The organism is Tepidimonas sediminis, from assembly GCF_007556605.1.
Lineage (GTDB): Bacteria > Pseudomonadota > Gammaproteobacteria > Burkholderiales > Burkholderiaceae_C > Tepidimonas > Tepidimonas sediminis.
This window is the reverse complement of record NZ_VJND01000004.1, coordinates 1-110,006: the sequence shown is the minus strand read 5'-3', so window position 1 is coordinate 110,006 and position 110,006 is coordinate 1. Positions and strand designations below refer to the sequence as shown.

Genomic DNA, 110,006 nt, shown 5'->3' with positions numbered 1-110,006 from the left:
TGTGGTAGATCGAGCGCGTGCCGCGCACCGCGCGCAGTTGGTTGATCTTGGGCTGCACGTAGCCGGTGGAGTCGATCGCGCGGCTCTGCAGGATGGCGGGCTTGCCGTCCCACACCCAGTCGAAGTTGAAGCGCGTCAGCGCCTTGGGCAGGATCGGCTTTTCCAGCCGCGCCGGGCGCCACGTGCGGCCGCCATCGACCGAAACGTCCACCGCCTTGATCGTGCCGCGGCCCGACCACGCCAAGCCGGAGATGTTGTAGTAACCCTTGTCCAGCAACATCTGGCCGCCCGATGGCGTGGTGATGACGCTCTTGCACTCTTGAATGCCGCTGTATTGGCGATGCAGGCCGTTGGGCAGCAGGTCGATGTAGTGGATCGACTCGTCCTTGGTGCCCCAAGGCATGTCACCGACCTCGATGCGACGCAGGTACTTGACCGAGCTGACCGCCTGCACGCCCGGCACCACCAGGCGCAGCGGGTAGCCGTTCTCGGGGCGCAGCATCTCGCCGTTCTGACCCCAGGCGACGATGACGTCGTCCATCGCCAGCTCGATCGGGATGGTGCGCGTCATCGACGAGCCGTCGGCACCTTCGGCCAGCACGTATTTGGCCCGCTTCAGGTCGATGCCGCACATCTCCAGCAGCGTGGACAGCAGCACGCCGGTGAACTCCGAGCAGCTCAGCATGCCGTGCGTGTACTGCACGGTGGGCACCGCCACGTTGGCCCACTCCATCGCGGTGTTGGCGCCGCACTCGAGGAAGTGGATGCGCGAGACGCTGGGCAGGCGCATCAGCTCGTCCATCGTGAAGACGCGCGGACGCTTGATCAGACCGTCGTCGCCGTGCACCATCAGCCGGTGCTTGGACGGGTCGATGTCCCACCAGCCCTGGTGATGGCGCTCGAAGTGCAGGCCGCTGGGGGTGATGATGCCGAACAGGCCCTGCAGCGGCGTGAAGCTGACCGAGGCCTGCGACACGCGCGTCAGGCCCGGGCTTTCGCGGCGCTGCAGGTTCTTCTCCCACTGGCTGGGCATGCCGTAGCCGCGCGCGGCCACCGGCTGGCCCAGGCCCGTGGTGTGCTCGGGCAGCTTGAGGATCGCATCCTCGCCCTCCGGCGCCGCCATGGCCTTGCCGGCGGCCACCGTGGAGGCCGCGCCCGCACCCATGGCCAGGGCCTTGGCCATGAAGCTGCGCCGCGCCTTGCGCGCCTTTTCCATCAGCTCGGAGCTGAGGTGGTTCTCCGGGGCAGGCAACACCCGGCCGATCACGTCGCGGAGATTGTCAGACACTGGCTTGTTCCTTTGTATCGAGAGGAAAGACCGAGGAAAACCGATCGCCGTCACGCTGCCCCCGGCCCTGGCGCGCCATCACCTGCGCGGCGATGACGCGGCACAGATCCAGCGGCGCGGAGTCCGCCACCCGGTAGAACACCTGCGTGCCTTCGCGCCGTCGCACCAGCAGGCCGGCCTGGTACAGCCGCCCCAGGTGACGCGAGACGTTGGCCTGCGCCAGCCCGGTGACCTGCATGATGTCGTTGACGCAGCGCTCCTGCTGGCACAGGGCATGCAGGATGCGCAGCCGCGCAGGCTCTCCCAGCACACTGAAGACGCGCCCGACCGACTCGAAGACCGGCTGCAGCTCGTGCGACGGGGTGCTGGCGGTGGAGAAGCTCACGCGACGGACTATATGAGCATTTGCGAATATATTGATTAGTGTAAACCCTGATGCCCACGCCAAGCTGACGGCGCAACCGACGAACGGTGACCTCAAGCCTGCAGCACGCCGCCACTGAGGCGCAGCCGGCGGTCGCAGCGCGCCGCCAGCTGCTCGTCGTGCGTGACGACGACGAAGGCGGTACCGTGGGCGCGCGCCAGCTGCAGCATCAGGTCGAACACCGCGGCGGCCGTGTCGCGGTCGAGGTTGCCGGTGGGCTCGTCGGCCAGCACGCACGCGGGCGCGCCGGCCAGCGCCCGCGCCAGCGCGACGCGCTGGCGCTCGCCGCCCGACAGCTCCGCCGGCCGGTGCGCCAGCCGCTGCCCCAGGCCGACCCGCTCCAGCCACTGCGCCGCCACGCGTGCGGCCGCCGCGTACGGCTCGCGGCGGATCCACAGCGGCATGGCCACGTTGTCCTGCGCCGAGAACTCCGGCAGCAGGTGGTGGAACTGGTAGACGAAGCCCAGCGCCCGGTTGCGCAGACGCCCCTGCTCGCGCGCCGACAGGCGCTGCCAGTCCTGGCCCAGCAGGCGCACCTGCCCGCCGCTGGGCGCATCCAGCCCGCCCAGCAGGTGCAACAGCGTGCTCTTGCCCGAGCCCGACGCGCCGACGATGGCCACCGTCTCGCCGGCGCGCACGTCCAGATCGACGCCGCGCAGCACCGTCACGTCCAGCCCCCCTTCGCGGTAGCGCTTGACCAGCCCCCGCGCCTGCAGCACCGGTTCACTCATGGCGCAGCGCCTCCGCCGGGCGCACGCGGCTGGCGCGCCAGCTCGGGTACAGGGTGGCCGCCAGCGCCAGCGTGAGCGCGATCAGCGTGATCGGCACGATGTCGCCGGCCTGCGGGTCGCTGGGCATGCGGCTGATCAGGTAGATGTCCTGCGGCAGGAAGGCCACGCCGAGCAGTCGTTCCAGCGCCGGCACCAGCGTGTCGATGTGCAGCGCCACCGCAAGCCCCAGCGCCAGCCCGGCCAGCGTGCCCACCACGCCGACCACCGCCCCCTGCACGACGAAGATCGCCATCACGCTGCCGGGGCTGGCCCCCAGCGTGCGCAGGATGGCGATGTCGGCGCGCTTGTCGGTGACGGTCATCACCAGCGTGGAGACGAGGTTGAACGCCGCCACCGCCACGATCAGCGTCAGGATGATGAACATCATGCGCTTTTCCAGCTGCACGGCGGCGAACCACGTGCGGTTGGCGCGCGTCCAGTCGCGCACCACCACCCCACCCTGCCCGGCGGCGGCCAGCGCCGCCTCCAGCTCCACCGCCACCGCGCGCGCGGCGTGCAGGTCGTCCAGCCGCACGCGCAGCCCCGTCGGCCCCTCGACGCGGAACAGCCGCTCGGCATCCTGCAGGTGCACCAGCGCCAGCGTGGCGTCGTACTCGTAGTGCCCGGAGTCGAACAGCCCGACGACGGTGAGCTGGCGCAGGCGCGGCGTGACGCCGGCCGGCGTGACCTGGCCGCCGGGCACGATCAGCGTGACCGGCTCGCCGATGGTGACGCCGAGCTGGCGCGCCAGCGCCGCGCCGAGCACCACGCCAAAGGCGCCGGGCTGCAGCTGCGCCAATGCCCCGCCGGCGAGATCGGCCCCCAGCGCCGTGACGTCTGGCTCCAACGCCGGATCGACGCCGCGCACCAGCACCCCCTTCATGTCCTGCCCGCGCGCCAGCAGCCCCTGGTCGGCGACGAACGGTGCCACCGCGCGCACGCGCGGGTGCTGGCGCAGCACCTGCGCGGCGGCGGGCCAGTCCGCCAGCGCCGCACCGTCGGCCGACAACACCTCCACGTGCGCCAGCACGCCCAGCATGCGGTCGCGCACCTCCTTCTGAAAGCCGTTCATCACCGACAGCACGATGATCAGCGCCGCCACCCCCAGCGCGATGCCCAGCATCGAGACCGCGCTGATGAACGAGATGAAGCCGTTGCGGCGCGCGGCGCGGCCGGCGCGCGTGTAGCGCCAGCCGATCACGAGTTCGTAGGGAAGTGGCATGCGGGCCCCTGCAGATTGCTCCCCCGCGATGGTACCCGCTGGCCGCCGGGGGCCGGCGGCAGATCGGGGACAATCGCGGCATGCATGCGCCCCGCCACTGGATCATCGCCCATGCCTGCGCCGATGACCCGGCCCTGCTGGCCGAACTGCCGGGCCTGGCGCTGCCGGCCCTGCGGCAATGGCTGCAGGCGGCGCGAGCGGCCGGTGCGGAACACGCCGGGGCGCAGACGCTGTCACCGCCGCACGAGCGCGCGCTGGCGCGCGCACTCGGCTGGCCGGTGCAGGACGGCGCGCTGCCATGGGCGGCCTGGCGGCACGGCCGCGCCGACCAGCCATGCGCGTGGCTGCTGCCATGCCACTGGCAGGTCAGCCTGGATCACCTGGTGCTGCTGCCGCCGCAGGCGCTGGCGCTGCAGGACGACGAGGCCGAGGCGCTGCGCACAGCCTGGGCGCCGCTGGCGCGCGAAGAAGGCCTCACTCTGGAAGGCGCGGACGGGCCGGCGTGGCGCTGGCTGGCCTGCGGCGCGGCGTTCGAGGGCTGGAAGAGCGCCAGCCTGGCGCGCGTCGCCCACCGCCGGCTCGATCCGTCGTGGCAGCCGGGCGCCGACCATGCGCAGGGCCGGCGGCTGCGCCGGCTGCTGGAGGAGGCGGCGATGCTGTGGCACGTTCATCCGGTCAACGCGGCGCGGCAGGCACGCGGACTGCCGGTGATCAACGGACTGTGGGTGGAGGGTGCCGGCCGCTGGCACGGGGAAGGGCCGCGCGCCGCGGAGGCGCGCGTGGTGTTGGTGGAGGATCTGAGCGCGGCGGCCTTGCAGGGACAGGTGACGGCGTGGCGCGAGGGCTGGCAGCGGCTGGACCGCGAGGTGCTGGCGCCGGCACTGCAGCAGGCGTGCGCGGACGGTGAGCCGCGCTGGCTGACGCTGTGCGGCGAGCGCGGCTGGCGCAGCTGGTGCCTGGATCCGGCCGCGCCGGCCGCCCCGCCGCGACGCCGCTGGTGGCTCTGGGGCCGGCGTGAGACCACCCCGGCGCCGCCGCAGGCATGGTGGGTCGACCTGTGAGACTGGAGCCCCGCCTCGTCCCTGCACGCGCGGCCTGGGCGCTGCAGCAGGCCGGCTGCGACGCGCTGCTGGCGCGGCTGTTCGCCGCGCGCGGCGTGGCCGACCCGCAGGAGCTGGACGACGCGCTGGCGCATCTGCCACCGCCGAACCGCATGCTCGGCGCGCGCGAGGCCGCGCAGCTGCTGGCCGACGCCATGCAGCAGGGGTTGACGGTGGGCATCGTCGCCGACTACGACTGCGACGGCGCCACCGCCTGCGCCGTGGCGGTGCGCGGGCTGCGTTGGCTGGGTGCCCCGCTCGGCTGGGATCGGGTGCGGTATCTGGTACCGGATCGCGTGCGCGACGGCTACGGCCTGACGCCCGCGCTGGCCGAGCGCGTGCGCGCGCTTGGCGCCGACATACTGGTGACGGTGGACAACGGCATCGCCAGCCTCGACGGCGTGGCGCACGCGCGTGCGCTGGGCCTGCAGGTGCTCATCACCGACCATCACCTGCCGCTGGTCCAGGACGGCCAGCCGCGCCTGCCCGGCGACTGCGTGATCGTCAACCCCAACCAGCCGGGCTGCCCGTTTCCGTCCAAGGCGCTCGCGGGCGTCGGCGTGATGTTCTACGTGCTGCTGGCGCTGCGCGCCGAGCTGCGCCGCCGCGGCGTCTTCGGCGCGCACGACCAGCCGCGGCTGGACGGACTGCTGCCGCTGGTGGCGCTGGGCACGGTGGCCGACGTGGTGCGGCTGGACGCGCACAACCGCCGCCTGGTGGCGCAGGGCTTGAGGCGCATCCGCGCCGGCGCGATGCCGCCGGGGCTGGCGGCGCTGCTGGCCGCAAGCGGCCGCCACGCCGCGCGCGCCAGCACCTTCGACCTCGGCTTTGCGGTGGCGCCAAGGCTCAACGCCGCGGGTCGGCTGCACGACATGGCCGTCGGCATCGAATGCCTCATCACCGACGACACCGCGCACGCCGAAGCCTTGGCGCGCCAGCTCGATGCCCTCAACCGCGAACGCCGCAGCGTGGAGGCGGCGATGCGCGAGCAGGCGCTGGCCCAGTTGGCGGAACGGGCGCTGGCCGACACCGCGGCGGCGGCGGCGCCGGCGGTCACGCTGTTCGACCCCTCGTTCCACGAGGGGGTGGTCGGCATCGTGGCGGCGCGGCTGAAAGACCGGCTGCACCGCCCGGTGTTCGTGTTCGCGCCGGCAAGGCTGGACGACGGCACGCCGTGCCTGAAGGGTTCGGGGCGCTCGATCGCCGGCTTTCACCTGCGCGACGCACTGGACGCCATCGCCAAGCGCCACCCCGGGCTGCTGCTGCGCTTCGGCGGGCATGCGATGGCCGCCGGCTGCACCGTCGGCCCCGACGCCTGGCCGGCGTTCGATGCCGCGCTGCGGGCGCTGGCCGCGGAGTGGCTGGACGAGGCGACGCTGCAGCGGCGGTTGCCCACCGACGGTGCACTGGAGCCGCAGCGGCTGCACCCGGACACCGCCGAGCTGCTCGACGCCCAGGTCTGGGGCCAGGGCTTTGCCGCGCCCGTGTTCAGCGACGAGGTCGAGGTGCTGGGCCAGCGGCTGGTCGGCGAGCGGCACCTGGCGCTGCGCCTGCGCGTGCAGGGCCGTCCGCTGGAGGGCATCTGGTTCGGCCATACCGAGGCGCTGCCGGCGCGGGTGCAGCTCGCGTACCGGCTGGAGGCCGACGACTGGCAGGGCCAGCGGCGCCTGCGCCTGATCGTCGAGGGCGCGCAGACGTGACGCCGCCGCTGGCGGTATGGGACGGCATCCCCGTCCTGCACCTGGACGACGCGCTGATCGTGGTGGACAAGCCCGCCGGGCTGCTGGCCGTGCCGGGCCGCGGCGCCGGCAAGGCCGACTGCGTGGCCGCGCGCGTGCAGCGCCACGCGCCGGACGCCATGATCGTGCACCGGCTGGACATGGACACCTCCGGCCTGATGGTGCTGGCGCGTGGTGCGGCGGCGCAGCGCGCCCTGTCGATCGCGTTTGCCGAGCGCCGCGTGCACAAGACCTACGTGGCCGTGGTGGCCGGCGTGCCGCTGCCACCCGCGGCGCCGGACGGCTGGGGCGACGTGCGCCTTCCGCTCATCGTCGATTGGCCGCGCCGCCCGCGCAGCAAGGTCGACTTCCGCCACGGTAAGCCCAGCCACACGCGCTGGCGCATCCTGGGGCTGGAGCGCTGGGGCGGGCTCTGGGCCACGCGGCTGGAACTGCAGCCGCTCACCGGCCGCTCGCATCAATTGCGGGTGCACCTGGCGGCGCTGGGCCACCCGATCCTGGGCGACCCGCTCTACGCCGAAGGCGCCGCCCGCCGCGCCGCCCCGCGCCTGCTGCTGCACGCGGCGGAGCTGGCGCTGACGCACCCGTCAAGCGGTCAGCCGTGCCGCTGGCTGCGTCCCGCGCCGTTCTGACGCGACCCCCCGTGACAGACAGGGGCGTGCCCGCGCTCAGGCTTGCGCGCCGGCGCCGTCGGCATCCGGATCGAGCAGCGCCAGCGCGTCGCGCAGCGCCGGCAATGCCTGCTCCGCGGCGCGCCGGCCCGCCGCGATGGCCGGCGCCGCGCGGTGAAAGTCCATCGCCGCCACGTCCGCCAGCGCCGGGCGGATGACGACGTCGGCCGGCTCGCCGGCCAGACGGCTTTGCGTGATGCGCCACTGCACGATGGCCATGCTGGTGGTCAGCACGTCCAGCAGCGACGGCAGGGCAGCCTCGCCCGAGGCTTCAGCGGCCTGCGCAGCCTCGGCGGCATCCTCCGCCCCCCCGCCGCGCAGGCGCCTGAGCACCCCGTCCAGCAGGCCGCGGCGCGGCCCGCGCGCGCGGCTGGCCACGCGCTGGCGCCGGCGCATCAGGTCCCAGTTCAGGTCCACCGCGATGACGAACTCCGCCCCCATCGCGCGCGCCAGCGACACCGGCACCGGGTTGACCAGCCCGCCGTCCACCAGCAGCCGCCCGTCCTGCCGCGCCGGCGTGAAGACACCCGGGATGGCGATCGAGGCGCGCACCGCGTCGATCACCGGCCCCTGGCGCAGCCAGACCTCGCGCCCGCTGGCCAGGTCGGTGGCCACGCAGCCGAACGGCTTGGGCAGCGCCTCGATGCCGCCGTCGACGAAGCGGCTGCGGAAAAACGCCTCCAGCTTGTCGCCCTCGATCAGCCCGCCACCGAAGCGCAGGTCGATCAGCCCGACCACCTGCCGCCAGCCCAGCGAGCGCACCCACGGCTCGAGCCGGTCCAGCTCGCCGGCGGCGTAGGCCGCCCCCACCAGCGCGCCGATCGAGGTGCCGCAGACGATGTCGGGCTCCAGCCCCGCCTCCTGCAGCACGCGCAGCACGCCGATGTGCGCCCAGCCGCGCGCCGCGCCGCTGCCCAGCGCCAGGCCGATGCGGGGGTGGGCAGAGGTGGCGCTCATCGGGCCGGTCGGGACGGCGTCACAGCAGCGGCACGCCGGTCTTGCTCTGGATGAACTCGCGCGTCACGCCGGGGGCCAGCTCCACGAGCTTGAGCCCCTCGGGCGTGACGTCCATCACGCCCAGATCGGTGATGATGCGGTCCACCACGCCCTTGCCGGTCAGCGGCAGCGTGCACTCGGGCAGGATCTTCAGGTCCTCGGTGCCGTCCTTCTTGCGCGCCACGTGCTCCATCAGCACGATCACGCGCGGCACGCCGGCCACCAGGTCCATCGCGCCGCCCATGCCCTTGACCATCTTGCCCGGGATCATCCAGTTGGCCAAGTCGCCCTTGTGCGTGACCTGCATCGCGCCGAGGATCGACAGGTTGATCTTGCCGCCGCGGATCATCGCGAAGCTGTCGTGGCTGCCGAAGGTGGCCGAGCCCTTGATGGTCGTGATGGTCTGCTTGCCGGCGTTGATCAGGTCCGGGTCGACCTCGTCCTCGTACGGAAACGGGCCGATGCCGAGCAGTCCGTTCTCACTCTGCAGCCAGACCTCGACGTGATCCGGCACGTGGTTGGCCACCAGCGTCGGCAGGCCGATGCCGAGGTTGACGTAGAAGCCATCCTGCAACTCTTGGGCCGCGCGGGCGGCCATCTCGTCGTGCGTCCAGGGCATGGTGGGTTCTCCTTGCTCGGTGGCGGGTCAGACCTTGCGCTCGCGCGTGGTGCGGCGCTCGATGCGCTTCTCTGGGGTGGGGTTGTGCACGATGCGGTGCACGTAGATGCCCGGCAGGTGCACGTCGTCCGGCTCGATGGCGCCGGTGGGCACGATGCGTTCGACCTCGGCGATGCAGATCTTGCCCGCCATCGCCACGGCCGGATTGAAGTTGCGCGCCGTCAGCCGGAAGCGCAGGTTGCCGGCCAGGTCGGCCACGTCGGCCTTGATCAGCGCCACCTCCGGAAACAGCGCGTGCTCCAGGATGTAGGTCTCGCCGTTGAATTCGCGGTGTTCCTTGCCCTCGGCGACGATGGTGCCCACGCCGGTCTTGGTGAAGAACGCCGGGATGCCCGCGCCGCCGGCACGCAGCTTCTCCGCCAGCGTGCCCTGCGGCGTGAACTCGATCTCCAGCTCGCCGGCCAGGTACTGGCGCTCGAACTCCTTGTTCTCGCCGACGTAGCTGGAAATCATCTTCTTGATCTGGCGCGTCTCCAGCAGCTTGCCGAGGCCGAAGCCGTCGACGCCGGCGTTGTTGGAGATCACCGTCAGGTTCTTGACGCCGCTGTCGCGCAGCGCGTCGATCAGGGCCTCGGGGATGCCGCACAGACCGAAGCCGCCCACGGCGATGAGCTGACCGTCACGCACCACCCCCTCGAGGGCCGCCTTGGCGCTGGGGTAGACCTTGTTCATGCTTGCTCCTGTGCGATGGTGGGAACGAGAGCGCTTACGATACACCGCATTCGTGTACGTAGGATGGCGTACCGGACAACCCCGAGGCCGCGATGCCCCCCGCCCCGACGCCCGCGCTGGACGACTACCGGCTGGCCTTCGAGCTGGCCCCGGTAGGGCTGGCGCTGTCGCGCCACCGGGTGATCGTGGACTGCAACGAGGCGCTGTGCCAGATGTTCGGCACTACGCGCGCCGAACTGGTCGGCCAGAGCTTTCGCGTCCTCTACCCCAGCGCCGCCGAGTTCGAGCGCATCGGCGAGCGCATCGCGCCGATCCTCAACGCCTGCGGCACCTACGCCGACGAGCGCCTGATGCGCCGCGTCGGCGGCCCGCAGGCCGGCCAGCTGTTCTGGTGTCACGTGATGGGCCGCGCGCTGGACCGCGCCGACCCGCACGCCGCCGGCATCTGGAGCTTCGAGGACCTGTCGGCCAGCCGCCCGGTGCAGCCGGGGCTGACGGCGCGCGAGCGCGAGGTGGCCGCGCTGCTGCTGAAGGGCTGCACCGCCAAGCAGGCCGCGCGCCAGCTCGGCATCAGCCCGCGCACGGTGGAGGTGCACCGCGCGCGCCTGATGCGCAAGGTCGGCGCGCGCAGCACGGTGGAGCTGGTGCAGCGGCTGCTGACCGGCCAGCCGGGCTGAGCCGGGCGGCGGGTTGTCCCCGGCGGCTGTGGATCAGCCTGTGCACAAGCCGGGGAAGACGCCGGCCAAGCGCGCCGCCCCAAGCCTTGGCGCCGGACTGCCGCTTTTTTGGGCAGCGCGGCGCCCCTCACTGGCGTGCCAGCCGCAGCGCCGGCGGCAGCGGCTGCGGATGGCTGGTGCGCCAGGGGTTGATGTCCAGCCCGCCGCGGCGCGTGAAGCGCGCCAGCACCGCCAGCCGCACCGGCCGGCAGCGCTGCCACAGATCGACGAAGATGCGCTCGACGCACTGCTCGTGAAAACCGCCGTGGCGGCGAAAGCCCACCAGGTAGCGCAGCAGCCCCTCCTGGTCGATCGGCGCACCGGTGTAGGCGATCTGCACACTGGCCCAGTCCGGCTGGCCGGTGACCGGGCACAGGCTGCGGAACAGGTCGGTGGTCAGCACCTCCTGCACCGGCGGCTGGGCGGCCTCGGCGCGCAGCCATGCCGGCTGCGGTCCGTCGTCGTCGCAGTCGACGTCGAGCCGATCCAGGCTCAGCCCCGGCAGCGCCGCGTGCAGCGCCGCACCGCCCCACTCCTGCGGCCCCCACAGGCGCACGCCCACGGTACCGGGCGGCTGCCCGCTGCCACGCCACAGCGCCTCCGCGAGGTCGGCGCGCAGCCGCGCGCGCACCTCCTCGGCGCTGGCGAAACGCGCGTGGTTGAGCCCGTTGAGGTAGAGCTTGAGCGACTTGCTCTCGATCAGGTTGGGCGATTCGGCCGGCACCGTGAACTGCGCGATGGCCACCTGCGGCTTGCCGCGCGGGTTCAGCCAGCTCACCTCGTACGCGGTCCAGACGTCGGCACCGGTGAAGGGGAGCGGCCCTGCGCAGCCCCACTCCACCCGAGACGCCGCGCGCGGCAGCGGGCACAGCAGGCCCGGGTCGTAGCGGTCGGGGCAGGCACTCGCGCGGCCCAGCGGCGTGTCCTGCAGCCGCGCGCCTGCCGCTGACGTTGCGGTCGGTTCGCTCATCCGATTCACCGGTCCGGGCTCACGGCGTGAACTCGCCTTCGCGCAGCCACTTGGTGGCGACCCATTTTTCCCCCTCCAGCACCGGTGCGCCGCCGTGCAGCGTCAGCGTCGCCGGATCGGGCCGGTCGTAGGCGAAGAACACCGCGCAGCCGCGCTGCGGCAGCACCTCCAGTCCGACGTCCGGAAAGGTCGTGGCCCCGCCGCGCGCCGGCTCGTTGAGGTACATCACCAGCGTGGCCACGCGCTGGCCGCCGCGCGCGGTGATGCGCGCCGTGCCCGGCGCGGCCGGATCGAAGTAATCGTAGTGCGGCTTGTACTGCGCCCCGGGGCGGTAGCGCAGCACCTGCAGACCCTCGCCGTTTTCCACCGGCCAGTGCACCAGGCGGCTCAGCCGCGCCTCGATGCGCTGGATCAGCGGCGTTTCGCCACGGCGGAAGAACATGCCATCGCTGGTGCGGTCGGCGTTGAGCTCCTCGCCACCGGTGCTCGTCTGCACCGTGCGCGAGCGGCGCAGGCGCGGCTCGGCCAGTGCGATCAGCGCCTCGCACTCCTCCTCCGACAGCACGTTGGCCAGCACCGCCAGGCGCGGCCGGCGCAGCGTGGCGATGACCGGCACGATGCGGTCGCCGGCGTCCAGCGCGCGCGGCGAGCCCTCCAGATCGAGGAAGGGCCGCGGCGGCGCGGGTGGCGCCGACGGCAGTGCCGCCACGTGCGCCTGCAGCGTCTCCTCCATCGCCGCCAGCGCCACATCCTCGTCCCAGCCGGCGCGGCGCATCGCCGCCAGTACCGACTCCGGCGTGCAGCCGGCCTGCGCCTGCTGCACGATCCAGGCGCGCAATTCCGGGGTGATGGTCTGGCTCATCGCGCCGCAGTGTAGCGCGCGGCGCGCCGCTTTCAGCCGCGCTGGTCGCGCCGGAACACCAGCCGCTCGGGCGTGGAGACCTCCGGCACGAAGCGGTAGCCCTCGCTGTCGAAGCCTTGCAGCGTCTCGACGTCGGCGGCGCGGTGCAGTGCGGCCCAGCGCGTCATCAGGCCGCGCGCGCGCTTGGCCAGGAAGCTGATGACCTTGTAGCCGCTGCCGCGCCGCTCCTCGAACACGCAGGTGACGACGCGCGCGCGCAGCGCCTTCGGATCGACGGCCTTGAAGTACTCCTCGCTGGCGAGGTTGACGACGAGACCGTCGTCCTCGGCGGCGCGCTGCGACAGGTACTCGGCGATGCGCGGGCCCCAGAACTGGTACAGGTTGCGTCCGCGCGGCGTGCTCAAGCGCGTGCCCATCTCCAGCCGGTACGGCTGCATCCAGTCCAGCGGCCGCAGCACGCCATAGAGGCCGCTCAGGATGCACACGTGGCGCTGCAGCCAGTCGAGGTCGTCCGGCCCCAGGCTGCGCGCGTCCAGCCCCTCGTAGACGTCGCCGTTGAAGGCCAGGATGGCCTGCTTGCTGTTGTGCGGGCCGAACTCCGGCTGCCACGCCTGGTAGCGCGCCACGTTGAGCTGCGCCAGCGCGTCGCTCAGGTCCATCAGCGCGGCCACCTCCTGCGGCGACTTCTGCCGCAGGATGGCGATCAGCTCGGCGGCCTGCTCGACGAACAGCGGCTGGGTGGCCACCGTCGTGGTGGGCGGCGTCTCGTAATCCAGCGCCTTGGCGGGGGATAGGATGAACAGCATCGGTGCGCAGCCTCCGGGCCGCGATGATAGCGGCGCCGGATCAGTCCGCCAGATCCCCCGCGAGGCTGGCCAGCGTCTCCGGCGCGATCGTCACGTGCGCCGGGTAGTGGGTGTGGTCGCAGCCGAGCTTGACCGCGGCGCCGGCCTTGATCGCCGCGCGCATCGCCGGCGTGAACTCGAAGCGCAGGAAGTGCACCGCCGAGGTCTTGTCGGGCGTCTCGCGGTCCAGGTCCTCGTCGGCGATGGCGTAGACGCGGCCGTGTCCCTCGACCTCGACGAACATGCGGTCCTCGATGCCGATCAGGCGCGCCAGCTCGCGCCGGCGCTCGTTGACATCCGGGTACTCGATCATCATCGTCGCCTTCCAGTTGGTGCCGTCCGGCACCAGCGGGGCGTAGGCGTCGATCTCGTCCTGGATGCCCTCTTCCTCGAAGATCTTCTCGATGCGCAGCATCTCCTGGATCTGGTAGCGCATCGACAGCTCGCTCTCGAACTGCACGGTGACGTGCTCGCCCAGGTGCACGGTACGCAGCCTGCGGTGCGCGATCACCTCGCCCTTGTGCGCCTTGCGCCACTTGGCGTAGGCCTCCAGCGGCATCAGCGTCTCGCGCGTGATCTTGCCGGTCAGTTGCATCGTGGTGATCATGGTCGCTCGCGTATGAACGGGGAATCAGGCGTCCTTCAGGCCGTAGGCGGTGGCCAGCATGGTCAGCGGATGCATCAGCCTGGGTGCGCCGAGCTGGTTGACCTCGAAGCCCTGCGCGATGTGATGGCCGCCCAAGGGGCAGTCGGAGCCGATCACGTCCGGCGCGCCGCCGCCCTTGTGCTGCGCCATGCTCTTGAACACCGGCTTGCCGATCTTCATCGCCACCGGGTGGGTGGCCTTCTTGACGCCGTAGGTGCCGGCGTGGCCGCTGCAGCGCTCCAGCGTCTGCACCTCGGTGTCGGGGATGAGCTTGAGGATCTCCTCGGTCTTGCGCCCCATGTTCTGCACGCGGCTGTGGCACGGCACCTGATAGCTGACCTTGCCCAGGCCGCGCTGGAAGTCGGTGCGCAGCAGCCCGTCGCGCCGGCGGGCGCTGAAGTACTCGAACGGGTCCCACATCGCCTCCTTGACGAGCTGCACGTCCGGGTCGTCCGGGAACATCAGCGGGATCTCCTGCTTGAACATCAGCGTGCAGCTCGGCACCGCCGACAGGATGGCGTAGCCGTCGCGCGCGTAGCGCGCCAGCACCGGGATGTTGGCCTCCTTGGCCGCGGCCACCGACGCCAGGTCGCCGAGCTCCAGCTTGGGCATGCCGCAGCAGCGCTCCTTTTCCACCAGCGTGTACGGGATGCCGTTGTGCTCGAGGATCGCCAGCAGATCGAGCCCGATGCCGGGCTCGTTGTAGTTGACGTAGCAGGTGGCGAAGATCGCCACCTTGCCCGGCGTGCGCTCGCCGTCGACCACCTGCGCGGCGCGCGCCTCGGGCGCGGCACGGCGCAGCGTCCGCGCGGCCAGCTCGGGCATCCAGGCGTCGCGGTGCACGCCCAGCACGCTTTCCATCAGCGCGCGCGCGGGCCTGGTGCGGTTGACGGCGTTGACCGCCTGCACCACCACCGGGATGCCGGCCAGGCTGCCGTGCACGTCGGTGGAGGCGAGAAACTTCTCCGCCGCCTTGACCTCGCCCTTGCGGAACTTGATGGCCTTGGCGCGCAGCATCGTGTGCGGGAAGTCCAGGTTCCACTCGTGCGGCGGCGTGTACGGGCACTTGGTCATGTAGCAGAGGTCGCACATGTAGCACTGGTCGACCACCTTCCAGTAGTCGGCCTTGGCCACGCCGTCGAGCTCGCCGGTCTTGCCCTCGTCGATCAGGTCGAACAGGGTCGGAAACGCCTGGCACAGGCTGACGCAGCGGCGGCAGCCGTGGCAGATCTCGAAGATGCGCTCCAGCTCCGCGAAGCACTTGGCCTCGTCGTAGAAGTCGGGGTTGCGCCAGTCCAGCGGGTGGCGCGTGGGGGCTTCCAGGTTGCCTTCGCGGGCCATCGTCGGTCTCCTCGCCTCATGTCGGGCCGCGCCGCGCACGCCGGGCGCGGGCGCCCCTTGTTGTCGGTCCGGGGTCGCCGCCGTGCGGGCCGGGGGCCACGCGGCGGCGCGGGCGGCCCCGTGCGGGGCCGCCGTGGGCAGGCCGATCCGGTACGGGTCAGTCGACCAGCTCGGCCAGCGCCTTGGCGTAGCGGTTGGCGTGCGAGCGCTCGGCCTTGGCCAGCGTCTCGAACCAGTCGGCGATCTCGTCGAAGCCTTCCTCGCGCGCGATCTTGGCCATGCCCGGGTACATGTCGGTGTACTCGTGCGTCTCGCCGGCGATGGCCGACTCCAGGTTCTGGCGCGTGGTGCCGATCGGCATGCCGGTGGCCGGGTCGCCGGCCTGCTCCAGGAACTCCAGGTGGCCGTGCGCGTGGCCAGTCTCGCCCTCGGCGGTGGAGCGGAACAGCGCCGCCACGTCGTTCTGGCCCTCCACGTCGGCCTTGTTGGCGAAGTAGAGGTAGCGACGGTTGGCCATCGATTCGCCCGCGAAGGCGTCCTTCAGGCACTGCTCGGTCTTCGAACCCTTGAGTTGCGGCATGGTCGTCTCTCCTGTCTGAGGGTGGTTGGGACGGACGCCACCACGCCACCTCGTCGGCGGTCATGGCGGACCACGACAACCTTAGCCACCTCGGCGCCGGCTGTCCAGCGGTCGGCGTCAATGCCCGCCATTGACGCCCTCAATCGGTGCGTCTCGGCCGTGGCACCGTCGCCCCGCCTCCTACAATCGGAGCTTTTCCGGTCGCCGGGCGGCGCTGCGCGCCCCGTCCCGGCGCACGCACGCCGTCGTTTCCGCCAAGCGAGCCATCCCCATGTCCGAACCCGTCGAGCAACCGGGCCTGCAGAGCCTGTCCAAGTCGTTCGAACCCGCCGCCGTCGAGCGGCGCTGGGGCCCCGAGTGGGAGGCGCGCGGCTACGGCCGTGCCGGCCACCGCGGCACGGGGGCACCGCAGCCCGGCGCCCCGGCGTTCGCGATCCAGCTGCCGCCGCCCAACGTCACCGGCACGCTGCACATGGGGCACGCGTTCAACCAGACCATCATGGACGCACTCACGCGCTACCACCGCATGCGCGGCTTCAACACGGTCTGGATACCGGGCACCGACCACGCCGGCATCGCCACGCAGATCGTGGTGGAGCGCCAGTTGCAGCAGGAAGGCCGCACGCGCCATGGCCTCGGCGCCACGCCGGAAGAGGCGCGCAGGAACTTCGTCGCCCGCGTCTGGGAATGGAAGGAAAGGAGCGGCAGCACCATCACGCAGCAGATGCGCCGCATGGGCGACAGCGTGGACTGGAGCCGCGAGTACTTCACGATGGACGAGCGGCTCTCCAAGGTCGTCACCGAGACCTTCGTGCGGCTGTACGAGCAGGGCCTGATCTACCGCGGCAAGCGCCTGGTCAACTGGGACCCGGTGCTGATGAGCGCGGTGTCGGACCTGGAGGTGGAAAGCGAGGAGGAGGACGGCTTCCTGTGGCTGATCGCCTATCCGCTGGCCAGCGGCGAGGGGCAGCTGGTGGTGGCCACCACCCGCCCCGAGACGATGCTGGGCGACGTGGCGGTGATGGTGCACCCGGAAGACGAACGCTACCGCCACCTGATCGGCCAGCGCGTGCGGCTGCCGCTGTGCGAGCGCGAGATCCCCGTCATCGCCGACGCCTACGTCGATCCGGCCTTCGGCACCGGGGTGGTCAAGGTCACGCCGGCGCATGACCCCAACGACTACGCCGTCGGCCAGCGCCACCAGCTGCCGCTGATCAACATCTTCCACCTGGACGCCACCGTCAACGACCAGGCCCCGGCCGCCTACCGCGGGCTGGACCGCTTCGAGGCGCGCCGCCGCATCGTCGAGGACCTGCGCGCCGCCGGGCTGCTGGTGGAGGTGCGAAAGCACCGCCTGATGGTGCCGCGCTGCGCGCGCACCGGCCAGATCGTCGAGCCGATGCTGACCGACCAGTGGTTCGTCGCGATGACCAAGATCAGCCCGCAGGACCCCACCGGCAAGAGCATCGCGCAGAAGGCCATCGACGCCGTGGCCAGCGGCCAGGTGCGCTTCGTGCCGGAAAACTGGGTCAACACCTACAACCAGTGGATGGCCAACATCCAGGACTGGTGCATCAGCCGCCAGCTCTGGTGGGGCCACCAGATTCCGGCCTGGTACGACGCCGAGGGCAACGTCTACGTCGCGCGCAGCGAGGCCGAGGCGCGCGCGCAGTTCGAGGCCTACGTCGCCCACCTGGGGCCCGAGCAGCGCGCCCCGCTGCTGGAAGCGGGTCTGAAGCGCGACCCGGACGTGCTGGACACCTGGTACTCCAGCGCCCTGGTGCCGTTCTCGACGCTGGGCTGGCCCGAGGCCGCGGAGGGCTCGGGCACCCCCGGCGCCATGAGCGACTACGACCTCTACCTGCCCAGCACCGTGCTGGTGACCGGCTACGACATCATCTTCTTCTGGGTGGCGCGCATGATCATGATGACCACCCACTTCACCGGCCGGGTGCCGTTCCGCCACGTCTACATCCACGGCCTGGTGCGCGACGCGCAGGGCCGCAAGATGAGCAAGTCCGAGGGCAACGTGCTCGACCCGGTGGACCTGATCGACGGCATCGACCTGCCGGCGCTGCTGGACAAGCGCACCACCGGCCTGCGCAAGCCGGAGCTGGCGCCCGCGATCCGCAAGGCCACCGAAAAGGAGTTCCCCAACGGTATCCCGGCCTACGGGGCCGACGCGCTGCGCTTCACGTTCGCGGCGCTGGCCTCGCTCGGGCGCAGCATCAACTTCGACAGCAAGCGCTGCGAGGGCTACCGCAACTTCTGCAACAAGCTCTGGAACGCCACGCGCTTCGTGCTGATGCACTGCGAGGGCCACGACTGCGGGCTCGCGGAGCACACCAAGGAGCAGTGCGCCCCCGGCGGCCCGTTCCACGGCTACCTGAGCTTTTCGGCCGCGGACCGCTGGATCGTCTCGCGCCTGCAGCGCGTCGAGCAGGCCATCGCGCAGGCGTTCGCGGACTACCGGCTCGATCTGGTGGCCAACGCCATCTACGCCTACGTCTGGGACGAGTTCTGCGACTGGTACCTGGAGATCGCCAAGGTGCAGCTGCAGACCGGCGACGAGGCGCAGCGCCGCGCCACCCGGCGCACGCTGATCCGCACGCTGGAAACGATCCTGCGGCTGGCGCACCCGATCATCCCGTTCATCACCGAGGAGCTGTGGCAGAAGGTGGCGCCGGTGGCCGGACGCGCCGGCCCGTCGGTGATGCTGGCGCCCTACCCCGAGGCGCAGCCGCAGCGCATCGACGAGCGCGCCGAAGCCGAGGTGGCGCGCCTGCAGGCGGTGGTGGAGGCGTGCCGCCGCCTGCGCGGCGAGATGGGCGTCTCGCCCGCCCAGCGGCTGCCGCTGTACGCCGTCGGCGAGGCCGACTTCCTGCGCCGCTGGGCGCCGGTGCTGCAGGCACTGGCCAAGCTCAGCGAGGTGCGTCTGTTCGATGACGAGGCCGCCTGGGCCGCCGCCGCGCAGGCCGCGCCGGTGGCGGTGGTCGGCGAGGCGCGCCTGTGCCTGTTCATCGAGATCGACGTGGCCGCCGAGCGCGCCCGCCTGGACAAGGAGATCGCGCGCCTGCAGGGCGAGATCGCCAAGGCACAGGGCAAACTCGCCAACGAAGCCTTCGTCGCCAAGGCGCCGGCGGCGGTCATCGAGCAGGAGCGCCAGCGGCTGGCGGACTTTTCCGCCACGCTGGCCAAGGTGCAGGCCCAGCGCGCGCGGTTGGGCTGACGGGCGCCGGCCTGCGCGGCGCCCTCTCCGGAGGGCGCGGCGGCTCTCGTCCAAAGGCAAAGCCCCCGCGAGCGGGGGCTTGGGCGTGGGCCTTGGCGGCGGCCGCGGGCCGGCCACAGTCAGACGCGGCCGGGGCGGCCCGTCCGTCACGGCGCCCGGCCGGACGCGGTGGCCGGTTCAGCGCCGCTTCAGGATCGAGATGTGCTCGCCGCCGTTCGATTCCTGGTGCAGCAGCTCGTTGCCGGTCTGACGGGCGAAGGCCTGGAAGTCGCGCACCGAGCCCGCGTCGGTGGCGATCACCTTGAGCACCTGGCCGCTGGTCATCTCCGCCAGCGCCTTCTTGGCCTTCAGGATGGGCAGCGGGCAGTTCAGCCCGCGCGCGTCCAGTTCACGGTCGATCTGCATGGTCATCGGTTCGCCTGTGGAAGCGTCCATTGTACGGTGAGCCACCCGCTCGTGGTCCGCGCCTTGGGCAAAACCCCGAGACGGCTGCCGGTTTGACCGGCCACCGGCCGCCGCCACGGGTGCTCAGGCCGGAAACACTCCGGTGGACAGGTAGCGGTCGCCGCGGTCGCAGACGATGAAGACGATGGTGGCGTTTTCCACCTGCGCCGCGATTCTCTGCGCCACCCAGCACGCCCCGGCGGCCGAGATGCCGGCGAAGATCCCCTCCTCGCGCGCCAGGCGGCGGCACATCGCCTCGGCATCCGCCTGGCTGACGTAGACCAGCTCGTCCACGCCCGAGGGGTCGTAGATCTTCGGCAGGTACTCCGGCGGCCACTTGCGGATGCCGGGGATGCGCGAGCCTTCGCTGGGCTGCGCGCCGATCACGCGGATCGCCGGGTTCTTCTCCTTCAGGAAGCGGCTCACCCCCGTGATGGTGCCGGTGGTGCCCATCGCGCTGACGAAGTGCGTGATGCGCCCGCCGGTCTGCTGCCAGATCTCGGGGCCGGTGGTCTCGTAGTGGATGCGCGGGTTGTCCGGGTTGGCGAACTGGTCCAGCACCTTGCCCTTGCCCTCGCGCTGCATCTTCTCCGCCAGGTCACGCGCGTACTCCATGCCGCCGCTCCTGGGCGTGAGGATCAGCTCGGCGCCGAACGCCTTCATCGTCTGCGCCCGCTCGATCGAGAGATCCTCCGGCATGATCAGCACCATGCGGTAGCCGCGGATGGCCGCCGCCATCGCCAGCGCGATGCCGGTGTTGCCGCTGGTGGCCTCGATCAGCGTGTCGCCGGGGCGGATCTCGCCGCGCTCCTCGGCGCGACGGATCATCGACAGCGCCGGGCGGTCCTTGACCGAGCCGGCCGGGTTGTTGCCCTCCAGCTTGCCCAGCACGACGTTGCCGCGCGCGCGGTTGTCCGGCTCGCCGATGCGCTGCAGCGCCACCAGCGGCGTGTGGCCGATGGCATCCTCGATCGTGGGGTAGCGGCGCGGGGCGCGGCGGCGGACAGGCTGTTTCGTGGAACGACTCATCGCGACGGCAGCAGGAGGTCGACAGGATCGGCGCGCCGGCCCCGCGGGGGCCGGTGGCGTGAATGTGCCATAATTTTCCGTCCACGGGCCGGAGTGGCGAAATAGGTAGACGCAGCAGATTCAAAATCTGCCGGTGGCGACACCGTGCCGGTTCGAGTCCGGCCTCCGGCACCAGCCCAGCTGCCGGCCGCCCCGCGGCCGCGCGCCCCAGGGCCGGCGCGCCTTTCCCATGATCACCCCCCTGCTGCCCCTCGTCGCGATCGTTCTCGGGCTGGCCGTGCTGGTCTGGTCGGCCGACCGCTTCGTCGCCGCCGCCGCCGCCATCGCGCGCCACTTCGGGCTGCCGCCGCTGCTGATCGGCGCGGTCATCATCGGCTTTGGCACCTCCGCGCCCGAGCTGGCGGTGTCGGTGCTGTCGGCGCTGGAGGGCAACCCCGGCATCGCGCTGGGCAACGCCTACGGCTCCAACATCGCCAACATCGGCCTCATCCTCGGCCTGACGGCGCTGATCAGCCCGATCGCGGTGCAGTCGCAGGTGCTGCGGCAGGAGCTGCCGATCCTCACCGCCGTCACCGCGCTGGCGCTGCTGCTGGCGTGGGACCTGGCGATCACGCGCGCCGAGGCCGGGGCGATGCTCGCGGTGTTCGCGGCGCTGATGGCATGGTCGATCTGGCAGGGCGTGCGGCACGGCGCCGACACGCTGGCCGCCGAGACCGAGGTCGAGCTGCAGGCCACGACGCTGCCGGTCGGCCGCGCCTGGGCCGAGCTGGCGCTGGGCCTCGTGCTGCTGGTGGCGAGCTCGCGCGCGCTGGTCTGGGGCGCGGTCAGCGTCGCGCAGGCGCTGGGCGTCAGCGACCTCGTCATCGGCCTGACGATCGTCGCGGTGGGCACCTCGCTGCCGGAGCTGGCCTCCTCGATCGCCGCCGCGCGCAAGGGCGAGCACGACCTGGCGCTGGGCAACGTGATCGGCTCCAACCTCTTCAACACGCTGGCGGTGGCGGGCCTGGCGGGCGCCATCGCGCCGATGCAGGCCGAGGCGGCGCTGCTGAGCCGCGACCTGCCGGTGATGGCGGCGTTCACGCTGGCGTTGTTCGTGCTCGGCTGGGGCTGGCGCGGCCGCCCCGGGCGCATCAACCGCGCCGAGGGCGCGCTGCTGATCGCCGGCTACGTCGGCTATTCGCTCTGGTTGGTGCGCGACCAGCTCGCGGCGGCCTGAGCCCAACCGTCCTCCACCGAGGGATAGCGCAGGCGCAGCCGCAGCTCGCGCTTGAGGCGCTGGTTGCGCAGCCGGCGTGACTCGTCCATGAACGACAGCACCGCCAACGGCAAGCGCCCCTGCGCCTCGGCGCGGCTGAGGCGCGGCGGACGCGGCAGACCGAGCAGGTCGGCCACCCGGTCCAGGCAGTCCCCCATCGGCAGCTGGGTGTCGTCGACCACGTTGACCACGCGCTGCGGACGGCCCAGCCACAGCGCCCGCACGCAGGCGCGCGCCAGGTCATCGGCGTGGATGTGGTTGGTGACGACGTCGTCCTCGCGCCGCAGCACCGGCAGGCCCCCCAGCAGGCGCTGCGGGGCCCCGCCGGGGCGATCCGGCGCGTAGATGCCGGGGATGCGCAGCAGCGTGACGCGGGCACCGGTCTGCCGTCCCCACAGGCGCCACGTCCGCTCGGCGTCCAGCCGCCGCCATGCCCGCGGCGTGCGCGGATCGGGCGCGCGCGTCTCGTCCACCCAGGCGCCGCCGCAGTCACCGTACACCCCGCTGGTGGAGCCGTAGACCAGCTGATGCGGCACGCTGCGCCGCGCCAGTGCCGCCGCCAGTGCGCGCGAGCGCGGGTCGCGCCGCCAGTCGCGCAGCCCCTGCGAAGGCGGTGGCGCCAGGTGCAGCACCCGCTGCGCCAACCCGGCCAGCCGCCGCAACGTGGGCGGCTCGTCCAGATCCCCGACCAGCGGCGTGACACCCAATGCGCGCAGCGCCGGCACGCGCGCCGGCGTCGAGGTCAGCGCCAACAGGCGCACCCGGCCGGCCAGGCGCCGGGCCACGCGCGTGCCCACGTCCCCGCAGCCGACGATCAGCAACCGCGTGCGGCGGAAGCGCGCCGGCAGCGCCCCACCCGTCGTGTTCAGCATCGGTTCACGTCCTCCGCATCAGACTTGGCGCCCACGGCGGCGCGAGCAGCACCGCCATTTGCGACAATCCCATCCTCGATTTCCTTGACACCCCTGCGGGCCCACCGCGCCAGAGTATGACATTCACCATCACCGTCGAACCCAGCGGCCGCACCTTCACCGCCACCGAGCACGAAACCCTGCTGGCCGCCGCGATCCGCCAGGGCATCGGCCTGCCCTACGGCTGCAAGGACGGCGCTTGTGGCTCGTGCAAGTGCCGCAAGCTCAGCGGCACCGTCACGCACGGGCCGCATCAGGACAAGGCCCTGTCGGCCGAGGAAGAGGCCGCCGGCCTGATCCTGACCTGCTGCGCCACCGCGCACAGCGACGTCGTGATCGAGGCGCGCCAGGTCACCGAGGCTGGCGCCTTCCCGGTCAAGAAGCTGCCGGTGCGCGTGCTGGCACTGGAGCGCGCCGCCCCCGACGTGATGATCGTGCGGCTGCAGCTGCCGGCCACCGAGCCGTTCCAGTACCGCGCCGGTCAGTACGTGGAGTTCCTGCTGCGCGACGGCAGCCGCCGCGCCTACTCGATGGCCACCGCGCCGCACGTGGCCGCCGAGCCGCCGCAGCTGGAACTGCACATCCGCCACATGCCGGGCGGCAAGTTCACCGACCACGTCTTCGGCGGCATGAAGGAAAAGGAGATTCTGCGCATCGAGGGACCGTTCGGCAGCTTCTTCCTGCGCGAGGAAAGCGACAAGCCGATCATCCTGCTGGCCTCGGGCACCGGCTTTGCCCCCATCAAGGCCATCCTGCAGCACATGCGGCACGCCGGCATCCGGCGGCCGACGTGGCTGTACTGGGGCGGCCGGCGTCCGCACGACCTGTACCAGGACGGCTGGGTCCGCGCGCTGGCGGCCGAGATGCCGAACCTGACCTACATACCGGTGGTCTCGGACGCGCTGCCCGAGGACGGCTGGCAGGGTCGCACCGGCTTCGTGCACCTGGCGGTGTTGCAGGACCACCCGGACCTGTCGGGGTTCGAGGTCTACGCCTGCGGCGCGCCGGTCGTCGTCGATTCGGCCCGCCGCGACTACGCCGCCGCCGGCCTGCCGCAGGACGCCTTCTACGCCGACGCGTTCACCTCCGAGGCCGACAAGGCTTCGGATGCGACGGCTTGAACGGTGGGGGCAGCAACAGTCTTCACCCCGCCTCGCGCAGCAGCCTCCGCACGTCGCTGGCCAGCGCCTGCGCCCCGCTGCCGTAGCGGTGGTACAGGCGCAGCCGCCCGTGCGTGTCGTACACGTAGCTGCCGGCCGAGTGGTCCATCGTGTAGCTGGTCGGTGTCGGCCCCTCGACTTTCCTGTAATAGACCTTGAACGCCTTGGCCAGTGCGGGCAGTTCCTCGGGGCTGGCGCGCAGGGCCAGGAACGACGGGTCGAAGCTGGCCATGTAGGCGCGCATCACCTCGGGCGTGTCGCGCTCGGGATCGACGCTGATGAAGATGCCCTGCAGCCGCTCGCCGTCCGCGCCGAGCAGGCGCTTGGCTTCGGCCAGCTCGCCCAGCGACGTGGGACACACATCGGGACACTGCGTGTAGCCGAAAAACACCACCACCACCTTGCCGCGGAAGTCCGCCAGCGTGCGCCGCTGGCCGTTCTGGTCCGGCAGGTCGAAGCCCTGCGCGTAGTCCGCGCCGGTGAGGTCGATGCCGTGGAACGCCGGCTGGTCGCTGCAGGCGACCAGCCACGGCGCGCCGGCCAGCGCCAGCAGGCCGCGCAGCGCGGCGCGGCGCGCGCCCGGCTCGCCGGGCGGACGGGGAACGGTGGACGGAGGCACGAAGGTCATGGCCAGAGCGTGACCAGGTAGTGGTCCACCAGCATCGCGGCGAACAGCAGCGACAGGTGAATCAACGAGAAGCGGAACGTGCGGCGCGCCTGCTCGTCGGAATACGACCGCCACAGCCGCCAGGCGTACGCCACGAAGCCGGCGTTGAGCACGACGGCGGCCAGCAGGTACAGCCAGCCGCTCATGCGCAGCAGATACGGCAGCAGACAGGCGGCAAACAGCACCAGCGTGTACAGCAGGATGTGCAGCCGGGTGAATTCGGAGCCGTGCGTCACCGGCAGCATCGGCAGGCCGGACTTGCGGTAGTCCTCGACGCGGTACAGCGCCAGCGCCCAGAAGTGCGGCGGCGTCCACAGGAAGATGATCAGAAACAGCACCAGCGCCTCGGCGGTGACCGCGTTGGTCATCGCCGCCCAGCCCAGCACCGGCGGCATCGCCCCGGAGGCACCGCCGATGACGATGTTCTGGGGCGTCAGGGGCTTGAGGATCACGGTGTAGACGATCGCATAGCCGACGAAGGTGGCCAGCGTCAGCCACATCGTCAGCGGATTGACCGCGAGGTACAGCAGCGCCGAGCCGGCGGCACACAGCGCGGCCGAGAATGCCAGCGCCTGCGCCCGGGTCAGCTCGCCGCGCGCCGTCGGACGCCAGGCGGTGCGCCGCATGCGCGCGTCGATGTGCTGCTCGATCAGACAGTTGAACGCTGCCGCCGCTCCCGACACCATCCAGATGCCGAGGCTGGCCAGCGCCATCGTGCGCCACTGCGCCGCGCCGGGCCAGCCCGGCACCGCCAGCACCATGCCGATGAAGGCGCAGAAGACGATCAGCTGGATGACGCGCGGCTTCATCAGCACGTAGTACTGCCGCCACACCGCCGGCAGTGGCTTGGGCGCGGGGATGCTGCCGGCGCTCATGCCCGCCCTCCCCCTGCCGCCAGCGGTCTGTCCAGCACCGGCGTGCGCGCGGCGCGGACGGCCGGCTGCGCCAGCCAGCCGCTCAGCACCACCACCAGCGCCGCCGCCCCACCGGTGTGCGCCACCGCCGCCACCAGCGGCCAATCCAGCACCACGTTGGACAGGCCGGTCAGCAGCTGCCAGCCGGCCAGCCCCCACAGCCAGCGCGCACGCGCCCGCTGGCCGATCCGCCACTGCCACACCCCTACCGCGGCCAGCGCCGCCAGCACGAGGTAGGCAAACAGCCGGTGCACGTAGTGGATCGCCGTCAGCGCCGCAAACGGCAGCGCCTCACCACTGCCCTGCACGCCCAGCTCGCGCCACAGCTCGAAACCGCGCGCGAAGTCCATCTCCGGCCACCAGCTGCCCTGACAGGTGGGAAAGTCACGACAGGCCAGCACGGCGTAGTTGGTGCTGACCCAGCCCCCCAGTGCGATCTGCAGCCACACCAGCGCGAACAACCCCCACAGCGCCGCACGCAGTGCCGCCGGGGTCTCCCCGGACGCCGATGGCGCCCCCCAGCGCACGTCCTGCCAGCGCAGCAGCGCCAGCAGCACCATGCCGCCGAGCAGGTGCAGCGTGACGATCGCCGGAAACAGCTTCATCGTCACCGTCAGCGCCCCGAACGCGCCCTGCAGGCACACCCACGCCAGCGTCAGCCACGCCCACCGCACCGGCGTGTGCGCACGCCGCCGCTCCACCGTGCTGACCACGGCCATGACCAGGATCAGCCCGCCCACCGCGGTGGCCAGGTAGCGGTGGATCATCTCGATCCAGGCCTTGGACCACGTCACCGGCCCGGTCGGCATCGCGGCCTGCGCGGCGGTGATGTCGGCGCGCGCGCCGATCGGACTGGCCGCCCCGTAGCACCCCGGCCAGTCCGGACACCCGAGACCGGAGTCGGTCAGACGCGTGAACGCACCGAACAACACCAGGTCGAACGTCAGGAACAGCGTCAGCGCCGCCAGCGCGCGCAGCCGCTGCACCGGCGGCGCGCCGCGGCTGCGCAACCACACCCACAGCAGCGGGCCGGCGGCGATCAGCATCCCCACCAGCAGCAGCCGGAACACCGGGCTCCAGTCGACGAAGGTCTCGAACGTGTCCACGCGGCGGGCTCCTGCGCGTCAGGGGCGGCCGGGGCGGTCCCACGAGCTGGAGGCGCGCATCAGCCGCTCCAGGTCGCGCCGCATGCGGCCCGGGTCGGCCTCGGCCGGAAAGCGCATCATCCAGTTGCCGATCGGATCGACCACGTACAGGTGGTCGCTCAGCCGGCGGCCCGGCGCCGGCTCCAGCCAGCGCGCCAGCTCGGCCTCGTCCACCCACAGCACGGTGGCGGCGGCGAGCGCCGGGCGCAGCCGTTCGGGGAACTCGCGACTGCCGGTGCGCAGCCACACCCAGTCCATGCGGTCCTTGTCCTTGCCGAGGCTTTCGCGCAGCTGGCGCTGCAGGTACAGGTGGCGCTCGCACTGCGCGTCGCAGGCGCTGTCGGCGACGCTGACGAACAGCCATTGGTGACGCAGCGCCGTCAGCGGCACGGTGCGTCCCTCGGTGTCCACGCCGGCGATGGCCGGCAGCGGCCGCTGCGGCTCGATCAGCTCGCCGTAGTTGCGCCGCCCCTCGGGCCGGATCACATAGTAGGTGAAGTACGACGCGATCACCGGCGAGGCCGCCACCAGGAACAGCAGCAGCATCTTCAGTCGCCCGGCGCGCGTGGCCGCCGGGTCGCGCACCATCGCGCCGCCAGGGGTCGGCAGCGCGTGCACCGTCAGCGTCAGCGGCTCGTCACGCCAGCCCGGTGCGCCGCCGGCGGGGGAGGAGGAATTGGAACCAGACATACAGGGCCGCGATCAGGCCCGCCAGCGCAAACCACTGCACCGCGTAGCCCAGGTGTTTCTCGGGGGCGACGGCCACCACCGGCCAGTCGCGCTGCAGCGCCAGCCCGTCGGCCGTGCGCTCCTCGCCAGGCCCGGTCTGCTGCACCGAGGCCAGCAGCAGCGGCAGCCGCCAGCGCGCCGCCGCGGCCGCCACGTCGATATTCTGCCGTATCGGGCCCTCCTCGTCGGGGCCGAGCTGGAACAGCCGCGACGGCGGCGGGGCGAGCCGCCCCTCCACCCGCACGACCTTGTCGTCCGGGGTGAGCAGTGCGGGCACGCGCGAGCGCTCATCGGCCAGGCGCGGCAGCCAGCCACGTTGCACCAGCACCGCCACCGGCGCCCCGTCGGCCTGCAGCGGCGTCACCGCGACGTAGCCGGCACGTCCCTGGTGAGGGCGGTTGTCCAGCAGCACGGTGGCCGGCGCCACCCAACGGCCCTGCAGGCGCACCGTGCGGCCGTGCAGCTGCTCGAGCGCACCGCGCGCGGCGGCGTCGCGCAGCTCGTCCCAGCCCAGCGGCGGTGCGGCACGCTGCGCCTGCTGCTGCGCCAGCAGCGCGCGCTTGAGCTCGGCGCGCCCGAGCTGCCAGACGCCCAGCGACGCCGTCAGCGCGAACGCCACCAGCGCGGCCAGGGTCACGATCCAGAAACGTGCAGGGCGCCGCATGTCCGCCGATAATCGCACACCATGAAAGCCCTCGTCCTGCTCGCCTTCGCCGGCATCGTCGCCAGCCTCGGCAGCGCGCTGGTGGCCATGATGCGCGGCGACTCCGCCAGCGGCGACGCGCGGCGCTCGCGCCGCATGGCGCGTGCGCTGACGATGCGCATCGGGCTTTCGGTGCTGCTGTTCCTGCTGCTCATCGTCAGCCACTGGATGGGCTGGATCCAGCCCACCGGTCTGCCGGTGCGCTGATCGTTCCGGCCGCGGCCCGCGCCACACCCCGACGGTTCGCCGACCATCGCGCGGCGCCGGCGCTCCAGCGGCACGCGCCCTGCCCAAGAACGAGCGGAGCGCCCCGCGGGCGCTCCGGGATGCACCTGCGGGTGCCGGGAGGCGCCCGCCCTCGCCGACCTCACATCCAGTACACCAGCACGTACAGGAACAGCCAGACGACGTCGACGAAGTGCCAGTACCACGCCGCGCCCTCGAAACCGAAGTGGCGGTCCTTGGTGAAGTGGCCCTTCTGCAGCCGCAGCGTGATGACGATCAGCATCAGCATGCCGACGAACACGTGCAGTCCGTGGAAGCCGGTCAGCATGTAGAACGTCGAACCGAAGATGCCGGAGCTCAGCTTCAGGTTGAGGTCGGTGTAGGCGTGGAAATACTCATAGGCCTGCACGACCAGGAACGTGGCGCCCAGCAGCACGGTCAGCCACATGAAGGCGATCGCCTTGGTCCGATGGTCATCCTGCAGCGCGTGGTGCGCGATCGTCAGCGTCACGCCCGAGGTCAGCAGCAGCGCGGTGTTGATGGTCGGCAGCCAGAACGGGCCGACGGTCTGGAACGGCTCGACGATGCCGGCAGGCGAAGCGGTGGCACCGGGCTGCACCGAGGGCCAAACCGCCTGGAAGTTCGGCCAGATGAGGGCGTTCTCGAGATTGCCCAGCGTCGGCACCGCGTGCGAGCGCGCCCACCACAGCGCGGTGAAGAAGGCGCCGAAGAACATCACCTCGCTGAAGATGAACCAGCTCATGCTCCAGCGGTAGGAGACGTCGATCTTGCGGCTGTACAGACCCGACTCGCTCTCGTGCACGGCGTCGCGGAACCATTGGTAGAGCACCACCAGCCACCACGCCAGCCCGAAGGCGAGCGACCACTTGCCCCACTCGACGCCGTTGATCCACTGGCCGGCGCCCAGAATGACGAAGAACAGCCCGAAGGCCGCCAGCGCCGGGTGGCGCGAAAGCCCCGGTACGTAGTAGTACGGCGTGCCGCCATGGGTGGTTGCAGACATGTTCACTCCTCGATGCAAAGTCGTTGTCTTGGTTCGTTTCCGGTGCCTGTCGACCTCAGCCGGCCCCCGCCACCCAGCGCACGATCGCCATCAGCAACACCACGAACAGCAGCGCCAGCACGACTCCCGTGGCCATGACGGCGATCGGATTGAGCCGCTGCACGTCCTGCTCGAAGTCGCTGCGGCGCCGCAGGCCGAGAAAGCCCCACAGCACGGCGCGCACCGTGGCCAGCAGCGCCACGGGACGGCGATGGGCAGGCGTGGTCATGACGGGCGCCCCCCGCCGAGGAGCCCCTGTGGCCCGCCGGCCGTGGGCGCCGGCGGCGTCGGCGCGCCGACCTCGAAAAAGGTGTAGGACAGCGTGATGGTCTTCACGTCCTTAGGCAGCTTGGGATCGATGATGAAGGCCACCGGCCACTCGCGCTTCTCGCCCGGCGCCAGCGTGTACTGGTTGAAACAGAAGCACTCCAGCTTGGTGAAGTGGTTGGCGGCCTGGCGCGGCGCGTAGCTCGGGATGGCCTGAGCGGCCATCGTTCGGTTCTGCACGTTCTGAAATTCGTACATCACCGTGGCCAGCTCGCCGGGGTGCACCTCCATCGAGCGCACCGCCGGCTTGAAGTGCCAGGGGCCGCGCACGTTGGTGTCGAACTCCACCGTGATCGTGCGCGAGGTATCGACCTGGGTGTTGACCGGATCGGTGCGGACCTTGCCGGGCAGGTTGCGCTCGCCCAGCGCCAGCACGTTGATGCCGGTGGCCTCGCAGATCGCGCGGTAGATCGGCACCAGCGCGTAGCCGAACGCGAACATGCCCACGGCGATGACCGCCAGCTTGCCGGTCATGCGCAGGTTGTCGGCGCGGCGCAAATCCACTGTCGACCCTCCGCTTGCGCGACGGCTCAGCGACCCAGCAGCACCAGCTTGGCCACGAAGCCCAGCGCGAAGGCCAGCGCCACCGACGCCAGGATCAGCCCCAGGCGCACGTTCTGGCGACGTTGTTCAGGCGTCATGGCGGTGTGCTCCTCGTGCCGCACGGCTCAGCCCACGATGCGCGTGGCGGTGGCATCCAGCTTGGGCGGCGTCTCGAAGGTGTGGTGCGGCGCCGGCGACGGCACTTCCCACTCCAGCCCCTCGGCCCCTTCCCACGGCTTCTGCGGCGCCTTCTCGCCCTGGCCGCGCATCATCGGCAGCACGACCGCGAGGAAGAAGTACACCTGCGCCAGCCCGAAGGCGAACGCACCGACCGAGGCGATCGCGTTGAAGTCGGCGAACTGCATCGGGTAGTCGGCGTAGCGGCGCGGCATGCCGGCCAGGCCGAGGAAGTGCATCGGGAAGAAGGTGACGTTGAACGAGATCATCGACCACCAGAAGTGGATCTTGCCGCGCGTCTCGTTGTACATGACGCCGGTCCACTTCGGACCCCAGTAGTAGAAGCCCGCGAACATCGCAAACAGCGAGCCGGCCACCAGCACGTAGTGGAAGTGCGCCACGACGTAGTAGGTGTCCTGGAAGTTGATGTCCAGCGGCGCCATCGACAGCATCAGGCCGGTGAAGCCACCCATCGTGAACACGAAGATGAAGCCCACCGCCCACAGCATCGGCGTCTCGAACGTCATCGAGCCCTTCCACATCGTGGCCACCCAGTTGAAGATCTTCACGCCCGTGGGCACGGCGATCAGCATGGTGGCGTACATGAAGAACAGCTGGCCGGTCACCGGCATGCCGGTGGTGAACATGTGGTGCGCCCACACGATGAACGACAGGATCGCGATCGACGCGGTGGCGTACACCATCGAGGTGTAGCCGAACAGCTTCTTGCGGGCGAACGCCGGCACGACCTGGCTAATGATGCCGAAGGCCGGCAGGATCATGATGTAGACCTCGGGGTGCCCGAAGAACCAGAAGATGTGCTGGTACATGATCGGGTCGCCGCCGCCGGCGGGGTTGAAGAAGCTGGTGCCGAAGTGGCGGTCGGTCAGCGTCATGGTGATGGCGCCGGCCAGCACCGGCATCACCGCGATCAGCAGGTAGGCAGTGATCAGCCACGTCCACGCGAACATCGGCATCTTCATCAGCGTCATGCCGGGCGCGCGCATGTTCAGGATGGTCACGATGATGTTGATCGAGCCCATGATGGAGCTGGCGCCCAGGATGTGCATCGCGAAGATCGCGGCGTCCATCGACGGGCCCATCTGCAGCGTCAGCGGCGCATAGAGCGTCCAGCCGGCCGCCGGCGCCCCGCCGGGCATGAAGAACGACAGCACCAGGATCAGGCCCGCCGGCACCATCAGCCAGAAGCTGAAGTTGTTCATGCGGGCGAACGCCATGTCGGAAGCGCCGATCTGCAGCGGCAGCATCCAGTTGGCGAAGCCGACGAAGGCCGGCATGATGGCGCCGAACACCATGATGATGCCGTGCATGGTGGTGAGCTGATTGAACAGCTCGGGGTTGACCACCTGCAGGCCGGGCTGGAACAGCTCGGCGCGGATACCCAGCGCCAGCAGCCCGCCGATCATCAGCATCGTGAAGCTGAACAGCAGGTACAGCGTGCCGATGTCCTTGTGGTTGGTGGCGAACACCCAGCGGCGCCAGCCGGTGGGCGCGTGGTGCTCGTGGTCGTGCGCGTGCGCGCCCGGGTGATCCAAAACTGCACTCATGGCCTCTTCCTCGTCACGTTGTCTTCAACTCTCACTGGCGCGCCGCCACCACTTCCTTGGGCTGCACGACATCCCCGGTGCTGTTGGACCAGCTGTTGCGCACGAAGGTCATCACGGCGGCCAGCTCGACGTCCGAGAGCTGCTTCCAGGCCGGCATCTGGGCGGCCGCACCGTTGACGCCGTTGAGCAGCACCGCCAGCATCTTGCCGTGGTCGGCGTCGGTGACCATCGCCGAGCCGTCCAGCGGCTTGATCGGGCCGGCGCCCTTGCCATTGGCCTGGTGACAGGCCGCGCAGTTGGCGGCGTAAACCTGCTCGCCGCGCGCCTTGAGCTCGGCCAGCGTCCACTCCTTGTTGGGGTCGTCGGCCTTGGCGGCCATGGCCTTTTTCTGCTCCGCCACCCACTTGGAGTAGTCCTCCTGCGAGACCACCTTCACGTGGATCGGCATGTAGGCGTGCTCCTTGCCGCACAGCTCGGCGCACTGGCCGTAGAAGTCACCGGTCTTCTCGGCACGGAACCAGGTGTCGCGCACGAAGCCCGGGATGGCGTCCTGCTTGACGCCGAAGGCCGGCACCATCCAGGCGTGGATGACGTCGTTGGCGGTGGTGATGATGCGCACCTTCTTGCCCACCGGCACCACCAGCGGGTTGTCGACCTTGAGCAGGTAGTCGTCCGTCGGGGTGACCTTGCCGCTGTCGGACATCAGGCGGTGCTGCGGATCCAGCGTCGACAGGAACTGGATGCCCTCGCCTTCCCCTTTCAGGTACTCGTAGCCCCACTTCCACTGCATGCCGACCACCTTGATCGTGAGGTCGGCGTTGGAGGTGTCCTTCTGCGCCACGATCACCTTGGTGGCGGGCAGCGCCATGCCGATGACGATCAGCAGCGGCACGATGGTCCAGCCCAGCTCCACCCAGATCGGCTCGGGCAGCTGCTGCGCCTGGTGACCGACCGACTTGCGGTGCTTGGCGATCGAGTAGAACATGATGCCGAAGACGACGACGAAGATCGTCGCGCAGATCGCCAGCATGAACCAGTGCAGCCAGTGCTGCTCCTCGGCGATGCGGGTGGCCGGCGGGTGGAAGTTGAGCTGATTGACCGCCGGCCCGCCGGGCAGGTCGTTGACCGCCGCCTGCGCCTGACCGACCCAGACGCCCGCGACCAGCGCCGCCGTGCCCAGCGCACCCCACACGCGCCTCAGGACGCCGCCCTCGCACCGGCACCCCGCTTGACCTGACTGCTTCATCGTGCTCACGTCGTTTGCCTCGAATATAAGCGTTGATTTATGTCAACGCGGATTACACCAAACTTCCTCCAGCCCACCACTACGGACTATCCCGAACCCGGCGGCGCGGGCTGCGCCAGCGCCCAGCGCAGCTCATGCGCCAGCTGCTGCCGCACCTCGGGCCGGACGTGCCGGCCCACCTCCACGATGCGCCCGACCGCGCGCAGCCGAACGAGATCGCGCGCATGCCCGGGCGACTCCACCCGCACCCACGGGCGCGGCAGCTGCACTGCCGCCGCCTTTCCAGCCTCCCAGCGGCGCACGTGCAGCAGCGCGGCGTCGAGCTCCAGTTCCTCCCGGTCGGCGGCGTGACGCGCCATCCAGGCGAACGCCAGCACCACCACCCCCAGCTCCAGGGCCGCAAACGGCAACACCAGCGTGGCGCCGAGCGACGCGAACATCAGCGCCACCGCCAGCAGCGCGCCGCACGCCAAGGCGAAGGCCGCGACGAACTGGCGCGGCGTCAACGCGCCGTTGCGCCGCAGCTGCCAGCGCCAGCCACCCGGCATGGCCTGCGCCAGCCGCAGCGCCGGCGGCATGGAGGGCTCCTCCGTTTGCTGCACGCCTGCTTCCGTCTTCCCCGCACCGCGGCGCTTGCCGCACCTTGATCACGGTCAAGAAAAGCCCACGAACCGGTTGATCCAGATCAATTGTAGTGGCAAACGGCGGGGGATCAGGGGATCCTCAGCCGGCGGCGCGCTGGCGCAGCTGCTCGCGCAGGCGCTGCAGCGGCACGGTCACCTCGCCGCTCGGGGCGCGCGGCGCCGGCTTGAACGCGTGGCCGTAGACGACCTCCACCGTCAGGCACAGCCGCCCCTGCGCATCGCGCGGCAGCTCGCGCTCCACCGCCGCCAGCCAGGTGACGTGCCAGCGGCGGCCGCGCAGCGCCGGGTGGCGCCCCGGGTGCCAGTTGCGGCCCCAGGCGCGCAGGTCCTCCAGCAGGCGCCGGGCATCGGCGTAGGTCAGGGTCAGCCGCTCCATGTCCATCACCGGCTCCGCATAGCCGAGTTCGACCAGCAGATCACCCCAGTCGTGCATGTCGACGTAGTCGGCCGCCGGCGGGGGCCAGCCATGCGCGGCGTGCAGCGCGCGCAGCTCGCGCGCGGTGTCGGGCCCCAGGCACGACAGCATCAGGAAGCCGTCCACCGCCAGCCAGTCCAGCCAATGGCGCAGCAGGGCGCGCGGCTGCGGCGCCGCGTGCAGCACCATGTTGGCCCACACCAGTTCCACCGGCTCGGCCACTACCCCGTCGGCGGCCAGCTGCGGCACGGTGACCGGCGCCGGCTCGGCAGCCCGGCCCCACGGCCACCAACGCCGGCGCGCGGCCGACGCCGGCGGCATCGAGGCGGCCGCGCCCGGGCCGCCCAGCCAGACGCGCGCCGCGCCGTAGCGCTGCGCCACGAGGCGGTGCGCCTGCTCACCACCCAGCCGCGGGGCCCAGCTCAGCCACGCCCGTGGCGTGCGCCGGATCCAGTCCAGCCGCGCCGCCATGCGCTCCCCCACCCATTCGTGCAGCCAGGGGCTGACCGGTGGCACGCGGCGCAGCCAGCGCGCCGCCGCCACCGGATCGAGGCCGGGCGGCGTGGCAGCGGCGGGGGTGTCCATGGGCGCGGCAGTATAGTGGCGCAGCGGAGACACGATCGATGGCGCGGGGATGGAGGGCCGACTGGCGCGCACGGCTGCCGGCGCGCTGCGAGGTCTGCGGCGACTGGCCGCACGGGCCGCTGTGCCCGCCCTGCCGGGCCGAGCTGGCGCCGTGGGTACCGCGCTGCCCCGGCTGCGCCCTGCCCCACCCGGATCACGTCAACCTTTGCCCGACCTGCCAGGCCGACCCACCCCCGTGGCGCGTGGTGCGTGCGCGGCTCGACTACGCCTACCCGTGGGACGCGTGGATCCTGCGCCTGAAGACCGCCGCCGGCCTGGGCCTGGCCGATGCGCTGGCGCAACTGTGGCTGGACGATCCGACGGTGGAGCGACTGCTGGCGGACGCCGACGGCTGGCTGCCGGTGCCGCTGGCGCCGGTACGGCTGGCCCAGCGCGGCCACAACCAGGCCTGGAGCCTGATGCGGGCGCTGGCGCGCCGAACCCGCACGCCACCGGCGCGCGCGCAGGTGCTGCGGCGCAACCCCACCGCCCCCGTGCTGCATCATCTGGACGCGGCCGGACGGCGCGCCCACGAGACCGATCTCTTCACCCTCGAGCCGCACGCCCTCGCCTGGGTGCGCGGGCGCCACCTGCTGGTGGTCGACGACGTCATGACCACCGGCACGACGCTGCGCGCCGCCAGCCAGGCGCTGCGGCAGGCCGGCGCCGCGTCGGTGGCCGCGCTGGTGCTGGCGCGCACCCCGCCGCCCGGCGCGCAGGGCGGCGGATAATCGCACGCCGATGTTTCACGTCGTGCTCGTCGCGCCGGAGATCCCGCCCAACACCGGCAACGTCATCCGCCTGTGCGCCAACACCGGCTGCACGCTGCACCTGGTGGAGCCACTGGGCTTCTCGATGGACGACAGGCTGCTGCGCCGTGCCGGGCTGGACTACCACGAGTACGCCGACGTGCGCCGCCACGCGGACTGGGCGGCGTTTCTCGCCGCCGCGCGGCCGGACCCGGCGCGTCTGTGGGCGCTGACCACGCGCGGACGCCGTCACGTGCACGAGGTCACCTTCGCCGCCGGCGACTGGCTCGTGTTCGGCTCGGAGTCGGGCGGGCTGCCGGCATCGGTGTTGGCCGACTTCGCGCCGGCGCAGCGGCTGCGCCTGCCGATGCGCCCGGGCCAGCGCAGCCTGAATCTGTCCAACGCGGTGGCGGTCACCGTCTTCGAGGCGTGGCGCCAGCAGGGCTTCGCCGGCGCCGCACCGCTGCCGGACGCCCCCGCCCATCAGGCGTAGTGCCGCAGCAGCAGCTCGGCCACGCAGGCCGGCTTGGGCGAGCCTTCCAGCTCCACGGTGACGTGCCAGACCACCTGCAACTGATCCGCCGCCAGGCGCTCGCACGCGTGCAGGCGCAGCCGCGCGCGCAGGCGGCTGCCCACCGGCACCGGCGCCGGAAAGCGCACGCGGTTGACGCCGTAGTTGATCGTCATGCGCGCCGCCTGCAGCCGCACCGCGCGCTCCATCCAGTGCGGCAACAGCGACAGCGTCAGGAATCCGTGCGCGATCGTGCGTCCGAACGGGCCGCGCGCCGCGCGAGCGGCGTCGACGTGGATCCACTGGTGATCGTCGGTGGCGTCGGCGAAGCGGTCGATGCGCTCCTGTGTGATCGTCAGCCAGTCGGTCACCGCCACCTCGGTGCCGACGGCGGCCTCCAGGGCCTCGAAGGTTGGAAAGATCTGCATGGGCCGCCACTGTAGCGGCGACGCGTGACCGCAGCGTGTCCGCCGCACGACAGGCGCCGGCGCGCGACAATGCGGCCATGTTCACTCCCAGCCAAGCCGACGTGCGCCGCTTCTTCTGCGGCGCCTACGCCAAGGGCCGTCAGGGCCTGCCGATGGAGCCGCTGGAGCTGCTGGCCTGGCACTGGATCGAGCGGCACCCCGAGTACCACGCCGAGCTGGCCGACCTGGATGCGGCGCTGGCTGCCATGCACGTGGCCGACCCGGCGCGCGACAACCCGTTCCTGCACCTGTCGATGCACCTGTCGATCAGCGAGCAGTGCTCGATCGACCAGCCGAGCGGCATCCGCCAGGCGGTGGAGCTGCTGGCCGCGCGCCGCGGCGACCTGCACCAGGCCCACCACGAGGTGATGGAATGCCTCGGCCGCATGATCTGGGAAAGCCAGACGAGCGGCCGAGCGCCCGACGGCGCGGCCTACCTGGCCGAGGTACAGCGGCGCGCGACGGCGGATTGAGGACGCCGGAGCCGAAACGAGAAGGCCCCGCCGGGCTGCACCCCGCGGGGCCTTGGCACGCCGCAAGGCCGTGCCGTGGAGGGCGACGCGGAGGGCACTCGTCACGCGCCGCCGGAAGCCAAGGATGGCTTCCATCCGATGGGGCCGGGCACCGGGGTTGCCCTCCGGCGCGGGCCTGCCGCCGTGCCGCTCCCCTTGCAGCGGGGTCAATGGCGCTTCACGACGGTGAAGGAAGTCTAGCGCGGAACGCGACCCCGAGGAGATGGAATTTTTTCATCACGGCGCGGCGTTCGATGGCGCCGGGCAGCCGGCGCGGCGGGCCTTGCGGGCCGCGTGGGCGGACGGCACGACCACCCATCGAGGTTATAAAAACATGATTCATAAGTCTTGACTCGGCATGAAGTGATCCCTACCATCGCGCCCCGTTGCATCGCTGAACCGTCGCCCGGGCGCGACACCATCGGGAAAAACCCCAATGGCGTCGGCGTGCGGGCGGCATCCGACCCGAAGAAAGGAGCGACGGCATGGATGCATGCACCTATCCGTTGAACGCCGCCCCCATGTCGGCGACGGCAGGCGCCGCGGCGGCGTTGCGGCGGCTGTGGCGTGCGCTGCACGGCGGCATGTCGCTGGTGGGCGCCGCCACCGTGGCGCTGGCGCTGCTGCTGCTGGGCCAGCCGCAGCTGCGCGCCGACCTCGAGCAGGCCGCCACGCAGTGGCTGCTGCAGCGCCAGGCTGGTGGCGAAGCCACGGCCGAGCCGGCCGCGACCGACCGGCCGGCCGCGACGGGACTGCAGAGTCTGCCGGCCGAGCAGGCGCGCATGGCCGACTGGCTGGCGCGCAAGTACCGCGTCGCGGCCGAGCCGCTGGCCGCGCTGGTGGCCGAGGCGCACGCCGTGGGCCGCCAGCTGGGCCTGGAGCCGGCGCTGCTGCTGGCGGTGATGGCGCAGGAGTCGCGCTTCAACCCGTTTGCCGCCAGCCCCATGGGCGCGCACGGGCTGATGCAGGTGCTCACGCGCGCCCATCTGGACAAATTCGAACCCCATGGAGGCCCCCAGGCGGCGTTCGACCCGCTCAGCAACCTGCGCGTCGGCGCGCAAGTGCTGCGCGAGTCGATTGCGCGCGCGGGCGGCTCGGTGCCCGGTGGTCTGCGCCTGTACGTGGGCGCCATCACTGTCGATGCCTCCGACTACATCAGCCGGGTTCTGAGCGAGCAGGAGCGGCTCAAGCGCGTGGCCGCCGGCCAGCGCGTGCCGTTCAACGCCGCGGTGCCGCTGCCGGCCTGGCCGGAGCCGGCCCCCGAGGCGGCGGCGCTGGAGGCGCTGGTGCGTCTGCCAGCCGCGGCGCAACAGCCCTCCTGATAGAATCGCGCCTGCGCGCGACTGGCGATAGGCCGCTCGGGTGGCTCGAGGCCGCCCGCCGCATCGGCCGACGTGGGGCCACACCACGGGGGAGCGCGCAGCGCCCGGCACCGCGCCGCGCGCCGCCTCGCCGTTCGCCTGGGCAGCCCGTGAGGCGCGACCGCCGCCGCGGGTCCACCGACCACGTCAGGACTGCCATGTTCAGCCGCAACATCCTCATCGAACAGACCGACCCGGAGGTGTGGGCCGCGATCCAGGCCGAAAACGCCCGCCAGGAAGCCCACATCGAGCTGATCGCAAGCGAAAACTACGCCTCGCCCGCGGTGATGGCCGCGCAGGGCACGCAGCTGACCAACAAGTACGCCGAGGGCTATCCGGGCCGGCGCTACTACGGCGGCTGCGAGCACGTGGACGTGGTCGAGCAGCTGGCCATCGACCGGCTCAAGCAGCTCTTCGGCGCCGAAGCGGCCAACGTGCAGCCGCACTGCGGCGCCAGTGCCAACGAGGCGGTGTTCCTCGCGTTCCTGAAGCCCGGCGACACCATCATGGGCATGAGCCTGGCCGAGGGCGGCCACCTGACGCACGGCATGGCGCTGAACATGTCGGGCAAGTGGTTCAACGTCGTCTCCTATGGCTTGAACGACCGCGAGGAGATCGACTACGAGGCGCTGGAGGCCAAGGCACGCCAGCACCGGCCCCGGCTGATCATCGCCGGCGCCAGCGCCTACAGCCTGCGCATCGACTTCGAGCGCATCGGGCGCGTGGCACGCGAGGTCGGCGCGATCTTCATGGTGGACATGGCGCACTACGCCGGCCTGATCGCCGCCGGGGTGTACCCGAACCCGGTGCCGCATGCGGACGTGGTCACCTCCACCACGCACAAGAGCCTGCGCGGCCCGCGCGGCGGCATCATCCTGATGAAGGCCGAGCACGAGAAGGCGATCAACAGCGCCGTCTTCCCCGGCCTGCAGGGCGGTCCGCTGATGCACGTGATCGCCGCCAAGGCGGTGGCGTTCAAGGAGGCGCTCAGCCCCGCGTTCAAGGCCTACCAGCAGCAGGTGGTCAGGAACGCCCAGGCGATGGCCGAGACGCTGCAGCAGCGCGGCCTGCGCATCGTCAGCGGCCGCACCGAAAGCCACGTGATGCTGGTGGACCTGCGCGCCAAGGGCATCACCGGCAAGGAGGCTGAAGGCGTGCTGGGCCAGGCGCACATCACGGTCAACAAGAACGCGATCCCGAACGACCCGGAAAAGCCGATGGTCACCAGCGGCATCCGCCTGGGCACGCCGGCCATGACCACGCGCGGCTTCACCGAGGCCGAGGCACGCCAGACCGCCAACCTGATCGCCGACGTGCTGGACGATCCGCGCAACCCGGCCACCGTCGAGCGCGTGCGCGCGCAGGTGGCAGAGCTGACGCGGCGCTTCCCCGTCTACGGGTGATGCGATGAAGTGCCCCTTCTGCGGACACGCCGACACCCAGGTGGTGGAGACGCGCGAGTCCGACGACGGGGTGTTCGTGCGCCGGCGCCGCCGCTGCGGCGCGTGCGACCGGCGCTTCACCACCTACGAGCGCGCCGAGGTGACGTTTCCGCAGGTGGTCAAGAAGGACGGCCGGCGGGTCGACTACGACGCCGCCAAGCTGCGCGCCAGCCTGGCGCTGGCGCTGCGCAAGCGCCCGGTCAGCACCGAGCGGCTGGACGCCGCCATCGCCCGCATCGAGGAAAGGCTGCTGGCCGACGGCGCGCGCGAGGTGCCGTCGCAGCGTCTGGGCGAATGGGTGATGCAGGAGCTGCGCGAGCTCGACCAGGTGGCCTACGTGCGCTTTGCCAGCGTCTACCGCAGCTTCGAGGACGTGGACGCCTTCAGGTCGCTGATCGACGAGGTGCGGGGCTGACGGCGCCGGCGGCGCGGATCGGCAGCCGCACCTGGGCGACGAACTCGCCCTCCGACTCGTAGGTGCGCAGGCGCGCGGCGCCGCCGTAGAGCAGCGCCAGACGCTCGCGCAGGTTGGCCAGTGCCAGCCCGTGCCCGCGCGTGGCCGCACCGGGTGGCGGCAGCGGGTTGCGCACGAACAGCACCAGGTGGTCGTCGTCGCGGAACGCCTCCACCGTGACGCACGCCCCCTCCGGACGCGGCTCCACCCCGTGGCGGATGGCGTTTTCCACCAGCGGCTGCACCGTCAGCGGCGGCAGCAGCGCGTCGGCCGGAGCGGTGTCGACGTGCCACGCCTGACGCAGGCGCTCGCCCAGCCGCACCTGCTCCACCGCCAGGTAGGTACGCGCCAGGGCCAGCTCGTCGGCCAGCGGCACCAGCGTGCGCGGCTCGGCCAGCAGGGCGCGGTACAGCTCGGCCAGATCCTCCAGCAACGCCTCGGCGCGTGCCGGCTCGCGGCGGATCAGCGCCAGCACGCCGTTCAGGCTGTTGAACAGGAAGTGCGGCCGCATGCGGCTCTGCAGCGCCAGCAGGCGCGCCTGCACCAGCGCCGGAGACAGGCGATGGTGGCGCCAGTCGAGGTAGCCCAGCAGCGCCGCCATCGTGAAGGCAGCCGCCGCGGCCAGCTGCCAGGGATCGAGCACGGTGCCCGGCACCAGCCGCGGCAGCAGCGCCGCCCACGCCAGCGCCAGCAGCGCCGCCAGCATCAGCGTCAGCGCCACGGCGACGCGGTACGGCCGCCGCCGCCACCACGCCGGCGCGGCGGCCAGCGCCGCCAGCGTCAGCGCCGGGGCCAGCGCCCACGCCAGCGGCGCCCACCACGCCGCCGGCCCCTGCCACCACGCCGCCCAGGCTCCCGCCGCCAGCACCCACGCCAGCGCGCGCCCGAGCACCGGGCGCGGGCGCACGTCGGGAAAGCGGTCGGGCAGGCTCACCGCGCCATGCTACACGGTGCGCGGCCCGCCCGGGCTCATGGCCGCAGGTCGTAGCGGTCGGCCTCCATCACCTTGACCCAGGCGGCGACGAAGTCGCGCACGAACTTCTCGCGCGCGTCGTCCTGCGCATAGACCTCGGCGTAGGCGCGCAGGATCGAGTTGGAGCCGAACACCAGATCGACGCGCGTGGCGGTGTGGCGCACGCGGCCGCTGGCGCGCTCGACCAGCTCGTAGCGGTTGGGGCCGGCGGGCCGCCACGCGTAGGCCATGTCGGTCAGCGTGACGAAGAAATCGTTGCTGAGCACGCCGACGCGCTCGGTGAAGACGCCATCGGCGCTGCCACCGAAGTTGGCGCCCAGCACCCGCAGGCCGCCGACCAGCACCGTCATCTCCACGGCGGTGAGGCCCAGCAGCTGCGCGCGGTCGAGCAGCAGCTCCTCCGGCGCGATGGCGAAGTCCCGCTTCAGGTAGTTGCGAAAGCCGTCGGCCACCGGCTCCAGCCACTTGAACGACTCGACGTCGGTCCATTCCTGCGTGGCGTCGCCGCGGCCGGGGTGGAACGGCACCTCCAGCGGCACGCCGGCGGCCTCGGCCGCCATTTCGACGCCGACGTTGCCGGCCAGCACGATCACGTCGGCGACGCTCGCGCCATACTGCTGCGCGATCGGCTCCAGCACCGCCAGCACCTTCTCCAGCCGCGCCGGTTCGTTGGCGTGCCAGCCACGCTGCGGCGCCAGCCGGATGCGCGCGCCGTTGGCGCCGCCCCGATAGTCCGAGCCGCGGAAGGTGCGCGCGCTGTCCCACGCGGTGGCCACCAGCTCGCCGACGGTCAGGCCACTGGCGCGGATGCGCGCCTTGACCGCGCCGATGTCCCAGTCCTTCGGCCCCGGCGGCACCGGATCCTGCCAGATCAGGTCTTCCTTCGGGACTTCCGGGCCGATCCAGCGCGTGCGCGGCCCCAGGTCGCGGTGCGTCAGCTTGAACCAGGCGCGCGCGAACACCTCGGAAAAACAGGCGTGATCCTTCCAGAACCGCTCGGCGATCGGGCGGTAGATGGGGTCCATCTTCAGCGCCATGTCGGCGTCCGTCATGATCGGCAGCGTGCGCCGCGTCGGATCCTCGGGGTCGGGCGGCATGTGCTCCGGGCGGATGCCAACCGGCTGCCACTGCCAGGCGCCGGCCGGGCTCTTGGCCAGCTCCCACTCGTAGCCGAACAGCAGTTCGAAATAGCCGTTGTCCCAGCGCGTCGGGTTCGTCGTCCAGGCGCCCTCGATGCCGCTGGTGACGGTGTCGCGGCCGATGCCACGCGTCGCGTGGTTCATCCAGCCCAGGCCCTGCTCCTCGATCGGCGCGCCCTCCGGCGCCGGGCCGAGCCGCTCGGCACGCCCGTTGCCGTGCGCCTTGCCCACCGTGTGGCCGCCGGCGGTCAGCGCCACCGTCTCCTCGTCGTTCATGCCCATGCGGGCGAACGTCTCGCGCACGTGCAGGGCGGTCCTGAGCGGATCGGGCTGGCCGTTGACGCCTTCCGGGTTGACGTAGATGAGGCCCATCTGCACCGCCGCCAGCGGGCTTTCCAGCGTCTCGGGGCGCTGCACGTCGGCGTAGCGCTGCTCGCTGGGAGCGAGCCACTGCGCCTCCGAGCCCCAGTAAACGTCCTTCTCCGGGTGCCAGATGTCCTCGCGCCCGAAGGCAAAGCCGTAGGTCTTCAGGCCCATCGACTCGTAGGCGACGTTGCCGGCCAGGATCATCAGGTCGGCCCAGCTGATCTTGTTGCCGTATTTCTTCTTGATCGGCCACAGCAGCCGGCGCGCCTTGTCGAGGTTGGCGTTGTCGGGCCAGGAGTTCAGCGGCGCGAAGCGCTGGTTGCCGGTGTTGGCGCCGCCGCGGCCGTCGGCCACGCGGTAGGAGCCGGCGGCGTGCCACGCCATGCGGATGAACAGGCCGCCGTAGTGGCCGTAGTCGGCGGGCCACCACGGCTGGCTGTCGGTCATCAGGCGGCGCAGGTCGGCCTTGAGCGCCTCCACGTCCAGCGTGCGCACCGCCTGCCGGTAGGCAAAGCCCGGCAGCGGGTTGGTCTTGACGTCGTGCTGGTGCAGGATGTCGAGGTTGAGGGCGTTGGGCCAGCGGGCGGTGGGTTGCTGGGCCGGCTGCTGGGTGGTGGCCGATCCGTGGTGGAACGGGCAGCCGCCGGTGGCGGTACGGGCGGGGGCGTTCATCGTGGGCTCCTTTCGTCGGGACGGGATCGCGACCGGACACCTCTTTGATAGCCAATAGCTATTTGATTTTGGCTTCCGATCGACCAGAGTGTACGCCGCCAGCTCCCCCGCGGTGGTCGTTTTTGCCTATGCGCGCCATAGCCAGGCCGCCGTCCGCCGCTATGATGGACGCATCGGGCGCATGGGGCGCCGCGGGAGCGTCGCGATGCAGTGGCTGGTGCTGGGGCTGATCGTCTTCCTGGGCGTGCATTCGGTGCGCATCGTCGCCGACGACTGGCGCACGCAGGTGATCGGGCGCGTGGGGTTGGGGGCATGGAAGGCGGCGGTGTCGCTGGCCTCGCTGGCCGGGCTGGCGCTGCTGGCGTGGGGCTACGCGCTGGCGCGGCAGGCGCCGGTGGTGCTGTGGGATCCGCCGCTGGCCACGCGCCACGCGGCCGCGCTGCTGACGCTGCTGGCCTTCGTGCTGCTGGTGGCGGCCTACGTGCCGGGCAACTGGCTGAAGGTAAGGCTGCGCCACCCGATGGTGCTGGGCGTCAAGCTGTGGGCGTTCGCGCACCTGCTGGCCAACGGCACGCTCGCGGACCTGCTGCTGTTCGGCGGCTTTCTGGTCTGGGCGGTGTTCGACTACCGCGCCGCGCGCCGCCGCGGCGACGGCCCGCCGGCCGCTGCCGACGACGGGAGCGAAGACGACACCCCCGACACCGAGCCGGATCCGCGTCACGTCGTCTCGCCGGTGGCGACGGTGGCCACGCTGGTGGCGGGCGTGGTGGCCTGGGCGGCGTTCGCGTTCTGGCTGCACGCGGCGCTGTTCGGCGTGGCGCCGTTCGGGCGCTGAGACGCCTCCGTCCTTCCGGAAGGCGTGACGCCGATCAGGACGCCCGGGCGGCTTCGTGATGCCGCAGCTGCCACGCGCAGGCCGCCGCCAGCAGCGCCGAGACGAGCGCCGCGACGAACACCGCCGGCAAGCCGTAGCGCGCGCTGATCCAGCCGCCGGCGGCCCCCGCCGTCACGCCAGCCAGCCCGTAGCCGATCACCGAATACAGCGCCTGGCCGCGCGCGCGCAGCCGCCCCTCGAAGTGGCGGTTGACGAAGCCGATGCACACCGTGTGGTGGGCGGCGAACGTGATCGCGTGCGTGGCCTGGGCCAGCAGCAGCCAGCCGAGTGAACCGGCCCCCCAGGCGGTGGCCCCCATGCGCAGCGCCGTCAGCAGCGCCGCCAGCAGCAGCCACTGCCCGTCGGAGAGCCGCGGCAGCCAGCGCCCCTGCGTGAAGAACCAGGCGATCTCCACCCCCATCGCGGTGGCCCACAGCAGCCCGATGACGCCCTTGCTCCAGCCGGCGGCGTCCAGGTGCAGCGAGAAGAACACGTAGAGAAAGACGTGCGCCAGCACGTGGAAGAACAGCGCGGCGAAGAACCACGCCACCACCGGCTGGCGCAGCCGTGCGGCCACGCCGTCGCCCGCGCCGGCGGCGGCCAGCCCCGGCAGCGGCCCCACCGCCGGCAGCCGCGCCACCGCCAGCACCACCAGCAGCAGCGTCGCGCTGGCCCACAGCGGAAAGCTGGCCAGGCCGTGGCGCTCGAACCAGGCACCGGCCAGCAGCACCGTCACCAGAAAGCCCAGCGACCCCCACAGCCGGATGCGCCCGTAGCGCGCGGCGTCGAAGCCGCCGTGGCGGCTGACCGCGTGCGCCAGCGCCGCCTCCGACAGCGGCATCATGCCGCTGGTGTGGGTGAACAGCAGCAGCAACACCAGCGGCAGCCACCACGGCGCCGGCTGCCACGCCAGGCCCAGCGTCAGCATCAGGCCGGCCAGCGCACACCAGCGCAGCCAGCGCAGCGGATCGCCGTGGCGGTCGCTCAGCCACGCCCACAGGTACGGCGCGAACACGCGCGTGGCCGACTGCAGCGCGGTGAGCAGACCGATCGCCCACAGGCCGTAGCCGAGCTGCTGCAACCACAGCGGCAGATAAGGGTTGAAAAAGCCGATGTGCGCGAAGTAGCCCGCCGACAGCGCCGCAAACGGCCACAGCGGCGGCGCCTGCCCGGCGGGCGGCGCGCTGGTCGTCATGCCTGCGGGGCCTGCGCCGGCACCGGCCCGGGCTGCACGCGCACGTCACCGCACTGGGCGCGGTGGCGCAGCGCGTGGTCCATCAGCACCAGCGCCAGCAGCGCCTCGACGATCGGCACCGCGCGGATGCCGACGCAGGGGTCGTGCCGGCCCCGGGTGGCGACCTCCACCGCTCGGCCGGCGGTGTCGATCGACGGCCGCGGCACCAGGATCGAGCTGGTCGGCTTGATCGCCAGCGTCACGACGATGTCCTGCCCGGTGCTGAGGCCGCCGAGCACGCCGCCGGCGTGGTTGGAGGCGAAGCCCTGCGGCGTGATGGCGTCGCCGTGCTCGCTGCCGCGTTGCGCCACGCACGCGAAGCCGTCGCCGATCTCCACGCCCTTGACGGCGTTGAGGCCCATCATCGCGTGCGCGATGTCGGCGTCGAGCCGGTCGTAGATCGGCTCACCCAGCCCCACCGGCACGCCGCTGGCCACCACGCGCAGCCGCGCGCCGACCGAGTCGCCGGCCTTGCGGATCTCGGTCAGGTACGCCTCCAGCGCCGAGACGTCCGCCGCCGGGGCGAAGAACGGGTTGGCGTCCACGTGCGCCCAGTCCTCGAACGGCACCTGCACCGTGCCGATCTGCAGCAGGCAGCCGCGCACGACGGTGCCGAACCGCTGCCGCAGCCACTTGCGCGCCACCGCCCCGGCGGCCACGGTCGGCGCGGTCAGGCGCGCGGAGGAACGCCCGCCGCCGCGCGGGTCGCGGATGCCGTACTTGTGCCAGTAGGTGTAGTCGGCATGCCCCGGCCGGAAGGTCTGCGCGATGTCGGCGTAGTCCTTGCTGCGCTGGTCGGTGTTGGCGATCAGCAGCGCGATCGGCGCCCCGGTCGTGCGGCCCTCGTAGACGCCGCTCAGGATCTGCACGCGGTCGGCCTCCTGCCGCTGGGTGACGAACTTGCTGCTGCCGGGGCGGCGGCGGTCGAGCTCGGGCTGGATGTCGGCCTCGGACAGCTCCAGGCCCGGCGGGCAGCCGTCGATGACGCAGCCGATCGCCGGCCCGTGCGACTCGCCGAAGTTGGTGACGCGAAACAGGGTGCCCAGGGTGTTGCCGCTCATGCGCGGCATTATCCCGCAGGCATCGCGGCGCCCGTCTGCGCGGCCAGCCGCACCGCCTTGGTGATCTGCTGCAGGCCGCGGCGCAGCTCGCTGCACGCGCGCAGCCACGCATCCATCGCATCCAGCGGCAGCCGCCCCTCGGAGCCGGCGCGCAACAGCGCCACCTTCAGGACCGCGTAGGCGTCCTCGACCTCGGTGGCGGCAGCCTCCAGGCCCGGCACGTCGTCAGCGTCACCGGCCTCCAACGGCGCCAGCAGCGCCAGCGCGCGCTGGCGAAACGCCGCCAGCTCCAGCAGCGGCAGCCCCTGCACCGGCTGCGGCCATGGCACCAGGGCCTCGGCGGCCTCCTCGGCCTGCTCCACCGCCACCTCGGCGTAGCGCGCCACGCGCAGCAGATCCGGCAGCCGTTCGGCGCTGTCGCGGCTGAGCTCGCTGCGCTGCAACCGCACGATGAAATCGGCCACGGCGCGCGCAAGCCCGCGCGCCGCGGCATGTGCGCCGGCCAGCCGCTGGCGCGCACGCTCCTCGCCCGCGCCGGGGCCGCCGCCCAGCGCCGGCAGCTCCAGCACGGTGCGCAGCGAGCGCGCCGCCAGCGCGCGCAGCCGCGCCAGCTCGCGCCGCAGCGCATCCAGCGCCAGCACCGGCACCGTCAGCACCGTCGGGTCCAGGTGACGTGGGCGCGCCTCGTCCTCCTCGGCGCGGCGGAAGCGCTGTTCCAACCACGCGGTCAGCCGCCCCGCCAGCGGCCACATCAGCACCACGCCCAGCACATTGAACGTGGTGTGAAACAACGCCACCGTCAGCGCCGGCGAGGGCGGCAGGCCCAGGGCCTCCTTGGTCTCCAGCAGCCAGCGCACCAGCCACGGCAGCAGCAGCAGCGCCACCGCGCCGGTGATGACGTTGAAGAGCACGTGCGCGGTGGCGGCGCGGCGCGCGTTGGCGGTGGCCCCCAGCGCCGCGATGACGGCCGTGACGGTGGTGCCGACGTTGGCGCCGATCACCACCGCGGCGGCACCCTGCGCGCTGATCAGGCCGGCCTGCGCGGCACTGAGCGCCACCGTCAGCGAGGCGCTGGAGCTCTGCATCAGCACCGTCAGCACCAGGCCGATGGCCAGCTGCGCCAGCACCATCGTCCAGTCGCTGCCGGCCGGCAGCTCGATGCGCCGCGCCACCCCTTCGAAGGCGTCCTTCAGCACCTCGATGCCGAGGAACAGCAGGCCAAAGCCCGCCAGCGCGGTGCCCAGCGCCCCGCGGCGCGTGCCCGGGCCGCTCAAGCGCAAGGCCACCCCCAGCCCGATCAGCGGCAGCGCCAGCGCATCGATCTTCACGCCGAAGCCAAGCAGGGCGACGATCCAGCCGGTCATCGTGGTGCCGACGTTGGCGCCGAACAGCACCCACAGCGCCCCGCCCAGCGTCAGCAGCCCGGCGTTGACGAAGCCGATGGTGGCCACCGTGACGGCGCTGGAGGACTGCACCAGCGCCGTCACCAGCACGCCGGCGGCCAGCCCGCGCAGCCGCGTGGCGGTGGAGGCGGCCAGGATCCGCTCCAGCGCCGGCCCCGCAGCCAGGCGCAGGCCATCCGTCATGAGCTCCATGCCCATGAGGAACAGGCCGACGCCGCCCAGCAGCCCGGCCAGCAGGGCCAGCACCCCGTCGCCCACGGCGTGCGGTCAGCGGACCTCGGCGGCGCCGCCGGCAGCCGTCGGGTCGCCCGCCGCGGTCTCTTCCTCCGGCCAGTCGCGGATGTAGGCCTTGAGCATCTTGTTCTCGAAGGTCTGCATCTCCACCACCGCCTTGGCCACGTCGTAGAAGCTGATGACCCCCATCAGCATGCCGCCGTCCATCACCGGCATGTAGCGGGTGTGGCGCTCCAGCATCATCGGACGGACCTGGTCGAGCTCGGTCTCGGGGGTGCAGGTCATGGGGTGGTCGTCCATGATGCTGCGCACCGTCACGTCGCCCACCGTGCCACCGTTGCGGGCGATGGTGTCGATGACCTCGCGGAACGTGAGCATGCCCACGAGTTCGCCGTGTTCCATGACCGCCAGCGAGCCGATGTCGAACTGCGCCATCGTCTCCACTGCGCGGGCCAGTTTCTCGTCCGGCGACACGGTGTAGAGCGTGCCGCCCTTGACGCGCAAAATGTCACGGACTTTCATCGTGGGCCTCCTGTCGTCTCCGATGTGCTCGCCACCCACGCGGGCGGTGCGGCTAATATAGTCCACAACACGAGGAGACACCATGCCCGGTTACGCCGATCCCGGCTTCGACACGCTGGCGTTGCACGCCGGCGCCGCCCCCGACCCCGTCACCGGCGCGCGCGCGGTGCCGATCCACCTGACGACCTCGTTCGTCTTCGAGTCGGCCGACCACGCCGCGGCGCTGTTCAACCTGGAGCGCGCCGGCCACGTCTACAGCCGCATCAGCAACCCCACCACCGCGGTGCTGGAGCAGCGCGTGGCCGCGCTCGAAGGCGGCATCGCAGCTCTCGCCACCGCCAGCGGGCAGGCGGCGCTGCACCTGGCCATCGCCACGCTGATGGGCGCCGGCGGCCACATCGTCGCCTCCGCCGCGCTGTACGGCGGCAGCCACAACCTGCTGCACTTCACGCTGCCGCGCTTCGGCATCGAGACCACCTTCGTGCCGCCGGGCGACCTGGATGCCTGGCGCGCCGCGGTGCGGCCCGACACCCGCCTGTTCTTCGGCGAGACGGTCGGCAACCCGGGGCTGGACGTGCTGGACATCCCCGCGGTGGCCGAGATCGCGCACGCCGCCGGCGTGCCGCTGCTGGTGGACTCGACGCTGACGACGCCGTGGCTGATCCAGCCGCTTTCGCTCGGCGCGGACCTGGTGTACCACTCGGCGACCAAGTTCCTCAGTGGCCACGGCACCGTCATCGGCGGCGTGCTGGTCGACGGCGGCTCGTTCGACTGGGACGCCGCGCACGCGCGCGATGGGCGCTTCGCGGAGCTGACCGAGCCGTACGCGGGCTTTCACGGCATGGTGTTCAGCGAGGAATCGACGGTGGGGGCGTTCGCGCTGCGCGCGCGCCGCGAAGGGCTGCGCGACTTCGGCGCCTGCATGAGCCCGCACACCGCGTGGCTGATCCTGCAGGGCATCGAGACGCTGCCGCTGCGCATGGCGCGCCACATGGCCAACACCGAGCGGGTGGTGGAGTTCCTGGCCGCACATCCGCTGGTGGCGCGCGTGTGCCACCCGCTGCTGCCGGATCACCCGAGCCATCGGCTTGCGCAGCGGCTGCTGCCGCGCGGCGCCGGCAGCGTGTTCAGCTTCGAGATCAAGGGCGGCCGCGCCCAAGGCCGCGCCTTCATCGAGGCGCTCAAGCTCTTCAGCCACCTGGCCAACGTCGGCGACTGCCGCAGCCTGGTCATCCACCCGGCCAGCACCACGCACTTCCGCATGAGCGACGAGGCGCTGGCCGCCGCCGGCATCGGGCCGGGAACGATCCGCCTGTCGATCGGGCTGGAAGACGCCGATGACCTGATCGACGACCTGAAGCGCGCCTTCAAGGCCGCCGAGAAAGCCGCCTGAAACCCCGCGGAGCCCTGACCATGCTGATCGACGTCCACGGCGCCCCGCTCTACGCCTACACCGGCGGCCGCCCGTTCGACCCCGCCCTGCCCACCGTGGTGATGATCCACGGCGTGCTCAACGACCACAGCGTGTGGATCCTGCAGAGCCGCTACCTGGCGCACCACGGCTTCAACGTGCTGGCCATCGACCTGCCGGGCCACGGCCGCAGCGGCGGCGATCCGCCGGCCCGCGTCGCCGACGGCGCGCGCACGGTGCTCGGGCTGCTGGATGCGCTGGGCGTGGAGCGCGCGGCGCTGGCGGGCCACAGCTTCGGCTCGCTGATCGCGCTGCAGGCCGCCGCCGACGCGCCGCAGCGCGTGTCGCACCTGGCGCTGGTCGGCACCGCCTACCCGATGCGGGTCTCACCCGCGCTGCTGGACGCGTCGCTCCACGCCCCCGAGAAGGCCATCGCGATGGTCAACGTGTTCAGCCACTCGACGCTGGCGCCGCCGCCGTCGGCGCTCGGCCCCGGCACGTGGCTCTACGGCGGCTCGCGCGCGCTGATGCGGCGCGTGCTGGCCAGCAACCCGCGCGTCAACGTGTTCCACCGCGGTTTCGTCGCCTGCGACACGTACCAGGACGGCGAGGCCGCCGCGCGGCGGCTGGCCTGCCCGGTGCAGTTCATCCTCGGCGCGCGCGACCAGATGACGCCGCCCAAGGCCGCCCAGCCGCTGATCGACGGCGCGCGCGCCGCCGGCGTGCCGGTGGAGGTGGTGCGGTTGCCGGCGGGCCACGCCCTGATGACCGAAGCCCCGGACGGCGTGCTCGATGCGCTGCGCGCCTTCTTGGGACGGATGCAGGCGCAGCCGGCCTGACGTGCCTGCCATGGCCAGCCCAGCGTCCCCCCACGCCACGGCCGAACGGAAGCCGTCGCAACCGGTGCCGCCGCAGGCGATCACGCCGCCGATGACGCGCGAGCGCGCCGAGGCCATCGCCGCCGGCTTCGACCTGCGCCGGCTGCCGCCGGACTTCCTCGCCAACCCGTACCCGGTCTACGCCGCGCTGCGCGCGCGCGAGCCGGTGCGCGCCATGCCCGACGGCAGCTGGTTCCTGACCCGGCACGCGGACCTGGTCGCGGTCTACCGCGACGCGGCCACCTTCAGCTCCGACAAGCACGTCGAGTTCGCGCCCAAGTACGGCACCGGCTCCCCGCTGTACGAGCACCACACCACCAGCCTCGTCTTCAACGACCCGCCGCTGCACACGCGCGTGCGCAAGCTGATCATGGGGGCGCTGACGCGGCGCGCCATCGCCGACCTGGAGCCGGGGCTGGTGCGGCTGGTCGACGGGCTGCTGGACCGGCTGCAGGCGCGCGGCGGCGGCGACCTGATCGAGGACTTCGCCGCCGCCATCCCGGTGGAGATCATCGGCAACCTGCTGGGCGTGCCGCACGACGAGCGCGGCCCGCTGCGCGGCTGGTCGCTGGCCATCCTGGGCGCGCTGGAGCCGGTGCTGAGCCCGGCGCAGCAGGAGGCCGGCGAGCGCGCCGTGCGCGAGATGCTGGACTACCTGCGCGTGCTGGTGGCGCAGCGCCGCCGCCATCCGCTCGATCCGCAGCGCGACGTGCTGACGCGCCTGATCCAGGGCGAGGCCGACGGCGAGCGCCTGAGCGAGACCGAGCTGCTGCACAACTGCATCTTCCTGCTCAACGCCGGGCACGAGACGACCACCAACCTGATCGGCAACGCGCTGGTGTGCCTGCACGAGTGGCCGCAGGAGAAGGCCCGGTTGCTGGCGCGGCTGCACGAGGCGCGCGACCAGCCCGAGGCGCAGGAGGCGATCCTGGGCGCGGCGGTGGACGAGTTCCTGCGCTTCGAGTCGTCCAACCAGCTCGGCAACCGGCGCGCGCTGCGCGACGCCGAGGTGGGCGGCGTGCGCCTGCCGGCTGGTGCGCTGCTGACGCTGTGCATCGGCGCGGCCAACCGCGACCCGGCCGTGTTCGCCGACCCGGAGCGGCTGGACCTCGCCCGCACGGACAACCGGCACCTGGCCTTCGGCTTCGGCGTGCACCAGTGCGCCGGGCTGAGCCTGGCGCGGCTGGAGGGCCGCATCGCCATCGGGCGCTTCCTCGCGCGCTTTCCGCGTTATGCGCTGAGCGAGCCGCCCCTGCGCGGCGGGCGGGCACGCTTCCGGGGCTTCCTGCGCGCGCCGTTCGTGATCGAGGGCTGACCGCCCGCTGGCGGGTCACCGCAGCCGCGCACCAACGCGGTGCGCTGGCGTGGGGATCGCCCGGCTGATCCGCCACGATCGTCCCACCCCGCCACGAGCCCGCACCCGGCACGCGTTTTGCTCTCCATCCCCCATCGGGGGGCGTCGCCTCCCCGCCGGAGGGGACACCGATGTCGGCCATCGTCGATCTGCTGTGGGTGCTGCTGTGCGCGGGCCTCGTCTTCGTTATGCAGGCCGGCTTTCTGTGCCTGGAGTCGGGGCTGACGCGCACCAAGAACTCGATCAACGTCGCGGCCAAGAACCTGTCGGACTTCGCGGTGGCGGCGCTGCTGTTCTGGGCGGTGGGCTTCGGCCTGATGTTCGGCCCGAGCATGGCGGGCTGGATCGGCACCGGCCTGTTCGGCCTCGCGGGCCAACTGCCGGACGAGCCGCGGCTGCTCGGCTTCGTGCTGTTCCAGATCATGTTCTGCGCCACCGCGGCCACCATCGTCTCCGGCGCGGTGGCCGAGCGCATGCGCTTCGGCGCGTATCTGGCACTGTCGGCCTGGGTGTCGCTGGTGGTGTACCCGGTGTACGGCCACTGGGCCTGGGGCGGCGCGTGGGAGCCGGGCACGCGCGGCTGGCTCGCGGAGCTGGGCTTCGTGGACTTCGCCGGCTCCACCGTCGTGCACAGCGTCGGCGGCTGGGTGGCGCTGCTGGTGGTGATGCGCATGGGGCCGAGGAGCGGGCGCTTCCCGGCCGAGGGGCCGCCACCGGTGATCCCGGCCGGCAACCTGCCGCTGGCAATGCTGGGCGCACTGCTGCTGTTCTTCGGCTGGCTCGGCTTCAACGGGGGCAGCACGCTGGCGTTCGATGCGCGCGTGCCGGGCGTGCTGCTGCACACGACGCTGGCCGCCGCGGCTGGCGCGGTGGCCGGGCTGTGGGTCGGGCGCTGGCTGCACGGCTACTTCGAGGTGCTGTACCTGATCAACGGCCTGATCGCCGGGCTGGTGGCGGTCACGGCCGGGGCGCACGCGCTGTCGGCACCGGCGGCGCTGCTGGTCGGGGCGGTGGGGGCGCTGGCGATGGCGGCGGCCAACGAGTGGCTGCTGCGCCGGCGCATCGACGACGCGGTCGGCGCGATCCCGGCGCACCTGGCCGCCGGCGCCTGGGGCACGCTGGCGGTGGGGTTGCTGGGCGACCCGGCGGCGCTGGGCACGGGACTCGACCGCGGCGCGCAGGTGGGGGTGCAGCTGCTCGGCATCGTCGTCTGCGGGCTGTGGTGCGCGCTGGCCACCGCGCTGTTCCTGTGGCTGGTGCGCGACCGCGACCTGCGCGTCACGCCCGAGGAGGAGCGCGGCGGCCTGAACGTCGCCGAGCACGGCGCGCGCACCGAGCTGATCGAGCTGCTCGACGCGATGGAGGAGCAGCGCCGCAGCGGCGACCTCAGCGCCCGAGTGCCGGAGGAAGACTTCACCGAGGTCGGCCAGATCGCGCGCGCCTACAACCGGGTGATCGCCGCGCTGCAGGCGGCCACCCAGCGCACGCTGGCGCTGGTGCGCGAGATGCGCGACGGGCTGCTGACCTTCGAGCCGGAAGGCACGCTGCTGAGCCTCAACCCGGGCGCCGAGCAGCTGCTGGGCGTGCCGGCCGGCGAGGCGCTGGGCCGGCCGCTGCCGGAGGTGCTGCGCCGCGCCGGCCACGCCAGCCCGCCGCCACTGGAGCGACTGACCAAACCCGGCGCGACCCTGGAGCTGCGCATGGCACGCGGCGGCGCGCGCACCTTCTACGAGCTGTCGATCGACGACTTCCACCAGGACGGGCGCACGCTGTACTCGGCGGTGCTGCGCGACATCTCCGACCGCAAGCACGTCGAGCTGCAGCTGCAGCGCGAGCGCGACCTGGCGCAGGTGACGCTGGCCTCGATCGGCGACGGCGTCATCACCACCGACGAGGCCGGCCTGATCCAGTACCTGAACCCGGTGGCCGAGCGCCTGACCGGCTGGCCGGCGCACCAGGCGCGCGGGCAGCCGGTCACCACCGTCTACCGCCTGCTGGACGAAGGCGGCGGAGAGCCGCTGCCGAATCCGGTGCGCGAGGTGCTGCACGGCAAGACGCCGGCGCCGCGGCGCGAGCACGCGCTGCTGCTGCGCCGCGACGGCGAACGCATCCCGGTGCTGGACACCGCCGCGCCGATCCGCAGCCGCGACGGCTTCCTGCTCGGCGCGGTGCTGGTGTTCCACGACGTGACGGTGACGCTGAACCTGGCGCGCGAGCTCAGCCACCAGGCCACGCACGACGCGCTGACCGGCGTGCCGAACCGGCGCGAGTTCGAGCGGCGTCTGACCGAGCTGCTGTCGCGCCCGGATCAGACGCGGCACGTGCTGTGCTACCTGGACCTGGACCAGTTCAAGGTCGTCAACGACACCTGCGGGCACGTGGCCGGCGACGAGCTGCTGCGGCAGGTGACGCAGCTGATCCGCAACCTGCTGCGCAGCGCCGACACGCTGGCGCGGCTGGGCGGCGACGAGTTCGGCCTGATCCTGCAGGGCTGCGACGCCGAGCACGCGCTGCCGGTGGTGCAGCGCATCCGCGAGGCGATCGCCGACTTCCGCTTCGCCTGGGGCGAGCGGTCGTTCGCCATCGGGGTGTCGATCGGCATGGTGCCGATCGGCCCGCTGGAGCGCGAGCCTGGCCCGCTGCTCGCGGCGGCCGATGCGGCCTGCTACGCCGCCAAGGAGGCCGGGCGCAACCGCATCCACGTCTATCAGCCCGATGATCGCCAGCTGCTGGAGCGGCAGGGCCAGATGCAGTGGGTGGCGCGGCTGCAGGCGGCGCTGGACGAGGACCGGCTGCGCCTCTACGCCCAGCCGATCGTGCCGCTGCACGGCGACGGCGGCGCGCCGCACGTCGAGATCCTGGTGCGGCTGGAGGAGGACGGCCGGCTGATCCAGCCCGGCGCCTTCCTGCCGGCGGCGGAGCGCTACGGCCTGATGCCGCGCATCGACCAGTGGGTGGTGCGCAATACGCTGGCGTGGCTGGGCGACCGGCTGCGCCAGCAGGGGCGGCTGGAGGGCCTGTACGCCATCAACCTGTCGGGCGCGTCGCTGTCGGACGAGCGCTTCCGCCAGGACCTGCAGACGCTGCTGCAGACGATGCAGCTGCCGCCCGGCACGGTGTGCTTCGAGATCACCGAGACCGCGGCGATGGCCAGTCTTTCCACCGTCGCCCACTTCATCGGCGAGGTCAAGCGCCTGGGCTGCCTGTTCGCGCTGGACGACTTCGGCAGCGGGCTGTCGTCGTTCGCCTACCTGAAGAATCTGCCAGTGGATTTCCTCAAGATCGACGGCAGCTTCGTCAAGGACATCGAGAGCGACCCGATCGACCTGGCGATGGTGCAGGCGATCAACGCCATCGGCCACGTGATGGGGCTGCGCACGGTGGCGGAGTACGTGTCGTCGGAGGCGATCCTGCAGCGCGTGCGCGAGCTGGGCGTGGACTTCGCGCAGGGCTACCACGTCGGCCAGCCGCAGCCGCTGGACGCGCTGGCACCGGTGCGGCGCATGCCGCGCTAGGGCGCCCCCGGCGCGGGACGCGGCGGCGGCAGCACCGCCGCCACCGTGGTCGTCTCCAGCGGCAGCGCGCGCCAGACGCCGGCGGTGGCCTCCTCCTGCGCCAGCCACAGCACGCGCGCGAGTTCAGCCAGCCGGCGCTCGCGCAGATCGACCAGCAGCACCCAGCGGCCCTCCTCGTCGCTCAGGCACCCGACCCAGCCCAGCGCCTGCAGCGCGCGCAGCGGCTGCTGCAGGTGCAGCGGATCGACGCGCAGCTGCCGCGCCAGCGCCTCCAGCGCCAGTCCGGGGCGCGCGCCGGCGCGGCTGGCCTGCAGCTGCGCCAGCAGCTCCAGCGCCAGCTGAAACGGCCAGCCCGGCGTGCCGCCGCGGCGCGCCACCCCCGCCAGCAGGAACGGCAGGTAGGCCACGATCACCGCCCCCAGCAGCACGATCAGCCACACCAGGTAGAGCCACACCAGCAGGATCGGCACGGTGGCAAACGTCCCGTAGACCGCCGAGTAGGTCGGCACCGTGCGCAGGTACCACGCCAGCGCCTGCTGCGCCAGCTCGAACGCCAGCGCCACGAACACCCCGCCGACGAGCGCGTGGCGCAGCCGCACCTGGGCATTGGGCACGTAGCGATAGAGCGCCGCCATGCCCAGCGCCAGCGCGGCAAAACCGGCCGCATCCAGCGCCCAGCGCACGCCCTGGTGCGCCACCGGCAGCCAGCCGCGCGACACCGACAGCGCGTAGGAGCTGGCGCTCAGCATCAGCGCCAGCACCAGCGGCGCCAGCGTCAGCACCGCCCAGTACACCAGCACCCGCTGCGCCAGCGGCCGCAGCCGCGGCACGCGCCAGATGTCGTTGAGCTGGCGGTCGATCGTCAGCACCAGCGCCAGGGCGGTGACCAGCAGCACGATCGCCCCGCCCAGGCCGATCTTGCCGGCCTGGCTGGCAAACTGCCAAAGATAATGGCCAACTTGGCGCGCGATGTGCGGCGGCACCAGCGCCTCCACCATCCAGCGCTGCACGCGCTGCTCCATCGCGCCGAAGGCCGGAAACAGCGCGAACACCGCCAGCGCCACCGTCACCAGCGGCACCAGCGAAATGGTGGTCGTGAACGTCAGGCTGCCGGCGGCCACCGCCAGCCGGTCCTGCGCGAAGCGCTCGCGCAGCGTCAGCCACGTGGTGCGCCACGGAAAGGCACGCAGCGCCGCCCAGCCGCGCCGCAGGCGCGCGGTCCACGCGGGGGCTGCTGTCTTGACCATGCCGTTATCATGCCAGCCGATGACCGAACGCGCCGCAGCCTCCCCCGCCGAAGCCACCAGCGCCGACCCCGACGCCGCGGTGCGCGCGGCGGCCGGGCGCACGCGCGCGGCGGCGGTGACGGCGCTGCTGGCGCTGATCACGCTGGGGCTGGCGTGGGAGCTGTGGCTGGCGCCGCTGCGCCCGGGCGGATCGTGGTGGGCGCTGAAGGTGCTGCCGCTGACGCTGCCGCTGGCCGGCCTGTTGAAACACCGTCTCTACACCTACCGCTGGATGAGCCTGCTGGTGTGGCCCTACGTGGCCGAGGGGCTGGTGCGCGGCCTCAACGACGCAGGTCTGTCGGCCACGCTGGCGTGGGCGCAGACCGGGCTGTGCGTGCTGCTGTTCGCCGCCAGCGCCGCGCACGTGCGGCTGCGCCTGCGCGCGGCGCGCGCCCGGCAGGCCGCCGCCCCCGCAGCCGAGCCGTCGGCCGGAGCGGCGCCATGACCGTGCCGCCCCCCCACCACGAGGCGCTGCTGGCCGCGCTGCGCGCCGCCGTCGGCCCGGCGCACGTGCTCACCGCCGCCGACACGGACCTGGAGCCGTGGGAGCGCGACTGGCGCCGCCGCCACCGCGGCCGGGCCCTCGCGGTAGTGCGGCCCGGCAGCACGGATGAGGTCGCCGCCGTGGTGCGCGCCTGCGCGGCGCACGGCGCGCCCATCGTACCGCAGGGCGGCAACACCGGGCTGGTGCTGGGCGGCGTGCCGGACGGCAGCGGCACGCAGGTGGTGGTCAGCACCGCGCGGCTCAAACGCATCCGCGCACTGGACGAGGCCAACCTGACGCTGACGGTGGAGGCCGGCTGCGTGCTGCAGGCCGCGCAGCAGGCCGCCGAGGCCGCCGGGCTGTGGCTGCCGCTGAGCCTGGCGGCCGAGGGCAGCTGCACCATCGGCGGCAACCTGGCCACCAACGCCGGCGGCACGCAGGTGCTGCGCTTCGGCAACGCGCGCGACCTGTGCCTGGGGCTGGAGGTCGTCACCGCCGACGGCCGCGTCTGGAACGGCCTGCGCGGCCTGCGCAAGGACAACACCGGCTATGACCTGCGCCACCTGTTCATCGGCAGCGAAGGGACGCTGGGCATCATCACCGCGGCGGTGCTCAAGCTCGTGCCGCGCCCGGCGGCGCAGCTGACCGCCTGGGCCGCGGTGTCCGACCTGGCCGCCGCGGTGGCGCTGCTGGGCCTGGCGCAGCGGGGGCTCGGGCCGGCGCTGACCGGCTTCGAGGTCATGAACGCCTTCGCGCTGGCGCTGGTGCGGCGGCATTTTCCGCAGCTGGCGGTACCGTTGGCCGGCGCGGCGCCGTACGCCGTGCTGCTGGAGACCAGCGACGCCGAGGGCGAGGCGCACGCGCGCGCGCGGCTGGAGGCGGTGCTCGGGCAGGCGCTGGAAGACGGCTGCGCGGCGGACGCCGTGGTGGCGGAAAGCCTGGCGCAGGCGCGCACGCTGTGGCACATCCGCGAGAGCATCCCGCTCGCACAGGCCGAGGAGGGCTTGAACGTCAAGCACGACATCAGCCTTCCGGTGTCGCGCATCCCCGCCTTCTGCGCCGAGGCCGAGGCCGAGCTCGCGCGGGCGGTGCCGGGCGTGCGGCTGGTCAACTTTGGCCACCTGGGTGACGGCAACCTGCATTTCAACGTGCAATGTCCCGAAGGTGCGGACGCCGCCGCCTTCCTGCGCGAGCACGAGGCGCGCATCCACGCGCTGGTCTACGACGCGGTGCAGCGCCACGGCGGCTCCATCAGCGCCGAGCACGGCATCGGGGCGCTCAAGGCCGCCATCCTGCCGCGCTACCAGGACGCGTTGGCGCTGGATCTGATGCGCGCCGTCAAGCGCGCGCTCGATCCCGCCAACCTGTTCAACCCGGGCAAGGTGCTGGCCTAGAATTGCCGGCTCGGCCGTGGCGCGCACCGCGCCCGGCCCCATCGCCCGCCCTCCGCCACCATGACCCCGCGCCCGATCCGCCGCCAGTACGAGGACTTCATGCGCCACGTCTTCGAGCACGGCACGCCGAAGACCGATCGCACGGGCGTGGGCACGCGCAGCGTGTTCGGTTACCAGATGCGCTTCGACCTGGCGGAGGGCTTTCCGCTCGTCACCACCAAGAAGCTGCACGTCAAGTCGATCGTCTACGAGCTGCTGTGGTTCCTGCGCGGCGACAGCAACGCGCGCTGGCTGCAGGAACGCGGCGTGACGATCTGGGACGAGTGGGCGCGCGAAGATGGCGACCTCGGGCCCATCTACGGCGTGCAATGGCGCCGCTGGCCCACCCCCGACGGCGGCCACGTCGACCAGATCGCCGAGGTGGTGCGGCAGATCCGCACCAACCCCGACAGCCGTCGCCTGATCGTCAGCGCCTGGAACGTGGCCGACCTGCCGCGCATGGCGCTGGCGCCTTGCCACGCGCTGTTCCAGTTCTACGTGGCCGACGGGCGGCTGAGCTGCCAGCTCTACCAGCGCAGCGCCGACGTCTTCCTCGGGGTGCCGTTCAACATCGCCAGCTACGCGCTGCTGACGCACATGGTGGCGCAGCAGTGCGACCTGCAGCCGGGCGAGTTCATCTGGACCGGCGGCGACTGCCACATCTACCACAACCACGTCGAGCAGGTGCAGCTGCAGCTCGCGCGCGAGCCCTACCCGTACCCGGAGCTGCGCATCCGCCGCCGGCCACCGACGCTGTTCGATTACGAATTCGACGACTTCGAGTTCGTGGATTACCGCCACCACCCGCCGATCAAGGCGCCGGTGGCGGTCTGACCGACAGCCCGCCCCGCGATGCTGACGCGCGCCCAGACGCTGGGCCTGATGGCGCTGACCCTGATGTGGGGCGTCAACTGGCCGGTGATGAAGCTGTCGCTGCAGGAGCTCACGCCGCTGCACTTCCGCGCCGTGACGATGACCGGCGGGGCGCTGTGGCTGTTCGCGTTCTACCGCTGGCGCGGCGTGCGGCTGGCCCCGGCCGGCGCCGAGTGGCGCAGCATCGTCACGCTGGCGCTGCCCAACATGCTGGGCTGGCACACGCTGGCGATCTTCGGCGTGGCGGCGCTGGCCTCCGGGCGCGCGGCCATCCTCGGCTTCACCATGCCGGTGTGGACCGTGCTGCTGGGGGCCCTGTTCTTCGGCGAGCGGCTGACGCGCCGCTCGGCCTTCGCGGCACTGGCGGTGGCCGCCGCAGTGGCGCTGCTGCTGGCCGACGAGCTGGCCGCGATGGCCGGTCGCCCGGTCGGCGTGGCGGTGATGCTGGGCGCGGCGCTGAGCTGGGCCGTCGGCACCCTGATGATGCGCCGCGCGCGCCTGACGCTGCCGGTGGAGGCGCTCACCGTCTGGATGATGCTGCTGACCGCTGCCGCGCTGTGGCTGCTGGCCGCCGCGTTCGAGCCGTGGCCGAGCTGGCGCTTCAGCCCGCGCATGTGGGCGCTGCTCACCTACGGCGTGTTCATGAACTACGGCTTTGCGCAGATCATCTGGTTTTCGCTGGCGCGGCACCTGCCGCCGGCCACCAGCGCGATGAGCGTGATGATGGTGCCGCTGATCGGCACCGCCAGCGCCACCGTCATCGCCGGCGAATGGCCGCGCTGGACCGACGGCGTCGCGGTGGTGTGCGTGATGGCGGCGATCGCCGCGGTGCTGGTGCCGCCGGCGGCGTGGCGGGGGTGGATGCGGCAGCAATAACGGGAATCGGAAACACCAGTCGGGACCACCGAGGTGGTTGCACGCTGCGTGGGCCGAAAGGTCAACCCGGATACAGGTCGTCCATCTCGACATCCAGCGCCGCCGCCAGTCGGGCCAGCAGGTCGGCCGATGGCGCAGCCTTGCCGCGCTCGATCATCGACAGCATTTGGCGCGTGCAGCCGACCCGCTCGGCCAGCGCCTGCAACGTCAAGCCCCGGTGCTCACGCCACAGCCGCAGCGGATGCTCACCGACCAAGCAACGCTCGACGAAGGACAGCGGCAGGGTCTCCTCGCCGCGCGCGACGGCCTCCTTGAAGTCGGTAATGTCCTGCAGTTCCTCCAGCCGCTCCAGCAGCACCGTCCACTCGGCAAAAGGTACCACGGCGGAGGCCGGCCGGCCATCCATCTCGATGATTTGCGCACGCATTGATCGATCAAAGACGGTCACTCCACGATCACATAGACCTTCGTGACCGTCTCCAGCACCTCGAACGCGCCGGCGAAGCCCGGCGGGATGTGGATCGACTGCCCCGGGCCGGCTTCCTCGAAGCCGCCGCCATCGCGATGCACGCGGCAGCGGCCCTGCAGCACGGTAAAGATCTCGCGCTCGGTGGGGCCAAAGGCGATGCGCCACTGGCCGGGCTCGCAGCGCCAGACGCCGGTGCTCAGCGTGCGCGCGCCCGCGAGCGGCGCCTCCAGCACGTTCCAGGTCTCGCGCCTTGGGTTGCCGACCAGGCGCCGGTCGGGCTTGGGGTGGGACACTTCCGGTGCCCACGGCATCGGGTGGCCGAAGGCGAGCAGGTCGCGGGCGGACATCAGGGCTCCTCCAGCCTGACTCAGGCGCGCGGCAGCGTCACGCCACGCTGGCCCTGATACTTGCCGCCGCGGTCCTTGTAGGAGACCTCGCAGACCTCGTCGCTCTCGAAGAACAGCACCTGCGCGCAGCCCTCCCAGGCGTAAATCTTGGCCGGCAGCGGCGTGGTGTTGGAAAACTCCAGCGTCACGTAGCCCTCCCACTCCGGCTCGAACGGCGTGACGTTGACGATGATGCCGCAGCGCGCGTAGGTGCTCTTGCCGAGGCAGATCGTCAGCACGTTGCGCGGAATGCGGAAGTACTCCACCGTGCGCGCCAACGCGAAGCTGTTGGGCGGGATGATGCAGTAGTCGCCGTGAAAGTCGACGAAGCTCTTCTCGTCGAAGTTCTTCGGATCGACCACCGTGCTGTGGATGTTGGTGAAGACCTTGAACTCGGGCGCGCAGCGGATGTCGTAGCCGTAGCTGCTGGTGCCGTAGCTGATGACCTTGCGGCCCTCGACCTCGCGGATCTGGGTCGGCTCGAACGGCTCGATCATGCCGTGTTCCTCCGCCATGCGGCGGATCCACTTGTCGCTCTTGAGGGTCATGGTGCGCAGAGGTACCTGGGGGTGATCGGCGCATTGTACGAAGGCCGCTTCGCCCGTTGGCGCCCACTCACGGCCATGCCACCGGGGGCCGGGCCCTGACTGTGACCGTGCCGGGCCGACGGCGCGTCGCCTCGAAGCCGTTGGCCAGCAGCGGCCACGCCGCGCGCACCTCCAGCGCCAGCCTCATCTCCGGCTCCAGCGCGCCCCTGCTCAGCAGACGCCGAAGGTGACGCCGGCGGCGCGCAGGTAGCGCCGGTAGGCGGCGCTCAGGCGGTCGGCCGCGCACATGGCCTCGCCGCCGGAGAGCGGCAGGCGCTTCGGGGTCTGGGATTCGAGGATCGGGCGATCCTGCGCGAAGATGGCGCTCTGGAAGTCGCGCAACGCCTCGTCCGGGGTGATGGTGTCGGTGGTGTGCTGCACGAACCAGACGCGGCAGGTTTCCGGCGTGGACGGGCAGGTCCACATCACGTAGGCGTCGGCCGGGGCGTCGCCCTCGGGCTGCTTCTGCAGCAGCGCCGCAAAGGGGCTCAGCACCTCGTAGCGGTAGCGCACCCAGGCGCCGCCCTGCGCGCTGGCGGTGGCGCGCGGCTGCCAGGCCGGGTAGTCCGGCACGACCGGGCGGCCGTCCGCGGTCAGCGTCACCTCGTACGGCGGCACCTCGGCGTGCGTCGGCGCGCCGAGCCAGCCGTCGTGCACCCAGGCGAAGTGCGCGGTGTCGAGGAAGTTTTCGATCGCGCGCGGGGCGCTGGTGGCCACGTCGAACGGCCCGTGCACGACGCGCCGCGGCGGCAGAGGGGGCAGCGCCGGCGGCGCGGGCGCGGCCGGGGTGCCCAGGCACACCCACAGCAGCCCGTGCGCCGACACCACCGCGTGGCGGTACGCGGCGTGGCTGACGGGCGGCGCAAAGCCCGGCAGCGCCGGGATCGCGCGGCAGCGCCCGTCGCCGTCGAAGCGCCAGCCGTGGTACGGGCACTGCAGCTGCCCGCCCACCACCGCGCCGAGCGACAGGCGCGCGCCGCGGTGCGGGCAGCGGTCGGCAAACGCCTGCACCGCACCGGCGCCGTCGCGCCACAGCACGAGCGGCTCGCCCAGCAGCGCAACCGGCAGCGGCGCCGCGCCGACGTCGCCGTCCAGGGCCACCGGCCACCAGTGGTCGCGCTCGATCATCGTCACTTGCCGGCCGGCACCTTGCCTTCCACGCCCTTGACGAAGAAGTTGACCTTGTCCTTCCACTCCTGGTCGGCCTTGACGCCCTGGGCCAGCACTTCCTTGCCGGTGTTGTCGACGATCGGCCCGGTGAAGACCTCGAACTCGCCGCTCTTCAAGCCCGCCTTGACCTCCTCGACCTTCTTCCTGGCCTCCTCCGGCACGACGTCGGCGATCTTGATCAGGTCGTTGACGCCCTCCTTGACGCCCAGCACCGTGCGCTTGCTCTGCCAAGTGCCGTCCAGCACCTCCTGCACCGCCTGGATGTAGTACGGTCCCCAGTTGACGACCGCCGAGGCCAGGTGCGCCTTCGGGCCGAAGCTGCTCATGTCGCTGTCCCAGCCAAACGCGTACTTGCCGTTCTTCTCGGCGGTCTGCAGCACGGCGGTGGAGTCGGTGTTCTGCAGCAGCACGTCGGCGCCCTGGTTGATCAGGCTCTGCGCGGCCTCGGTCTCCTTGGGCGGGTCGAACCAGGTGTTGACCCACACGACCTTGAGCTTGATGTCGGGCTTGACGGTCTGCGCGCCGAGCACGAAGGCGTTGATGTTGCGCAGCACCTCGGGGATCGGGAACGAACCGACGAAACCGAGCGTGCCGGTCTTGGTCATGTGCGCGGCGATGATGCCGGCCATGTAGGTGTCCTGGTAGAAGCTGGCGTCGTAGATGCGCATGTTGGGCGCGGTCTTGTAGCCGGTGGCGTGCTCGAACTTGACGTCCGGGAATTCCTGCGCCACCTTCAGCATCGGCTCCATGTAGCCGAACGATGTCGCGAAGATGATCTTGTGGCCCTGCGCGGCCAGGTCGCGGATGACGCGCTCGGCGTCGGCACCCTCCGGCACGCTCTCGACGAAGGTGGTCTGCACCCTGTCGCCGAAGTGCGCCTCCACCGCCTTGCGGCCGAGGTCGTGCGCGTACGACCAGCCGGCGTCGCCCACCGGGCCGACGTAGACCCAGGCGGCCTTCAGCGGCTCGGGCTTGGGCGCCTCGGCGGGCACCGCCGCGGGCTTGACCTCCTCCTTCTTGCCGCAGCCCACCAGGGCCGTGCCGGCCACCAGACCCAGCGCCGCGGCCGCCGCCGCGCCCTTGAGCCAGTCACGCTTGTTGCGATCGATCATGGTTTTCGACTCCTTGGTTGAAAACGGTGGCCCCGACGGGCCCTGGTCCGCACGACGCGGACGGATGGGGGGCAGGCGGATCACCCCCCCGGATGGAACGGCCGCCCGAGCGACTGTGGCATGTGCAGCCGGATCCACTGCGGGCTGCGCGAGATCAGCACCAGCACGACGACGGTGGCCAGATACGGCATCATCGTCAGGAACGGGCTCGGGATCTGCACGCCCATGCCCTGCAGGTGGAATTGCAGCATCGTGACCCCGCCGAACAGGTAGGCTCCAAGCAAGACCCGTGCCGGCCGCCAGGTGGCAAACGTCGTCAACGCCAGCGCGATCCAGCCCTTGCCGGCGATCATGCCCTCCACCCACAGCGGCGTGTAGACGGTGGAGACGTAGGCGCCGGCCAGCCCGCACAGCGCGCCGCCCAGCACCACCGCCAGCAGCCGGATGCGCCGCACCGGGTAACCCAGCGCGTGCGCCGACTCGGGGTTTTCGCCCACGGCGCGCAGCACCAGCCCGGTGCGCGTGCGGTCATACAGCCACACCAGCAGCAGCGCCAGCGCCACCGTCGCGTAGACCAGCGCGTGGTGGCGGAACAGCGCCACCCCGACGAACGGCAGATCGCCCAGCCACGGCAGGTGTGGCGCCGGCAGCTCCGGCAGCTTGAACTGCGTGTACGGCTGGCCGGCAAAGGCCGAAAGCCCCGCGCCGAACAGGCTCAGCGCCAGGCCGGTGGCGTACTGGTTGGTGTGCAGGTAGATGACCAGCCAGCCGAACAGCAGCGACAGCAGCGCCGCCACCGCCATGCCGGCCAGGAAGCCCAGCGGATGCACGCCCAGGTGCACCACGGCGGCGAAGCCGGCCAGCGCCCCGCACAGCATCAGCCCCTCGGCGCCGAGGTTGACGACGCCGACCTTCTCGTTGATCAGCAGCCCCAGTGCCGCGATCGCCAGCACCGTGCCGGCGTTGAGCGTGGCCGCGATCAGCAGCGCAAGCGTCTCCATCGCCCTGTCAGCCCTTTCCCCAGCGGATGCGGTACTGGATCAGCGTGTCGCAGGCCAGCAGCGCGAACAGCAGCAGCCCCTGGAACACACCGGTGATCGATTTCGGCAGGCCGAGACGCGACTGCGCCAGCTCGCCGCCGAGGTAGAACAGGCTCATCAGCAGCGCCGCGCCGATGCTGCCGACGGGGTGCAGCCGCCCGACGAAAGCCACGATGATGGCGGCAAAGCCATAGCCCGCCGGCACGTGGGGCGTGAGCTGGCCCACCGGCCCGGCCACCTCCAGCGCCCCGGCCAGCCCGGCCAGCGCCCCGGAGACACCCATCGCCAGCCACAGCGCCGCGCGCGACGAGAAGCCCGCATAGCGCGCCGCCAGCGGCGCCAAGCCCCCCACCTGCTGCGCAAACCCGGCGCGCGTGCGGAACAGGAACACCCAGGTCGCCAGCGCCGCCAGCAGCGCCAGGATCAAACCCAGGTTGACGCGAAGGTGCGACACCAGCCGCGGCACCAGGGCGTCGCCGTCGAAGCGCTGCGTCTGCGGGAAGTTGAAGCCGAGCGGATCCTTCCACGGACCGTAGACCAGGTAGTTGAGCACCTGCACCGCCACGTAGACCAGCATCAGGCTGACCAGGATCTCGTTGGCGTGAAAGCGGTCACGCAGCAGCGCGGTCAGCGCCGCCCACGCGAGCCCCCCCAGCGCGCCGGCCAGCAGCACCAGCGGCCAGGTCGGCCAGCCGGCGCCATGCAGCGCCAGCGCCACACCGGTGGCGCACACCGCCCCGATCACGAACTGACCCTCGGCGCCGATGTTCCAGACGTTGGAGCGAAAGCCGATCGCCAGCCCCAGCGCGATCAGCAGCAACGGCGTGGCCTTCAGCAGCAGCTCGCTCCAGCCGCGCAGGTCGCGCACCGGCTCCCAGAAAAAGACCCGCAGCCCGGCCCAGGGATCCTTGCCCAGCGCCGCGAACAACGCCATCCCGATCAGCACCGTCAGCACGAGGGCCAGCAGCGGCGAGGCCCAGCGCCACAGCGCCGAGGGCTGCGGACGACGCTCAAGCCGCAGCATCGCTCACCTCCTGCCCCGCGGCCAGCGGCGAACCCGGCCACTGCCCGGCCATCCACGCGCCGAGGCGCTCGACGCTGGCCTCCTGCACCGGCACGCTTGGCGACAGGTGCCCCTTGGCGATCACGTGCAGCCGGTCGCACAGCTCGAACAGCTCGTCCAGTTCCTCGCTGACGACCAGCACCGCGCAGCCGGCCTCGCGCAGCGCCAGCAGCGCGGCGCGGATCTGCGCCGCCGCGCCGACGTCCACGCCCCAGGTCGGCTGCGCGACGATCAGCACGCGCGGCCGCGCCTCGATCTCGCGCCCGACGATGAACTTCTGCAGGTTGCCGCCGGAGAGCGACTGCGCCGCCGCATCCGGCCCGGCGGCCTTGACACCGTAGCGCTCGATGATGCCGACGGCCTGCGTGCGCAGCGCCCCCAGCCGCAGCCAGCCGCCACGGGCGACGGTCTCGGTGCGCGTCAGCAGCAGGTTGTGCGCCAGTCCCAGCGCCGGCACCGCGCCGCGGCCGAGCCGCTCCTCCGGCACGAAGTGCAGCCCGAGGCGGCGGCGCCGCGCCGGGTTGGCGCGTGCCAGATCCCGGCCGTCCAACAGCAGCGCCCCCGGCGGGGCGCCCGGTTCCTCGCCGGACAGCGCCGCCAGCAGCTCGCGCTGCCCGTTGCCCGAGACGCCGGCGATGCCGACGATCTCGCCGGCGCGCAGCTCGAGGTTCACGTCGTGCAGGTCGGTGCCGAAGGCGTAGGGGCTCGGCAGCGTCAGGCCCGCCACGCGCAGCACCACCTCGCCCGGCGGGCGGCGTTGCGCCGGCAGCGGCGGCGGCTCGCGCCCGATCATCAGGCGCGAGAGCTCCGCATCGCTGGCCTGACGCGGGTCGACCTCCCCGGTGACGCGCCCGCCGCGCATCACCGTGCAGGCGTCGCACAGCGCGCGGATCTCGTGCAGCTTGTGGCTGATGTAGAGGATGCTGCAGCCCTCGGCCGCGAGCTGGCGCAGCACGCCGAAGAGCCGCTGCACCGCCTGCGGCGTCAGCACCGAGGTCGGCTCGTCCAGGATCAGCAGGCGCGGGCGGGCCAGCAGCGCGCGCACGATCTCGACGCGCTGGCGCTCGCCGACCGACAGGCTGTGCACCGGGCGCTCGGGATCGAGCTCCAGGCCGTAGGCCGCCGCCTTGTCGCGGATCGCCGCCACCACCTCGGCGCGCGAGGCCACGTCCTCCAGTCCCAGCCAGACGTTGTCGGCCACGGTCAGCGTCTCGAACAGGCTGAAGTGCTGGAACACCATGCCGATGCCCAGCTCGCGCGCCTGCTGCGGGCTGCGCACGCGCACCTCGCGGCCGTCCAGGCGCATCACGCCCTCGTCGGGCGGCACGACGCCGTAGATGATCTTCATCAGCGTCGACTTGCCGGCGCCGTTTTCGCCCAGCACGGCATGGATGCTGCCGGGACGCACGGTCAGCGAGACGCGGTCGTTGGCCACCACGCCGGGATAGCGCTTGGTGACGTCACGCAGCTCGAGTCGGGGAATCGGAGGGCTCATCGTGCGGTTCTGGCGGGCGCGCGCGGCGCGGGCGCAGGCACCCAGTCTGCGGCGAAGGTGCCGATGGTAACGTTGCCGTTGTCGCGGTTCCTGCCTTGGAAGCGGCCAGGCCGGCGGCCACGTCGCGGATGCGCTCGCGCAGCCACTGCGCCGCCGGTGCGTGATGGGTGCGATCGTGCCACAGCTGGTAGTACTTCAGGCGCGGAAACTCCAGCGGTGGCGGCAGCATGGCCAGCGGCAGCTGAGGCAGGAAACGTTCGCAGTACTGCCGTCCGGTGGTCAGCACCAGCAGGCTGTCGGCCACCATCGCCGGAATCAACCCGAAGTGCGGGCAACGCACCACGATGTTGCGACGCAGCCCGCGGCGCGCCAGGTGCTCGTCGATCACGCCCAAGGCGCCGGGCACCGGCGGCGTCGGGGCCACGTGCTCGGCGTCCAGCCAGTCCTGCAGCGTCCAGCCGCGCCGCAGCGCCGGGTGGTGCCGCGCCACCAGGCAGACCACCTCGTCGCCGAACAGGCGGCCCTGGTGCAGCTCGCCCGGCACCTCGGGCCAGTTGCCGATCACCACGTCCACCTCGCCGGTGGCCAGGCGCTGCCGGTAGTCCGGCGCACCACCCAGCGGCTGCAGCTCCACGCGGCAGTGCGGTGCCTCGGCCTTGACGCGTGCCACCAGCCGCGGCAGGAACCACGGGTCGAGGTAGTCGCTGGCAGCCACGGTGAAGGTGTGTTCGCTGCGCGCCGGGTCGAAGGCACGCGCCGCCGCCAGCATCGTGTCGGCCTGGCGCAGGATCTCCGCCGCCGGGGCGAGCATCCGCTGCGCCACGGCGGTCGGCACCAATCCCGCGCCGCCGCGCACCAGCAGCGCGTCGCCGGTCAGCCGGCGCAGGCGGCGCAGCGCGGCGCTCACCGCGGGCTGGTGCATGCCCAGCCGCACGGCGGCGCGCGTGACGCTGCGTTCCGTCAACACCGTGTGCAACACCCGAATCAGATGCAGATCGATGCTGTCCCAAGGCACGCCGCGTGACATACAGATTGGATTATGAGCAACATCTGAGTCATCGTATGTCATCGCCACCCCCGGCCGCTAGCCTTCGGACGCATGAATCCCGCCTTGCCAACCGAGCCCGTCGGTACCCTGCCCGCACCGCTCGTGCTGGTGCACCGGGGCCGCGTGCGCAGCGTGCCTGGCGTGGCGCCCGACGAGACGCTGCTGACGGTGCTGCGCCAGCGGCTGGGCCTGACCGGCGTCAAGGAAGGCTGTGCCGCCGGCGACTGCGGCGCCTGCACCGTGGCGGTGGCCGACGAAGCCCCGGACGGCACGCTGCGCTGGCGCGCGCTCAACAGCTGCATCCGCCTGGCGCACGGCGTGCACGGCTGCGCCGTGTGGACGGCGCAGGACCTCGCCGCCGATCCGCTGCTGCCCGGCAACGGCGCGCTGCACCCGGTGCAGCAGGCACTGGTGACCCACCATGGGTCCCAGTGCGGCTTTTGCACGCCGGGCATCGTGATGAGCCTGTTCGTGCTCGACCAACAACGCCCCGCCGGCGCCCCGGTGACACGCGAGCAGGCGGTGCGCGCGCTGTCGGGCAACCTGTGCCGCTGCACCGGCTATCGCCCGATCCTGGAGGCGGCGCAGGCGCTTTCGGCGCAGCTGCCGGCGCGGGCCGACGAGGCACGGCTGCGCGCGCTGCTGCGGCAGGCCGCGGCGGTGGCCGAGAACGGCACCCCCGAACACGGCGAGGACGCCCCCGCCTACCTGGCCCCGCGCACGCTGGCAGCGCTGCTGCGGGCGCGACGGCGCTGGCCGCAGGCGGTGCTGGTGGCCGGTGGCACCGACGCCGTGCTGCAGCTGACGCAGCAGCGCCGGCGCTGGGCGCAGGTGCTGGACGTGTCGCGCTGCGCGGAGCTGGCGCGCGTGCAGACGGCGGCCGACGAGACCGGCGCGGGCCGACTGCTGCGCATCGGTGCCGCCGCCACGCTGCACGAGGCGTTCGCGGCGCTGCAGGCGCACTGGCCGGTGCTGGCCGGCTACGAGGAGCGCTTCGCCGGCCAGCCGATCCGCCACGGCGGCACGCTGGGCGGCAACGTGGCCAACGGCTCGCCGATCGGCGACTCGATGCCGGTGCTGATCGCGCTGCAGGCGCGCGTGATGCTGGCCGCCGACGCCCGCGCGCCGCGGCGGCTGGCGCTGGAGGACTTCTACCTCGGCTACCGGCGCACCGCGCTGGCCCCCGACGAAGTGCTGGCGTGGATCGAGGTACCGCTGCCGGCGCCCGGCGAGCCGCCACTCATGGTGGCCGCGCACAAACTGTCCAAGCGCTTCGAGGACGACATCTCGACGGTGAGCCTGGCGATCGCCTGGCGGCTGGACGAGGCCGGGCGCGTGGTGCACGTGCGCATCGGCGCCGGCGGCGTGGCCGCCGTGCCGGCGCGCGCACGCGCGGCGGAGGCTTGCCTGCTCGGCCAGCCGTGGGACGCGGCGACGGTGCGCGCGGCGATGGCGGCGCTGCAGCGCGAATTCGAGCCGCTCAGCGACGGCCGCGCCAGCGCGGCCTATCGGCGCGCGATGCTGGCCAACCTGCTGTGGCGCACCTGGCTGGCGCATGGCGGCCAGCCGGACGGGCCGCCGATCCGGCTGGACGAGCCGCACGCCGCCGAGCGCCTGCTCGCCGCCACGGAGGGGCAGCCGTGAACGCGCCGCTGGCGGCCCTGCAACCCGAGGCGCTGGCCGAGAGCGCCTGCGGTGCCTCGCCGATGCACGAAAGTGCCGTCGCGCACGTCACCGGCGAGGCACGCTACGTCGACGACATCCCGGTGCCGGCCGGCACGCTGCATGCGGCGCCGGTGCTGTCGCCGCTGGCGCATGGGCGACTGCTCGGCCTCGATGCCGGCGAGGCGCTGGCGCTGCCCGGCGTGCGCGCCGTCGTCACCGCCGCCGACATCCCCGGCGACCGGTGGCTGGCCTCGTTCGCGCACGACGAGCCGATCCTGGCGCTGGACGAGGTGTTCTACGCCGGGCAGGTGGTGGCGCTGGTGGTGGCGGATGATGAGCGCACCGCACGCACCGCCGCCGCCTGCGTGCGGCTGGCGCTGGAGCCGCTGCCGGCGGTGCTGGACGTGGAGCAGGCGCACGCCCAGGGCCACTACGTGCTGCCGCCGGTGCACCTGTGCCGCGGCGACGCGGCAGCGGCGCTGGCGCAGGCGCCGCACCGGCTGCGCGGGCGCTTTCGCGCCGGCGGGCAGGAGCACTATTACCTCGAGACGCAGGTCGCACTGGCGATCCCGCACGAGCAGGACGAATGGACCATCCTGTCCAGCACCCAGCACCCGGGCGAGGTGCAGCACTGGGTCGCGCACGCGCTGGGGCTGGCCAGCCACCGCGTGCGCGTGCAGTGCCGGCGCATGGGCGGAGGCTTCGGCGGCAAGGAAACGCAAGCCGGCCACGTGGCGGTGTGGGCGGCGCTGGCGGCGCGCAGGGTGGGGGCGCCGGTCAAGCTGCGCCTGGGGCGCGACGACGACATGCGCATCACCGGCAAGCGCCACCCGTTCAGCTACAGCTACGACGTCGGCTTCGACGCCGAGGGGCGGCTGCTGGCGCTGGACTTGACGATGCTGGTCGACTGCGGCTTCAGCGCCGACCTCTCGGGCCCGGTGGCCGACCGCGCCGTCTTCCATGCCGACAACGCCTACTTCATCCCGCACGTGGCGCTGCACAGCTACCGCTGCCGCACGCATCGCCAGAGCTTCACGGCGTTTCGCGGCTTCGGCGGCCCGCAGGGCATGCTGGCGATCGAGACCATCCTCGGCGACGTGGCGCGCCACCTGGGGCTGGACCCGCTGGAGGTGCGGCGGCGCAACCTCTACGACGAGCGCCCGTGCCCGGCGTGGATCGGGCCGCTGCCAACCGGCGCGCTGCCGCTGCCGGCGCGGCGCGACACCACGCCGTACCAGATGCGCCTGGAGGACAACGTGCTGCCGGCGCTGCTGCCGGCGCTGGCGCAACGTTGCCGCTGGCACGAGCGGCGTGCGGCGGTGGCGGCGTTCAATGCCGCCAGCCCCGTCGTCCAGAGGGGGCTGGCGATCACGCCGGTCAAGTTCGGCATCAGCTTCACCGCGACGCAGTTCAACCAGGCCGGCGCACTGGTGCACGTCTACACCGACGGCAGCGTGCTGGTGCACCACGGCGGCACCGAGATGGGCCAGGGCCTGCACACCAAGGTGCTGCAGATCGTGGCCGACGAGCTGGGCGTGGCGCTGACGCGCGTGCGCATCGCCGCAAGCGACACCGCCGCCATCCCCAACGCCAGCGCCACCGCCGCCTCCAGCGGCACCGACCTCAACGGGCGCGCCGCGCAGCGCGCCGCCGCCAAGGTGCGCGAGCGGCTGGCCACCTTCGTCGCCGGGCTGGACGGCTGCGGCGCCGACGAGGTGCGCTTCGCCGGCGGCTGGGTGATCTCGCCGGCGCGGCGCCGCGCCTTCGACGACGTGGTGCGCGAGGCCTACGCCCACCGCATCCCGCTGTGGGCCGAGGGCTTTTACCGCACGCCGAAGATCCACTACGACAAGGCCACGCTCACGGGGCGCCCGTTCTACTACTTCGCCTACGGCGCGGCCTGCACCGAGGTCGCCATCGACACGCTGACCGGCGAGCTGCGCGTGCTGGCGGTGGACATCCTGCACGACGTGGGCCGCAGCCTCAACCCGGCGCTGGACATCGGCCAGATCGAGGGCGGCTTCGTGCAGGGGATGGGATGGCTGACCACTGAGGAGCTGGTCTGGGACGAGCAGGGCCGGCTGTGGACCACGGGGGCCAGCACCTACAAGATCCCCACCGCCGGCGACCAGCCCTTGCGCTTCCGCGTGGAGCTGTGGCCGCAGCCGAACCGCGAGGACAACGTGTTCGGCAGCAAGGCGGTCGGCGAGCCGCCGTTCATGCTGGCGCTCAGCGTCTGGGAGGCGGTACGCGACGCAGTGGCCAGCGCGCGCCGCCGCGCCGGGCTGCCGGCCGACGGGCCGCTGCCGCTGGATGCGCCGGCCACGCCGGAGCGCATCTGGCGCGCCTGCCACGCGGCCTGAGCCATCCGTCAGTCGAACAGCGACAGCTGGCGCGGATCGACCGGCCGCGCCGCAGCCGCAGGTGGCGTGGCAATGGCAGGCGAGCGGAACAGGTCCGACCGCAGCGCCGGCCCCTGCGTGGCCAGTCCCAGCCGGCGGCACGCCTGCGCAAAGCGCTGGCGCCACAGCTCGGCCCAGACGCCGCGGCCCGTCATGCGCGCGCCGAATTCGGCGTCGTAATCGCGCCCGCCATGCAGGTCGCGCACGCGCGCCAGCACGCGCGCCGCGCGCTCGGGGTAGTGCCGGCGCAGCCAGTCCGCGAACACCGTGCGCACCTCCCACGGCAGCCGCAGCACGGTGTAGAACGCGCAGCGCGCGCCGGCCTCGGCGGCGGCGGCCAGCACCGCCTCCAAGTCGTCGTTGAGAAACGGGATCTGCGGCGCGACGCTCACCCCCACCGGCACGCCGGCGTCGGCCAGCATCCGGATCGTGCGCAGCCGCCGCCAGGGCGCTGCGGCGCGCGGCTCCAGCCGCCGCGCCAGCTCGGCCTGCAGCGTCGTCACCGTCACGTAGACGGCGCACAACCCCTGCGCGGCCATCGGCGCGATCAGATCCAGGTCGCGCTCCACCCCGCTGCCCTTGGTCACCAGCACCCAGGGGTGGCGCGTCTCGGCCAGCACCTGCAGCAGCGCGCGCGTCAGGCGCAGCTCGCGCTCCAGCGGCTGGTAGGCGTCGGTGACGGTGCCGATGGCCACCGGCGCGGCGCGGTAGCCGGGGCGGGCCAGCTCGGCGCGCAGGCGCGCCTCCAGCCCGCGGCGCGCCACGATCACGGTCTCGAAATCCAGCCCCGGCGAGAGATCCAGGTAGGCGTGCGTGGGCCGCGCGTAGCAGTAGGCGCAGCCGTGCTCACAGCCGCGGTAAGGGTTGAGCGAGCGGTCGAAGCCGATGTCGGGCGAGTCGTTGTAGGTCAGCGCGCTCCTGGCTTCTTCCCAGCGCAGCTCGGTGCGCGGCGGTGGGGGTGCGTCCGGCTCGCGCTCCCAGCCGTCGTCGAACGGCTCGCGCGCCTCGTGCTGGAAGCGGTGCGCCAGGCGCAGCCCGCTGCCGCGGCCTTTCGGCAGCGAGGGGCGCAGCGCCACGCGCGACGGAATCGGGGGCACCATCGTTTCAGCGGATCTGCTCGATCGAGACGCGCTTGTCGGTGATCTGGGGAACGACCAGCGCGTAGCCTTCGTTCTGCCAGTGCACCAGTTCGGTGATCGCCGACGGGGCGATGCGCACGAACGGCTGCAGGTCCTCGGGCCGGTAGCCATAGTCCTGCAGCGCCAGCCCGCAGACGCGGAACTCCACCCCCTGCCCGGCCCAGTAGCGCATGCGCTGCACCACCTCGGCGTAGCGCGCCTCATGGTGGCGCGCCAGCGTCACGATCTCGGTGCCATGCATCAGCACGATGGCGCGCACGTCCTCCGGGAACAGGCTGTAGGGCGCCTCGAACAGCGGTTGAAAGAAGCTGCGCACCCAGTACAGCGCCGCAGCGAGCTTGTCGGGGTGATCGAGGTAGATGTCGAACAGCACCTTGGGCGCGCGGTAGGGCGTCTGCACGCGCTGGGCCTGCGCCAGCGCCGGTCCGGCGGCCAGCGCCGCCAGCCAGCCCAGCCAGCGCCGCCGCGACGGCCTCCTTGGCAACGCTTCCATCTCAAGCCTCCACTTCCGGGGCGGCGGCCGGCACCCGCGCACCCTGGACGACGACGCGGCGCGCAAACGGCGGCAACCCCGCCAGCATCATGCGCCCGTAGCCGGTGGCCGTCAAACGCGGGTCGTAGCAGACGATGCGCGCGCGGTCGTCCTCGCTGCGCAGGGCGCGGCCGACCCACTGCTGCAGCCGCAGCGCGGTGGCCGGCACCACCAGCTCGAGGAACGGGTCGCGGCCGCTGGCGCGCAGCCACTCGGCGCGCGCCTCGCCCACCGGGTCGTCCGGCGGCGCAAACGGCAGCTTGGTGATGAAGAGGTCGGCGCACAGCGCGCCGGGCAGATCCAGCCCCTCGCCGAACGACTGCAGGCCGAACAGGATCGACGGCTGTCCCGCGCCGACGCGCTCGCGGTGGCGCTGCAGCAGCTGCGCGCGCGGCAGCTCGCCCTGCACCAGCACGCGCTCGCGCAGCTCCGGCGGCAGCGCCTGGGCCACCTGACGCAGATGCGCGCGCGAGGTGAACAGCACCAGTGCCCCCTGCCGCACGCCGGGCAGGTCGCGCAGCAGCGCCTGCTGCACCGCCTGCTGGTAGGCCGGCAGGTCGCGCGGGTCGGCCGTCACGCCGGCCAGCACCAGCTCGCCCTGGCGCGCGTGGTCGAAGGGGCTCTCGACGGCCAGCGTCGACACGTCGGCATCGTCGGCCAGCCCGGCCTCGCGCAGGAAGAAATCGAAGCGCCCGCCGCCGCCCGTCAGCGTGGCCGAGGTCAACACCGCGGCGCGCACCTGCGGCCACAGGCGCGCGCGCAGCAGCGCACCGGGCTGGATCGGGCTGGCGTGGGCCACCACGCGCACGCTGCCGTCGCCGCCGGCGGCCGGTGGGACCAGCGTCAGCCACTTGGCCAGCGGCGGCTGGCCCGGCTCGGGCACGTGCGCCAGCCAGCGCACCGTGTCGCTCGTGGCCTCCAGCCGCGGCGCCAGCGTGCCCAGCTGCGCGTACAGCTGCGCCAGCCGGCGCGCCTCCTCGGGCTGCTCGCGCATCGCCCCGCGCAGCGCGGCGCCCAGCGCCCGCAGCGCCGCCAGCAGCGTCTCCGCGGCCTGCCCGCCCTGCCGCAGCGGCGCCTCCCAGCCATCCGGCACGCGTCCCAGCGGCCAGCGCACGCGCAGCGGCTCCTCGCCGTGCCGCAGCGCCCCGCCCCAGGTCTGCACCGCCAGCCGGGCCAGCTCCTGCAGCGCCGCGCGCAGCTGCGCCGCGGCCTCGGGCACGTCGGCCACCGCGTCGCACTCCACCTCCTGCGCCACGCGCAGCATGCGGCTGGAGAGCTGGTCGATCCAGGCCAGCCGCGTCAGTCCGGTGCGGCACGACCACTGCGCCAGCGCGGTGGCTGGCAGGTGGTGCGCCTCGTCCAGCACCAGCAGGCACTGGTCCGGCTCGGGCAGCTGGCGCGTGCCCAGCGTGGCCAGCAGCAGGTCGTGGTTGACGACGATGACCTGCGCGCCGACCAGCTCCTTGCGCCGCTCGAAGTAGACGCAGCCGCCGTAGAGCGGGCAGTGACGCGCCGAGCACGACGCCGCATCGGCCGCCACCGCGGCCCACCAGGCCGGCTCGGGCGGCTGCGGCAGGCTGTCGAGCTCACCATCCCAGCGCCCGTGCGCGAGGTCGTCGGCACGCGCATGCAGCCACGCCAGCCGCGCGGCCGCGCCGGTGGCGTCCAGCGGCGCCAGCAGGTCATCGTCTCCCTCGCCGGCGTCGGCCCCGTGCGGGTCGCCGAGCCAGCGCTCCAGCTTCAGACGACAGACGTAGCGCCCGCGGCCCTTGGCCAGCGCGAAGCGAAAGGGCGTCGGCAGCCGCGCGGCCAGCGCCGGCAGGTCCTGCCGCACCAGCTGCTCCTGCAGCGCCACGGTGGCGGTCGACACCACCACCCGCGTGCCGCGCTGCAGCGCCACCGTGATCGCCGGCACCAGGTAGGCCAGCGACTTGCCGACGCCGGTGCCGGCCTCCACCACCGCCAGGCGTCGCGGTCCTTGGCCGTCAGCGGCAACCTGCCCGGGCGCGCCGTGCGCCAGCGCGGTGGCCACGCAGGCCGCCATCGCGCGCTGGCCGGCGCGCGGCCGCAGCCCGCCGCCCTGCGCGATCAGGCCGTCGAACTGGTCCAGCGCACGTTGCGCCAGCGCTTCAGCGTCCTCCATGACCGCAAGTGTGTCACACCGCGTCCCGCCTTTCGGACGCATAATCGCCGCACGCAACGCCATCGAATGCGACCATGATCAGGGAGCCCACGTCCAGCCGCCACGCCAGTCCTCCATGACGACCGCCTCCCCGCCCGTCGATACCGCCTCCCCTGCCTGGGTGGTGCGGATCGAACGCTGGCTGCAGGCGTTCACGGCGTACCTGGTGCCGGTCCTGCTGGCCGTCCTGACCGCGCTGGCGCTGTGGCGCTGGCCGGAGGAGTTCGCCTCCAGCGAGGAGGCGCTGCCGCGCGTGCCGGTGCGCGCGCTGTTCACCGAGCCGGGGCGCGAGCTGGCGAGCGTGACGCCCGCGCTGCAGGCCCTCCCGCCCTCCGAAGCGTTCGATACCCGCCTCTCCGAGCAGCCGCTGTGGGTCTGGATCGACGTGCCCGCATCGCTGCGCGACGATGGCGGCGCGCTGGATTTCCCCTCGCGCCACGCCACGGCGCTGCGGTGCTGGGACGCGCAGACGCAGCAGCCGCTCGGCGCCATCGACCGCACGCGCCGCACCGCGGAGGCCAGCGGTGCGCTGCGGCCGTCGCGTGCCGGCTTCGTGCTGGAGACGCACCCCTGGCCCGCCAGCGTGGTCTGCCAGGCCCGCTTCACCGGCCCCGGGCGCCTGACGGTGCACGCCGTGCCGGCCACGACGCTGCAGGAGCTGGAGCGACGCTTTCACCGCAACGCCGGCTGGCTCGACGGGGGCTTGCTGCTGCTGGCGCTGTTCACGCTGGTGGCCGGCCTGATCAACCGCGAGCGCAACTACCTGATCTTCGCCGCCTGGCTGGTCATCAACCAGCGCATGGCGGCGCTGTCGGCCGGCTGGGACTATCAGTGGCTGGGGCTGCTGGTGCCGGCCGACTGGCTGACGCTGCTGCGCAAGCTGACGCTGGCGCTGTACTCCACGGCCACGGTCGTGCTGTTTCGCCACCTGTTCGAGGCCGACCTGCAGCGCACCGGTACCCTGCGCCAGGTGCGCTGGGTGGTGGTGGCATGCCTGCCGGTGCTGGGGGCGGCGCTGCTGCTGCCGTACCGGTTCTTCCTGCCGGTGATCTGGCTGGCCACCGCGCTGGGCGTGCTGGTGCTGGGGCACGCGCTGGCGGCGATCCTCGTGCGCACACGCTCGCGCGCGGCGGTCTGGTACGCCGCGGCGATGGCGGTGGCGCTGCTGGCCAGCGTCTACGAGGTGATCGCCGCCGCGCTCGGACTGAAAGGCCTGCTGGGCCTGGTCAACAGCGTCACCGCGGCGCTGGCCTCCAGCCTGCTGGCCTCGCTGGCCATCGCCGAGCAGTTCCGGGTCGAGCACGAGCAGCGCCTGGCGCTGCAAGCCGAGCTGCAGCACACGTTCGACTTCCTGCCGATCGGCCTGTTCACGCTGGATGCGCAGGGGCGGCTGCTGAGCGCCAACCCGGCGCTGCAGGCGCTGCTGCAGCGCCCCCTGGAGCCGGAGCACCACACCTGGTCCGATCTGTTTCCGCAGACCGACTGGGGGCAGCTGGCGGCCGAGGAACCCGGCCGCACGATCGAATTCGAAACCCGCCTGAACACCGGCGACGGCGGGGTGCGGCGCTTCCTGGTGCGCGCCGCGCGCGCCGGCGACAAGATCGAGGGCACGCTGCAGGACATCACCGACAAGGTGCTCGCGCACGAGCACCTGCAGTTCCTGGCGGATCACGACCCACTGACGCGCGTGCTCAACCGCCGCGGCATCGAGGCGTGTCTGGGTCGCGGCCTGCAGCGCCTGCGTCGCGGCAAGCCGCTGGCCGTGGCCTACCTGGACCTGGACCGCTTCAAGCTGATCAACGATCTATACGGCCATCCGGCCGGCGACGCCGTGCTGCAGCAGGTGTGCGAGCGCGCGCAGGCGCCGCTGGCCTCCCACATGTACCTCGGCCGCGTGGGCGGCGACGAGTTCCTGCTGGTGATGCTGGACACGCCGCTGCACCGTGCCGAGACGGTGTGCCGCGACATCCTGATGCGGCTGGCCAGCGAGCCGTACGCCGTCGGTGAGCGCGCCTTCCAGGTACGCGGCTCCATCGGTCTGGTCGAGGTTGCGCCGGGCGCCACGGCCAAGGACGTCGTGGCCACCGCCGACCGCGCCTGCCGCGAGGCCAAGCGCAGCCCGACCACCGGGCTGGTGGTCTACGAGCACGGCGCGCGCGCCTTCCAGGAGCACGAAGCCGAAATGCGCCTGGTGGAGCGGCTGGCCGCCGGCCAGGAAATCGAGGGGCTGTACCTCGAGATGCAGCCGATCATTTCGCTGCGCCACCCGCACCGTTCGCTCAACGTCGAGGTGCTGCTGCGCATGCGCGACGAGCACGGCGGCCGCGTGCCCACCGACCGCGTCCTGCGCGCCGCCGAGCACGCCGGCTGCATGAGCACGATCGACCGCTGGGTGCTGCGCAGCACGCTGCAGTGGCTCAGCGAGCAGCGCGAGCACCTGCCGCCGAACCAGTTCGTCTGCCTCAATCTGAGCGGCGCCTCGCTCAACGACGAGCGCTTCATCCAGGACGCCTACGCGATACTGGAACAGCACCGCGCGGTCACGCCAAGGCTGTGCCTGGAAATCACCGAAAGCGTCGCCTTGCACGACATCGGCAACACGCGCCGTTTCATCGACCGCGTGCGCAGCCACGGCGCGCGGGTGGCGCTGGACGACTTCGGCGCCGGCTACACCTCGTTCTCGTACCTGAAGGACCTGCCGGCCGACATCCTGAAGATCGACGGCAGCTTCATCGTCAACATGAACCGCCACCCGGCCAACGTGGCCATCGTCGAGGCCATCGTCAGCCTGGCGCAGAACCTCGGCATGAAGACGATCGCCGAATGGGCCGAGGACTTCGAGACCGTGGAGACGTTGGCCGAGATCGGCGTCGACTACGTGCAGGGCTGGGCGCTGTCGCGCCCGGTCGCGCCCGAGCAGGTGCTGCAGGCCCGCAGCGGCGCCGACTTCATCAGCGACGCCCGGCTGCACGACTACCTCAACACCCAACCCCCGGAGGACGAGCTGTCCGACGTGGACCTGGTGCTCGGGGAGCCGACGTCGGCACCGGCCTCATCCCCCAGGTCGATGTCGGGGTGATCGGTCTCGAACCAGAACGGGTACAGCGGGTGGCCCGCGCCGTCGTGGCGTGCGCGGCCGATGTCGCAATACATCACGCGGTGCGGCAGCCCGAACACGTGCGCCAACGGCACGAAACCCTGCGCGGGGTCGACGTCGCGAAACATCAGCCGCGCGTACTGCCGATCCAGCGGCGAGCGCGCCGTCACCAGCACGTAGCGCACGCCCTGCCGCTCGCACCACAGGTAGGCGGCCTTCAGCAGCACCGTCTTGACCAGGCGGCTCTCGGCCTGCTGCGCCACCGCCAGCCGCGTCACCTCGGCGCAGGGCGCCTGCGCCATCTCCGCCGGCAGCGTGTACGACTGCTCCAGCACCAGCGGCCGGTGGCGGTTGGTCTGGATCCGCAGCGTGCCAAGCAGCTCGCCGTCGACCTTGGACTCGGCCATCAGCACCGCTACACCCGGCTCGCGATCCAGCGGATCGGGCTGCAGCAGCCCTTGCGTCAGCGCCGCCGGCAGGTGGCGCGCGTAGGCGTCGTAGCGCAGGTGCGCCACGCGCCGCAGGTCATCGTCGCCCGCAGCGACGCGCACGCGGAACGGCAGACGCTCGCGGCGCGTGTGGCGCACGGCCAGCGGCTCGGTGGAGAACAGCGGCACGGCATACCAGCCCCCGGCGGCGGGGCGGAACGACACGGACGTTTCAGCGGACGATGGGGCTTGCATCGGGCACTCCTGTGACAGTAAAGCTCGACGTCTTCACTGTAGGTAGCCCTGCGCGCCACTAGAGTCGGCAACGCGCCGTTTCGCGTGTCAGGCTTTTTCTGACACGGGCGTCGTCCGCTTCATGCGGCCCGCCAGGATCCCATCGCTACAATCTGCCCACGCATCCGGGAAGTGTGGCCGAGTGGTTGAAGGCACCGGTCTTGAAAACCGGCAACCCGCAAGGGTTCGGGGGTTCGAATCCCTCCACTTCCGCCAACAACGTCCGACCCGCGGGGGCCTGCTCGCTTCGGGAGCCCGTCGATATCTGCCGGAATTCACGGAAAACCCGGGCAGACGTCCCTTCGCCTTGTTGGAAGCTACTCCACCGGCGCCCCGGCGCGGAACCACGCCGCCACGGCGGCGCGCTCGGCTTCGGTCATGCCGGTGGCGTTGTTCAGCGGCATCTGGCGCGTGACGGCCACCTGCTGGTGGATCGCGGCGGCGTGGGCGCGCAGCGCCGCGGGGCTGTCCAGGCGCACACCCTTCATCGCGGCCTCGCCGGCGTGGCAGGCGAGGCAGTGGCGCTGCACCAGCGCCTGGATCGTGACGCCGGAGGTCGCGGCCGCTCCGGCGGGGGGTACAGGCGTAGCCACCGCGGCGTCAGGCCGTGGCGCCAGTGCGACGATCACCGCGACGATGATCGCCGCCCCGGCCAGCGCCCACGGCAGCGGGTTCGGCGCGCGGCCGAGCTTGTAGCCGTGCCGCTGCACGAAATACTGCCGGATCAACGCGCCGCCCAGCATCATCGCGAACAGCACGGCGGCGCTGTGCTCGGCGCCGGTCAGCATGGGCCAGTGGTTGCTCAGCATCGCGAACAGCACCGGCAGCGTGAAGTAGGTGTTGTGCACGCTGCGCTGCTTGCCGCGCTGGCCGTGGATCGCCAGCGCCGCGCGGTCGACCGGCTGGCCACTGGTCAGCGCCGCCACCACCTTGCGCTGGCCCGGGATGATCCAGAACAGCACGTTGGCGCTCATCGCGGTGGCCAGCATCGCCCCCACCAGCAAAAACGCCGCCCGCCCGGGGTAGAGCGTGGTGACCAGCCAGCACGCACCGGCCACCACCGCCAGCATCACCGCGGCGATCAGCCGGTCGGCGCGCGGGCCGACGCCCGCCAGGCGGCAGGTCAGGTCATAGACCAGCCAGAACGCCACCAGCAGGCCGACCGCGACCGCCCCGGCCAGCGCCGGGCTCCAGTCCATGCGCGCCGGATCGACCAGATACACCTCGGCGTGCCAGAGGTAGCTGACCGCCAGCAACGCAAAGCCGCTCAGCCACGTGGTGTAGCTTTCCCAGTAGAACCAGTGCAGCTTGGAGTCGATGCGCGGCGGGGCGACGAGGTATTTCTGCGGGTGGTAGAAGCCGCCGCCGTGCACCGCCCACATGGCGCCATCGACACCGCGCTCGAGGAGCACCGGATCGGTGGGCTTGAGCAGGTTGTTGTCGAGAAAGACGAAGTAGAACGACGAGCCGATCCAGGCGATGGCGGCCACCACGTGCAGCCAGCGCAGCAGCACCCCCGCCCAGTCGATCAGGTAGGCTTCCATGACTTGCCACTCCAGGGCGGCCCACCACCGCGGGCGCTGTGGGCCGCCTCAAGTGCCGCCACCTCCGCTCCCGTTCGGGGCGGGCGCCGCTGCGACATTCCAGTGCAAAGTGTATGCAATCTGCAGCAGCTGCGCCGCCACCGAGGCCGCGATCACCGCCGGCTGCTTGCCGGGGATGCCCGGCAGGCCGATCGGGCAGGTGACGGCGGTGAGCTCCTCCTCGCTCCAGCCGCGCGCGCGCAGCCGCCGCGTGAACGACGCCCATTTGCTGCGGCTGCCGATCAGGCCGATGAACGGCAAATCGTCCCGGGCACGGCGGCGCTGCAGGCAGGCTTCGACGATGGCGAGGTCGAGGTCGTGGCGGTGCGTCATCACCAGCACCGCGCTGCCTGACGGCAGCGCCGGCACCGCGTCCGCGGGCGGATCGAGCGGCTCCGGCTCGAGGCCCGCCACCGGACCGGCGGGCCACCAGTCCTGGGGCTCGCGGGCGTCGATCCAGCGCAGCGCAAACGGCAGCGGGGCGAGCGCCGCTACCAGCGCGCGCCCGACATGGCCGGCGCCGAACAGCGCCACCGGCATGGCCGGCGCCACCAGCTGCGCGCGCCGCGCCTCGGCGTCGGCGGGCACCTCCAGCCGCTCGAACGCCAGCCACACCACGCCGCCGCAGCATTGCCCGAGTGTCGGCCCGAGCGCCACGCGCCGCTCCTCCGGCCCGGGGCAAGGCTGCTGCAGCCGCGCACGGGCGTGCGCCTGCGCCTGCCACTCCAGGTGGCCGCCGCCGATGGTGCCGACCAAGCCGCCCGTGCCGACGGCCATCCACGCACCGGGCTCGCGCGGGGCGGAGCCGGCCACGCGCTGCACGCGCACCAGCTCCACGGGGCCGGCGCGCAGCAGCGCCTGCAGCGCCTGGAAGTCGGCCTCGCTGCCCATCACTGGCGGCGACTCAGGAGCCGCGGTAGGTGGCATAGCTCCAGGGACTCACCAGCAGCGGCACGTGGTAGTGCGCCCCGGGGTCGGCCACGCCGAAATCGATCGCCACGCGGTCGAGGAACGGTGGCTCCGGCAGCACCACGCCGCGCGCGCGGAAGTAGGCCGCGACCTCGAACTCCAGCCGGTAGCGCCCGGCCTGCAGCGCGGCGCCGTCCAGCAGCGGGCCGTCCGGATTGCGCCCGTCGTCGTTGAGCGTGACGCTGCGCAACGTCTGCAGCGTCGTGCCGTTCCAGCGCTGCAGCGTCACGCGCAGCCCCGCGGCCGGGCAGCCGTGGGCGGTGTCGAGCACGTGGGTGGTCAGTCCCATTGCAACCCTCCAGGTCGTTTGCGCACTCGAGTGTATACAGTCCGAAGCCGGCGCGCTATCATGCACGGCATGACCGTGACGACCACCGCCACCATCGTCGAGGCGCTGACACGCGCCATCGTCGAGCAGCGGCTGCAGCCCGGTGCCAAGCTGGCCGAGCAGCGGCTGGCGGCGCACTTCGGCGTCTCGCGCACGCTGGTGCGGCAGGCGCTGCACCAGCTGGCGCAGCGCCGGCTGGTGCGGCTGGAGCCGGCGCGCGGCGCCTTCGTGGCCACCCCGTCGGCGCGCGAGGCGCGCGAGGTGTTCGCGGTGCGGCGCACGCTGGAAGGGGCGCTGGTGCGCGAGCTGGCCGGCACGCTCACCCCCAGCCAGCTGCGCGCGCTGCGCCAGCACGTGCGGCGCGAGGCGGCGGCGCTGGCCGGGCGCGACGTGCCGGTGCGCACCCAGCTGCTGGGCGACTTCCACGTGCTGCTGGCGCGCTGCAGCGGCAACCTGGTGCTGGCCGAGCTGCTGGACGACCTGCTGGCGCGCTGCTCGCTGGTGGCGCTGATGTTCCAGAGCGAGCGCGCCGCGGCCCATTCGCACGACGAGCACGAGGCGATCGTCGAGGCGCTGGCCGCGCGCGACGCCGAGCGCGCCGCCGCGTTGCTGGACGACCACCTGCGCCACGTGGAGGAAGGGCTGGCGCTGGACCGCCCCACCCCCTCCCCCGACGTGACCGTGGCGCTGCAGGAGCTGCGCGCATGACGCCGATCTACGACACCACCGCCGCCTACCCGCGCGACCTGCGCGGCTACGGACGCAACCCGCCCGATCCGCAGTGGCCCGGCGGTGCGCGCGTGGCGGTGCAGTTCGTGCTGAACCACGAGGAAGGCGGCGAAAACTGCGTGCTGCACGGCGACGCCGGCTCCGAGACGTTCCTGTCGGAGCTGTTCAACCCGGCCAGCTACCCGGCGCGCCACCTCAGCATGGAAAGCATCTACGAATACGGCGCGCGCGTGGGCGCCTGGCGCATCCTGCGCGAGTTCGAGCGGCGCGCGCTGCCGCTGACGGTGTTCGGCGTCGGCATGGCGCTCAAGCGCACGCCGGAGCTCACCGCCGCCTTCGTCGAGCTGGGGCACGAGATCGCCGCGCACGGCTGGCGCTGGATCCATTACCAGCAGATCGACGAGGCCACCGAGCGCGCCCACCTGCGGCAGTGCGTCGAGGCGATCCGCGAGCTGACCGGCCAGCCTCCCGCCGGCTGGTACACCGGGCGCGACAGCCCCAACACGCGCCGGCTGGTGGTCGATCACGGCGGCTTCGAGTACGACAGCGACTACTACGGCGACGACCTGCCGCTGTGGATGAAGGTGCGCCGCAGCGACGGCACCGACGTCATGCACCTGGTGGTGCCCTACACCCTGGACTGCAACGACATGCGCTTTGCGCTGCCGCAGGGCTACTCGCACGCCGACCCGTTCTTTCAGTACATGCGCGACACCTTCGACGCGCTCTACGCCGAAGGGGCCGAGACGCCGCGCATGATGAGCATCGGCATGCACAGCCGGCTGCTCGGGCGGCCCGGGCGCATCGTGGCGCTGCAGCGCTTCCTCGACCACCTGGAGCGGCACGACCGCGTCTGGATCTGCCGCCGCATCGACATCGCCCGCCACTGGAAGCGGGTGCACCCCGCCCCGCCGCTGCCATGACTACCCCGACGCTGGACGAGCTCAACCGCGCGCCGCTGCCGCAGGCGCTGGCCATGCTGGACGGCATCTACGAGCACTCCCCGTGGGTGGCCGAGCGCGCGCTGGCGCAGCGCCCGTTTGCGACGCTGGCGACCCTGCAGCAGGCGATGGTGGCCGCCGTGCGGCAGGCCAGCGCCGAGCAGCAGCTGGCGCTGATCCGCGCCCATCCGGAACTGGCCGGCAAGGCCATGATCGCCGGCACGCTCACCGCCGCCTCCACCGACGAACAGAGCCGGGCAGGCCTGACACACTGCACGCCGGAGGAATTCGAGCGCCTGCACGCGCTCAACGCCGCCTACCGGGCGCGCTTCGGCCACCCGTTCATCCTGGCGGTGCGCGGCCCGCACGGGCGCGGCCTGACGCGGCACGAGATCATCGCGGCGCTCGAGCGCCGGCTCGAGCAGCCCGCCGACGAGGAGCGCGCCGAGTGCCTGCGCCAGATCCACCGCATCGCCGAGCTGCGCCTGAGCGACCGCTTCGGTGAGCCGCCGGCGCTGGGTCAGCGTGTCTGGGATGCCCTGGCCGAGCTCGCCCGCCACAGCGAGCCGCCGTGGGCCGAGGCCGGCCAGCTCACCGTCACCTACCTGACCCCGGCGCACCAGGCGTGCGCGCGCACCCTGCTGGCGTGGATGCGCGAGTCCGGCTTCGACGAGGCGGGCCTGGATGCCGTCGGCAACGTGGTCGGCGTCTATCACGGCAAGCATGCGGATGCGCCGCGGCTGCTGCTCGGCTCGCACTACGATACGGTGCGCAACGCCGGGCGCTACGACGGGCGGCTCGGCATCGTGCTGGTGCTGGAGGTGGTGCGCGAGCTGCACCGCCTGGGCCGGCGGCTGCCGTTCGCGCTGGAGCTGGTCGGCTTCGCCGAGGAGGAAGGGCAGCGCTTTCCGGTCACGTTCCTCGGCTCCGGCGCGCTGGTCGGCGCGTTCGATCCGGCGTGGCTGCAGGCACGTGACGCGCACGGCGTGACGCTGCGCGAGGCGATGCTGGCCGCCGGGCTGCCCGGCACGATGGAGGCGATCGCCGCGCTGCGCCGCGACCCGGCGCGCTACCTGGGCTACCTGGAAGTGCACATCGAGCAGGGGCCGGTGCTGGCGCGGCGCGAGGCGCCGCTGGGCGTCGTCACCTCCATCAACGCCAGCGTGCGCGCCCGCGGCGCCTTCGACGGCCTGGCCTGCCACGCCGGCACCACGCCGATGGACGCGCGGCGCGACGCGCTGCTGGGCCTGGCGGAGCTGGCGCTGGCGGTGGAGCGGCTGGCGCGCGCGCAGCCACCGGCGGTCGGCACCGTCGGCATGGCCGAGGTGCCGGGTGGCTCGATCAACGTCGTGCCGGGCCGCTGCAGCTTCACGCTCGACCTGCGCGCCCCCAGCGACGGGCAGCGCGACGCGCTGCTCGAGCAGGTGCGCGCCGAGGCCGAGACGATCGCGCAGCGCCGCGGCCTGCGCCTGACCCTCGAGGAGACGCTGCGCGCCAGCGCCGCGCCGTGCGACCCCGGCCTGCGCGCGCGCTGGGCGCGGGCGGTGGCGGCGCTGGGCCTGCCGGTGGTGGAGCTGCCCAGCGGCGCCGGCCATGACGCGATGATGCTGCACCGCGTCATGCCGCAGGCGATGCTGTTCGTGCGCGGCGAACAGCTCGGCATCAGCCATCACCCGCTGGAGTCCAGCACTGCGCACGACATCGACCTGGCCGCGCAGGCGCTGCGGCGGCTGCTGCACGACTGGGCCGAGGAGCTTGCATGACCGCCCACGACGCGCCCCACCCTGACCACGCCCGGCTCGATGCCTGGATCGCCGCGCACTTCGACGAGCAGGTGCGCTTCCTGCAGGCGCTGATCCGCATCCCCACCGACACCCCGCCCGGTGACAACGCCCCGCACGCGCTGGCCACCGCCGAGTGGCTGCAGCGCTGGGGCTGGACGGTGGAGCGCCACCCGGTGCCGCCGGAGGAGGTGCGCGCTGCCGGGCTGACCTCGATCACCAACCTCATCGTGCGCCGCCGCTTCGGCCCCGGCCCGACGATCGCGCTCAACGCCCACGGCGACGTGGTGCCGCCCGGCGAAGGCTGGACGCGCGACCCCTACGGCGGCGAGGTCGCCGACGGGCGCATCTGGGGCCGCGCCGCCGCGGTCAGCAAGAGCGACTTCGCCACCTACGCGTTCGCGCTGCGCGCGCTGGAGGCGCTGGGCACGCCGCTGCGCGGCACGGTGGAGCTGCACTTCACCTACGACGAGGAATTCGGCGGCGAGCTGGGTCCCGGCTGGCTGCTGCGCCAGGGCCTGACCCGGCCCGATCTGCTCATCGCGGCGGGTTTTTCGCATCAGGTGGTGGTGGCGCACAACGGCTGCCTGCAGCTGGAGGTGACGGTGCACGGCACCATGGGCCACGCCGCCATCCCTGACAGTGCCACCGACGCGCTGCAGGCCGCCACGCACATCCTGCAGGCGCTCTACGCGCTCAACCGCGACTACCTGCAGGTGCGCTCGGCCATCCCCGGCATCACCCACCCCTACCTCAACGTCGGCTGGATCGAGGGCGGCACCAACACCAACGTGGTGCCGGGCCGCGTCACGCTGCGGCTGGACCGACGCATGATCCCGGAAGAAGATCCGGCCGAGGTGGAGGCGCGGCTGCGCGCCGTCATCGCCGAAGCCGCCGCGAGCTGGGCACCGCCGCGCGGCGGACGCGACGTGCGCGTGGAGGTGCGCCGCCTGCTGCTGGCGCACGCGCTCAAGCCGCTGCCGGGCCAGCAGCCGCTGGTGGCGGCGCTGCAGCGCCACGCGCGCGCCGTCTTCGACGAGGACATCCCCGCCGTCGGCACGCCGCTCTACACCGACGTGCGGCTCTACGCCGAGCGCGGCATCCCGGGCGTGATCTACGGCGCCGGCCCGCACACCGTGCTGGAGTCCAACGCCAAGCGCGCCGACGAGAACCTGCGCCTGTCGGACCTGCACGGCGCCACGCGCGTGGTGGCGCGCACGCTGCGCGACCTGCTGGCGACGTCAGGCTGAGCCCGACCGTGCAGCCGAGGTGAGCACCACCAAGTGGCGGGCCGTCGCTCCCGGCACGGCGTGGCGGTCAATGCGTGCATCGAACGTGACGAAACGGCAGCCATGCCGTACGGCCAGCCCGAGCAGGTACAGGTCGGTGATCTGGCGATGGCCTTGCACCCGACCCCAGACGACGGCTGCGTCATCCAGCAGGCTGTAGTCGTCGGCAAGAAAGCGGTGCGTCGGATGTTCGACGGCGCGGGCCAACCGGCGCGCCACCTCCGATGCCGGCAGCGGCGCGGGGTAGACCGGCTGCGACATGATGCGGACGCAGGCGTTTTGCGTCAGCGGCGACGATGCCCAACCTGAATCCAGATGACGTTGCAGCCAGTCGCGTGCCACTGCGTGGTCGACATGCCCGGCATCCAGCAGCGCGATCAGGACGTTGACGTCGAGCAGGCTGCGCATCAGATCGGACCGCCTTCGCGCAACCGGTCGATGATGTCGTTGGTCACTGCCCTGCCCCTGGGGGGAAAGGGTTCGAACCCCGCCAAGGGTTCGGCGGTCCGGGCCACGCCCGGCATCCGTTGCTCCCGCAGCGCCTGGCGGGCCAGGCTGGAGATCACCCGCCCGATCGGGACGCGCTGCTGACGGGCCAACTCGCGGGCGGCTGCCAGCACGTCAGGTTCCAGATCGAGCGTGGTGCGCATGGCGGAAATCGTACCGCATCACGGCATCCGGCGTCCGCCTCAACGGACCCCGCAGATCGTCCGTGTCCGCGTTGGTGCACGCGCGCACCTGCGCGGGGCACCGGGTTTGCCCGGGGTTGCGTCCATGGGGCATCTGTATACAGTTTTGCACACGAAACGACGGCTTGAGCCGTCGGCGCCGTTGGCATCGGAATTGCTTCCTCTGCGTCCGGCACACGCCTTTCCACCCAGGAGCAGCCTCATGGACAAGCGATCCTTCCTGAAACACGGCGCGGCACTGGCCGCCGCCTGCGCCCTGCCCGACCTGGCGCGCGCGCAGAACCTGCCGATCAAGTTCCAGCTCGACTGGCGCTTCGAGGGCCCCTCGGCGCTGTTCCTGCTGCCCGCCGCCAAGGGCTACTTCCGCGACGCGGGGCTGGACGTGACGATCGACGCCGGCACCGGATCGGCCGCGGCGGTGCAGCGGGTGGCCTCCGGCACGTACGACATGGGCTTCGCGGACATGGCGGCGCTGATGGAATTCCACGCCAACAACCCGGACGCGCCCAACAAGCCGCTGGCGGTGATGATGGTCTACAACAACACGCCGGCGGCGGTGCTGGCGCTGAAGAAATCCGGCATCGCCAGGCCCGCCGACCTCACCGGCAAGCGCATGGGGGCGCCGGTCTTCGACGCCGGCCGCAAGGCGTTTCCGATCTTCCAGAAGGCCAACGGCGTCGGCCAGGTCACCTGGGTCACGATGGATCCGCCGCTGCGCGAGACGATGCTGGTGCGCGGCGACGTCGATGCGATCACCGGCTTTTCGTTCACCTCGCTGCTGAACCTGGAGGCGCGCGGCGTCAAGCCCGACGAGGTGGTCATCATGCCGTACGCGGAGCACGGGGTGCGGCTCTACGGCAACGCCATCATCGCCTCGCCGAAGCTGGTGCGCGAGCGGCCGGCGGCGGTGACGGCGTTCCTGACCGCGCTGGCGCGCGGCGTGCGCGAGGTGCTGGCGCAGCCGGATGCGGCGATCGAGTTCGTCAAGCAGCGCGACGCCATCATCAACGTCGAGCTGGAGCGGCGCCGCCTGAAGCTGGCGCTGGACTCGGTCGTGATGTCACCGGACGCGCTGCGCGAGGGCTTCGGCCAGGTGGTGCCGGGCCGGCTGGCGCTGATGGCCTCGCAGATCTCCGACGCCTACGGCACCCGCACGCGCGTCGATCCGGGTGCGGTGTGGACCTCGGCGCTGCTGCCGCCGGCGCAGGCGCTGGACGTGTTCCCGCGCGCGCGCGGCTGAAGTGCGGACGCTGCGCCCATGACCGACACCGCCCCGTTCATCGAGTTCCGCGACGTCTGGCTCGCCTACAACGACGAGCTGCTCGCGCGCGGCCAGTTCGCGGTCGAGGCCATCGACCTGCAGGTGCCGCGCGGCGCCTTCATCGCCATCGTCGGCCCCTCCGGCTGCGGCAAGAGCACGTTCATGAAGCTGGCCACGGGGCTCAAGCCCCCCAGCCGCGGCAGCATCTGGGTCGACGGCCAGCGCGTCAGCGGGCCGCTGAAGATCTCCGGGATGGCGTTTCAGGCGCCTTCGCTGCTGCCGTGGCGCACCACGCTGGACAACGTGCTGCTGCCGCTGGAGATCGTCGAGCCGTACCGCAGCCAGTTCCGCCAGCGCCGTGCCGAGTTCGAGGCGCGGGCGCTGAAGCTGCTGCAGTCGGTCGGCCTGGGTGGCTACGAGCGCAAGTATCCGTGGGAGCTCTCCGGCGGCATGCAGCAGCGCGCCAGCATCTGCCGCGCGCTGATCCACGAGCCCCAGATGCTGCTGCTGGACGAGCCGTTCGGCGCGCTGGACGCCTTCACGCGCGAGGAGCTGTGGTGCACGCTGCGCGACCTGTGGCAGGCGCAGCGCTTCAACGTGATCCTGGTCACGCACGACCTGCGCGAGGCGGTGTTCCTGGCCGACACCGTCTACTGCATGAGCAAGAGCCCGGGCCGCTTCATCGTGCGGCGCGACATCCCGCTGCCGCGTCCGCGCGAGCTGGAAGTGACCTACAGCGCCGAGTTCACCGACATCGTGCACGAGCTGCGCGGCCACATCGGCGCGCTGCGCCGCCAGGGCAGCGCGCTGCCGCAGTGAAGCCCCCCGAAACGAAAAAGGACGCCGGACGATGGCCCATCGCAAGACCGCCGAACGCTGGGCGCCGTGGCTGCTGCTCGGCGCGATTCTGATCCTGTGGCAGGTGATCTGCTCGGGGCTGGGAGTGTCGGAATTCATCTTTCCGAGCCCCGCGCGCATCGCCGAGCAGCTCGTCGAGCACCGCGGCGCCATCGCGCAGCACGCCTGGCGCACCTTCTGGGTGACGATGGCGGGCTTTGCGATCGCCATCGTCGTCGGCGTGCTGCTGGGCTTCCTGATCGGCAGCTCGCGGCTGGCCTACGCCGCGCTCTACCCACTGATGACGGCCTTCAACGCGCTGCCCAAGGCCGCCTTCGTGCCGATCCTGGTGGTGTGGTTCGGCATCGGCATCGGGCCGGCGATCCTGACGGCGTTCCTGATCAGCTTCTTTCCGATCATGGTCAACATCGCCACGGGGCTGGCGACGCTGGAGCCGGAGCTGGAGGACGTGCTGCGGGTGCTGGGCGCGCGCCGCTGGGACGTGCTGACCAAGGTCGGCCTGCCGCGCTCGCTCCCCTATTTCTTCGGCTCGCTGAAGGTGGCCATCACGCTGGCCTTCGTCGGCACCACGGTGTCGGAGATGACCGCGGCCAACGAGGGCATCGGCTACCTGCTGATCTCGGCCGGCTCGGCGATGCAGATGGGGCTGGCGTTCGCCGGCCTGATCGTCGTCGGCGTGATGGCGATGCTGATGTATGAGCTCTTCAGCTGGATCGAGCGCCACACCACCGGCTGGGCGCACCGCGGCTCGCAGGCGGCGTGAGGCGGCGTGAGGCGGCGCGGCGGGGACCGGCAACGCCCCCCCGCCGGGCGGCCGGTGTCAGGCCGCCGCGAGTCCGCGGTGCACCTCGGTCTCGCCAGCCTCGGTCAGCATCTGCATCAGCTGGCGGCGGATCAGGATGCCAGGGCGGTCGGAATCCATGGAGTACTCGACTCCACGACGCTGCAGGTCGACCACCGCATCCGGGTCGGTCGATTCGAGGATGTCCTTGTCCTCGCGCGTGATCTCGTAGTCGAACTCGGTCAGCAGCTGCGCCGGGCAGTCCTCCTCGGTGTCGTTGCGGAACAGCCATTGGCACAGCTGGATGCGACCGTCGTCGATTGGCGTGAAGCAATTCAGGATCACGTGGCGCACGCCGCTCGGATACTCGATATCGAGCCGGCGTGCGAACGGCCGCAGGTAGGCGTTGCGCATGTGGCGCGTCGTGATCGGCTCGTTCACCCCGCTGATGCGGCGGAAGCGTTCCGGGTTGGCCGCCTCGATCACCGTCTCGGCATAAAAGCCGCGCTCGTTCTCGACGATCTGGTAGCGGCTCGGCTGCGGGCGCTCGGCCACGCCGAAGGTGGCGCGGTGCACGAAGCTGAAGTGGGCGTTGTCGAAGGAATTCTCCAGCGCCCGCACCGGGCTGGTGTGCCAGGTCTCGTAGAACTGGAAGATCGTGCGCCAGCCGGGCGCATCGAACTCCGGCATCGGCGGGATGTCGAGCTGCGGCTCCTCGAGCGCCACCCAGGCGTAGCCGTAGCGGGCGGTGCAGCGGTAGGCGCGCGTGCGGTAGTGGGCCGGGATCTCACGCCCCGGCTCGTACTGCGGGATCTCGACGACGCGACCCTCCCGGTCGTAGACCCAGCCGTGGTAGCCGCACTGCAGCCCGCCGCCCTTGCACCAGCCCTTGCTCAGGCGCGCGGTGCGGTGGCAGCAGCGGTCCTGCAGCGCGGCGGGCTGGCCGTCGGCGTCGAGAAACAGAACGATGTTTTCACCAAGCAGCGTGAACGGACGCGGGCCATCGCGCAGCGCCGACAGCGGCATGACGGCGTACCAGTGGCGGCGGAACACGGGTTGACGGGTGACGAGCATGGCGGACTCCGAACCGAAGGGTTGCAAGGATGGTCACGCCGGCACGCCGCCCTCAGAGCCGCGCGCCGGCCCCGAGAGCAATTTCCCGCCTGCCCCGATCGCAGGCTGAACGCTTCTACTCTCCGCGTACGGAGGAAGCAAGTTCCATACCTACGAGAAGGGTCGCCGCGCCTTCCCGGGTATCGCGACGGCCAGCCGCGCGGCAGGGACATCGCGACGCCCGCCTGCGCTCCGTCCCGGGGCGGTGGCGCACCACGACGGGGCAGCCACGGCACCGGCTTCGCGAAGGGGGCTCGCGCCGACCTGCGGCGAACGCGGGCGGAACCGGCCTGGCCGCCCGCAACGGCTGGCACCGCTCTTGCTTTTCAAAATCCGCACACACGGCTGCCCTCGTCCCATCAGGAGTCCACCGCATGAACAAGCGATCCTTCCTGAAACACAGCGCGGCATTGGCCGCCGCCTGCGCCCTGCCCGGCCTGGCGCACGCGCAGAACCTGCCGATCAAGTTCCAGCTCGATTGGCGCTTCGAGGGCCCCTCGGCGCTGTTCCTGCTGCCCGCCGCCAAGGGCTACTTCCGCGACGCGGGGCTGGACGTGACGATCGACGCCGGCAGCGGATCGGGCGCGGCGATCAGCCGCGTCGCGTCGGGGGCCTACGACATCGGATTCGCCGACCTCGGCGCCCTGATGGAGTTCCATGCCAACAACCCCGACACCCCGAACAAGCCGGTGGCGGTGATGATGGTCTACAACAACACGCCGGCGGCGGTGCTGGCGCTGAAAAAATCCGGCATCGCCAAGCCCGCCGACCTCACCGGCAAGCGCATGGGGGCACCGGTCTTCGACGCCGGCCGCAAGGCGTTTCCGATCTTCCAGAAGGCCAACGGCGTCGGCCAGGTCACCTGGGTCACGATGGATCCGCCGCTGCGCGAGACGATGCTGGTGCGCGGCGACGTCGACGCCATCACCGGCTTTTCGTTCACCTCGTTGCTGAGCCTGGAAGCGCGCGGCGTCAAGCCGGAGGAGATCACGATCATGCCGTATGCCACCCACGGCGTGCGGCTGTACGGCAACGCGGTGATCGTCTCGCCGCGCCTGATCCGCGAGCAGCCCACCGCGGTGCGCGGCTTCCTGAGCGCGTTCGCGCGCGGCGTGCGCGAGGTGCTGGCCCGCCCCGAGCACGGCATCGAATTCGTCAAGCAACGCGACGGCATCGTCAACGTCGAGATGGAAACGCGCCGCCTGAAGCTGGCGCTGGACTCGGTCGTGATGTCGCCGGACGCGCTGCGCGAGGGCTTCGGCCGCGTGGTGCCAGGCCGGCTGGCACTGATGGCCTCGCAGATCTCCGACGCGTTCAACACGAAGACGCGCGTCAACCCCGACGCCGTCTGGACTGACGCCTTCCTGCCGCCGGCCGCCGAGCTCGACGTCGCCCCGCGCCGCAAGGCGTGAGAGGCGCCACCACCCCAGGTGGGCGGCCGCGCAGCCACCTTACTCGTGCCGCAGCGCCTCGATCGGATCCAGGCGCGCGGCACGGCGCGCGGGCACATAGCCGAACGCCACGCCGATCAGCGCCGCCACGGCGAACGCGATCAGGTTGATCGCCGGGTCGAACACGAACGGCACGCCCATCGCCAGGCTCAGGCCGACGCTGGCGGCCAGCGCCAGCAGCAACCCCACCAGACCGCCGAAGGCGGCCAGCACCACCGCCTCGACGAGGAACTGCCCCATCACCTCACGCTCCAGCGCGCCGATGGCCAGCCGCAGGCCGATCTCGCGCGTGCGCTCGGTGACGCTGACCAGCATGATGTTCATGATGCCGATGCCGCCGACCACGAGGCTGACCGCGGCCACCGCGCCCAGCAGCATCGTCATGATGCGCGTGGTGCCGGCCATCGTCTCGCCCAGCTGGGCGGTGTCGAGGATGTTGAAGTTGTCCTCCTCGCCGTCGGCCAGGCTGCGACGCTCGCGCAGCAGCGCGCGCAGGCCGGCCTTGACCGCCTCGGCGTCGGCGCCATCCTGCATCGAGACGTGCAGCGTGAAGACGCGCGTGTGCCCGACCACGCGCCGGTGCAGCGTGGTGATCGGCATCAGCACGATGTCGTCCTGATCCTGGCCGAACGCGCCGGTGCCCTTCGGCGCCAGCACCCCCACCACCTCGCACGGCATCTGGCGCACGCGCACGCTGTCGCCCACCGCCGGGTTGGGGCCGAACAGCTCACGGCGCACCGTCTCGCCGAGGATGCACACCGCCGCGCCGAGCCGGTGCTCGTCTTCGGTGAACGCGCGGCCGTCGGCCAGCGTCCAGTTGTTGGTCAGCAGCCAGTCGGCGCTGCCGCCCACGAGGCTGGCGCTCCAGTTGCGGCCGTTGGCCACCACCGCCCCGCTGGAGCGCGCCTCCGCCGCCACCGCCAGCACCCCCGGCACCTGGCTGGCGACGGCCTGCGCATCGGCCAGCTTGAACGCCGGCGCGCCGCCGCCGAAGCCGCCCGGGCCGAGGCGCTGGCCCGGGCGCACCTGCAGCAGGTTGACGCCCAGGCTGGCGATCTGCTGCTGGATCGCGCGCGTGGCGCCGTTGCCGACGGTGACCATCGTCACCACCGCCGCCACGCCGATCACCACCCCGAGCACGGTCAGGAACGAGCGCAGCAGGTTGCGCCGGATCGAGCGCAGCGCCAGCAGCACGGTGTTGCCCCACATCGCGCCTCACCCTCCCTCGGCCACCACCGCCTCGCGGCGCTGCTCGCGCTCGATGCGTCCGTCGCGGAAGTGCACCACGCGCGGCGCGTAGGCGGCGATGTCGGCCTCGTGCGTGACCATCAGCACGGTGATGCCGCGTTCGCGATTGAGGCGCGTGATCAGCTGCATGATCTCGTGGCTGCGCTGCGAGTCGAGGTTGCCGGTGGGCTCGTCGGCCAGCAGCACGCGCGGCTGCGTGACGATGGCGCGCGCGATGGCCACGCGCTGCTGCTGCCCGCCGGAAAGCTCCGCCGGCGTGTGGTGCTCCCACCCTTCCAGGCCCACCTCCGCCAGCGCCGCGCGCGCCGCGGCGTGGCGCTGGCGCGCCGGCTCGCCGCGGTAGATCAGCGGCAGCTCGACGTTTTCCAGCGCGGTGGTGCGCGGCAGCAGGTGAAAGCCCTGGAACACGAAGCCGAAGTGGCGCCGCCGCAGCCGCGCGCGCTCGTCGCGCGACAGATGTTGCACCGGCACGCCGAGGAAGCGGTATTCCCCGCCGGAGGGGGTGTCCAGCAGCCCGAGGATGTTCATCGCCGTCGATTTGCCCGAACCGCTCGGCCCCATGATGGCGACGAACTCGCCGGCCTGCACGTCCAGGTCGACACCGCGCAGCGCCTGGAACGCCGCCGCGCCGCGCCCGTAGGTGCGGGTGATGCCGCGCAGCGCGATCAGCGGCCCCTCGGCCTGCGGCAGCCCGTTCATCGTCCCCGGCCGTTGCTGCGTTGCTCGACGATCACCGGCAGCCCCTCCTCCAGACCTTCGCCGCTGACCTCGGTGAAGCGCCCGTCGCTGATGCCCACCGTCACCGGCAGCGCCTGCGGCTGGCCGTCGCGCAGGATCCAGATCTGGCGCTGGCCGCCGAGGCGGCTGTCGACGCGCACGGTCTTGCGCCCGGCGGTGGGCGCCTTCGGCATGAACAGGCTGGCCAGCCCGCCGCCTTGCGCCGGCGCGGCGGCGGGCTCGCTCGGCGTGAAGCGCAGCGCCGTGTTGGGCACCAGCAGCACGCCGTGGCGCTCGGCGGCGCGGATGGTGGCGGTGGCGGTCATGCCGGGCCGCAGCGACAGGTCGTCGTTGGCCACGTCGAGCGTGGCGGTGTAGGTGACGACGTTGTCGGTCTTGGTGGCGCCGTAGGCCACGCGCCCGACCTGCGCCGGGTAGCGCCGCCGAGGGTAGGCCGCGACGGTGAAGCTGGCGGACTGACCCTCGCGCACGTGGCCGACGTCGGCCTCGTCCACCGCGACGTCGAGCTTGAGCCGGCGCAGATCCTGCGCGATCGTCAGCAGCGTGACCGCCTGCAGGGAAGCCGCCACCGCGTTGCCCGGATCGACGTTGCGCGCCAGCACCACGCCGTCGATCGGCGAGCGGATCGACGCCTTGGCCAGGTTGGTCTCGTTGGTCGAAAGCGTCGCGCGCGCCTGCTCGACGGCGGCGCGCGCCACCGCCTGCTGGGCCTGCGCGCGCTGCAGCGCCGCGCGCGCGGCGTCCAGCTCGCTGGCCGCCGGGGTCGCCCCACCGCTCAGGCGCGCCAGCTCCTCCAGCCTGGCAAGGGTGGCCTCGGCCTCGCGCGCGCTGGCGTCGGCCTGCAGCACCTGCGCCTCGGCCGAGGCCAGCGCCGCGCGCGCCGCCTGCACCTGATCCTGCAGCTTGGCGGTGTCCAGCACCACCAGCACCTGGCCGCGCTGCACGCGGTCGTTGACGTCGACCAGCACCTCGCGCACCGTACCCGACAGCTCGCTGCCGACGTTGACCGAGCGCACCGGCTGCAGCGTGCCGTTGGCGGTGACGTTGAGCACCAGGTCGCCGCGCTTGAGCGGCTCGGTGACGTAGACCGGCTTGGCCTGCTCGGCGCTGCGCGCGCGCCACGCCGGCCAGCCCCAGGCGGCAGCCAGCGCCGCGACCAGCAGCAGCCACGGCCACGGGCGGCGCCACCCGCGCGGCGCCCGTTCAGGACCGAGCAGCCGTTGCACGTCGGCGTCGGCGGGTCGGGGTTTGCGCTTCCAGCCCAGCATCGTCAGTCCTGTTTCGGGTTGGCGGCCACGGTGTCGGCTTCGGCCTGCGGCGTCCAGCCACCGCCCAGCGCCTTGGCCAGCCGCACGTAAGCCGCGGCCAGCTGCGCCTGCGCGGCGACGCGCTCGCTGCCCACAGTCAGCCACGTGCGCTGCGCCTCCAGCAGGACGCGCAGATCGGTCAGTCCCGCCTGGTGGCGCTGCGTGGCCTGCCGCAGCGCGGCCTCGGCGGCGGCTTCGGCGGCGCGCAGGTGCTGCACGCGCGCGCGCTCGGCGGCGATGGCCACCAGCGCGTTTTCGACGTCACGCAGCGCCGCCAGCAGCGCGCCCTCCAGCGCCGCGCGTGCCTGCTCGACGGCGGCCTCCTGCTGGCGTTGCTGCGCCAGGCGCAAGCCGCCATCGATCACCGGAGCCAGCAACGCCGCCGCGAGGCTGCGCGTCAGCGCCGCGGGATCGAACAGGTCGGTGACCCGTGGCGCCTGCCAGCTTAAACTGCCGGTCAGCGTCAGCGTCGGCCAGCGCGCCGCCTCAGCCTGACGCAAGCGCGCCGCCGCCGCTTGCAGGCGGGCCTGCGCGGCGGCCACATCAGGCCGCTGCGTCAGCAGCTGCGCCGGCAGCGGCAGCGCCCAAGCGGGCGGCGGCTCGGGCGGCTCGCGGCGCGGCTCGGCCAGCACCTGCCCCGGGGCGCGCCCGGCCAACAGCACCAAGGCGTGCAACGCTTGACGTTGCGCGGCGCGCAGCGCGGCGAGGCTGGCGCGGGTTTGCTCCAAGCTCGCGCGCGCGGTGTCCAGATCCTGCTGCGGCACCAGGCCAGCCTGCACGCGCCACGCGGTCAAGCGCACGCTGTCTTCCTGCGCCGCCAAGCTTCGGGCAGCCAGCTCCGAGCGCTCGCGCGCGCTCCAGCCGTCGAAATAGGCCAACGCCACTTCCGCCGCCAGCGACACGCGCGTCCACGCCAGCGTCGCGGCGCTGGCCTGCGCGTCGGCCTGCGCCGCCTGCACCGCAGCAGCGCGGCGCCCCCAGAGGTCGAGCTCCCAGCTGGCGTCCAGGCCAGCGCCGAAAAGGTTGCCGCTGGCCGCCTCGGTGGCCTGGCGTCGGGCGCGCACCCCGGCGTCCAGCGTTGGGCTAAGGGCGGCCTGCGCCGCTTGCCGCGCCGCGCGCGCTTGCGCCAACGCCGCGGCGGCGCTGCGCACATCGGCGTTGGCTTGCAGCGCCGCTTGCACCCAGGCATTCAGCGCCGCGTCGCCAAAGCCCTGCCACCAGTTTTCCGCCGCCAACGCCGGCCCCGGCAAGACACCCTCGTCGGCGGCGCTCCAAGCTGCCGGCAACGACAGCGCCGGCTCGGGCGCGGCTGAACGGGGCGGCGTTGCGCACCCTCCCAGCGCCCACGCAACCAGCAGCAGCGCGCTGACCGACCAGCCGTATCGACAACCGAAGCGAATCATGCGGCTGTGCATCATGCGGCATCGACGTTGCTGCTGTGTTGCAGGGCTGGCGCGCCAGCCACGTGCACGTCGCGCACGGCGCGCTCGTCGGCCAGCACGATGAAGGCAAACAGCCATTCGGCAAGGCTTGCCGCCTGCGCGGTGCGGCGCGCCAGCAGCGGCGTGGCCTGCGGGTCGAGCACGACGAAGTCGGCCTCGCTGCCGGGGGCGAGCGACCCCACCACGCCCTGCAGCCCCAAGGCGCGGGCGGCGCCGGCGGTGTGCTGCCACCATAGGTCCTCGGGCGCAAGGCTCACCCCGACCTTGGCCGCGCCGTCGCCGCGCACCGCCGCGCGGCCCACCGTGTAGGCGGCACGCATCGTCGCGAAAGGGTTGAAGCTCATGCCGCCGCCGACGTCACTGGCCAGCCCCAGCGTCACCCCCGCCGCGCGCGCCGCCGCGTAGTCGAAGAAGCCGCTGCCGAGGAACAGGTTGCTGGTCGGCGACACCGCGATCGCCGCGCCGCTGTCGGCCAGCCGCGCGCGGTCGGCGTCGTCCAGGTAGATGCCGTGCGCGTAGACGGCGCGCCGGCGCAGCAGGCCGAAGCGCTCGTAGACCGCGAGGTAGCTGCGGTCGTGCGGGTAGAGCGTGCGCACCCAGCGCACCTCGTCGACGTTTTCGGCGACGTGCGACTGGATCCAGACATCCGGATGACGTGCCGCCAGCTCGCCGGCACCGCGCAGCTGCGCATCGCTGCAGCTCGGCGCGAAGCGCGGCGTGATGGCGTAGCCCAGCCGGCCCCGGCCGTGCCAGCGCGCGATCAGCGCCTCGGTGTCCAGCAGGCTGCGTTCGGTCTCGTCGCGCACGCCGTCCGGGCTGTGGCGGTCCTGCAGCACCTTGCCGGCGATCCAGCGCAGCCCGCGCGCCTGCGCCTGGCGCAGCAGCGCGTCCACCGACGCCGGGTGCGAGGTGGCAAACGTCAGCGCCGTCGTCACGCCATGGCGGCGCATCTCGTCGAGAAAGAACGCCGCCACCGCCTCGGCATGCGCCGGGTCGGCGAAGCGCGCCTCGTGCGGGAAGGTGTAGCGCTCGAGCCACGGCAGCAGCCCGTCGGCCGGCGCGCCGATGAGGTCGGTCTGCGGGTAGTGCACGTGCAGGTCGATGAAGCCGGGCGCGATCAGCCGACCCGACGCGTCCTGCACCGGCAGCTGCGGCCAGCGCGGGCGCACCGCCTCGAAGGGGCCGATGGCCTGCACGCGCCAGACACCGTCGGCCCCCGGGGCGGCGACGAGCAGGCCGTCGCGCTCGAAGTGCAACTGAGGGTGGTCGGCGTCGGGGTCGAACCAAAGCAGGGAGGCACGCCAGGCACGCATGGCGCCGTAGCTTAACGCCCCCCGATGACCGCGGCCGCCGCCTTCGGCCATGCCCCCACGGGACGGCGGCCGCGCTAGCCGCGCAGGTGCCGCGGCGGCACCCGGCGCCGGCGCCACCAGCCCTGCGGTGCCAGCAGCAGCGAGGCCGCATACCAGGCCCCCAGCAACAGCACGATGGTCGGGCTGGTGGGCCAGTCGGCCGCATACGACGCGAGCAGCCCGAGCCAGCCGCCCAGCACGCCGGTCAGCACCGCCACCGCCACCATCGGCTGCAGCCGTCGCGTCCACAGCCGCGCCGCCGCCGCCGGCAACATCATCATGCCCACCGCCATCAGCGTGCCCAGCGCGTGGAACGCCGCCACGAGGTTGATCACCACCAGCGCCAGGAACCCCTGGTGCGCCAGCGCCCCCCAGCGGCTGACGCCGCGCAGAAACGCCGGATCGACGCACTCCATGACCAACGGCCGCCACAGCAAGACCAGCCCCGCGAGCGTGACCAGCGCCACGGCCGCCAGCAGCGCCAGCACCGCCTCGTCCAGCGCCAGCACCGACCCGAACAGCACGTGCAGCAGATCGACCTGCGTGCCGCGCACCGAGATGATCAGCACCCCCAGCGCCAGCGCCACGAGGTAGAACACCGCCAGCGCCGCATCCTCGCGCAGCACCGTGTGGCGCGCCATCGCGCCGGCGGCGGCGGCCACCACCAGCCCGCCCAACACGCCGCCCAGCGTCAGCGCCGGCAGCGACAGCCCTGCCAGCAGGTAGCCGACCGCCGCCCCGGGCAGGATGGCGTGCGACATCGCGTCGCCCATCAGGCTCATGCGGCGCAGCATCAGCAGCACCCCCACCGGCGCGGCCCCCAGCGCCAGCAACGCGCAGCCCAGCGCCGCGCGACGCATGAAGTCGAATTCCAGCCCGGTGGTCGCCAGCAGCGCCTCAAGCATGGGGCCGGTGCCCTCCATCGGTCACGCCCACCTCGGCCGCGTCAAGCTCGCATGGCCCGGCGCGCTCATCGAACGCCTCCTGCAGCTGGCGCGCGCGCAGCAGGTTCGGCTCGGTCAGCACCGCCGCCGTCGGCCCGTGCGCCACCAGCTCGCGCGCCAGCAGCGTCGTCAACGGAAACACCGCGCGCACCAGCGCCAGGTCGTGCAGCACGGCGATCACGGTGCGGCCCTGCTCGTGCCAGCGCCGCAGCACGCACACCAGATCCTCCAGCGTGCGCGCGTCCACCCCGGTGAACGGCTCATCCAGCAGCACCACCGGCGCGTCCTGCAGCATCAGGCGCGCAAACAGCGCGCGCTGGAACTGCCCGCCCGACAGCGTCTCCAGCGTGCGGCGCTCGAAGCCCTGCAGCCCGACCTCGGCGATCGCCGCGGCCACACGCGCGCGCTGACCCGCGGCGGGCCGGCGCCACGGCCCGAGCTCGTGCCACAGGCCCATGCCGACCAGCTCGGCCACGGTGATCGGAAAGCTGCGGTCGACCTCGCTGACCTGCGGCAGGTAGGCCACGCGCGCCGGCTCCACGCCGTCGATGCGCCCGTGCATCGGGCGCAGGCGGCCGGCGACGCATTTCAGCAGCGTGGACTTGCCCGCCCCGTTGGGCCCCACCACCGCCGCCAGGCTCCCCGAGGGCCAGCGCAGGCTGACGTGGTGCACCGCCGGGTGGCGCTCGTAACCCGCGGTCAGATCATGCAGCGTGATGTCGCCGGGAGCTGGCATGGCGGCCGACGGCGCAAGGCCGGGCAGAAAAAAGGCCAGTCACACGGGACTGGCCTTGGGATACGTTGGCGCGGCTGGCAGGATTCGAACCCACGACCCCTTGGTTCGTAGCCAAGTACTCTATCCAACTGAGCTACAGCCGCGTCGTTGAAGCCCGCATTATAGCGCAAAAAACGGCGCCATCCGGCGCTTGCGCCGTCAGTGGCGGAAGTGGCGCACGCCGGTGAAGACCATCGCCACGCCGCGCTCGTCGGCGGCGGCGATCACCTCGGCGTCGCGCACCGAGCCGCCCGGCTGGATCACGCAGGTGGCCCCCGCGTCCACCACCACGTCCAGCCCGTCGCGGAACGGGAAGAAGGCGTCGCTGGCCACCGCCGTGCCCTGCAGGCTCAGGCCCGCGGCCTGCGCCTTGAGGCTGGCGATGCGCGCGGAGTCCAGCCGGCTCATCTGTCCGGCGCCCACGCCCATCGTCATGCCGTCCTTGCAGAAGACGATCGCGTTGCTCTTGACGTACTGCGCCACGGCCCAGGCGAACAGAAGGTCCTGCAGCTCCTGCGCGGTGGGCTGGCGGCGCGTGACGACGCGCAGATCCTGCGGCCGCAGCACGTGGTGGTCGGCGGTCTGCACCAGCACGCCGCCGCCGACGCGCTGCAGGTGCAGCCGGTTGCGCGTCGCGGCCACGTCGGTGGGCAGCGCGATGCGCAGCAGCCGCACGTTGGCCTTGGCCTTGAACACCGCCAGCGCCTCGGGCGTGAAGTCCGGCGCGATCAGCACCTCGACGAACTGCTGCGCCACCGCCTGCGCGGCCTGGCCGTCCAGCGCCCGGTTGAAGGCGATGATGCCGCCGAAGGCGCTCGTGGGGTCGGTCTGGAACGCCTTGCGGTAGGCCTCCAGCGCGGTGGCGCCGATGGCCACGCCACACGGGTTGGCGTGCTTGATGATGACGCAGGCCGGCGCCTCGAAGCCCTTGACGCACTCCCACGCCGCATCGGCGTCGGCGATGTTGTTGTACGAGAGCTCCTTGCCCTGCAGCTGCTGCGCGGTGGCCAGCGACCCCACCGGCGCGTCCGGGTCGCGGTAGAAGGCGGCCTGCTGGTGCGGGTTCTCGCCGTAGCGCAGGTCCTGCACCTTGGTCCAGCAGGCGTTGAACTGGGCCGGAAAGGGCAGCCGCGCCGGCTCGGCCTCGGCCGCCGGCACGCCGGCCGACAGGTCCAGCGCCGACAGATACTGGCTGATCGCGGCGTCGTACTGGGCGATGCGGTTGAACGCCGCCACCGCGAGCTTCAGGCGCGTGGCCTCGCTCACGCGCCCGCCGTCCTTGAGCTCCGCCAGCACCGGGGCGTACTGCGCCGGGTCGGTCAGCACGGCCACATCACGCCAGTTCTTGGCCGCCGAGCGCACCATCGCCGGCCCGCCGATGTCGATGTTCTCGATCGCGTCGGCCAGCGTGCAGCCCGGGCGCGCCACCGTGGCCTCGAACGGATAGAGGTTGACCACCAGCAGGTCGATCGGCGCGATCCCGTGCTGCGCCAGCGCCGCCATGTGCGCCGGCACGTCGCGCCGCGCCAGCAGGCCGCCGTGGATCCTGGGGTGCAGCGTCTTGACGCGGCCGTCCAGCATCTCCGGAAAGCCGGTCACGTCGGCCACCTCGGTGACCGGCAGGCCGGCCTCGGCCAGCAGGCGGGCGGTGCCGCCGGTGGAGATCAGCTGCACGCCCAGCGCGTGCAGCTCGCGCGCCAGCTCCAGCACGCCGGTCTTGTCGGAGACGGAAATCAGGGCTCTCATCGTCGGGGATCCTCGGGGGTCGGTTGCGGTGAATCGGGGGGGCGGCGCTCAGCCGTCGAGCAGGCCGTGCTCGAGCAGCTTCTTGCGCAGCGTGTTGCGGTTCAGGCCCAGCCACTGGGCGGCGCGCGACTGGTTGCCGCGCGCGCGCGCCATCACCACCTCCAGCAGCGGCCGCTCCACCGCGCGCACCAGCATCTCGTGCAGGTTGGCCGGTTCGGTGTCGCCCAGCGTCGCGAAATAGGCCTCGAGACTGGCGCGCACGCAGTCGGGCAGGTGGGGGGTCGGGTCAGCCATCGTCGGGTGAGGGGGGCATCGTCAGGCCGCCAGCAGCGCGGCCTCGGGTTCAGGGATGGCGCGCGGCTCGCCGGCCGCGGCGGCGTCGCGCTCGTCGAGAAAGTCCTCCAGCGCCCGCAGCTGCTGCTCGGCCCGCTCGGCCTCGATCACCGCGGCGCGCAGCCGCTCCTGCGCCGCCACCGGGCCGCCGAGCGCGCGCAGGTACCACAGCAGGTGCTTGCGCGCGCTGCGCACGCCGGCGGCCTCGCCGTAGAGCGCGTAGTGGTCCAGCAGGTGCTCGCGCAGCCACTCGCGCAGCTCGGCGGTGGTGGGCGGCGGCGCCGGCCGGCCGGTGCGCAGCTCATGCAGGATGTCGCGGAACAGCCACGGCCGCCCCTGCGCGGCGCGGCCGATCATCACCGCATCGGCCCCGGTGTGCGCCAGCACCCGGCGCACCGTCTCAGCGCTGTCGAGGTCGCCGTTGGCCACCACCGGGATGCGCACCAGCGTCTTGACGAGCGCCGTGGTGTCGTGCTCGGCCACGCCGCCGTAGCCCTGCTCGCGCGTGCGGCCGTGGATGACGAGCATCTGCACGCCGGCGTCCTCGGCGATGCGCGCCAGCCGCGGCGCGTTGCGTGCCGCGGCGCACCAGCCGGTGCGCATCTTCAGCGTCACCGGCACGCCGTGCGGCGCGCAGGCCGCCACCACCGCCTCGATGATCGCGGCGGCCAGCGCCTCGTCCTGCATCAGCGCCGAGCCGGCCCACTTGTGGCAGACCTTCTTGGCCGGGCAGCCCATGTTGATGTCGATGATCTGCGCGCCGCGGTCGATGTTGTGGCGCGCCGCCTCGGCCATCATCGCCGGGTCGGTGCCGGCGATCTGCACCGCGATCGGCCCCGGCTCGCCGTCGTGGTTGGCGCGCCGCGCGGTCTTGAGGCTGGCCTGCAGCTCCGGGCGCGAGGTGATCATCTCGCTGACCGCATGGCCGGCCCCCAGCCGCCTGCACAGCCGCCGGAACGGCCGGTCCGTCACCCCGGCCATCGGCGCGACGAACAGGCGGTTGGGCAGCCGGTAGGGGCCGATCGCGGGGCCGGCGGTCATGGCAAGCGGGCGGGAAGGGGAAGGGGGAGGAACGGGCTGCTGAAAAATTGGGCACGATTGTACCCCCACCCCCAGCGCCTATACTGCCCGCCGGCCGACCGAGACCGCCATGGATGCCTGGATCGCCCCCCTGCTGCACACCCTCAGCCTGCCGGAGGTCGGGCTGACCACGGTGTTCGTCGTCGCGCTGGTGTCGGCCACGCTGCTGCCGATGGGCTCGGAGCCGGCGGTGTTCGCGCTGGTCAAGCTCAACCCCGAGCTGTTCTGGCCGGCGGTGCTGGTGGCCACCGTCGGCAACACCGCCGGCGGCGCCATCAGCTGGGCGATGGGCTACGGCGCGCACGCCGCCATCGACCGCGCGCGCGGCTCGCCGACGCACCTGCGTGCGCTGGACTGGCTGGAACGCTTCGGCCCCAAGGCCTGCCTGCTGAGCTGGCTGCCGGCGGTGGGCGACCCGCTGTGCGCGGTGGCGGGCTGGCTCAAGTTTCCGTTCTGGCCGTGCGTGGCCTACATGGCCATCGGCAAGTTCGCCCGCTACGTCGTCATGACGGCCGCGCTGCTGTGGCTGCTGCCGGGCGACTGGCTGGCGCGCTGGGCGGGCTGAGGCGCGCGCCCAGCGCCCGCTCGATCAGGCCGGGCAGCTCGCGCATCAGGTCGGGCTTGTGCACCACGGTGACGCCCTGCAGCGCGTGGGCGTAGTCGGCGCGCTGGGCCTCGTCCAGCGCCGTCAGCACGATGAGCTCGCAGCGGCCGAACAGCGCGTGGTTGCGCAGGCCCAGGATCATCGAGGCGCCATCGATGCCGGGCAGCAGGATGTCGACGATCAGCAGATCCGGCTGCAGCTGGCCGAACGAGACCAGCCCGGAGATGCCGTCGTCCGCGACATGCAGCTGCACGTCCGGAAAGCGCTGGCGCATCAGCAGCTGCACGAGCTGCTGGAAATGTGCCGAGTCCTCGATCAGCAGCACGCACGGTGCGGCACGGCCGCGCGTCGCGCGCCGGCGCGCCTCCTGCGGCGGCGCCGGGGTGCGGCTGCGCCGGATCCAGGCGCGCAGCGACTCGCCGGTGATGCGCCGGTGGCCCCCGGGGGTCTTCCAGGCCTGCAGGTCGCCGCGGTCGACCATCAGCTGCACCGAGCGCACCGCCATGCCGAGCAGGCGCGCCACCTGCAGCGTGGTGTACGTCCCGTTCGGATCGACTTCGGCCTCGATTTCGGTCAGTTGGCGTCGCATTGCCATCATTTTGGCCGAAACCGCACCCTGCCGGCCAGACGGCGGGCGGCCCGCCGTCACGCCAGCGACTTGAAGCGCACGCGCTTGGGCCGCGCGCCCTCCTCACCGAGCCGGCGCACCTTGTCGGCCTCGTACTCGGTGAAGTTGCCGTCGTAGAAATACCACTGGCTGTCGCCCTCGTAGGCCAGGATGTGGGTGCAGATGCGGTCGAGGAACCAGCGGTCGTGGCTGATGACCAGCGCCGAGCCGGCGAACTCCAGCAGCGCCTCCTCCAACGCGCGCAGCGTCTCGACGTCGAGGTCGTTGGACGGCTCGTCCAGCAGCAGCACGTTGCCTCCCTTGGCCAGCGTCTTGGCCAGGTGCAGCCGGCCGCGCTCGCCGCCGGAGAGGTCGCCGACGCGCTTTTGCTGGTCGTTGCCCTTGAAGTTGAAGCGGCCCAGGTAGGCGCGGCTGGGCATCACGAACTTGCCCACGACGATGTTGTCCAGCCCGCCGGAGACCTCCTCCCACACGGTCTTGTTCGGATCCAGGCAGTCACGGCTCTGGTCGACGAAGGCCAGCCTGGCCGTCTGGCCGATGATGATCTCGCCGCTGTCGGGCTTTTCCACGCCCTGGATCATGCGGAACAGCGTGGACTTGCCCGCGCCGTTGGGGCCGATGATGCCGACGATGGCGCCGGCCGGCACGTTGAACGAGAGGTTGTCGATCAGCAGCCGGTTGCCGAAGCCCTTGCTGACGTTGCGGAACTCGATCACCTGCGAGCCCAGCCGGTCGGCCACCGGGATGAAGATCTCGTTGGTCTCGTTGCGCTTCTGATACTCGACGTCGCACAGCTCCTCGAAGCGCTGCAGGCGCGCCTTGCTCTTGGCCTGGCGACCCTTGGCGTTGGCGCGCACCCACTTGAGCTCCTCCTTCATCGCCTTGCGGCGCGCGTCCTCGGCCTTCTGCTCCTGCTCCAGCCGGCGCTCCTTCTGCTCCAGCCACTGCGAGTAGTTGCCCTTGTACGGGATGCCCATGCCGCGGTCCAGCTCCAGGATCCACTCCGCCGCGTTGTCGAGGAAGTAGCGGTCGTGCGTGATGGCCACCACGGTGCCGGGGAAGCGCTGCAGGTACTGCTCCAGCCAATGGACGCTTTCGGCGTCGAGGTGGTTGGTCGGTTCGTCCAGCAGCAGCATGTCGGGCTTGGACAGCAGCAGCCGGCACAGCGCCACGCGACGCTTCTCGCCGCCGGAGAGGTGGCGGATCACCGCATCCCAAGGCGGCAGGTTCAGCGCATCGGCGGCCAGCTCCAGCTGCAGGTCGGTGTTCTCGCTGCCGGCGGCGGCGATGATGGCCTCCAGCTCGGCCTGCTCGGCGGCCAGCTTGTCGAAGTCGGCGTCGGGCTCGGCGTAGGCCGCATAGACCTCCTCCAGCCGCTTCTTGGCCGCCAGCGCCCCGCCGATGCCCTCCTCCACCACTTCACGCACCGTCTTGTCGGGGTCGAGCTGCGGCTCCTGCGGCAGGTAGCCGATCTTGATGCCCGGCATCGGCACGGCCTCGCCCTCGAAATCCTTGTCGACGCCGGCCATGATGCGCAGCAGCGTGGACTTGCCGGCGCCGTTGAGGCCGAGCACGCCGATCTTGGCCCCGGGAAAGAAGCTCAGCGAGATGTCCTTCAAGATCTGCCGCTTCGGCGGCACGGTCTTGGAGACGCGGTTCATCGTGAACACGTACTGGGCCATCGCAGGGTCACCTTCAGCAAAAACAACGGATGCATGAAAAAAATGGCCCGGGCAGGCACCCGGGATGGTGCCGATTATCCCAGTTATGCGACAATCACGCACAGTCGGGCCGCCTCAGTCACGGCCCGGCCGGCAACGATGCCCGGGCTGCGTCCGGTGCGCGCGTTGGCCGGTGCGGCCCGCATGACGGGCCGCCGGCGGCCGAAGGGTCGATGCCGCGCGCCCCGGCATGGGCGCTCCTGAAACGACATGACATTCGAAGAACTGCAACTGCTGCCCGCCCTCGTGGAGGCCGTGCGCGAACAGGGCTACACCGCGCCCACCCCGATCCAGGCCGAGGCCATCCCGGCCGTGCTGGCCGGCCACGACGTGCTGGCCGGCGCGCAGACCGGCACCGGCAAGACCGCCGCCTTCACGCTGCCGCTGCTGCAGCGCCTGGCCACCACGGGCGAGCCGCCCAAGCGCGGCCAGTTCCGCCCCATCCGGGCGCTGATCCTGACGCCCACGCGCGAGCTGGCCGCCCAGGTCGGCGAGTCGATCAAGGCCTACGGCAAGCACCTCAAGCTGCGCTCGGTGGTGGTGTTCGGCGGCGTCGGCCTCAACCCGCAGATCGAAAAGCTCGCCAAGGGCACCGACATCCTGGTGGCCACGCCGGGCCGCCTGCTGGATCTGGCCGACCAGGGCCACCTCGACCTCTCCAGGGTCGAGATCCTGGTGCTGGACGAGGCCGACCGCATGCTCGACATGGGCTTCATCCACGACGTGCGCAAGGTGCTGGCGCTGCTGCCGGCCAGCAAGCAGAGCCTGCTGTTCTCGGCCACCTTCAGCGACGAGATCAAGGCGCTGGCCGCCGGCCTGCTGCGCGAGCCGCGCTACATCCAGGTCACGCCGGCCAACACCACCGCGCAGCGCGTGCGCCAGACCATCTACCCGGTCGGACGCACGAAGAAGATGGCGCTGCTGAAACACCTGCTCGACGCCAACGGCTGGCACCAGGTGCTGGTGTTCACGCGCACCAAGTTCGGCGCCAACCAGGTGGCGCAGTTCCTCAACGAGCAGGGCATCAGCGCCATGGCGCTGCACGGCAACAAAAGCCAGACCGCGCGCACGCAGGCGCTGGAGGGCTTCAAGGCCGGGCAGCTGCGCGTGCTGGTGGCCACCGACATCGCCGCGCGCGGCATCGACATCGAGGAGCTGCCGCACGTCATCAACTACGACATCCCCAACGTGCCGGAGGACTACGTGCACCGCATCGGCCGCACCGGCCGCGCCGGCGCGCAAGGGGAGGCGCTCAGCTTCGTCAGCCTCGACGAGGAGGGCTGGATGATGGCCATCGAGCAGTTCACCGGTCAGCAGATCGAGGTCTGCGCGCTGCCCGAGTTCATGCCCGAGCCGGGCGAGAAGGCCGAGCCGATCGCGATGGGCCGTCAGGTGCTGTGGGGCGGCGCCGGCAAGCCGCCCAGCCGCGAGGTGATGTCCGCCGCCGCCAAGGCCGCCCGGCGCGAGCTGCAGGAGCGGCTGCGCCAGCGCCGCGGCGGCAGCGCCCAGGCCGCACCGGCCTCGACCCCGCCGACGGCGGGCCCGGCGCCGGCCGACGGCGACTCCGTGGACGACGGCGCGCA

104 protein-coding genes and 3 tRNA genes (1 of these 107 running past the window's edge) are annotated in these 110,006 nt (G+C 72.2%); 38 read left to right on the top strand and 69 right to left on the bottom strand.

The annotated features are described in order from the left end of the window. From soxC to Tsedi_RS04935, 4 genes are all read right to left on the bottom strand, one after another. Positions 1–1,288, bottom strand: the 5' portion of a protein-coding gene (gene soxC, locus Tsedi_RS04950; protein WP_143894202.1) for a sulfite dehydrogenase. 65 nt of this gene lie to the left of the window's left edge; only the first 1,288 of its 1,353 coding nucleotides appear in the window; the start codon lies at positions 1,286–1,288; the stop codon falls past the left edge of the window. Continuing rightward, a complete protein-coding gene (locus tag Tsedi_RS12170; protein ID WP_185970585.1) occupies positions 1,281–1,673 on the bottom strand; it encodes an ArsR/SmtB family transcription factor in 393 nt (130 codons plus the stop codon). Before Tsedi_RS12170 ends, soxC begins: the two co-directional genes overlap by 8 nt. 92 nt (positions 1,674–1,765) lie before the next feature. Then, the gene (locus tag Tsedi_RS04940; RefSeq protein ID WP_143894198.1) at positions 1,766–2,443 is read right to left on the bottom strand and encodes an ABC transporter ATP-binding protein; all 678 of its coding nucleotides are present in this window, start codon (positions 2,441–2,443) and stop codon (positions 1,766–1,768) included. Beyond that, the gene (locus Tsedi_RS04935) at positions 2,436–3,704 is read right to left on the bottom strand and encodes a lipoprotein-releasing ABC transporter permease subunit (protein ID WP_143894195.1); all 1,269 of its coding nucleotides are present in this window, start codon (positions 3,702–3,704) and stop codon (positions 2,436–2,438) included. Before Tsedi_RS04935 ends, Tsedi_RS04940 begins: the two co-directional genes overlap by 8 nt. A gap of 80 nt (positions 3,705–3,784) precedes the next feature. Here Tsedi_RS04935 and Tsedi_RS12165 point away from each other — a divergent pair, with 80 nt between their 5' ends. Genes Tsedi_RS12165 through Tsedi_RS04920 form a run of 3 tightly spaced genes read left to right on the top strand, consistent with a single transcriptional unit; the run spans position 3,785 to position 7,175 of the window. Then, positions 3,785–4,765: a phosphoglycerate mutase gene (locus Tsedi_RS12165; RefSeq protein ID WP_185970584.1), complete on the top strand. Its 981-nt coding sequence runs from the start codon at positions 3,785–3,787 to the stop codon at positions 4,763–4,765. Further along, on the top strand, positions 4,762–6,504 hold the full coding sequence (gene recJ, locus Tsedi_RS04925; RefSeq protein WP_143894193.1) for a single-stranded-DNA-specific exonuclease RecJ: 1,743 nt from the start codon (positions 4,762–4,764) through the stop codon (positions 6,502–6,504). The genes Tsedi_RS12165 and recJ overlap by 4 nt, the downstream gene beginning before the upstream one ends. After that, positions 6,501–7,175, top strand: a complete 675-nt coding sequence (locus Tsedi_RS04920; protein ID WP_185970583.1) for a pseudouridine synthase — start codon at positions 6,501–6,503, stop codon at positions 7,173–7,175. The genes recJ and Tsedi_RS04920 overlap by 4 nt, the downstream gene beginning before the upstream one ends. A 36-nt stretch (positions 7,176–7,211) precedes the next feature. Here the strand turns inward: Tsedi_RS04920 and Tsedi_RS04915 are convergent, their stop codons facing one another. From Tsedi_RS04915 to Tsedi_RS04905, 3 genes are read right to left on the bottom strand one after another with little or no spacing between them, the layout of a single operon-like run. Continuing rightward, positions 7,212–8,171, bottom strand: a complete 960-nt coding sequence (locus tag Tsedi_RS04915; protein WP_143894191.1) for a patatin-like phospholipase family protein — start codon at positions 8,169–8,171, stop codon at positions 7,212–7,214. Positions 8,172–8,190: 19 nt separating this feature from the next. Next, the gene (locus Tsedi_RS04910) at positions 8,191–8,829 is read right to left on the bottom strand and encodes a 3-oxoacid CoA-transferase subunit B (RefSeq protein WP_143894189.1); all 639 of its coding nucleotides are present in this window, start codon (positions 8,827–8,829) and stop codon (positions 8,191–8,193) included. 27 nt (positions 8,830–8,856) lie between these two features. Continuing rightward, positions 8,857–9,561 (bottom strand): CoA transferase subunit A, encoded by a 705-nt coding sequence (locus Tsedi_RS04905; protein ID WP_143894187.1) that lies wholly within the window; start codon positions 9,559–9,561, stop codon positions 8,857–8,859. Positions 9,562–9,653: 92 nt separating this feature from the next. On the opposite strand from Tsedi_RS04905, the gene Tsedi_RS04900 reads away from it, so the two are divergent. Next, positions 9,654–10,238 (top strand): PAS and helix-turn-helix domain-containing protein, encoded by a 585-nt coding sequence (locus Tsedi_RS04900; RefSeq protein ID WP_246099184.1) that lies wholly within the window; start codon positions 9,654–9,656, stop codon positions 10,236–10,238. 127 nt (positions 10,239–10,365) lie between these two features. On the opposite strand, the gene queF is transcribed toward Tsedi_RS04900, so the two are convergent. The 6 genes from queF to Tsedi_RS04870 form a co-directional block, all read right to left on the bottom strand. Beyond that, positions 10,366–11,247 carry an NADPH-dependent 7-cyano-7-deazaguanine reductase QueF gene (gene queF, locus Tsedi_RS04895; RefSeq protein WP_143894185.1) on the bottom strand — a complete coding sequence of 294 codons (882 nt, stop codon included), beginning with the start codon at positions 11,245–11,247 and terminating at the stop codon, positions 10,366–10,368. 19 nt (positions 11,248–11,266) lie between these two features. Beyond that, positions 11,267–12,109 (bottom strand): 2OG-Fe(II) oxygenase, encoded by an 843-nt coding sequence (locus Tsedi_RS04890; RefSeq protein WP_143894183.1) that lies wholly within the window; start codon positions 12,107–12,109, stop codon positions 11,267–11,269. A 32-nt stretch (positions 12,110–12,141) separates the two neighbouring features. Continuing rightward, positions 12,142–12,915 carry a peroxide stress protein YaaA gene (gene yaaA, locus Tsedi_RS04885; protein ID WP_143894181.1) on the bottom strand — a complete coding sequence of 258 codons (774 nt, stop codon included), beginning with the start codon at positions 12,913–12,915 and terminating at the stop codon, positions 12,142–12,144. A gap of 40 nt (positions 12,916–12,955) precedes the next feature. After that, positions 12,956–13,549, bottom strand: a complete 594-nt coding sequence (locus tag Tsedi_RS04880; RefSeq protein WP_143894315.1) for a DUF3501 family protein — start codon at positions 13,547–13,549, stop codon at positions 12,956–12,958. Between the two features lie 36 nt (positions 13,550–13,585). Continuing rightward, the gene (locus Tsedi_RS04875; RefSeq protein ID WP_143894179.1) at positions 13,586–14,941 is read right to left on the bottom strand and encodes a (Fe-S)-binding protein; all 1,356 of its coding nucleotides are present in this window, start codon (positions 14,939–14,941) and stop codon (positions 13,586–13,588) included. A 157-nt stretch (positions 14,942–15,098) separates the two neighbouring features. After that, positions 15,099–15,521, bottom strand: a complete 423-nt coding sequence (locus Tsedi_RS04870; RefSeq protein WP_143894177.1) for a rubrerythrin family protein — start codon at positions 15,519–15,521, stop codon at positions 15,099–15,101. A gap of 271 nt (positions 15,522–15,792) precedes the next feature. Between Tsedi_RS04870 and Tsedi_RS04865 the strand changes: the two genes are divergently transcribed. Then, entirely contained in the window at positions 15,793–18,750 is a 2,958-nt protein-coding gene (locus Tsedi_RS04865; protein ID WP_143894174.1) for a valine--tRNA ligase, read from the top strand. A gap of 177 nt (positions 18,751–18,927) precedes the next feature. Here the strand turns inward: Tsedi_RS04865 and Tsedi_RS04860 are convergent, their stop codons facing one another. Together Tsedi_RS04860 and cysM are read right to left on the bottom strand one after the other, a co-directional pair. Continuing rightward, a complete protein-coding gene (locus tag Tsedi_RS04860) occupies positions 18,928–19,155 on the bottom strand; it encodes a sulfurtransferase TusA family protein (RefSeq protein ID WP_143894313.1) in 228 nt (75 codons plus the stop codon). A 123-nt stretch (positions 19,156–19,278) separates the two neighbouring features. Next, positions 19,279–20,223 carry a cysteine synthase CysM gene (cysM, locus tag Tsedi_RS04855; RefSeq protein WP_143894172.1) on the bottom strand — a complete coding sequence of 315 codons (945 nt, stop codon included), beginning with the start codon at positions 20,221–20,223 and terminating at the stop codon, positions 19,279–19,281. A gap of 87 nt (positions 20,224–20,310) precedes the next feature. On the opposite strand from cysM, the gene Tsedi_RS04850 reads away from it, so the two are divergent. Together Tsedi_RS04850 and Tsedi_RS04845 are read left to right on the top strand one after the other, a co-directional pair. Next, a tRNA-Leu gene (locus Tsedi_RS04850) sits at positions 20,311–20,397 on the top strand. 55 nt (positions 20,398–20,452) lie between these two features. After that, entirely contained in the window at positions 20,453–21,439 is a 987-nt protein-coding gene (locus Tsedi_RS04845) for a calcium/sodium antiporter (protein ID WP_143894170.1), read from the top strand. Here Tsedi_RS04845 and Tsedi_RS04840 read toward each other — a convergent pair. Next, positions 21,397–22,350, bottom strand: coding sequence for an NAD-dependent epimerase/dehydratase family protein (locus tag Tsedi_RS04840; RefSeq protein ID WP_143894168.1), 954 nt, complete (start codon positions 22,348–22,350; stop codon positions 21,397–21,399). The genes Tsedi_RS04845 and Tsedi_RS04840 overlap by 43 nt on opposite strands. A gap of 116 nt (positions 22,351–22,466) precedes the next feature. Between Tsedi_RS04840 and Tsedi_RS04835 the strand changes: the two genes are divergently transcribed. Further along, positions 22,467–23,510: a CDP-6-deoxy-delta-3,4-glucoseen reductase gene (locus Tsedi_RS04835; protein WP_143894166.1), complete on the top strand. Its 1,044-nt coding sequence runs from the start codon at positions 22,467–22,469 to the stop codon at positions 23,508–23,510. 22 nt (positions 23,511–23,532) lie between these two features. Here Tsedi_RS04835 and Tsedi_RS04830 read toward each other — a convergent pair whose 3' ends face one another. From Tsedi_RS04830 to Tsedi_RS04810, 5 genes are read right to left on the bottom strand one after another with little or no spacing between them, the layout of a single operon-like run. Next, on the bottom strand, positions 23,533–24,177 hold the full coding sequence (locus tag Tsedi_RS04830; RefSeq protein ID WP_143894164.1) for an SCO family protein: 645 nt from the start codon (positions 24,175–24,177) through the stop codon (positions 23,533–23,535). Beyond that, positions 24,174–25,091: a heme o synthase gene (gene cyoE, locus Tsedi_RS04825; RefSeq protein WP_143894162.1), complete on the bottom strand. Its 918-nt coding sequence runs from the start codon at positions 25,089–25,091 to the stop codon at positions 24,174–24,176. The genes Tsedi_RS04830 and cyoE overlap by 4 nt, the downstream gene beginning before the upstream one ends. Then, positions 25,088–26,236 carry a COX15/CtaA family protein gene (locus tag Tsedi_RS04820; RefSeq protein WP_425472723.1) on the bottom strand — a complete coding sequence of 383 codons (1,149 nt, stop codon included), beginning with the start codon at positions 26,234–26,236 and terminating at the stop codon, positions 25,088–25,090. Before Tsedi_RS04820 ends, cyoE begins: the two co-directional genes overlap by 4 nt. 18 nt (positions 26,237–26,254) lie before the next feature. After that, positions 26,255–26,965: an SCO family protein gene (locus Tsedi_RS04815; RefSeq protein ID WP_143894160.1), complete on the bottom strand. Its 711-nt coding sequence runs from the start codon at positions 26,963–26,965 to the stop codon at positions 26,255–26,257. Next, the gene (locus Tsedi_RS04810; RefSeq protein ID WP_143894158.1) at positions 26,913–27,668 is read right to left on the bottom strand and encodes an SURF1 family protein; all 756 of its coding nucleotides are present in this window, start codon (positions 27,666–27,668) and stop codon (positions 26,913–26,915) included. Before Tsedi_RS04810 ends, Tsedi_RS04815 begins: the two co-directional genes overlap by 53 nt. Positions 27,669–27,689: 21 nt before the next feature. Here Tsedi_RS04810 and Tsedi_RS04805 point away from each other — a divergent pair, with 21 nt between their 5' ends. Beyond that, the gene (locus tag Tsedi_RS04805; RefSeq protein WP_143894156.1) at positions 27,690–27,914 is read left to right on the top strand and encodes a twin transmembrane helix small protein; all 225 of its coding nucleotides are present in this window, start codon (positions 27,690–27,692) and stop codon (positions 27,912–27,914) included. A gap of 160 nt (positions 27,915–28,074) precedes the next feature. Here Tsedi_RS04805 and Tsedi_RS04800 read toward each other — a convergent pair whose 3' ends face one another. The 8 genes from Tsedi_RS04800 to Tsedi_RS04770 form a co-directional block, all read right to left on the bottom strand. Continuing rightward, complete coding sequence (locus Tsedi_RS04800) at positions 28,075–28,956, bottom strand: cytochrome c oxidase subunit 3 (protein ID WP_143894154.1); 882 nt, start codon at positions 28,954–28,956, stop codon at positions 28,075–28,077. 55 nt (positions 28,957–29,011) lie between these two features. Continuing rightward, entirely contained in the window at positions 29,012–29,224 is a 213-nt protein-coding gene (locus Tsedi_RS04795; RefSeq protein ID WP_143894152.1) for a DUF2970 domain-containing protein, read from the bottom strand. Next, positions 29,221–29,826, bottom strand: coding sequence for a cytochrome c oxidase assembly protein (locus Tsedi_RS04790; protein WP_143894150.1), 606 nt, complete (start codon positions 29,824–29,826; stop codon positions 29,221–29,223). Before Tsedi_RS04790 ends, Tsedi_RS04795 begins: the two co-directional genes overlap by 4 nt. 26 nt (positions 29,827–29,852) lie before the next feature. Next, positions 29,853–29,963: a cytochrome oxidase small assembly protein gene (locus Tsedi_RS12265; RefSeq protein WP_221934201.1), complete on the bottom strand. Its 111-nt coding sequence runs from the start codon at positions 29,961–29,963 to the stop codon at positions 29,853–29,855. Between the two features lie 27 nt (positions 29,964–29,990). Beyond that, positions 29,991–31,610 carry a cytochrome c oxidase subunit I gene (ctaD, locus tag Tsedi_RS04785; protein WP_143894147.1) on the bottom strand — a complete coding sequence of 540 codons (1,620 nt, stop codon included), beginning with the start codon at positions 31,608–31,610 and terminating at the stop codon, positions 29,991–29,993. A gap of 31 nt (positions 31,611–31,641) precedes the next feature. Continuing rightward, positions 31,642–32,811: a cytochrome c oxidase subunit II gene (gene coxB, locus Tsedi_RS04780; protein ID WP_425472727.1), complete on the bottom strand. Its 1,170-nt coding sequence runs from the start codon at positions 32,809–32,811 to the stop codon at positions 31,642–31,644. 131 nt (positions 32,812–32,942) lie between these two features. Then, positions 32,943–33,434 (bottom strand): DUF2244 domain-containing protein, encoded by a 492-nt coding sequence (locus tag Tsedi_RS04775; RefSeq protein WP_143894145.1) that lies wholly within the window; start codon positions 33,432–33,434, stop codon positions 32,943–32,945. Between the two features lie 145 nt (positions 33,435–33,579). Then, positions 33,580–34,500 carry a class I SAM-dependent methyltransferase gene (locus Tsedi_RS04770; protein ID WP_143894143.1) on the bottom strand — a complete coding sequence of 307 codons (921 nt, stop codon included), beginning with the start codon at positions 34,498–34,500 and terminating at the stop codon, positions 33,580–33,582. A 38-nt stretch (positions 34,501–34,538) separates the two neighbouring features. On the opposite strand from Tsedi_RS04770, the gene Tsedi_RS04765 reads away from it, so the two are divergent. Continuing rightward, the gene (locus Tsedi_RS04765) at positions 34,539–35,270 is read left to right on the top strand and encodes a phosphoribosyltransferase family protein (protein ID WP_143894141.1); all 732 of its coding nucleotides are present in this window, start codon (positions 34,539–34,541) and stop codon (positions 35,268–35,270) included. Between the two features lie 10 nt (positions 35,271–35,280). Then, the gene (trmL, locus tag Tsedi_RS04760; protein WP_143894139.1) at positions 35,281–35,781 is read left to right on the top strand and encodes a tRNA (uridine(34)/cytosine(34)/5-carboxymethylaminomethyluridine(34)-2'-O)-methyltransferase TrmL; all 501 of its coding nucleotides are present in this window, start codon (positions 35,281–35,283) and stop codon (positions 35,779–35,781) included. Here trmL and Tsedi_RS04755 read toward each other — a convergent pair. Then, on the bottom strand, positions 35,772–36,227 hold the full coding sequence (locus Tsedi_RS04755) for a MaoC family dehydratase (RefSeq protein WP_143894136.1): 456 nt from the start codon (positions 36,225–36,227) through the stop codon (positions 35,772–35,774). The two genes, trmL and Tsedi_RS04755, sit on opposite strands and share 10 nt — an antisense overlap. Positions 36,228–36,304: 77 nt before the next feature. On the opposite strand from Tsedi_RS04755, the gene Tsedi_RS04750 reads away from it, so the two are divergent. The 4 genes from Tsedi_RS04750 (at position 36,305) to nrdR (ending at position 39,996) form a co-directional block, all read left to right on the top strand. Further along, a complete protein-coding gene (locus Tsedi_RS04750) occupies positions 36,305–36,739 on the top strand; it encodes a DUF1841 family protein (protein WP_143894134.1) in 435 nt (144 codons plus the stop codon). 524 nt (positions 36,740–37,263) lie between these two features. Continuing rightward, entirely contained in the window at positions 37,264–38,100 is an 837-nt protein-coding gene (locus tag Tsedi_RS04745; RefSeq protein ID WP_143894132.1) for a transglycosylase SLT domain-containing protein, read from the top strand. Between the two features lie 197 nt (positions 38,101–38,297). Then, a complete protein-coding gene (glyA, locus tag Tsedi_RS04740; protein WP_143894129.1) occupies positions 38,298–39,542 on the top strand; it encodes a serine hydroxymethyltransferase in 1,245 nt (414 codons plus the stop codon). Between the two features lie 4 nt (positions 39,543–39,546). Then, positions 39,547–39,996 carry a transcriptional regulator NrdR gene (gene nrdR / locus Tsedi_RS04735; protein WP_143894126.1) on the top strand — a complete coding sequence of 150 codons (450 nt, stop codon included), beginning with the start codon at positions 39,547–39,549 and terminating at the stop codon, positions 39,994–39,996. Here the strand turns inward: nrdR and Tsedi_RS04730 are convergent. Together Tsedi_RS04730 and katG are read right to left on the bottom strand one after the other, a co-directional pair. Then, positions 39,965–40,969, bottom strand: coding sequence for a sensor histidine kinase (locus Tsedi_RS04730; protein ID WP_143894124.1), 1,005 nt, complete (start codon positions 40,967–40,969; stop codon positions 39,965–39,967). The two genes, nrdR and Tsedi_RS04730, sit on opposite strands and share 32 nt — an antisense overlap. Positions 40,970–41,004: 35 nt before the next feature. Further along, positions 41,005–43,185 carry a catalase/peroxidase HPI gene (katG, locus tag Tsedi_RS04725; RefSeq protein WP_143894122.1) on the bottom strand — a complete coding sequence of 727 codons (2,181 nt, stop codon included), beginning with the start codon at positions 43,183–43,185 and terminating at the stop codon, positions 41,005–41,007. 205 nt (positions 43,186–43,390) lie between these two features. Here katG and Tsedi_RS04720 point away from each other — a divergent pair, with 205 nt between their 5' ends. Then, entirely contained in the window at positions 43,391–44,020 is a 630-nt protein-coding gene (locus Tsedi_RS04720; RefSeq protein WP_143894307.1) for an NnrU family protein, read from the top strand. Positions 44,021–44,054: 34 nt separating this feature from the next. Here the strand turns inward: Tsedi_RS04720 and Tsedi_RS04715 are convergent, their stop codons facing one another. The 4 genes from Tsedi_RS04715 to Tsedi_RS04700 are packed head-to-tail and all read right to left on the bottom strand — an operon-like array spanning position 44,055 to position 48,513. After that, positions 44,055–45,254 (bottom strand): MFS transporter, encoded by a 1,200-nt coding sequence (locus tag Tsedi_RS04715; protein ID WP_143894120.1) that lies wholly within the window; start codon positions 45,252–45,254, stop codon positions 44,055–44,057. After that, the gene (aroC, locus tag Tsedi_RS04710) at positions 45,251–46,354 is read right to left on the bottom strand and encodes a chorismate synthase (protein ID WP_143894118.1); all 1,104 of its coding nucleotides are present in this window, start codon (positions 46,352–46,354) and stop codon (positions 45,251–45,253) included. The genes Tsedi_RS04715 and aroC overlap by 4 nt, the downstream gene beginning before the upstream one ends. Before the next feature lie 8 nt (positions 46,355–46,362). After that, complete coding sequence (locus Tsedi_RS04705; protein WP_143894116.1) at positions 46,363–48,015, bottom strand: Na/Pi cotransporter family protein; 1,653 nt, start codon at positions 48,013–48,015, stop codon at positions 46,363–46,365. Between the two features lie 9 nt (positions 48,016–48,024). Beyond that, the gene (locus Tsedi_RS04700) at positions 48,025–48,513 is read right to left on the bottom strand and encodes a CBS domain-containing protein (RefSeq protein WP_143894114.1); all 489 of its coding nucleotides are present in this window, start codon (positions 48,511–48,513) and stop codon (positions 48,025–48,027) included. A gap of 82 nt (positions 48,514–48,595) precedes the next feature. On the opposite strand from Tsedi_RS04700, the gene Tsedi_RS04695 reads away from it, so the two are divergent. From Tsedi_RS04695 to amt, 4 genes are all read left to right on the top strand, one after another. Continuing rightward, positions 48,596–49,906 carry an O-acetylhomoserine aminocarboxypropyltransferase gene (locus tag Tsedi_RS04695; protein WP_143894112.1) on the top strand — a complete coding sequence of 437 codons (1,311 nt, stop codon included), beginning with the start codon at positions 48,596–48,598 and terminating at the stop codon, positions 49,904–49,906. Between the two features lie 20 nt (positions 49,907–49,926). Next, positions 49,927–50,763, top strand: coding sequence for an alpha/beta fold hydrolase (locus Tsedi_RS04690; RefSeq protein ID WP_143894111.1), 837 nt, complete (start codon positions 49,927–49,929; stop codon positions 50,761–50,763). Between the two features lie 91 nt (positions 50,764–50,854). Beyond that, positions 50,855–52,117, top strand: a complete 1,263-nt coding sequence (locus Tsedi_RS04685) for a cytochrome P450 (RefSeq protein ID WP_143894108.1) — start codon at positions 50,855–50,857, stop codon at positions 52,115–52,117. A gap of 170 nt (positions 52,118–52,287) precedes the next feature. After that, the gene (amt, locus tag Tsedi_RS04680) at positions 52,288–55,671 is read left to right on the top strand and encodes an ammonium transporter (protein ID WP_143894106.1); all 3,384 of its coding nucleotides are present in this window, start codon (positions 52,288–52,290) and stop codon (positions 55,669–55,671) included. On the opposite strand, the gene Tsedi_RS04675 is transcribed toward amt, so the two are convergent. Next, a complete protein-coding gene (locus Tsedi_RS04675) occupies positions 55,668–56,918 on the bottom strand; it encodes a YihY family inner membrane protein (RefSeq protein ID WP_143894104.1) in 1,251 nt (416 codons plus the stop codon). The two genes, amt and Tsedi_RS04675, sit on opposite strands and share 4 nt — an antisense overlap. A 19-nt stretch (positions 56,919–56,937) precedes the next feature. On the opposite strand from Tsedi_RS04675, the gene Tsedi_RS04670 reads away from it, so the two are divergent. Genes Tsedi_RS04670 through Tsedi_RS04655 form a run of 4 tightly spaced genes read left to right on the top strand, consistent with a single transcriptional unit; the run spans position 56,938 to position 60,623 of the window. Next, positions 56,938–57,402 (top strand): DUF2069 domain-containing protein, encoded by a 465-nt coding sequence (locus Tsedi_RS04670; RefSeq protein WP_143894102.1) that lies wholly within the window; start codon positions 56,938–56,940, stop codon positions 57,400–57,402. Then, a complete protein-coding gene (locus tag Tsedi_RS04665; RefSeq protein ID WP_143894100.1) occupies positions 57,399–58,835 on the top strand; it encodes an FAD-binding oxidoreductase in 1,437 nt (478 codons plus the stop codon). The genes Tsedi_RS04670 and Tsedi_RS04665 overlap by 4 nt, the downstream gene beginning before the upstream one ends. 60 nt (positions 58,836–58,895) lie before the next feature. Next, positions 58,896–59,708, top strand: a complete 813-nt coding sequence (locus Tsedi_RS04660; RefSeq protein WP_143894098.1) for a thymidylate synthase — start codon at positions 58,896–58,898, stop codon at positions 59,706–59,708. Between the two features lie 18 nt (positions 59,709–59,726). Next, a complete protein-coding gene (locus Tsedi_RS04655; RefSeq protein WP_143894096.1) occupies positions 59,727–60,623 on the top strand; it encodes a DMT family transporter in 897 nt (298 codons plus the stop codon). A 61-nt stretch (positions 60,624–60,684) separates the two neighbouring features. On the opposite strand, the gene Tsedi_RS04650 is transcribed toward Tsedi_RS04655, so the two are convergent. From Tsedi_RS04650 to Tsedi_RS04610, 9 genes are all read right to left on the bottom strand, one after another. After that, positions 60,685–61,050: a helix-turn-helix domain-containing protein gene (locus Tsedi_RS04650; RefSeq protein WP_143894094.1), complete on the bottom strand. Its 366-nt coding sequence runs from the start codon at positions 61,048–61,050 to the stop codon at positions 60,685–60,687. Between the two features lie 17 nt (positions 61,051–61,067). After that, positions 61,068–61,439 carry a cupin domain-containing protein gene (locus Tsedi_RS04645; protein ID WP_185970582.1) on the bottom strand — a complete coding sequence of 124 codons (372 nt, stop codon included), beginning with the start codon at positions 61,437–61,439 and terminating at the stop codon, positions 61,068–61,070. Between the two features lie 20 nt (positions 61,440–61,459). Continuing rightward, entirely contained in the window at positions 61,460–62,026 is a 567-nt protein-coding gene (gene dcd / locus Tsedi_RS04640; RefSeq protein WP_143894092.1) for a dCTP deaminase, read from the bottom strand. Between the two features lie 210 nt (positions 62,027–62,236). Beyond that, positions 62,237–63,193, bottom strand: a complete 957-nt coding sequence (locus Tsedi_RS04635; RefSeq protein WP_143894303.1) for an aromatic ring-hydroxylating oxygenase subunit alpha — start codon at positions 63,191–63,193, stop codon at positions 62,237–62,239. A gap of 2 nt (positions 63,194–63,195) precedes the next feature. Next, positions 63,196–64,347 carry a BMP family ABC transporter substrate-binding protein gene (locus tag Tsedi_RS04630; RefSeq protein ID WP_143894090.1) on the bottom strand — a complete coding sequence of 384 codons (1,152 nt, stop codon included), beginning with the start codon at positions 64,345–64,347 and terminating at the stop codon, positions 63,196–63,198. Between the two features lie 80 nt (positions 64,348–64,427). Continuing rightward, entirely contained in the window at positions 64,428–65,348 is a 921-nt protein-coding gene (locus tag Tsedi_RS04625) for an ABC transporter permease (protein ID WP_143894088.1), read from the bottom strand. Between the two features lie 7 nt (positions 65,349–65,355). Then, entirely contained in the window at positions 65,356–66,411 is a 1,056-nt protein-coding gene (locus Tsedi_RS04620; protein ID WP_143894086.1) for an ABC transporter permease, read from the bottom strand. Further along, positions 66,398–67,945, bottom strand: a complete 1,548-nt coding sequence (locus Tsedi_RS04615; protein ID WP_143894084.1) for an ABC transporter ATP-binding protein — start codon at positions 67,943–67,945, stop codon at positions 66,398–66,400. Before Tsedi_RS04615 ends, Tsedi_RS04620 begins: the two co-directional genes overlap by 14 nt. Continuing rightward, positions 67,911–68,972 carry a LysR family transcriptional regulator gene (locus Tsedi_RS04610; protein WP_143894081.1) on the bottom strand — a complete coding sequence of 354 codons (1,062 nt, stop codon included), beginning with the start codon at positions 68,970–68,972 and terminating at the stop codon, positions 67,911–67,913. Before Tsedi_RS04610 ends, Tsedi_RS04615 begins: the two co-directional genes overlap by 35 nt. Before the next feature lie 84 nt (positions 68,973–69,056). Between Tsedi_RS04610 and xdhA the strand changes: the two genes are divergently transcribed. Together xdhA and xdhB are read left to right on the top strand one after the other, a co-directional pair. Next, positions 69,057–70,637 carry a xanthine dehydrogenase small subunit gene (gene xdhA, locus Tsedi_RS12355; RefSeq protein ID WP_246099182.1) on the top strand — a complete coding sequence of 527 codons (1,581 nt, stop codon included), beginning with the start codon at positions 69,057–69,059 and terminating at the stop codon, positions 70,635–70,637. Then, positions 70,634–73,021: a xanthine dehydrogenase molybdopterin binding subunit gene (gene xdhB, locus Tsedi_RS12350; protein WP_425472722.1), complete on the top strand. Its 2,388-nt coding sequence runs from the start codon at positions 70,634–70,636 to the stop codon at positions 73,019–73,021. The genes xdhA and xdhB overlap by 4 nt, the downstream gene beginning before the upstream one ends. Before the next feature lie 8 nt (positions 73,022–73,029). On the opposite strand, the gene Tsedi_RS04595 is transcribed toward xdhB, so the two are convergent. From Tsedi_RS04595 to dinG, 3 genes are read right to left on the bottom strand one after another with little or no spacing between them, the layout of a single operon-like run. Then, positions 73,030–74,160 (bottom strand): PA0069 family radical SAM protein, encoded by a 1,131-nt coding sequence (locus Tsedi_RS04595; RefSeq protein WP_143894077.1) that lies wholly within the window; start codon positions 74,158–74,160, stop codon positions 73,030–73,032. A 4-nt stretch (positions 74,161–74,164) separates the two neighbouring features. Next, a complete protein-coding gene (locus Tsedi_RS04590) occupies positions 74,165–74,692 on the bottom strand; it encodes a DsrE family protein (RefSeq protein ID WP_143894075.1) in 528 nt (175 codons plus the stop codon). 1 nt (position 74,693) lies between these two features. Further along, on the bottom strand, positions 74,694–76,874 hold the full coding sequence (dinG, locus tag Tsedi_RS04585; RefSeq protein ID WP_143894073.1) for an ATP-dependent DNA helicase DinG: 2,181 nt from the start codon (positions 76,872–76,874) through the stop codon (positions 74,694–74,696). Positions 76,875–76,989: 115 nt separating this feature from the next. On the opposite strand from dinG, the gene Tsedi_RS04580 reads away from it, so the two are divergent. After that, positions 76,990–79,992 carry a putative bifunctional diguanylate cyclase/phosphodiesterase gene (locus tag Tsedi_RS04580; RefSeq protein WP_143894071.1) on the top strand — a complete coding sequence of 1,001 codons (3,003 nt, stop codon included), beginning with the start codon at positions 76,990–76,992 and terminating at the stop codon, positions 79,990–79,992. On the opposite strand, the gene Tsedi_RS04575 is transcribed toward Tsedi_RS04580, so the two are convergent. Further along, positions 79,887–80,693, bottom strand: coding sequence for an N-acyl amino acid synthase FeeM domain-containing protein (locus Tsedi_RS04575; RefSeq protein WP_143894069.1), 807 nt, complete (start codon positions 80,691–80,693; stop codon positions 79,887–79,889). The two genes, Tsedi_RS04580 and Tsedi_RS04575, sit on opposite strands and share 106 nt — an antisense overlap. Positions 80,694–80,860: 167 nt before the next feature. Here Tsedi_RS04575 and Tsedi_RS04570 point away from each other — a divergent pair. Beyond that, positions 80,861–80,948 (top strand) — tRNA-Ser (locus Tsedi_RS04570). A 101-nt stretch (positions 80,949–81,049) separates the two neighbouring features. Here Tsedi_RS04570 and Tsedi_RS04565 read toward each other — a convergent pair. From Tsedi_RS04565 to uraH, 3 genes are read right to left on the bottom strand one after another with little or no spacing between them, the layout of a single operon-like run. Continuing rightward, positions 81,050–82,276 carry a urate hydroxylase PuuD gene (locus tag Tsedi_RS04565; RefSeq protein ID WP_143894066.1) on the bottom strand — a complete coding sequence of 409 codons (1,227 nt, stop codon included), beginning with the start codon at positions 82,274–82,276 and terminating at the stop codon, positions 81,050–81,052. A 48-nt stretch (positions 82,277–82,324) separates the two neighbouring features. Continuing rightward, complete coding sequence (gene xdhC / locus Tsedi_RS04560; RefSeq protein WP_143894064.1) at positions 82,325–83,206, bottom strand: xanthine dehydrogenase accessory protein XdhC; 882 nt, start codon at positions 83,204–83,206, stop codon at positions 82,325–82,327. Positions 83,207–83,219: 13 nt separating this feature from the next. Continuing rightward, positions 83,220–83,573 (bottom strand): hydroxyisourate hydrolase, encoded by a 354-nt coding sequence (uraH, locus tag Tsedi_RS04555; RefSeq protein ID WP_143894062.1) that lies wholly within the window; start codon positions 83,571–83,573, stop codon positions 83,220–83,222. Between the two features lie 60 nt (positions 83,574–83,633). On the opposite strand from uraH, the gene Tsedi_RS04550 reads away from it, so the two are divergent. Genes Tsedi_RS04550 through Tsedi_RS04535 form a run of 4 tightly spaced genes read left to right on the top strand, consistent with a single transcriptional unit; the run spans position 83,634 to position 88,313 of the window. Further along, a complete protein-coding gene (locus Tsedi_RS04550; protein ID WP_425472721.1) occupies positions 83,634–84,320 on the top strand; it encodes a GntR family transcriptional regulator in 687 nt (228 codons plus the stop codon). Continuing rightward, positions 84,317–85,264, top strand: coding sequence for an allantoinase PuuE (gene puuE, locus Tsedi_RS04545; protein WP_143894058.1), 948 nt, complete (start codon positions 84,317–84,319; stop codon positions 85,262–85,264). Before Tsedi_RS04550 ends, puuE begins: the two co-directional genes overlap by 4 nt. Further along, the gene (gene uraD, locus Tsedi_RS04540) at positions 85,261–87,045 is read left to right on the top strand and encodes a 2-oxo-4-hydroxy-4-carboxy-5-ureidoimidazoline decarboxylase (protein WP_143894056.1); all 1,785 of its coding nucleotides are present in this window, start codon (positions 85,261–85,263) and stop codon (positions 87,043–87,045) included. The genes puuE and uraD overlap by 4 nt, the downstream gene beginning before the upstream one ends. Next, a complete protein-coding gene (locus Tsedi_RS04535) occupies positions 87,042–88,313 on the top strand; it encodes a M20/M25/M40 family metallo-hydrolase (protein WP_143894054.1) in 1,272 nt (423 codons plus the stop codon). Before uraD ends, Tsedi_RS04535 begins: the two co-directional genes overlap by 4 nt. On the opposite strand, the gene Tsedi_RS04530 is transcribed toward Tsedi_RS04535, so the two are convergent. Further along, complete coding sequence (locus tag Tsedi_RS04530) at positions 88,305–88,760, bottom strand: TA system VapC family ribonuclease toxin (protein WP_143894052.1); 456 nt, start codon at positions 88,758–88,760, stop codon at positions 88,305–88,307. The genes Tsedi_RS04535 and Tsedi_RS04530 overlap by 9 nt on opposite strands. Next, complete coding sequence (locus tag Tsedi_RS04525; RefSeq protein WP_143894050.1) at positions 88,760–89,002, bottom strand: hypothetical protein; 243 nt, start codon at positions 89,000–89,002, stop codon at positions 88,760–88,762. The genes Tsedi_RS04530 and Tsedi_RS04525 overlap by 1 nt, the downstream gene beginning before the upstream one ends. Positions 89,003–89,243: 241 nt before the next feature. Between Tsedi_RS04525 and Tsedi_RS04520 the strand changes: the two genes are divergently transcribed. The 3 genes from Tsedi_RS04520 to Tsedi_RS04510 are packed head-to-tail and all read left to right on the top strand — an operon-like array spanning position 89,244 to position 91,923. Further along, entirely contained in the window at positions 89,244–90,281 is a 1,038-nt protein-coding gene (locus Tsedi_RS04520) for an ABC transporter substrate-binding protein (protein ID WP_143894048.1), read from the top strand. A gap of 18 nt (positions 90,282–90,299) precedes the next feature. Beyond that, the gene (locus Tsedi_RS04515) at positions 90,300–91,121 is read left to right on the top strand and encodes an ABC transporter ATP-binding protein (RefSeq protein WP_143890641.1); all 822 of its coding nucleotides are present in this window, start codon (positions 90,300–90,302) and stop codon (positions 91,119–91,121) included. A gap of 31 nt (positions 91,122–91,152) precedes the next feature. Beyond that, entirely contained in the window at positions 91,153–91,923 is a 771-nt protein-coding gene (locus tag Tsedi_RS04510) for an ABC transporter permease (protein WP_143894045.1), read from the top strand. A gap of 57 nt (positions 91,924–91,980) precedes the next feature. Here the strand turns inward: Tsedi_RS04510 and Tsedi_RS04505 are convergent, their stop codons facing one another. Then, positions 91,981–93,015: an aromatic ring-hydroxylating dioxygenase subunit alpha gene (locus Tsedi_RS04505; protein ID WP_143894044.1), complete on the bottom strand. Its 1,035-nt coding sequence runs from the start codon at positions 93,013–93,015 to the stop codon at positions 91,981–91,983. A gap of 413 nt (positions 93,016–93,428) precedes the next feature. On the opposite strand from Tsedi_RS04505, the gene Tsedi_RS04500 reads away from it, so the two are divergent. Then, positions 93,429–94,466, top strand: coding sequence for an ABC transporter substrate-binding protein (locus tag Tsedi_RS04500; protein WP_143894042.1), 1,038 nt, complete (start codon positions 93,429–93,431; stop codon positions 94,464–94,466). 39 nt (positions 94,467–94,505) lie between these two features. Here Tsedi_RS04500 and Tsedi_RS04495 read toward each other — a convergent pair whose 3' ends face one another. The 11 genes from Tsedi_RS04495 to dusB all read right to left on the bottom strand — a co-directional run bounded on the left by Tsedi_RS04495 (position 94,506) and on the right by dusB (position 105,431). Further along, positions 94,506–95,714: an ABC transporter permease gene (locus Tsedi_RS04495; protein WP_143894040.1), complete on the bottom strand. Its 1,209-nt coding sequence runs from the start codon at positions 95,712–95,714 to the stop codon at positions 94,506–94,508. Positions 95,715–95,720: 6 nt separating this feature from the next. Further along, positions 95,721–96,452: an ABC transporter ATP-binding protein gene (locus Tsedi_RS04490; protein ID WP_143894038.1), complete on the bottom strand. Its 732-nt coding sequence runs from the start codon at positions 96,450–96,452 to the stop codon at positions 95,721–95,723. Continuing rightward, positions 96,449–97,759: an efflux RND transporter periplasmic adaptor subunit gene (locus Tsedi_RS04485; protein WP_143894036.1), complete on the bottom strand. Its 1,311-nt coding sequence runs from the start codon at positions 97,757–97,759 to the stop codon at positions 96,449–96,451. Before Tsedi_RS04485 ends, Tsedi_RS04490 begins: the two co-directional genes overlap by 4 nt. Positions 97,760–97,761: 2 nt before the next feature. Next, the gene (locus Tsedi_RS04480; RefSeq protein WP_185970581.1) at positions 97,762–99,216 is read right to left on the bottom strand and encodes an efflux transporter outer membrane subunit; all 1,455 of its coding nucleotides are present in this window, start codon (positions 99,214–99,216) and stop codon (positions 97,762–97,764) included. Beyond that, positions 99,213–100,553 (bottom strand): guanine deaminase, encoded by a 1,341-nt coding sequence (gene guaD / locus Tsedi_RS04475; protein ID WP_143894032.1) that lies wholly within the window; start codon positions 100,551–100,553, stop codon positions 99,213–99,215. Before guaD ends, Tsedi_RS04480 begins: the two co-directional genes overlap by 4 nt. 74 nt (positions 100,554–100,627) lie before the next feature. After that, positions 100,628–101,497 carry a metal ABC transporter permease gene (locus Tsedi_RS04470; RefSeq protein ID WP_143894030.1) on the bottom strand — a complete coding sequence of 290 codons (870 nt, stop codon included), beginning with the start codon at positions 101,495–101,497 and terminating at the stop codon, positions 100,628–100,630. Then, positions 101,490–102,272 carry a zinc ABC transporter ATP-binding protein AztA gene (aztA, locus tag Tsedi_RS04465; protein ID WP_143894028.1) on the bottom strand — a complete coding sequence of 261 codons (783 nt, stop codon included), beginning with the start codon at positions 102,270–102,272 and terminating at the stop codon, positions 101,490–101,492. Before aztA ends, Tsedi_RS04470 begins: the two co-directional genes overlap by 8 nt. A gap of 66 nt (positions 102,273–102,338) precedes the next feature. After that, positions 102,339–102,415: transfer RNA gene (locus Tsedi_RS04460), tRNA-Arg, on the bottom strand. Positions 102,416–102,470: 55 nt separating this feature from the next. Next, a complete protein-coding gene (gene purH, locus Tsedi_RS04455) occupies positions 102,471–104,057 on the bottom strand; it encodes a bifunctional phosphoribosylaminoimidazolecarboxamide formyltransferase/IMP cyclohydrolase (protein WP_143894026.1) in 1,587 nt (528 codons plus the stop codon). Positions 104,058–104,105: 48 nt separating this feature from the next. After that, positions 104,106–104,351 (bottom strand): helix-turn-helix domain-containing protein, encoded by a 246-nt coding sequence (locus tag Tsedi_RS04450; RefSeq protein WP_143894024.1) that lies wholly within the window; start codon positions 104,349–104,351, stop codon positions 104,106–104,108. Between the two features lie 21 nt (positions 104,352–104,372). Further along, positions 104,373–105,431 carry a tRNA dihydrouridine synthase DusB gene (gene dusB / locus Tsedi_RS04445; protein WP_143894022.1) on the bottom strand — a complete coding sequence of 353 codons (1,059 nt, stop codon included), beginning with the start codon at positions 105,429–105,431 and terminating at the stop codon, positions 104,373–104,375. A gap of 109 nt (positions 105,432–105,540) precedes the next feature. Between dusB and Tsedi_RS04440 the strand changes: the two genes are divergently transcribed. Further along, positions 105,541–106,035, top strand: coding sequence for a YqaA family protein (locus tag Tsedi_RS04440; RefSeq protein WP_143894020.1), 495 nt, complete (start codon positions 105,541–105,543; stop codon positions 106,033–106,035). Here Tsedi_RS04440 and Tsedi_RS04435 read toward each other — a convergent pair. After that, complete coding sequence (locus tag Tsedi_RS04435) at positions 105,974–106,663, bottom strand: response regulator (RefSeq protein WP_143894018.1); 690 nt, start codon at positions 106,661–106,663, stop codon at positions 105,974–105,976. The genes Tsedi_RS04440 and Tsedi_RS04435 overlap by 62 nt on opposite strands. Positions 106,664–106,719: 56 nt before the next feature. Next, positions 106,720–108,384, bottom strand: a complete 1,665-nt coding sequence (gene ettA, locus Tsedi_RS04430) for an energy-dependent translational throttle protein EttA (protein ID WP_143894016.1) — start codon at positions 108,382–108,384, stop codon at positions 106,720–106,722. Positions 108,385–108,633: 249 nt separating this feature from the next. Between ettA and Tsedi_RS04425 the strand changes: the two genes are divergently transcribed. Next, positions 108,634–110,006, top strand: a 1,373-nt coding sequence (locus Tsedi_RS04425; RefSeq protein ID WP_143894014.1) for a DEAD/DEAH box helicase, incomplete at its 3' end; no start/stop codon positions are given.

Excerpts from the sequence above, each read along its gene's own strand:
- Tsedi_RS04940 (WP_143894198.1), bottom strand. The coding sequence starts at position 2,443 with ATGAGTGAACCGGTGCTGCAGGCGCGGGGGCTGGTCAAGCGCTACCGC.
- Tsedi_RS04935 (WP_143894195.1), bottom strand. The coding sequence starts at position 3,704 with ATGCCACTTCCCTACGAACTCGTGATCGGCTGGCGCTACACGCGCGCC.
- Tsedi_RS12165 (WP_185970584.1), top strand. The coding sequence starts at position 3,785 with ATGCATGCGCCCCGCCACTGGATCATCGCCCATGCCTGCGCCGATGAC.
- Tsedi_RS04915 (WP_143894191.1), bottom strand. The coding sequence starts at position 8,171 with ATGAGCGCCACCTCTGCCCACCCCCGCATCGGCCTGGCGCTGGGCAGC.
- Tsedi_RS04910 (WP_143894189.1), bottom strand. The coding sequence starts at position 8,829 with ATGCCCTGGACGCACGACGAGATGGCCGCCCGCGCGGCCCAAGAGTTG.
- Tsedi_RS04905 (WP_143894187.1), bottom strand. The coding sequence starts at position 9,561 with ATGAACAAGGTCTACCCCAGCGCCAAGGCGGCCCTCGAGGGGGTGGTG.
- Tsedi_RS04900 (WP_246099184.1), top strand. The coding sequence starts at position 9,654 with ATGCCCCCCGCCCCGACGCCCGCGCTGGACGACTACCGGCTGGCCTTC.
- queF (WP_143894185.1), bottom strand. The coding sequence starts at position 11,247 with ATGAGCGAACCGACCGCAACGTCAGCGGCAGGCGCGCGGCTGCAGGAC.
- Tsedi_RS04890 (WP_143894183.1), bottom strand. The coding sequence starts at position 12,109 with ATGAGCCAGACCATCACCCCGGAATTGCGCGCCTGGATCGTGCAGCAG.
- yaaA (WP_143894181.1), bottom strand. The coding sequence starts at position 12,915 with ATGCTGTTCATCCTATCCCCCGCCAAGGCGCTGGATTACGAGACGCCG.
- Tsedi_RS04880 (WP_143894315.1), bottom strand. The coding sequence starts at position 13,549 with ATGCAACTGACCGGCAAGATCACGCGCGAGACGCTGATGCCGCTGGAG.
- Tsedi_RS04875 (WP_143894179.1), bottom strand. The coding sequence starts at position 14,941 with ATGGCCCGCGAAGGCAACCTGGAAGCCCCCACGCGCCACCCGCTGGAC.
- Tsedi_RS04870 (WP_143894177.1), bottom strand. The coding sequence starts at position 15,521 with ATGCCGCAACTCAAGGGTTCGAAGACCGAGCAGTGCCTGAAGGACGCC.
- Tsedi_RS04865 (WP_143894174.1), top strand. The coding sequence starts at position 15,793 with ATGTCCGAACCCGTCGAGCAACCGGGCCTGCAGAGCCTGTCCAAGTCG.
- Tsedi_RS04860 (WP_143894313.1), bottom strand. The coding sequence starts at position 19,155 with ATGCAGATCGACCGTGAACTGGACGCGCGCGGGCTGAACTGCCCGCTG.
- cysM (WP_143894172.1), bottom strand. The coding sequence starts at position 20,223 with ATGAGTCGTTCCACGAAACAGCCTGTCCGCCGCCGCGCCCCGCGCCGC.
- Tsedi_RS04845 (WP_143894170.1), top strand. The coding sequence starts at position 20,453 with ATGATCACCCCCCTGCTGCCCCTCGTCGCGATCGTTCTCGGGCTGGCC.
- Tsedi_RS04840 (WP_143894168.1), bottom strand. The coding sequence starts at position 22,350 with ATGCTGAACACGACGGGTGGGGCGCTGCCGGCGCGCTTCCGCCGCACG.
- Tsedi_RS04835 (WP_143894166.1), top strand. The coding sequence starts at position 22,467 with ATGACATTCACCATCACCGTCGAACCCAGCGGCCGCACCTTCACCGCC.
- Tsedi_RS04830 (WP_143894164.1), bottom strand. The coding sequence starts at position 24,177 with ATGACCTTCGTGCCTCCGTCCACCGTTCCCCGTCCGCCCGGCGAGCCG.
- cyoE (WP_143894162.1), bottom strand. The coding sequence starts at position 25,091 with ATGAGCGCCGGCAGCATCCCCGCGCCCAAGCCACTGCCGGCGGTGTGG.
- Tsedi_RS04815 (WP_143894160.1), bottom strand. The coding sequence starts at position 26,965 with ATGTCTGGTTCCAATTCCTCCTCCCCCGCCGGCGGCGCACCGGGCTGG.
- Tsedi_RS04810 (WP_143894158.1), bottom strand. The coding sequence starts at position 27,668 with ATGCGGCGCCCTGCACGTTTCTGGATCGTGACCCTGGCCGCGCTGGTG.
- Tsedi_RS04805 (WP_143894156.1), top strand. The coding sequence starts at position 27,690 with ATGAAAGCCCTCGTCCTGCTCGCCTTCGCCGGCATCGTCGCCAGCCTC.
- Tsedi_RS04800 (WP_143894154.1), bottom strand. The coding sequence starts at position 28,956 with ATGTCTGCAACCACCCATGGCGGCACGCCGTACTACTACGTACCGGGG.
- Tsedi_RS04795 (WP_143894152.1), bottom strand. The coding sequence starts at position 29,224 with ATGACCACGCCTGCCCATCGCCGTCCCGTGGCGCTGCTGGCCACGGTG.
- Tsedi_RS12265 (WP_221934201.1), bottom strand. The coding sequence starts at position 29,963 with ATGACGCCTGAACAACGTCGCCAGAACGTGCGCCTGGGGCTGATCCTG.
- ctaD (WP_143894147.1), bottom strand. The coding sequence starts at position 31,610 with ATGAGTGCAGTTTTGGATCACCCGGGCGCGCACGCGCACGACCACGAG.
- Tsedi_RS04775 (WP_143894145.1), bottom strand. The coding sequence starts at position 33,434 with ATGCCGCCGGCGCTGCGGCTGGCGCAGGCCATGCCGGGTGGCTGGCGC.
- Tsedi_RS04770 (WP_143894143.1), bottom strand. The coding sequence starts at position 34,500 with ATGGACACCCCCGCCGCTGCCACGCCGCCCGGCCTCGATCCGGTGGCG.
- Tsedi_RS04765 (WP_143894141.1), top strand. The coding sequence starts at position 34,539 with ATGGCGCGGGGATGGAGGGCCGACTGGCGCGCACGGCTGCCGGCGCGC.
- trmL (WP_143894139.1), top strand. The coding sequence starts at position 35,281 with ATGTTTCACGTCGTGCTCGTCGCGCCGGAGATCCCGCCCAACACCGGC.
- Tsedi_RS04755 (WP_143894136.1), bottom strand. The coding sequence starts at position 36,227 with ATGCAGATCTTTCCAACCTTCGAGGCCCTGGAGGCCGCCGTCGGCACC.
- Tsedi_RS04750 (WP_143894134.1), top strand. The coding sequence starts at position 36,305 with ATGTTCACTCCCAGCCAAGCCGACGTGCGCCGCTTCTTCTGCGGCGCC.
- Tsedi_RS04745 (WP_143894132.1), top strand. The coding sequence starts at position 37,264 with ATGGATGCATGCACCTATCCGTTGAACGCCGCCCCCATGTCGGCGACG.
- glyA (WP_143894129.1), top strand. The coding sequence starts at position 38,298 with ATGTTCAGCCGCAACATCCTCATCGAACAGACCGACCCGGAGGTGTGG.
- nrdR (WP_143894126.1), top strand. The coding sequence starts at position 39,547 with ATGAAGTGCCCCTTCTGCGGACACGCCGACACCCAGGTGGTGGAGACG.
- katG (WP_143894122.1), bottom strand. The coding sequence starts at position 43,185 with ATGAACGCCCCCGCCCGTACCGCCACCGGCGGCTGCCCGTTCCACCAC.
- Tsedi_RS04720 (WP_143894307.1), top strand. The coding sequence starts at position 43,391 with ATGCAGTGGCTGGTGCTGGGGCTGATCGTCTTCCTGGGCGTGCATTCG.
- Tsedi_RS04715 (WP_143894120.1), bottom strand. The coding sequence starts at position 45,254 with ATGACGACCAGCGCGCCGCCCGCCGGGCAGGCGCCGCCGCTGTGGCCG.
- aroC (WP_143894118.1), bottom strand. The coding sequence starts at position 46,354 with ATGAGCGGCAACACCCTGGGCACCCTGTTTCGCGTCACCAACTTCGGC.
- Tsedi_RS04700 (WP_143894114.1), bottom strand. The coding sequence starts at position 48,513 with ATGAAAGTCCGTGACATTTTGCGCGTCAAGGGCGGCACGCTCTACACC.
- Tsedi_RS04695 (WP_143894112.1), top strand. The coding sequence starts at position 48,596 with ATGCCCGGTTACGCCGATCCCGGCTTCGACACGCTGGCGTTGCACGCC.
- Tsedi_RS04690 (WP_143894111.1), top strand. The coding sequence starts at position 49,927 with ATGCTGATCGACGTCCACGGCGCCCCGCTCTACGCCTACACCGGCGGC.
- Tsedi_RS04685 (WP_143894108.1), top strand. The coding sequence starts at position 50,855 with ATGACGCGCGAGCGCGCCGAGGCCATCGCCGCCGGCTTCGACCTGCGC.
- amt (WP_143894106.1), top strand. The coding sequence starts at position 52,288 with ATGTCGGCCATCGTCGATCTGCTGTGGGTGCTGCTGTGCGCGGGCCTC.
- Tsedi_RS04675 (WP_143894104.1), bottom strand. The coding sequence starts at position 56,918 with ATGGTCAAGACAGCAGCCCCCGCGTGGACCGCGCGCCTGCGGCGCGGC.
- Tsedi_RS04670 (WP_143894102.1), top strand. The coding sequence starts at position 56,938 with ATGACCGAACGCGCCGCAGCCTCCCCCGCCGAAGCCACCAGCGCCGAC.
- Tsedi_RS04665 (WP_143894100.1), top strand. The coding sequence starts at position 57,399 with ATGACCGTGCCGCCCCCCCACCACGAGGCGCTGCTGGCCGCGCTGCGC.
- Tsedi_RS04660 (WP_143894098.1), top strand. The coding sequence starts at position 58,896 with ATGACCCCGCGCCCGATCCGCCGCCAGTACGAGGACTTCATGCGCCAC.
- Tsedi_RS04655 (WP_143894096.1), top strand. The coding sequence starts at position 59,727 with ATGCTGACGCGCGCCCAGACGCTGGGCCTGATGGCGCTGACCCTGATG.
- Tsedi_RS04650 (WP_143894094.1), bottom strand. The coding sequence starts at position 61,050 with ATGCGTGCGCAAATCATCGAGATGGATGGCCGGCCGGCCTCCGCCGTG.
- Tsedi_RS04645 (WP_185970582.1), bottom strand. The coding sequence starts at position 61,439 with ATGTCCGCCCGCGACCTGCTCGCCTTCGGCCACCCGATGCCGTGGGCA.
- dcd (WP_143894092.1), bottom strand. The coding sequence starts at position 62,026 with ATGACCCTCAAGAGCGACAAGTGGATCCGCCGCATGGCGGAGGAACAC.
- Tsedi_RS04635 (WP_143894303.1), bottom strand. The coding sequence starts at position 63,193 with ATGATCGAGCGCGACCACTGGTGGCCGGTGGCCCTGGACGGCGACGTC.
- Tsedi_RS04630 (WP_143894090.1), bottom strand. The coding sequence starts at position 64,347 with ATGATCGATCGCAACAAGCGTGACTGGCTCAAGGGCGCGGCGGCGGCC.
- Tsedi_RS04625 (WP_143894088.1), bottom strand. The coding sequence starts at position 65,348 with ATGGAGACGCTTGCGCTGCTGATCGCGGCCACGCTCAACGCCGGCACG.
- Tsedi_RS04620 (WP_143894086.1), bottom strand. The coding sequence starts at position 66,411 with ATGCTGCGGCTTGAGCGTCGTCCGCAGCCCTCGGCGCTGTGGCGCTGG.
- Tsedi_RS04615 (WP_143894084.1), bottom strand. The coding sequence starts at position 67,945 with ATGAGCCCTCCGATTCCCCGACTCGAGCTGCGTGACGTCACCAAGCGC.
- Tsedi_RS04610 (WP_143894081.1), bottom strand. The coding sequence starts at position 68,972 with ATGTCACGCGGCGTGCCTTGGGACAGCATCGATCTGCATCTGATTCGG.
- Tsedi_RS04595 (WP_143894077.1), bottom strand. The coding sequence starts at position 74,160 with ATGGTGCCCCCGATTCCGTCGCGCGTGGCGCTGCGCCCCTCGCTGCCG.
- Tsedi_RS04590 (WP_143894075.1), bottom strand. The coding sequence starts at position 74,692 with ATGGAAGCGTTGCCAAGGAGGCCGTCGCGGCGGCGCTGGCTGGGCTGG.
- dinG (WP_143894073.1), bottom strand. The coding sequence starts at position 76,874 with ATGGAGGACGCTGAAGCGCTGGCGCAACGTGCGCTGGACCAGTTCGAC.
- Tsedi_RS04580 (WP_143894071.1), top strand. The coding sequence starts at position 76,990 with ATGACGACCGCCTCCCCGCCCGTCGATACCGCCTCCCCTGCCTGGGTG.
- Tsedi_RS04575 (WP_143894069.1), bottom strand. The coding sequence starts at position 80,693 with ATGCAAGCCCCATCGTCCGCTGAAACGTCCGTGTCGTTCCGCCCCGCC.
- Tsedi_RS04565 (WP_143894066.1), bottom strand. The coding sequence starts at position 82,276 with ATGGAAGCCTACCTGATCGACTGGGCGGGGGTGCTGCTGCGCTGGCTG.
- xdhC (WP_143894064.1), bottom strand. The coding sequence starts at position 83,206 with ATGGGCAGCGAGGCCGACTTCCAGGCGCTGCAGGCGCTGCTGCGCGCC.
- uraH (WP_143894062.1), bottom strand. The coding sequence starts at position 83,573 with ATGGGACTGACCACCCACGTGCTCGACACCGCCCACGGCTGCCCGGCC.
- Tsedi_RS04550 (WP_425472721.1), top strand. The coding sequence starts at position 83,634 with ATGCACGGCATGACCGTGACGACCACCGCCACCATCGTCGAGGCGCTG.
- puuE (WP_143894058.1), top strand. The coding sequence starts at position 84,317 with ATGACGCCGATCTACGACACCACCGCCGCCTACCCGCGCGACCTGCGC.
- uraD (WP_143894056.1), top strand. The coding sequence starts at position 85,261 with ATGACTACCCCGACGCTGGACGAGCTCAACCGCGCGCCGCTGCCGCAG.
- Tsedi_RS04535 (WP_143894054.1), top strand. The coding sequence starts at position 87,042 with ATGACCGCCCACGACGCGCCCCACCCTGACCACGCCCGGCTCGATGCC.
- Tsedi_RS04530 (WP_143894052.1), bottom strand. The coding sequence starts at position 88,760 with ATGCGCAGCCTGCTCGACGTCAACGTCCTGATCGCGCTGCTGGATGCC.
- Tsedi_RS04525 (WP_143894050.1), bottom strand. The coding sequence starts at position 89,002 with ATGCGCACCACGCTCGATCTGGAACCTGACGTGCTGGCAGCCGCCCGC.
- Tsedi_RS04520 (WP_143894048.1), top strand. The coding sequence starts at position 89,244 with ATGGACAAGCGATCCTTCCTGAAACACGGCGCGGCACTGGCCGCCGCC.
- Tsedi_RS04515 (WP_143890641.1), top strand. The coding sequence starts at position 90,300 with ATGACCGACACCGCCCCGTTCATCGAGTTCCGCGACGTCTGGCTCGCC.
- Tsedi_RS04510 (WP_143894045.1), top strand. The coding sequence starts at position 91,153 with ATGGCCCATCGCAAGACCGCCGAACGCTGGGCGCCGTGGCTGCTGCTC.
- Tsedi_RS04505 (WP_143894044.1), bottom strand. The coding sequence starts at position 93,015 with ATGCTCGTCACCCGTCAACCCGTGTTCCGCCGCCACTGGTACGCCGTC.
- Tsedi_RS04500 (WP_143894042.1), top strand. The coding sequence starts at position 93,429 with ATGAACAAGCGATCCTTCCTGAAACACAGCGCGGCATTGGCCGCCGCC.
- Tsedi_RS04495 (WP_143894040.1), bottom strand. The coding sequence starts at position 95,714 with ATGTGGGGCAACACCGTGCTGCTGGCGCTGCGCTCGATCCGGCGCAAC.
- Tsedi_RS04490 (WP_143894038.1), bottom strand. The coding sequence starts at position 96,452 with ATGAACGGGCTGCCGCAGGCCGAGGGGCCGCTGATCGCGCTGCGCGGC.
- Tsedi_RS04485 (WP_143894036.1), bottom strand. The coding sequence starts at position 97,759 with ATGCTGGGCTGGAAGCGCAAACCCCGACCCGCCGACGCCGACGTGCAA.
- Tsedi_RS04480 (WP_185970581.1), bottom strand. The coding sequence starts at position 99,216 with ATGATGCACAGCCGCATGATTCGCTTCGGTTGTCGATACGGCTGGTCG.
- guaD (WP_143894032.1), bottom strand. The coding sequence starts at position 100,553 with ATGCGTGCCTGGCGTGCCTCCCTGCTTTGGTTCGACCCCGACGCCGAC.
- Tsedi_RS04470 (WP_143894030.1), bottom strand. The coding sequence starts at position 101,497 with ATGCTTGAGGCGCTGCTGGCGACCACCGGGCTGGAATTCGACTTCATG.
- aztA (WP_143894028.1), bottom strand. The coding sequence starts at position 102,272 with ATGCCAGCTCCCGGCGACATCACGCTGCATGATCTGACCGCGGGTTAC.
- purH (WP_143894026.1), bottom strand. The coding sequence starts at position 104,057 with ATGAGAGCCCTGATTTCCGTCTCCGACAAGACCGGCGTGCTGGAGCTG.
- Tsedi_RS04450 (WP_143894024.1), bottom strand. The coding sequence starts at position 104,351 with ATGGCTGACCCGACCCCCCACCTGCCCGACTGCGTGCGCGCCAGTCTC.
- dusB (WP_143894022.1), bottom strand. The coding sequence starts at position 105,431 with ATGACCGCCGGCCCCGCGATCGGCCCCTACCGGCTGCCCAACCGCCTG.
- Tsedi_RS04440 (WP_143894020.1), top strand. The coding sequence starts at position 105,541 with ATGGATGCCTGGATCGCCCCCCTGCTGCACACCCTCAGCCTGCCGGAG.
- Tsedi_RS04435 (WP_143894018.1), bottom strand. The coding sequence starts at position 106,663 with ATGCGACGCCAACTGACCGAAATCGAGGCCGAAGTCGATCCGAACGGG.
- ettA (WP_143894016.1), bottom strand. The coding sequence starts at position 108,384 with ATGGCCCAGTACGTGTTCACGATGAACCGCGTCTCCAAGACCGTGCCG.